This window comes from Paractinoplanes ferrugineus (assembly GCF_016862195.1).
Lineage (GTDB): Bacteria > Actinomycetota > Actinomycetes > Mycobacteriales > Micromonosporaceae > Actinoplanes > Actinoplanes ferrugineus.
On record NZ_BOMM01000020.1, the window covers coordinates 1 to 94,240 of the forward strand.

Here is a 94,240-nt window from a genome sequence, read left to right on the forward strand (position 1 = left end):
GGCCAGCACCACCTGCAACGGCAGCACCGTGACCGGCCTGGGCATCCAGACCGCCATCAAGATCATGTACAACGCGATGCTGCTCAAGACGTCGGCCTCGTCGTACCTGCGGTACCGGGTGTGGACCCTGCAGGCGGCGAAGACCCTCTTCCCGGGCAGCTGCACCGAGTTCAACACGGTCAAGGCGGCCTGGACCGCGGTGAGCGTGCCGGCCCAGACGGGCGAGCCCACCTGCTAGGTCGCTCGCCAGGAGCGTCGGAGCCGGCCCGCCAGCCGGCTCCGACGCTACTTCCGTCCCTGGTCAGGGGGCGGGATGTCGTCGTCGTACTGCCCGGAGCGGCCGGCGTGCCGATGACCCGCCCGGTAGGGCCACGGGTTGGCGGTGCACCCGTGCAGGCCGAGCGTCTGCTGCTGCATGACCGGGGCCGCCTCGCCCGGCCCGGAGCACAGCTCGTGGCCGTCGCCCAGCCGGTGGCCCACCTCGTGGTTGACCATGTAGGCGCGGTACACCGCCAGGGTCGCCCCGTAGCCGGGCACCCCCTTGACCCAGCGGGCCACGTTGAGCACCACGTCGGAGCCGTTGCGGCAGGACGTGTAGCCGTCGGGCACGTCGTCGCACAGCCGGTCACGGGTGTCCGGGGTGACCAGACGGACCGTGAAGTCGGCCGAGTCGCCCGCACCGACCTGCCGGAACCGCCACTTCCCGCCCGCCGTCCAGCCCTGCGGAGCGCCGAGCGTCGCGGCCACCGTACGGGCGAAGGCGGCCGGTGACAGTCCCTTGATGTCACTCTCCACTGCCACGCGATAGCGCATCAGTCGCCCCGCGTCCCCGGCCGTGCCCCCGGCCGGCGGCGCGACCAGCCAGTTGCCGTGGCCGTTCGCCGGATAGGTGATCCTCGGCGGCGCCGCGGGGCTGACCCGCGGCTCGGCCGCCATCGGAAGCGGGCCCGGGGCGGTCGCCGGCGGGACCGCGCGCCCCGATACCGGGCCCGGAACACACCCCGCGGTCAGGAGCACCGCGACCAGCGGCAAATACGAACGGAAAGCCATGTGATCTCTCCTTGTGGACTCAGGAGAGACGACGACTGCGCGCTACCGCGGGTTGGCCGCCGTGGAATTGGTCACCACAGCCAACTCGACGACTTGTCGACCTTCAGCGTGGTCACCGGGACGGTACGCAGCAGGGTGAGCGACGAGTGGCCGGTGCCGAAGTCGTCGAGGGCGTCACCCCCGGCATATCGCGAGACGAAGGCCGGATCTGAGTCGGACCGCCCGGATGGGACACAAACCTCAAGTGCTCAGCCGGGTGGTGCGGCTGCCGATGGCCGGACGTGGAAATCAGCTGGCGGATGTGGCTCGGCATCGGTGGTGTCGCGACGCTCGCCTACGCCCTGCTGCCGGGGGGCACGCGGTGGCATGCCGGGGCGTACGCCCTGATCGGCGTGGCGTCGATCGTCGTGCTCGTGCGCGCCGTCCGCCGGCACCGCCCGCACCATCCGTCGACCTGGCACGCCTTCGCCGCGGCCATCGCCGTGTGGCTCGCCGGCGCCGTCCTGGACCGGCTCGCCGTCGAGGCGCCCTGGACGCAGGTCAGCATGGCGCTGGCCCTGATCGGCTACCCGCTGGCCTGCTGGGCCCTGTTCAGTCTGCTGCGCGGGCGGGCCCGGGTCGACGACCGTACCGCCCTGCTCGACGGCGGCATCATCGCGACCGGTCTGGGCCTGGTCTACTGGACCGTGCTGCGGGGTGACGCGTTCACCATCGAGGTCGCCTTCACGGTGGGCGACATCGCCCTCTTCGTGCTCGTCGCGCTGCTCGTCACCACGCCGGGCGCCGGCACGGTCAGTTACCGGCTGATGGTGAGCGCGATGATTTCGATGGCTGTCGGTGACATCCTGCTCGTCTCGCCCCAGCCGCCGCACGGCGGCGGGCCGGCCGACATCGCCCTGCTGGCGTCCAACACGCTGGTCGCGGCCGCGGCGGCGCACCCCTCGATGCGCCGGCTCACGGTGCCGCTCGCCCGCCCGCCGCGCTTCGTCCGGCCCCGGCTGGCCCTGCTCGGTACGGCCATCCTGCTCCCGCCGGGGGTCAGCCTCTACCTCGGCGCCACCGGCCGGATCGCCGACGAGTGGCTGCCCACCGGCATCGCCTGCGCCCTGCTGCTCCTGCTCGTCACGCTGCGGATGGCCGGTCTGCTCCACCGGGTCGAGTCGGAGTCGGCGTGGCTGGAACGGCTGGCCAACCACGACGCCCTGACCGGCCTGGCCAACCGCCGCCGGTGGGACGATCGACTGCCGGCCGCGATGGCCCGCAGCGAGGTGAGCGGCACGTCGCTGATCGTCGGGCTGATCGACCTCGACCACTTCAAGCGGTACAACGACACGCATGGTCACCAGGCCGGTGACGAACTGCTCAGCCGGGCAGCGGTGGCCTGGCTGATGAACCTGCGCGACGACGACATGCTGGCCCGCCTCGGCGGCGAGGAGTTCGCGGTGCTGCTCGCCGGCCATTCGATGGCCGAGGCCGCCGCGGTGCTGGAGCGGCTCATGGCCGCCACTCCGCAGGGGCAGACGTTCTCGGCCGGGTTGGCCGCGTGGGACGGCCGGGAGAGCCCGGAGGATCTGCTGCGGCGCGCCGACGAATTGATGTACGCGGCGAAGCGCGCCGGTCGGGCCCGGATCACCACGAAGCAGGGCGTCTCTCTGGTGTGATCGGCATTCGGTGGACATTAAGAACTTCTATGTCTTGAAAAATGCGTACAAGATCTCTGTATCGGTATGTTTCCTAACTGGAACGTTTTCCTTACCGGTGGGTAGACAAGGGTTTTCCCCATTTCGAACATCGAAGAATGTGCATACCGTCTCCCAGCACTGGCCGCGGTGACACCGAGGCCGGAGTCGAGCCCGCCGGAACCTCGCACCGGCGGGGAAGGAGTACGCGTTGAAGTTCCAGAACATGGCCGTTGCCGTGGGGACCGCCACCGCGGTCGCCGCCGCCCTCGCCGCCGCGCCGGCGAACGCCCAGCCGAAGGCGCAACCCGCCGTCTCGCCGCTGGTCGCCGCCGCCGACGGGGCCGACGCCCTGGTTGCCTCGAAGCCCTCGTTCCTGCACGCCAGCAGCCTGGACACGTTCCAGCGGCGCGCGGTGATCCAGTCGGCCGGGCACAGCTACGTGCCGTTCACGCGGACCTACAAGGGCCTGCCGGTCGAGGGCGGTGACTTCGTGGTCGCCACCGACGCGGCCGGCAAGGTCACCTACACCTCGGTCGCGCAGACCGGCCCGATCGGTGAGCTCTCCACCGTGCCGAAGATCTCCGAGGCGGCCGCGCAGGCCACCGCCAAGGCGCAACTCAAGACCGTCACCTCGGTCGAGGGCACCAAGCTCGTCGTGGTCGCCACCGAGGGCAAGGCCGCGCGCCTCGCCTACCAGACCACGGTCAACGGTACGAGCGCCGAGGGCGTGTCCCGGCAGACGGTGAACGTGGACGCGGTCACCGGCCAGGTGCTCGGCTCGACGGAGCACGTCACCAGCGTGACCGGCTCCGGCAACGGCTGGATCTACGGCTCGGTGTCGATCGACACGACCAAGTCCGGCTCGACCTACCTGCTGCAGGACCCGTCGCACACGACGATCAAGGCGCAGAACGCGACCGGCAACGCGACCTTCTCCGGCTCCGACAACGTGTGGGGCAACGGCGTCGGCACCAACCGCGAGAGCGGCGGCGTCGACGCGTTCTACGTGGCGCAGAAGCAGTACGCGATGCTGTCGTCGTGGCTGGGTCGTAACGGTCAGAACGGCTCCGGTGGCGCGTGGCCGATCCGGATCGGCCTGAACCAGCAGAACGCCTACTACGACGGCACCCAGGTGCAGATCGGCAAGAACACCGCCGGCCAGTGGATCGCGTCGGCCGACGTGGTGGGCCACGAGCTCGGGCACGGCATCGACGACAACACCCCGGGCGGCATCTCGGCGAAGGGCACTCAGGAGTTCGTCGCCGACACGTTCGGCGCGGCCACCGAGTGGTACATCAACAGCCCGGCCGACGCCCCCGACTACCTCGTGGGTGAAGAGGTCAACCTGGTCGGCTCCGGCCCGATCCGCAACATGTACAACCCGTCGGCGCTGGGCGACTCGAACTGCTACTCGAGCAGCACCCCCAACGGTGAGGTGCACGCCGCGGCCGGTCCCGGTAACCACTGGTTCTACCTGCTCGCGCAGGGCACCAGCGGCAACGGCCAGCCCGCCTCGTCGACGTGCAACAGCTCCACGGTGACCGGCCTCGGCATCCAGAAGGCCATCAAGATCATGTACAACGCGATGCTGCTGAAGACGTCGTCCTCGTCCTACCTCAAGTACCGGGTGTGGACGCTGCAGGCGGCGAAGACCCTCTACCCGGGCAGCTGCACCGAGTTCAACACGGTCAAGGCCGCGTGGACCGCGGTGAGCGTGCCGGCCCAGTCCGGCGAGCCCACCTGCTCCTGACGTACTGATTCGAAGGGCCGGCGCATCGAGCGCCGGCCCTTCGGCGTCGCTCAGTCCAGACAGAACTCGTTGCCCTCCGGGTCGGCCAGCACGATGAAGCCGAAACTCAACGGGGGCGCCGGTTCGTGCCGCTGGAGCCGCTTCGCCCCGAGCGCCACGAGCCGGTCGCATTCGGCCTCGAGCGCCGCCATCCGCTCGGCACCCCGCAGACCCGGCGCCGCCCGTACGTCAAGATGCAGTCGATTCTTCGCGACCTTGCCCTCCGGCACCCGTTGGAAGAAGATGCGCGGCCCGGTGCCGTCCGGGTCCTCAATGGCCGACTGGTTGTTGCGCTGGTCCGCCGGCACCTTCATCCGGTCGAGGAACTCGTCCCACGCGGCGAGCGGGTCGGCACCCGCCGGCAGTTCGACACCGGGCGGGCCAGGATGGACGTAACCGAGCGCGTCGCGCCAGAAAATCGACTGCGCCTGCGGGTCGTGAACGTCGAAAGTGACCTGAATCTCGCGGCTCATGCGCCCACCTAAGCACGCATTGCGGTCAGATTCCGTCCGCTTCGGTGGCCACCAGCTTGTCGAGCGCGCCGCCTTCCCGTCCGCGACTTCGCTGAAGAACGGGCCTCGAACGCTTGGGGGGCAGCATTTTCAGGGAAGTTGTGGAGGGCTCGCCCTGGGCGTGCGGGATTCGCCGGCCTTGTTCGTAGCGAAAGCTGTCAAAACCGACGCGGCGAGTGACGGGGGCCGACATGTGGGAGCGCATCCCACTAGGTGGACCGCCCGGTCGCCGGGTGGGAGAGCGCGGGTGGACGCCCCGGCCCGGCGGGTGCGGGCGCGAGCAATCGGGTCGGGGGGTCAGCGGACTCCGCTCATCAGGCGCTGGATGGGGGTTCGGGCCAGCCACAGGGCGATGCCCAGGATGATGGCTGTCGCGCCGAGGATGCCGAAGTAGGGGACTTCGTTCTGCTGGCTGTAGTAGCCGGCGAGGGTGCCGGACATGGCGGTGCCCAGGGCTACGGAGAGGAAGAACAGGGCGACCATCTGAGTGCGGAACGCCTCCGGGGCCAGTTTTGTCGACAAGGCGAGGCCGACCGGGGAGAGCAGGAGTTCGGCGACGGTGAAGACCAGGATGATGCCGGTCAGACCGAGCAGCGGGACGCTGTTCGCGCCGGTGCCGGCGAACGGGAGGAAGAGCAGGAAGGCCACGCCCATCACGGTGGTGCCGGCGGCGAACTTGACCGCAGTGGTGGGCTGGCGGTCGCCCAGGCGCAGCCACAGGGCGGCGAAGACCCCGGACAGGATGATGATGAAGACCGGGTTTATCGACTGGACCCAGGAGACCGGCATCGTCCAGCCGAAGACGTCGCGATCGAGGCGCTCATCGCCGTAAATGGTTACCACCGTGAATTGCTGCTGATAGAGCGACCAGAATGCGGCGCTGGCGATGAACATCGGGATGAAGGCGACGACGCGGCGGCGTTCGACGTCGGCAATTCGGCGGCTGGACAGGATGACGGCGAAATAGGCGACGGCGGCCAGGATGCTCAGCACCACGACGATTGTGGACAGATGGGCGGCGGGGAGCAGACCGGTGAGAGCGAGCACGGCCACGACGGCGATGACGGCGGCGGCGAGGGCGGCCACGAGTGGGCGGCGTTCGCGGGGGAGCGGGTTGGCGATCTCGTGGGCGCTCGCCGGCAGGGTGCGGCGGTTCATGGCGTACTGGGTCAGGCCGATCGCCATGCCGACGGCCGCGGCGCCGAAGCCCCAGTGGAAGCCCGCTTCTTTCTGCAGCAGGCCGGTGAGCAGCGGGCCGACCAGGGCGCCGAGGTTGATGCCCAGGTAGAACAGGGAGAAGCCGGCGTCGCGGCGGGGATCGTCGGCGGCGTAGAGGGTGCCGACGATGGCGGTGGCGGTGGCCTTGACACCGCCGGAGCCGAGGGCGATGAGGATCAGGCCGGTCGCCACGCCGGGGATGCCGGGGATCAGGGCCAGCCCGACATGTCCGCACATGACCAGGATCGCGCTGCCGAACAGGACCCGTTCCGGGCCGAGCAGGCGGTCGGCCAGCCAGGCGCCGATGACCGTCGCCAGGTAGACCGAACCGCCGTAGGCGCCGACGATGCTGGTCGCGGAGTCCTTGTCGAGTCCCAGTCCACCGCGGCTCGCCTCGTAATACAGATAGATCAGCAGGATGCCCTGCATGCCGTAGAACGAGAAACGCTCCCACAGTTCGACGCCGAACAGATTGGCGAGCGCCCAGGGCTGCCCGAAGAACTTTCTTTCCGGTTTACGCTCCGCGACCGTCATGGGTGACCGTCTACCCCGGGGCGGCGTTGATCACCCGCCGACCATTTCCTCCCTCGATGAGGATTGTTCAGGGCGGTGGAGACCGAGCCGCTGCCGTGCGGCCCGGTGCTACTGGAGGTCGGCCCTGCATAACCCTCATTGACATCGCGCCAATAGGCCGTATGTTGAGCGTTGCCATTCTGGCCGGGGTAATTGGGGAGATCGCGGATGCACGTCAGGCTGTCGATGTGGGCACGTGCACAGCGGCGCCGGTGGCAGGTGGTTCTTGCGGCCGTGGGTCTGCTGTCGCTCGGTGTCGGTGCCGGGGGTGTGCTCGCCGACGCCAACTCGCCGGAGCCGGTGCCGCTGACCCTGGCGCCGCCGTGGGAGCCGGTCGTCCCGTCGCCGGGCGGTCCGGTGACCCTGCCGCCGCCGGACGCTCTCCGGCCGCCGAGTGCCCCGGCGACGATCGAGGTGGTCGCGCCCACCACCCCGGCACGAACCGCGGCGGCGTCCCCGGCGCCGGTGCAGCCGCTGCTGACCGTGCTCGCGGGGCAGATTCCGGCCGAGGTCGACCTCGGCCGGGAGGGCGTCAAGGACTGGGTCCACTGGGGACTTTCGACGGCGAGCTCGGTCGACCGCAAGTGGGGGGTCACCGCGGCGATCAAGGACCTGGGCAGCCCGACCGCGCGCGGGCGCTACGACAACAATCCGCAGGTCTACCGCTGGTCGGCCGGCGACCCGACCTGGGCCTGGGACGACACCCCGACCGGTGTCTACGTCTGCGGCGCGGACACCGGTTTCGTGCTCCAGCTGCCGGCCGGCCCGGCGACCCGCACGCTGCGCCTCTATGCCGGGGTGTGGATGGCCGAGGGGCAGCTCACCGCCACCCTCGACGGGGCCGCGGCGGTCAGCCGTACGCTGGTGAACACCCAGGCGCTCAGCACCACCCGGTTCGAGATCAAGTTTCGGGCGGCGGCCGGCAGCCGGCTCAACCTGAGCTGGAACGCGACCGAGGTCTACCACCCGACCTGTGGCAACGTCGACATCCAGGCGGCCACGCTGAGCTGACCGGACAATCGGAGCCATGCCCACCGAGATGCGCCGGCCCCTGCTCGTGGCGATGGCCGCCGTCCTGCTCGCGGCGGCCGGTGTCGCCCTGCTGGCGGGCGCGGGCGGGGACACCCGGCGGACGCACGTCGTGGTCGACCGGGTGCCGATGGACGAGGTGCACCCGGCCGGTGCCGCCAGGCATCCCGGGGTGGTGGTCGCGCACGGGTTCGCCGGTTCGGCCGAGCTGATGGCGCCGTTCGGCGACACCCTCGCCGCCCGCGGCTATGTGGTGGTGCTGCTCGACTTCAGCGGGCACGGCGCGAACACCCGCCCGATGCGGGACGACGACGGTGCCGGTCGGCAACGCGACCTCGACGTCGCGGTCGCTCACCTGCGGTCGCTGCCGGACGTGGATCCGGCCCGGATCTCGCTCGTCGGGCACTCGATGGGAGCCGGGGCGGTGACCCGTTACGCGGCCGCGCACGACGACATCGCCGGCACCGTGGCGATCTCCCTGCCGGACGCGTCGGACCTGCCGCCCAGCCGGCCCGTCCGGCTGCTGACGCTTGTCGGTGGGCTGGAATTCCCCGCCTTCCGGACCGCGGCCGAGAGGGCGGCGGCCGAGGAGACCGGCCGGAGCGAGGTGGTGCCCGGCGCCGACCACGTCTCCATCCTGTTCTCGCCGACCGCGCACCGGGAGACGGCCGACTGGCTCGACCAGGCCACCGGCGGCCCGCTGCCGGCGCCGATGAGACGAGCCGGTGGGGCGGCGCTGCTGCTGGTGGCACTCGCGGCCGGGCTGGTGCCGGTGGCCCGGCTGCTTCTCGGGCCCGGCCGGCGCCGGTGGCCGCGCTTCGAGTGGCGGGCGGTGGCGGTGACCGCCGGCGCGGCCGCCGTGGCTGCCGTGGCGGCCCGGTTCCTGCCGACCGACGACCTGCCGCTGCGACTCGGCGGTTACGTGGCCGGCCTGACCGGCGTCACGGGGGCCTTGCTCCTCGCGTACACAAGCCGCCGCCCTGCCGTCGAGGAAGCCGCACCCAGACGCCCGGCCGCACCCCTGCTGATCCTCTACGCGGCGATCTCGATCGCCGTTCCGCTGCAGCTCGGCCTGACCCATGTCGTGCCGGTCGGACCCCGCTGGTGGTTGCTGCCGGTGGTCTGGGCCGGCTTCCTGCTCCTGGGGTACGCGGTGGAGCGGGCCGGCGGCAACGCCCTGACCCTGCTGGCCGTCTCGGCGCTCACCGTCGTCGCCCTGGTCGCCGCCGCGGTCGTCGGCCTGACCTCGACGTTCGTGCTGCTCGTGGCTCCGCTGCTGGCCGTGCTGATGGTGGGGCAGGCGGTATGGAGCGCGGTGCTGCACCGGTTCGGCGCGCCCCGCTGGGTGATCGCGGCGGCCGGCTCCCTGCTCGTCGCCTGGCCGATCGCGACCACCCTGCCGCTGGTCAGCTCTTGATCATCGTGACGTCGTCGAACCAGACGGTGCCGGTGTTCGCGCCCGACTTCAGGTGAACCTGCAGGCCGGCGGTGCCGGCCGGGGCGGTCGCGTCGACCGACAGTTTCGTCCAGCCGGTCGTGCCCAGCGGCAGCGCCGCCGACGAGGCGCCGCCGAGCCACTTGTCCTTGGCGTCGAACCAGCTCAGCGCGATCTGCGAGGTGCCGGTCGCGGCGTTGCCGCGGGCCCACACCTCGGCGTGCCACTTCTGGCCGGCGAACACCGGGACGATCGGCGAGATCCGGTACGACGGTGAGCCGGCCGACGTCTTGCCGGTGCGGGTCATCGCGACCGACCACTTGCCGGACCGGGCCATCGCCTGGGTGCGCACCGGCACACCCAGCTCCGGCATGAACGCGCTCCACGGGGTCTGGGCGGCGGTGTTCTCGAACCCGGGATCGAGCACGGTGGCCGGGTAGGCGGTGCCGGTCCAGGCGGCCTTGACCACGGCGGCGGCCGGCTTCGCGGTGCCGTCGGTGCGGTACAGCCCGTACGTGTATTGGGCCGGCACCTTGGCGACCGCCGATTCCGGGATGGCGCCGGCGGTGAAGTCGTTGAGCGTCCACGGCGCCACCGAACCGACGCCGGCCGCCTCGGCGGCCTCGAACACCCGGGCCAGATAGGCGGCCTGCTCGCCCTCGGTGACGTTCAGCGTGCTCGCCCCGGCCTCGCCGATCACCAGCGGGGCCGGCGCGACCGCGGCCTTCGCCTGCTGGATGATCGACAGAGCGCGCTCGGAGTTGCCGTAGAAGTGGAAGTCGTAGTAGTCGAGCGGCACCGCGGTCTTCAACCGGGCCAGGTCGTTTATCGGGTCGTCGGCGCTCACCGAGATGGTCAGCGGGAACCCGGGCATGGCCGTCCGGACGGCGGGCAGGATCTTCTTGGCCCAGGCGATCGCGGTCGCGTTGGCCGGGTCGAGCTCGTTCTGCAGGCCGACCGAGATGATCCGGTTGTCGTAGCGGTAGGGCGCCAGCACCGCGGTCGCCCAGCCGGCGCTGCCGGCGGTGTCGGAATAGCCGTCCCACCAGTCGAACAGGGTGAGCTTCACGGTCAGGCCGTGGCTGCCGGCCAACGACACGAACTGGGCCAGCTTCGCGGTGTATTCGGGCTTCGGGGCCGGATAGCCGAACAGCGTCGGGAACAGCATCGCCCGCACGCTGTCGGCGCCGAGGCTGCGCGCCCTGGCCAGGTCGGCGTCGATCTTCCGGGCGTCGAAGGTGGTCCACATCCGGGTCCAGCCGGCCGCCGACGGGTAGTAGTTGATCTGCTTGGCGGTGGTCACCGCGACCATCCGCTCACTCAGCCGCGCGGTGTCGTCGGTGGACATCGCCGGGGCCGCCTCGACCGGAGCGGCCGTCATCAGCAACGGCGCCAGCAGGGCGACGCCGAGACCTCGGCGCAGGGCACGGGAGATACGCATGTACGACTGGTCCTTCGCTGAGCGTTCCGAGCAGGGCGACGAGTCAAGTCGGTCGCGCGAAGGCCCATAAAAGGTCTGTCGATTGCGGTACGGGGTGCGTTTCGGGAGTGGACCGGTTACTGACCCCCCACCTGCTTGCGGTACGCCGCGCGCACCATCTCGGCGATCTCGTCGGCGCTGCCCGGCCGGGCGAACAGGTAGCCCTGTCCGTAGGTCACGCCCAGCTGGGAGAGCATCTCCTGCTGGTCGGCGTGCTCGATGCCCTCGGCCACCGTGCTCAGCCGCAGCGCCTTGCCCAGGCCGACCACGGCCTCGGCCAGGGTGGCGTCGTCGCTGTCGTCGGTGATGCCGTCGATGAACGCTTTGTCGATCTTCAGGATGTCGATCGGGAAGCGGCGCAGGTAGGACAGCGACGAGTAGCCGGTGCCGAAGTCGTCGACGGCGATCTGCACGCCCAGCTCCCGCAACTCGTGCAGGGTGACGACGGTGGCGTCGACGTCGTGCATCAGCAGCGACTCGGTGATCTCCAGGACCACCAGGTGCGGCCGGATGCCGCTGTCGGCGAGCGCCGCGCGGACGGTGTCGACCAGGTCCGGTTCCTGGAACTGGCGGGCCGACAGGTTGATGCTGACCCGCACGTTCTCCGCGCCGGGGATGGCGGAGTGCCAGCCGGCCACCTCGTGGCAGGCCACCCGCAGGACGTGCGCGCCCAGCGGGACGATCAGGCCGGTACGTTCCGCCTGCGGGATGAACGAGTCCGGGCCGACCAGGCCGCGCGTCGGGTGCTGCCAGCGGGCCAGCGCCTCGACCCCGATCAGCAGGCCCGACGGCAGGTCCACGATCGGCTGGTAGACGACGGTGAACTCGTCGGCGCCCAGGCCCCGTTCCAGCTCGGTACGGGCCTCCGCCTCCATCACCGCGGCGGTGTACATCGACGGGTCGAACACCGCGATCCGGTCCCGGCCGCCCAGCTTCGCCGCGTACATGGCCAGGTCGGCGTCGCGCATCAGCTCGTTGGCGGTCTCCACGTCGGCGTCCTGCGTCGCCTTCAGGGTGGCGATGCCGATGCTCGCGGTGCCGATCAGGTCGCTGGTGCCGAGCCGGACCGGCAGCTTGATCTCGGCGAGCAGGCGCTCGGCGAGCGTGTGCAGACCCAACTCGTCGAGCTCCTCCACGAAGACGGCGAACTCGTCGCCGCCGAGCCGGGCCAGCGTGTCGGACGGTCGTACGACCGAGGTCATCCGCTGGGCGACGGTGCGCAGGAAATCGTCGCCGGCCATGTGGCCGAGGGTGTCGTTGATCTTCTTGAAGTCCTCCAGGTCGATGAGCAGGAGCGACACGTGCCCGCCGTTGCGGGCGTGCCGGCGCACCGCCGTGACGATCCGGTCGAGCAGCAGGGCGCGGTTCGGCAGCCCGGTCACCGGGTCCTCGAACGCCTGCCGGAGCAGCTCGGCGCGCAGCGCGTTCTGGGTGCTGACGTCGCGCACGCTCAGGATGACCGCCCGGATGTCCGGGTCGTCGAGGTGGTTGGTGCCGGTCACCTCGGTGTCGATCCAGGTGCCGTCGGAGTGCAGGGTGCGCGTCTCCAGCGAGCCGGTCGCGCCGGCCCCGGCGACCCGCAGGTCGCCGAGGAACGCGTTGATCCGCTCGACATCGTCCGGGTGGGTCATCTCGCCCAGGTCGGCGAAGGTGAGCGAATCGGCGTCCCGGCCCAGGATCCGGCCGATCGACGAGCTGACGTAGCGGACCTCGCCCTCGCCGACGGCGAGCACCGCGTCCGAGCCGTTCTCCATCAGCGCGACGGTGCGGCGCTCGGCCGCCCGGCGCTCGGCCAGATGGTGCCGGCGGTTGTTGGCGGTCAGCAGGCAGAGCCCGGCCACCGCGAGCATGACCGAGGCGATCGACGTGGTCAGGACCACATCGGCGCCCGGCCGCAGGACGATCATCGCGCCGTACCCGACGAGCCCGGCGGCACCGAGCCCCAACCCGGCCCGCGAGCCGATCGTGGTCGCCGCCGCCGCCGTCAGCATGACCGCGCCGACCGGGAAGATCAGCTGGGCGTACGGGTCGGCCAGGCAGAACAGGAAGTGGACGGCGAGCGCGGCCGAGTACGAGGCGACGACCGCCCGCGGCATCCACGGCCGCCCGGCCAGCGAGTCCCACCGCAGCGACTGCGCCCCGGCCAGGACCAGCACGGCCGCACCGAGCGCGGCGAGCACCGGCGCCCGGTGACCGGGCCACGCGAACCCGACCCGGACCATCCCCAGCACGGTCAGGGCGGCGAACACCCAGAGGTTGAGCCTGATCTGACGCGACAGATGGTTGACCCGGCTCCGCTCGCCGTCCGTCCATCGCATCACCATGCCCGAGGTGATCGGCAGGGCCGCGCATCCACCTGAGGGGAATCACTCACCCCCGCGATCGGCCGCGGCCCCGGCCGGGCAGTATTCCGGCATGGGTGAGTGGCGGCGGCTGCGGCTCCGGGACGTGTGCGAGCGGGTCGACTACGGGCTGACCGCGAGCGCCACCGCCGTCGACACCGGCACCCGCTTCCTGCGCATCACCGACATCGTCGGCGCCCGGCTCGACTGGCGGACCGTGCCGTTCGTCGACGCCGACGAACGGACCCGCGAGCGCTACCGCCTGGCGCGCGGTGACATCGTCGTCGCGCGTACCGGCTCCACGACGGGGGAGAGCCGATGGCTCGCCGAGGTGCCGCCCGGCGCGGTCTTCGCCTCCTATCTCGTGCGGCTCCGGGTCAAGGCCGAGCACGACCCCCGCTTCATCGGGTACGCGCTCCGATCCCCCGCCTTCCGCTCGTACGTCGCCGGGGTCGTCGGCGACAAGTCCGCCCAGCCGAACGCGAGCGCCGCCACCCTGACGGCCGCGGTCATCGCCGTACCGTCGCGAAGCACACAGCAGGCGATCGCCGCCGCACTCGGCGCACTCGACGACAAGATCGCGCTGAACGACCGCATCGTGGCCACCTCGGACGCCCTGCGCGCGGCCGTCTGGGAGGCGGCGGTCGCCGCGAACCCGGTGACCGTGCCGCTCTCCGAGGTCGCGGAGTTCGTCAACGGCCGCCCCTTCACCAGAGGCGCCACCGGGCACGGCCGCATGGTCGTCCGGATCGCCGAGATCACCTCCGGCCCCGGCCCGGCCACCGTCCACCACGACCTCGACGTCGCCGACCGGCACCTGGCCCGCCCCGGCGACGTGCTCTTCGCCTGGTCCGGCTCGCTGACGGTGGCCCGCTGGTTCCGCCCCGAGGCCATCATCAACCAGCACATCTTCAAGGTGATCCCGCGCGCCGGCCGGCCGCCCTGGACGGCCTACGAGGCAGTCCGCTCCCGGCTGGCCCGCTACCGTGCCATCGCCGCCGACCGGGCCACCACCATGGGCCACATCCAGCGCCGCCACCTCAACGAGCCGGTCACCGTCCCCGGCCGCACTCCCGACCTGGAAAGCTTGTGGCAGCGAGCCCTGGCCGCGGAACAGGAGTCACTCGCCCTCGCCGACCTGCGCGACACCCTGCTGGCGAGGTTGCTGCCGGCGGCACCCGGCCCGGTTGCCGATGGTGAGCAGGTCCGCTCTGGATGACCTGACCGGGCCGAGCCCGGCAGAACGTGTATCGGCTGGTAGCCCTGTGCTGACTACGTCATGACGTCGGCGGGGGTGCGCTGCAACGTCCACCGGTAGGCCTGGACCATCCGGGTGTCGAAGCCGGACGCCGAGCCCCACAGGAAGATCCGGAAGCGGCGGTACAGCTCGTCGCCCCACCGGGCGGTGATCTCCTCCTTGGCGGCATCGAGTCGTTGCGCCCACGCGCGGCAGGTCAGAAAGTAGTTGTGCCGGTCGTCCTGCACGTTCAGCAGCTCGAACGGGGAGTGCGCCACCTGCCGCAGGTAGGAGTGGAGCAGCAGCGGGGCGGAGCGACCCGGGTACACGTACTTCTTGAAGAAGGTGGACGACGTGTGCTTGCGCCGCATCGCCAAGGCGTCCAGGTAGACGCGGCCGCCGGGGCGCAGCAGGCGGGCGTACGTCTGCAGGGTCGCTCGATAGTCGGGCAGGTGTTCGGTGACGCCCATGTTGACGATCGCGTCGAACGGCTGCGGGTTGTGGTAGCGGAGGATGTGCTCGCGCACGACCGTGACCGGCAGCTGCTTCGCGGCGAACAGGTTGTTCAGGAACCGCTCCGACTCCGCGGCCAGCGTGACTGTCGTGACGTCGATGCCGCGCATCGCGGCGTGCTCGGCGAACGCGCCCCAACCGCCGCCCACCTCGAGCACCCGGTCGCCCGGCTTGACCCCGATCGCGTCCAGCGCGAGGTCCATCTTGCGGGTCATCGCGTCTTCGAGCGGCTCGTCGTCGCTGAGGAAGACGCCCTGGGTGTAGCACCGGTGCCGACCGTCGAGGAAGGTCAGGAAGAACTCCGACTCCTCGTCGTAGTGGTGCGAGATGGCCCGCCGGTCGTGGTCGGTCCTTCCCTGCCACAGCGACGGCAACCAGCGGCCGGCGAAGGCGATCGGGTGGAAGTCGGAGAAGAACTCGCGCATGTTCAGCAGGGCGACGATGTCACCCTCGACATCGAGATGACCCCTGAGGTACGCGAGAGCCACCTGCAACTGGTCGAGCGAGACGAGCGCGTCGTGCCCGGCCTCGTCGAGCACCAGCACGGTGAACGTGGGCGGCGAACCCTCGGCGACGCCGAACGAGAAAGTCCTGCCGTCGTGGCCCGTGACCCCGAACGGCACCGGTGTGCGGTCGCGGAAGAATTCGTCGTAACGCCGGCCGAGGGTGTCGGCCATCGATCGCCGCCTCATCCGGCGATCATCGCACGAAGCCGACCGCCGCACACCCTGCCGGAATCGGTGCTTTTCCGCGCCGTCCGGCGAGGACGGTGGGGGCGTCGTGGGCAGTGTGGGCGGTCGGCCGGCGCGAGTGGTTCCGGCGGCGGGGCCGGGCGGGTCAGGAGGCGCGGAACAAGTCCTCGCGGGGCACCCGCAGGTTGACGAAGCCGCGGTCCTCCTCCTCGACCGACTCGCGGATCTGGTCGCCGCCCGCGTAGACGTCGTTGGAGAGCCGGCCGGTGCCGTCGATGCGCAGGTAACCGGCGCCCATCAGTTCCTCGGCGATGCCGGCGGGCACCTCCGGGCGTACGTCGGTGCCGGGCATCTGGACGGCGGTGACCTTGCCGGCCTCTTCGCCGTTGACGTCGACGACGGTCATACCCACGTTCACCGTGGCGATGGGAAGCGGTGTCTGCATGGCAGATGTTCTTCCCCACCGGCCGGGCGAGAAACCTGCCGACGACCTCAGCGGGCGCCCTGCTTGGCGATCAGCTCGGCCGGGACGGCCAGCCCGGCGGCGCCGAAGACCTCTTCCTCCTCGGCCTCGAGGGTGCTCAGGTGGGTGGGGCGGCTGCGAGGCAGGGCCCAGGCCACCAGGATGCCGGCGAGCAGGGCGAGTACGGCACCGGTCGCGAAGACGGCCGTGTACTGCGACTCGTGCGGGAGCGGGACCGGGGCGCCGGGGATCAGGTTGCGGGTCACCATCGTCACCACGAAGGCGGTGCCGAGCGACATGCCGATCGACCGGGCGATCGAGTTGACGCTGTTGGCGATGCCGGTCTCGGCCGGCGACACGTGCGCGATCAGCAGGGCCGGCAGGGCCGCGTAGCCGAACATGACGGCGGTGTTGACGACGAACGCGCCGACGATGATCTCCCAGGTCGCGGCGTGCCGGACGACGAGCATCCCGAACCCGGCGAAGGCCAGGACCGCGGCGGTGATCAACGTGTTCTTCGGGCCGAAGCGACCCACGAGCCGGCCGCCGAGCGGGGCGGTGACGACGCCGGCGGCGGTGCCGGGCAGCAGGTAGACGACGCTGGCGGCGAGCACGGTGGAACCGAACCCGTAGCCGGTGATCGCGGGCGGGGTCTGCACCAGGTAGGAGACGGCCAGGAAGATCGCGAACATGGAGAAGCCCAGGAACAGGCCGGCCAGGTTGGCGATGACCAGCGGCCGGTGGGTGAGCATCCGCATCGTCACGAGCGGCTGGCGGATGCGGCGCTCGGCCAGGACGAAGACGATCAGCACGAGCACGGCGGCGGCGAGCGAACCCAGCACGCGCGCCGAGCCCCAGCCCCAGCTGTTGCCCTCCTCCAGCGGCATGAGCAGCAACACGAGGCCGAGACCGAGCAGGCCGGCGCCGATCCAGTCGAGGCGGCCGGTGGCGACGGCGGCCCGGCGGGGCAGCGTCCAGACACCCGCGACGCCGATCACCGACAGTGCCGTGGCCAGCCAGAACAGCTGGTGGTAGTCGCCGCCGTGGGCCATCAGCAGGCCGGTCACGGTGAGGCCGAGGCCGGCGCCGACCGCGAGCATGCCGCTGACCGTGGCCATCGCCCCGGTCAGGCGCCGGGGCGGGAGTTCCTCGCGGAGCACGCCGATGGAGAGCGGGAAGAGGCCGAAGCTGGCGGCCTGTGCGACCCGGGCCACGAGCAGCAGCGCCAGGCTGGAGGTGGTGGCGGCGAGCACCGAGCCGGCCAGCACGATCAGCAGCACGCCCAGCATCACCGGGCGGCGGCCGTAGAGGTCGCCGAGCCGGCCGAGCATCGGGGTGAGCACGGCGGCGGCGAGGAGGTTCGCGGTGACCACCCAGCTCGCCGAGGTGGCGGAGACGCCCAGGTCGGCCTGGATGTTCGAGACGACCGGTACGACCAGGGTCTGCAGCGCGGAGACCAGGAGCACGACGTAGCACGAGACCGGCAAGGCCATGCGCGATGACTGGGAAGGCATGAAACCGAAGCTAGACCCGCTGCCGAGCATTCTCAACACCGTGTCGAAAGCTAAAGATGTGACGTCGAATGCAGCGGGTAGGATCGGTTCGTGCCTGCCATCGGAAGCCGCCGCGCCCCCACGAAGGGCGACCAGAGGGAGCAAGCGCTCCTTGACGCCGCCAAGGTCGTGCTGCGCGAGAAGCCGATCGGCCACGTCACGATCGACGAGCTGGCCGGGGCGGCCGGCATCGCCCGGTCGGGTTTCTACTTCTACTTCGAGTCCAAGCAGGCGCTGCTGGCCGCCCTGTGCGACCAGTCGATCGGGCTCACCGACGCCGACATGGGCAAATGGCTGGCCGCCGACGGAATCGACCGCGCCGCGCTGCGCGAAGGGCTGGCGCTGTCCCTGCAGCGGTGGCTGGTCGAGGGCCGCTGGCTGCGCGAGGTGTTCCTGGCCCCCGAGCCCGGCCCCGAGGTGCTGGGCGTGCGCGAGCGCCTGGTGAACGACGGCTGCACCCAGTTCCGCCGCCGCATCGAGCGGGACGCGCAAGCCGGCCGCACCGTCGGCGGCCCGCCCGCCCTGCTCGCGACCATGGCGATGAACCTGCGCCTGACGACGTTCGCCAACGCGTTCGCCGACCCGGCGGCCTACGACCAGGACGAGCTGATCGACACCCTCACCGACGCCATCCTGCGTCTGGTCTACGGCACGACCCCGGCGAGCCGGTAAGTGGCGAACGTGGTCTGCCGTCGCAGCCGGAACCCGATCGACTCGTAGAGCCGGATCGCGCTCCGATTGGTCGCGGCGGTGTGCAGGAACGGCGTTTCGCCGCGCTCCCGGATGCTCGCCGCCACCGCCCGGACCAGCGCCGTCGCCAGGCCCTGACCGCGAAACCCCGGATCGGTGCAGACCGCGCTGATCTCGGTCCAGCCCGGCGGGTGCAGCCGCTCGCCGGCCATCGCCACCAGCGCGCCACCCCGGCGGATCCCGAGACAGGTGCCGAGCTCGACGGTGCGCTCCCGGAACGGGCCGGGCCGGGTGCGCTCGACCAGGTCGAGGATCTCCGGCACGTCGGCCGGGCCCAGCCGGACCGCCTCGGGCCAGGGAGCGGTCCGCAGTGACACGTCGACCAGCTGCACGCCGGGAACGCGACCGACGACGACCCACCCGGGGTGGGCGTCCGGAATCGGGCCGGCCACCGCCACCTCACCGTCCGGCCCGCCGGTCGGCCCGCGGTTCGGCCCGGCCCCTGGCCCGCCGGTCAGCTCGGCCAGGTCGGCCCACGCCCGCGGGTCGGCCGGGTCGGCGAGCGCGTGGAACCCGGCCACCGCGGTGGGGTAGCGCGCGGCCAGCCCGTGCCGTTCGGCGAGGTGCGTGTGCGGACCGGTCAGCGACTCCCACACCGCGTTGTCGAGGACGGCCGGCCCGGTCGAGACGGTGGTCATGCCGGGACCTCCAGGCCGAGGTGGTGGCGCAGGGTCGGGCCGGCGTATTCGGTACGGAAGACGCCACGCTCCTGCAGCAGCGGCACCACCGTGTCGGCGAACTCGTCGAGACCGCCCGGCGTCACGTGCGGCACCAGGATGAAGCCGTCGGCGGCGTCCTGCTGCACGAGGTCGTCGATCGCGGTGGCGACCGTGTCGGGAGCGCCGATGAACGTCTGCCGGTTGGTCGTCTCGATGATCAGGTCGCGGATGGAGAGCTTCTCCGCCTCGGCCCGGGCCCGCCACTCGGCGGCCACGGCGATCGGGTCGCGGTGCATCCGCACGCTGGCCCGGCCCCGGGCGATGTGGTCGCCGGACACGTCCGGATCGATCTCCGGCAGCGGCCCGTCCGGGTCGTAGCCGCTGAGGTCGCGGTTCCACAGCTGCTCCAGCAGCTTGATCGCGGTCGCCCCGCTGACCTGCTGACGGCGCACCACGGCGGCCTTCTCGTGGGCGTCGGCGTCGGTGTCGCCGAGCACGAAGGTGGCCGCCGGAAGCACCTTCAGCGAATCCTCGGGCCGGCCGTACGCGGGCAGTCGTCGCTTCACGTCGCGGTAGAACTTCTGCCCCTCGACGAGCGTCCCGTGCCGGCTGAAGATGGCGTCGGCGGTGGCCGCCGCGAACTCCCGGCCCGCCTCGGAGTCGCCGGCCTGGAGGATGACCGGCCGCCCCTGCGGGCCGCGCGGCACGTTGAAGCGTCCGGCGATGTCGAACTGGTCGTCGGTGTGCCGGAAACTTCCGGCCGAGCCGTTTCGCAGGAAGACCCCGGTGTCCTTGTCGGCGACGATCGCATCGGCCGGCCACGAGTCGAACAACTCGCGGGCGGCGGCGAGGAACTGAGTGGCCCGGCTGTAGCGGTCGGACTCGGCCAGGAAGCCGCCGCGCCGGAAGTTCTCGCCGGTGAAGGCATCCCAGGAGGTGACCACGTTCCACGCGGCCCGGCCGGCGGAGAGGTGATCGAGCGACGCGAACTGCCGGGCCACTTCGTACGGCTCGTTGAACGTCGAGTTGATCGTCCCGGCCAGCCCCAGGTGCGTGGTGACGGCGGCCAGTGCGGCCAGCACCGTGAACGTGTCGGGCCGCCCGACCACGTCCAGGTCGTAGATCTGGCCGCCCTGCTCGCGCAGCCGCAACCCCTCGGCCAGGAAGAAGAAGTCGAACTTGGCCCGTTCGGCGGTCCGGGCGAGCGTCCCGAACGAGTCGAACTCGATGTGGCTGCCGGCCCGCGGGTCGCTCCACACGGTGGTGTTGTTGACACCCGGGAAATGCGCGGCGAGGTGGATCTGCTTAGGCAACGCGGGCCTCCTCGGCGACGGCGTAACGGTTGGCGGGCCGGGACAGGCCCAGCAGGCCGCGCAGGGTGGCGGCCTCGTAGGCGGTCCGGAAGGCACCTCGGCGGCGCAGCTCCGGCACCAGGCCCCCGGTGATGCCCACCAGGTCGTCGGGCAGGCGGGCGGGGCGCAGCCGGAAGCCGGTCAGGCCGGCCGCCCGCCATTCCTGCAGCAGGTCGGCCAGCTGCGCCGGGGTGCCGGTGAAGATCGCGGCGTCCGAGGTGTAGGCGGTCCCGTCCAGGGTGTCGAGGCGCTCGTGAGCGTCCCGGGCCGCCGGCTCGCTCTCCTCGAGGAAGACCACGAGATCGGCGAAGACGTGCGGGATCGGCAGCTGGGAGACGATCTTGCGGGCCTGCGCGGCGTCGGTGGGAGTCACGTACGCCACGTCCGCCGAGCGTGCGGCGAAGGCGTACGGAATCTCGGCGTGCGCCAATGCCGTGACCGGCGGCTGACCCTGCGGCGGGCGCGGCGTGATGGACGGGCCCTTGACGCTGAAATACCTGCCGTCGAACGAGATGTGGTGCAGCTTGTCCCGGTCGATGAACCGGCCGGTGGCGGCGTCGCGGATCTCCGCGTCGTCCTCCCAGCTGTCCCAGAGCCGCCGCACCACCTCGACGTGGTCGCGGGCCTCCGCGAAGAGGTCCGCGACGATCTCCCGGTCGGGTGCGGCCGGGTCGAGCACCGGCAGCGTCCGCCGGCCGAAGTGGCCGGCCTCGTGCGCCCGCCCGGAGACCTGCACGCGCCAGCCGGCCCGTCCCCGGCTCACGTGGTCGAGGGTGGCGAGCGCCTTGGCGATGTGGAACGGCTCGGTGTGCGTGACGGTCGCGGTCGGCACCAGACCGATGTGCCGGGTGAGCGGCGCGACCCGGGCGGCGATCAGCACCGCGTCGAGCCGGCCGCGGACGTGGTCGGTGCGCTCGTCCGGCCCGTCGAGCCGGTCGGTCTGCAGGCCGAGGGCGTCCTCGATGGTGACGAAGTCGAGCGTGCCGGCCTCGGCGAGGCGGACGAGATCGGCCCAGTAGGAGGCGGAGAACACCTCGGCGGGGCGGGCCGACGGTAAGCGCCAGGAGGCGGGGTGCCAGCCCGTACCGTCCAGGGCCACCGCCAGATGAAGTGCCGTACTCATCGTCCTATTTCCCTTCGATCGGCAGGCCGGGCGGGTTGACCTCGCCCGCGGTGACCGCCTCGGCGGTCAGATTCCAGCGTCCGAGGATCCTGGCGTAGGCACCCGACCTGATCAGCTCGTCGAGTGCCGCCTTGAGCGCCTGCACCAGGCCGTTGTCCTTCTTGGTGGTGAGCGCGATCAGGCCCGGCAGCGCCGACCCGGCCCCGGAGCAGGTACCGGCGATCTCGGTCTGCCCGGCGGTCGCGACGTGGTAGGCGGCGGTCGGGTTGGGCCCCAGGTAGGCGTCGATCTGCCCGGAGCCGAGGGCCAGATAGGTCGCCTGGTTGGTCTGGTAGTACTTGATGTCGACCGCGGGCAGGCCGTTCGCGACGTCCTGCTTGCTCCACTCGACGAGGATCTTCTCCTGGTTGGTGCCGGAGCCCACCGCGACCTTCTTGCCGGCCACGTCCTTGGGCGCGGCCACCTTCAGCGCGGAGCCCTTCTTCACCTCGAAGGCCAGGTCGTCCTTGCGGTAGCTGACGAAGTCGTACTTCTGCTTGCGCTGCTCGGTGACCGTGATGTTGGAGGCGCCGAGGTCGTACCTGCCGCTGTCGAGCCCGATGAACAGGCCCTCCCAGGACGTGTTCGCCAGCTGCGGTTCGAGGCCGAGCACGCCGGCGACGGCGACCGCGATGTCCGGCTCGTTGCCGATCAGCGTCTTGTTGTCGGTGGCGGTGAAGGCGAGCGGCGGGAAGCCGGAGCCGGCCGCGCCGACGCCGATGGTCAGCTTGCCGGTGGCCCGGATCCGTTCGGGCACGAGCGCCGCCGCGGCGTCCACCCGGGCCGGCACGATCCGGTTCTGGTCCGGTCCATCGTTGATCTTTACAGCGGCCGCGGCGGCCACCTTCGGAGCCTCGTCGGGCGCGGCGCAGGCGCCGAGACTCACGGCCAGGGCAACGGCGAGGAAGACCGATCTCGTACGCAAGGGGAGCTCCATCTAGACGAGGACCTTGGCCAGGAAGGCCCGGGTGCGGTCGTGCTTGGGGGAGTCGAGCAGCTCGGTGGGCGTGCCCTGCTCGATCAGGCGGCCGTCGTCGAGGAAGACGATCCGGTCGGCCACCTCGCGGGCGAAGCCGATCTCGTGCGTGACGACGATCATCGTGGTGCCGCTGCCGGCCAGGTCCCGCAGCACGTCGAGGACCTCGCCGACCAGCTCCGGGTCGAGCGCCGAGGTGGGCTCGTCGAAGAGCACCAGCTTCGGGTCGAGCGCGAGGGCACGGGCGATCGCCACGCGCTGCTGCTGCCCGCCCGAGAGCTGACGCGGATAGGCGGCGGCCTTGTCCGCCAGGCCGACCCGGTCGAGCAGTTCCAGGGCCCTGGCGGTGGCGTCGGCCCGCGACCGGCCCAGCGCCGAGATCGGTGCCTCGACGATGTTCTCCAGCGCGGTCAGGTGCGGGAACAGGTTGAAGGTCTGGAAGACGAAGCCGATCGCGGCCCGCTGCTTGAGCACCTGCCGCTCGCGCAGCTCGTAGAGCCGGTCGCCGACCTGGCGGTAACCGATGAGCGAGCCGTCGACGCGGACGTGACCACGGTCCACCTTCTCGAGGTGGTTGAGCACGCGCAGCAGGGTGGACTTGCCGGAGCCGGACGGGCCCAGGACGACGGTGACGCTGCCGGCCTCGACGGTCAGGTCGATGCCCTTGAGCACCTCGTGGTGGCCGAAGGACTTGTGCACGCCGCGGACCTCGATCATCGGCGCCAGCCCCGGTTGAAGTGCCGCTCCACGTAGTGCTGGAAGACCGAGAGCACGGCGGTGAGGATCACGTACCAGACGGTCGCGACCATCAGGAGCGGGACGACCCGTCCGGTCCGTCCGTAGACGACCTGTACCTGGTAGAACAGCTCGCCGATGGCCAGCACGTACACCACTGAGGTGCTTTTCAGGAGGTTGACGAGCTCGTTGGCGGCACTGGGCAGGATCGCGCGCATGGCCTGCGGGAGCAGGATGCGGCGGAACTGGCGCAGCCGCGGGATGCCCAGCGCGGCGGCCGCCTCCAGCTGCCGCTGGTCGACCGAGATGAGGCCGGCCCGGACGATCTCGGCGGCGTAGGCGGCCTCGTGCAGGGCGAGGCCGAGCAGCGCGGCGCCGAGCGAGCTGACCAGACTGCGCGACTCGAAGTGCAGGAGGCCGGGACCGAACGGGATGCCGAGCTGCAGGGTCTCGTACAGGTAGCCGAGGTTGGCCCAGAAGAGCAACTGCACGATCAACGGCACCGAGCGGAACACCCAGATGTACGTCCAGCTGACGGTACGCAGCACGGGGTTGGCGGAGAGCCGCATCGGGGCCAGGAGCACCCCGCCGAGGAAGCCGAGGACCGCCCCGGCGAAGGTCAGCTCCAGGGTGACGAGCAGGGCGTTCAGCACCGACTTCTCGAAGAAGTAGCCGGCGAACGTGCCCCAGTCCCAGCCCGGGTTGGTGATCAGGCCGTGGACCAGCTGGGCGACCAGGACGAGGGCGACCACGGTGCTCACCCAGCGCCAGGGATGGCGGGCCGGCACCACGGTGAGCCGGTCGCCCTCGTCGGCGGCGCGGGCCGCCGCTGGTGGCGAGGACAGGACAGTCAAGGGGTTACCTCCGGGGGGAGCGGGCGTGAATTCAAGCTATGGCCGCTCCCGCGAATAACTCAAGTCCTATGGGCAATGTATGTTTTTACGGAGTTGTCAACGGCGCCTCGATGCGGCCGGGCGGCGGAGTCGCGGACGGCCGGCGGGCGCGATGCGCCGATCTGGGCCGCACCCCTTGCCTATATCCTATTTAGGCTATAGGAAAAGAGAGCCCGCTTGTCCGAGGCGGAGCCGCGGCATCGCTTCCGCCGGCCACGGTCGTGACTCTCGCGCTGCTCGCGGGATGCCCCGGCCCCGCCACCCGGGCGCTGCTCGGCGCCGTACCCGATCTCGATCCGACTTTCGTGGGGAGAACCCGATGGCCGTTCCGTTGTCGATCCTGGACCTCTCGGGGCTGGTCTGCGGGGGGACCGCCGGGGACGCGCTGCGCCGCACGCTCGATCTGGCGCGGCGGGCCGAGCAGTTCGGCTACCACCGTTACTGGGTGGCCGAGCACCACCTCACGCCCGGGGTGGCCGGCTCGCAGCCGGCGCTGCTGCTCGGCCAGATCGCGGCGCGCACCGAGCGGATCCGGCTCGGGTCGGGGGCCGTGCAGACCGGCTTCCTCACGCCGCTCGGGGCGGTCGAGCAGTTCGGTCTGCTCGACGCGCTGTATCCGGGCCGCTTCGACCTCGGGCTCGGCCGGTCGGCGCAGCGTCGCAAATCGATCCTGGCCGAGCCGCCCGAGGTCGAGGTCACCGAGGCCCGGGTGGTCGACGGGTTGCTGATCCCGCAGTCGTTCTCGTTCCAGCCGATTCTGCGGTCGGCGCGGTCGGCCCTGTTCGCCGAGCTGCTGACCCAGCCGGGGGCGGAGCCGGCCGACCTCGACAGCGCCCTGTCCGACATCCAGACGCTGCTCGCCGGGCCGTACACCGACGACGACGGCAACGAGGCGCACGCGGTGCCGGGCGAGGGGGCCGACCTGCAGATCTGGATCCTCGGGTCCAGCGGCGGCCAGAGCGCTCGCGTCGCCGGAGCGCGGGGACTGCCGTTCGCGGCCAACTATCACGTGGCGCCGGCCCGGGTGCTCGAGGCGGTCGACGCCTATCGGGCCGCGTTCCGGCCGTCGGCCGCCCTGCGCGAACCGCGGGTCATGGTGTCCGCCGACGTGCTGGTGGCCGAGGACGACGAGACCGCGCGCCGGCTCGCCGTCCCCTATCCGCTCTGGGTGCGCAGCGTGCGTACCGGCGCCGGGGCGATCCCCTACCCGAGCGTGGCGCAGGCCGAGGCGTTCGAGTGGACCGAGCGGGACCGGCAGCTGGTCGCGGATCGGGTGGAGACGCAGTTCGTCGGCTCGCCGGAGACCGTGGCCGAGAAGCTGGAGACGCTGCGCCGGGTCACCGGCGCCGACGAACTGCTGGTCACCACCATGACCTACGAGCACAGCGATCGGGTGCGCTCGTTCGAGCTGCTCGCCGAGCACTGGCACGGCTGAGCCGCCGCCGGCCGCGTGCCGACCGGAGCGGCGGCGGATCAACGGATGAATTCCCGGGTCCGCCCGGAAGGCCGCTCCGCCCTGTGCGGAGTGGTCTTCAGGGCGACGTCCGGACGATCACCTCGATGCCGTCGCCGCTGTCGAACGACCAGGACGCGGTGAACGTGGACCAGCCGTCGGACTGGCGGCCGTCGATCGTGCGGGTGGCCAGCATGTGCCGCTGGACGGCCTCTGGGGCTCCGAGCGCGTTCAGGAGGCACTCGAGGTCGGTCACCTTCGCGCCCCGCGGATCGCGCGCGCCCCGGCCGTCGATGATCATCGTGCGGCCGCCGTCGGTCACCCGGGTGTTCCTGCGGGCCGGGTCGCACGTCGCCTGGGCGCTCGGCAGCCGGTTGTCCGCCGCGGGCGGGCGGGCCGCCCACGTCGCACCGCTGTACCACCCCGCGCCGAAGAGGCCGAGCGCGGCGACCGTGATGCCGGGGATGACCCGGGAGCGGCGGATGCGCCGCGACCCCGGTGGCGGCGCCCAGTAGGGATCCTGGTCGCCGAGCGGCTGGGTCAACGCTGCTCCCTGATGCCGTTCTGTCCGATGTGGCGCGAGCACCTTATGGGGTGCCGCCCGCACCCGGATCACCGGCCCGGCGTTTCCAAGATCAGTGACGTCATGTTGACGCTGGGGTTCCGATCATATGTTCGAATCCGGCAGGATGGTTGCAGGAGGTGACGGGGGATGGTCTTTCTCCTTGCTTTTGCCGTGCTCGTTTTGTCCGTTTGCAGTGTGGCCGTGTGGTCCCGCAACATCGCGGAACCGGCCGCCGCCCGGCCCTGGCGCCCCGAGCGACTGCCGCCGCCGGGCGAGGCTTCGGCGAGCGTCGAGGGGGTGCTGGCCGCCCAGCTGGAGGCCGGCGACATAACCCATGAGCAGTATGTTCTTGCCATGGAGCGGCTGGCCGCGCGCGACGAGTTCCGGCATCCGCTCGAGGTGCCTCCGGATCGATAGGCGCCCATGGCTTGTAGGGTCGCCCTCGACGAAACGGGGGAGACATGAGATTCCGGCGATCCGCGTTGTCCGGCGGGACGGCCCTCCTGCTTCTGGCGGGTTGCGCCCAGCCCGGCACCACTCCGGAGAGTGAGCCCACCGAGCGGCGCGTGGTCGTGACCACGCCGCCCGGCAAGGACACCCTGCCGTGCGCCACGACCAAGGCGACACCAAGACGGTCGGCCACGGCCGCCGCCACGGCCGGGCCGCCGGACGAGAGCCCGCTGCCGAGCCCGTCGAACGAATACCTCGACGAGCAGTACCGCGGCGAGATGCTCCAGCGGCAGATGCGGGCCAACCGAGCCTTCCTCGACCGGCACGAGTTGCCGCCGGCGGCGGTCTCCGGCGCGGTGAAATGTGCCCTGGCCGCGGAGGACGCGCTGATGCCGCTAATCAAGAAGAGGAAATTCGACCGGGCAGCGGTGCAGAAGGCGCTGGCCGAGCACGGCCTGCCCGACTCGACGGTCCGCCGCCCGACCGCCCACGACATCGGCTTCGGCGACGGCTGGACGATCGCCGCGTGGACCGGCCAGGCGTGCGTGCTCGGCTGGCTGAGCGAGGCCAACGGCTACCACGTCGAATACGCAAGCCGGACCGCCGACGGCGGCTGCCTGCCCGCGGCCGACTGACCGGGCCCCGCCCGGACCACCCGTACGGGTGATCCGGGCGGTGGTGGTCAGTGCCTGCGCAGGTGGGTGTCGATCGCCTCGATGATGCGCGGGCGCATCTCGGCGGCCTTGATCACGGCGTCGACCGAGCCGACCTCGACCGCGCGCTGGATCGAGTGGATCCGGTCGAACTCCGCGGCCACCTCGCCCAGCTTCTCGGCCCGCACCGACGAGCGCAGCTCGTCGAGCTCGGCCGCCAGCGCGCCCCGCTCGGCACCCGGGGCCGCGCCCAGCCGGGCCTCCGCGGCCCGGATCCGGGGGTCGGCGGCGGTACGGGCGTTGACGTCGCCGGCGAAGACGGCGGCGGCCGCGGGGGCGCCGCCCAGCACCGAGGCGAACGATCCCTCCAGGGCCAGGACCGTCATGTTCGGGTTCAGGCGTTTGGAGAACACGACGAACGCGCCGCCGTGGTAGCGGGAGATCACGCAGAACACGATCGGGCCGTCGAAGTTGACGATCGCCCGGCCGATCTCCGCGCCGTACTCGAGCTGGATCTTGCGCATCGACTCCGGGGAACCGTCGAAGCCGGAGAGGTTGGCCAGCACGACCAGCGGGCGGTTGCCGCTGGCCGCGTTGATGGCACGGGCCGCCTTCTTGGACGAGCGGGGGAACAGGGTGCCCGCGGTGTAGGTGTCGGGACCGTCGGTGGGCGGGAAGCCGCGGCGCGGCACCGACCGCGACTCGATGCCGAGCAGGCAGACCGGGACGCCGCCGAGGTGGACGTCCTGGACCACGGCGGTCTCGGCGTCGGCCATGCCGGCCCAGCGTTCCAGCACCGGGTGGTCCTGGTCGGCCAGGGCGCGCATGACCGTACGGATATCGAAGGGCTTCTTGCGGTCGGGGTTGGACGTGACCGAGAAGATCTGGCCCACGGTGGTGAAGTCGCTGTCGGCGGCCTCGTGCGGGAAGTCCGAGATGTCGCGGTCGACGGGGTCGGTGGTGGCGGCGCGGCGCGGCGCGGTCTCGCCGGGCACGACGTAGGTGTGGTCGTAGTGCGCCATCAGCACGTCACGGGCGCCGGTCAGGTCGGGCGCCCAGTACTGCGCCTGACCGTTCGGCCCCATCACCCGGTCGTAGCCGCCGATGCCGAAGTTGTCCTCGGCCGACACGCCGCCGGAGAAGTCGAGCGCCTGCTTGCCGGTCAGCACCATGGCCGAGTCGGGCGTCATGACCAGGATGCCCTTGGTGTGCATGAGCATCGTGGCTTCGGCGTTCCAGTAGGGCTGGGCGCCGACGTTGATGCCCGCGACCACGATGTTGATCTCACCGCCGGCCTGGGTGAACTCGACGATCCGCTTGAGGGCGGCGGCGACCCAGTCCATGTTCTCGGTGCCGGACTCCATCGAGATCCGGGCGCCGGACGACAGGGCGAACCACTCCAGCGGCACCCGCATCGACGTGGCCAGGTCGAGGGCGGCGATGACGCGCCGGCACTCGGGCTCGGACAGGGCGCCCAGCGACTTGGTCGGGTCGCCGAGCAGGATCACCCGCCGCACACCCTCGGGGTGGCGTTCGGTGACGGTGGTGACGACGCCGGCGACGAGCGCCGCGGTGTTACGCCCCTTCGGCCGGTCGACCGGGACCAGCTCGAACGACGGCGACAGGTCGTACTCGACGAAGCCGCCGGCCGGCCCCGCCAGCAGATCGGTCAACTCGTACGGGTAGACGGTGTTGCGCGCGGCCGCCCGCAGCACCTTCTGCCGGTAGCCGTCGATCGGCTCGACCGGCGCGCTCGACGGCTCGCCGATGGTCAGCGCCATCGTGCCGGTGCCGTCGAAGCCGATCCGCACCCCGACCTTGCGCAGTTCGCCGCCGACGTCCTGGCGGGCGATGAACGAGATCTCCTCGAGTCCCGCCCCGGCCACCGACGGCGCCACCCGGCGGGCGATCGTCTCCATCTCCTCGCGGGTCAGGGCGAACGGCGGCCACACGTAGACGACGATCCGGTTGGTGCTGAACCGTTTGTCGCTCGGCCGCTGCTGCTGGGCCCGCCGGATCGAGTCGAGGGCGGTGGCGATGGTGTCCTCGGTGGTGGGCAGCGCGACCAGGCGGCCGTCGTGCTCACGCAGCTCGGTCAGGTCACGCACCTGGGCGAACGCCACCAGCCGGTCGTCCGCCGGGTTCTCCCGGGCCACCGCGCGGAACAGGTAGATCTCCTCGTCGGAGGAGGGCACCCGGGTGAGGTCGAACTTGCGCAGCCGTTCCATCTGCATGCGCTGCGCGATGTACGGGTGCAGGCCCCGGATGAGCCGCTCCTCCATCATCCCGGTGGTCGCGGGCCGGAACGTGAAGTGGTGGTGCATGACGCTGCCGCGCCGGCCGGCGACCGCCACCGTGACCCGGCGGATCCGGTCGGGCAGCGGTTGCGCGCAGATGATCTCGTGCAGCTCCCCGGCGATCTTGTCCGGGTCGGCGGGCTGGTCCTCCCAGGACAGGTACAGATCGGCGTCGATCGCCAGGTCGCCGGTGCCGAGAGCGGCCAGCCCGGCGAGCACGCTGCTGAGCTTGTCGAACTTCTCCGCGGCGGAGATGAGCAGGGTGCCGGATTTGTCGGCGACCAGGAACGAGCAACCGGCGGCGGACGTGGTGTGCACGTGGGTGAGGCCCTTGTTGCCGTAGTACCGGCGGGTCAGCACCTCCAGCATGACCGAGTTGTCGAGGTTCGCCCGCTTGAGGCGCTGGCCGAGCAGCCGGACCAGCGGTTCGGTGCTGCGCACCATCTCGGCGACGCGGTCGGCCCGGTCGGGCGAGTCCGGCTGGGCGTCGAGCAGGCGCAGATGCTGGCGTACGCCGGCGTAGACGAGCGCCCGGTTGCGCCGCAGCAACGGCTGGCCGAACCACGCGAACACGACGCCGCGAGCGAGGTCGGCGAGCACCGGGAAACGGACCTGGGTGGCCGCGACGAGGCGTTCCAGGGCCAGGCCGATGGGCTCGCGCAGCGTGTCGTCCGGCGGCGGCTCGCCCAGCCAGGCGCGCAGCAGGCTGGCGATCACCGCGGCGTCGCCGGCCGCCCGCTGCTGGGCCAGGAAGATCCGGAACACGGCGGCCTCGAGCGCGGTGGTGCGCTCGAGGTCGCGCACGCCGTACCACCCGAGGGCTTTCTTGAGCCGGGCCTGGAACGACTCCGGCAGCCCGGCCCGCTCGACGTCCAGGCTCTGCAGGTAGGTGTGGAAGTACTCCCGCGCGCTGTGCACGTGGGTGTCCTTGCTGATGTCCACGCCGGCGGGCCGGTTGCGGCTCAGCTCGGCCAGGTCGGCGAACACCTCGATCAGCTCGACCTCGCCGGCGAGCGGCCGGCGGCCCTCCGCCGCGGCGGCCCGGCGGGCGTCCAGGTAGTCGGCGAGCACGCGGCGCTCGTCGTGCGGGTCGGCGTCGAAGCCGAGCAGCAGGCTGCGCAGGTCCTCCTGGCGGCGGGTGGCGCGGATGCGGCCTTCACCCCCGGTGCGTTCGGCGGGGAGATCGATCTCCACTGCCGTGCCCGCGACCTCAGCCTCAGCGGTCGCATCGCCGATCGGCTCCAGCCGCAGCAGAGCCGCCCCGGTCTCGACCTTGCTGCCGGCGCTGACCAGCACCTCCTTGACGCGAGCCTTGAACGGCGCGCGCAGCACGGCCTCCATCTTCATGGCTTCCAGCACCAGTACGGGCGCGCCCGCCTCGACCTCGGCGCCCGCCTCGAGCGGGGTCGCGACGACCAGCGCCGGCATCGGGGAGCGCAGCACGCCGCCCTCGTCGCGGGTGACCCGGTGGGCGACGCCGTCGACCTCGATCAGGCTGATCACGCCGTGCGTGCCGGTGATCAGGCGGTGCCGTTCGCCGTTGACCGTGATGCGGCCGGTGTGCCGGTCGAAGCGCTCGAGCTCGACGTCGGCGGTGCGGACCAGCTCGCCGGCCTCGACACCGACCCGGAAGCGGTGGGCGCCGACCCGGGCGACCCGCACGCGGTAGGCGTTGCCGCGCAGCTTGAGATCGAGGGGGCGGCCGCTCTCGTGGCGCACCTGCGGGCGCCCGCCGAACGCGGTGGACAGCAGCCGCTGCCGCTCGGTGCGCTCCTCGTCCTCGTACGCCTCGATGGCCGCCGCCGCCAGCGCGACCGCGCTGTTGCTGTGCGAGACCAGCCGGCCCTGCTCGCGCACCCGGTCGATCCAGCCGGTGTCGGCGCTGCCGTCGATCACCTCGGGCTGGTCGAGCAGGTCGAGCACGAAGCTCTTGTTGGTGGCGCCACCCTCGATGATCACGGTGGTGTCGGCCATCGCCCGGCGGAGGCGGCCGAGCGCCTCGTCGCGGTCCTTCCCGTACGCGATGACCTTGGCGATCATCGAGTCGAAGTCGCCCGGGATGGTGTCGCCCTCGCTGACGCCGGTGTCGACCCGGATGCCGGGGCCGGCGGGCAGGTCGAGGTGCGCGATGCGTCCGGGGGAGGGGGCGAAGTCGCGGTCGGGGTCCTCGGCGTTGAGCCGGGCCTCGACGGCGTGCCCGCGCTCGACCGGCGGGGTGCCCTCGAGCTGGCCGCCGCCCGCGACATGCAGCTGGGCCTTGACCAGGTCGAACCCGGTGGTCGACTCGGTGATCGGGTGCTCGACCTGGAGCCGGGTGTTGACCTCCAGGAACGCGAGCAGGTCGTCACCCGGGTGGTAGAGGAACTCGACGGTCGCGGCGCCGCGGTAACCGACCCGCACGGCGAGCCGCTCGGCCGACTCCTTCAGCTCGGTGACTCGCGCGGGTGGCAGCACCGGCGACGCGGACTCCTCGATGACCTTCTGGTTGCGCCGCTGCACCGAGCAGTCGCGCACCCCGAGCGCCCACGCGGTGCCCTGGCCGTCCGCGATGACCTGCACCTCGACGTGGCGGGCGCCGGTGACCAGGCGCTCCAGGAAGACGATGCCGCTGCCGAACGCGCGGGCCGCTTCCTGGCTGGTCCGCTCGTAGGCGTCGGCCAGCATGGAAGGGTCGCGGACCACCCGGATGCCGCGCCCGCCGCCACCGGCGGTCGCCTTGAGCATGAGCGGATAGCCGATGGTCGAGGCCGCCTCGAGCGCCGCCTCCAGGGTCTCGACCGGGCCGCGGCTCCACGGCGCGACCGGCACGCCGACCTCCTCGGCGATCAGCTTGGCGCCGATCTTGTCGCCGAGCTTGCGCATCGCGTCGGCGCTGGGCCCGACGAAGGTGACGCCGACCCGCTCGCACAACTCCGCGAACGCCGGATCCTCGGCGACGAAGCCCCAGCCGACCCAGGCCGCGTCGGCGCCGGACTCGACGAGCGCCCGTTCCAGGAGCTTGAGGTCGAGGTAGGGCCGGGCGGCGGCGGGCCCGAGGTCGTACGCGATGTCGGCCGCACGCACGAACGTGGAGGTGCGGTCGACATCGGTGTGGAAGGCCACGGTCTCGATCGGAGTCCCGGTCTCCGCGGACAGCTCACGAACGGCGTGAATGAGCCGCATCGCGGCCTCACCACGGTTGACGATGGCGATACGTCTGAACACCGGTAGAGCCCCTGCCTCGCAAGAATCGTTGACCCGGAGCCTACTGGCGTCGGGCTCGCGCCTTAACCCCTGACAGGTACGTGTCAGTAACTTCCCCCGGTGCGGCCGCCGCCACAGGCTGTCTGCGCAGGAAAGCCGCTCTTTCCGGCGGGCTGGACCGCGAGCAACGGGCCACGGCGGAAATAGGGGTATGGCAAGTTGAACATGAGGTCTTTTCAAGAACGGGCGGCACCAGGATGATTCGCTGATGCCGCATGAGAGAACAGCCGCCCGGCGAGCCACCTGGATCGGCGCCGGCTACGCCGCGCAGGGCTTCGGCTACGCCGCGGTGGTCACGGCACTGCCCACGTTCAAGGAACGGCAGGGCATCGACGACGCGTACGTCTCCGTCATCCTGCTCCTGGTCTGCGTCGCGGCGGCGGGCGGTTCGATCGTCGCGGACAAGGTGGCGGCCCGGTGGGGCAGCCGCTTCGCGCTCAGCGGCGGCCTGCTGGCGGTCACGGTGGGCCTGGGCCTGACGACCTTGCACACCCCGACCCCGCTTTTCACTGCCATCCTGATCGCGTACGGGGTGGGTCTCGGCGCCGTCGACGCCAGCCTGAGCATGCAGGGTGTCCTGGTGCAGGCCCGGATCGGCCGGAGCGTGATGAGCCGGCTGTTCGCCGCGTACACCGCCGCCGCCATCCTCGCCGCGCTGCTGATGTCCGGCTTCGCCGCCTCCGGTGCCGGTGCCGCCCTCGCCGTCGGTGCCGCCGCCCTGATCGCCGCGGTCGTGGTCGCGGCCGGCTTCACCTCCTTCGAACCGGGCCGCACCGCCATGCCGGAACTGGCCCGGGAAACCCGGCACGACGGCACGAGGCACGTCGTCTGGGTGTGCGGGGCGTTCATCTTCACCGCGTTCCTGGCCGACTCGGCGGTGAGCACCTGGAGCTCCGTCTACCTGGACGACTCGCTGAAGGCGACCGCCGCCGTCGTCCCCCTCGGCTACGCCGCGTACCAGGCCGCCGTACTCCTGGCCCGGCTGGCCGGCGACCACGTCGTACCCCGGCTCGGCCGTATCCCCGCCGCCGCCGGCTGCCTGCTGATCTGCGCCCTCGGCTGCGGCGTGGTGGTGGCCCTCCCCTCGATCCCGGCCGCCATCCTCGGCTTCGGCCTGACCGGCATCGGCGTCGGCGTCCTGGTACCCCTGGCCTTCAGCGCCGCCGGCGAAGCCGCCCCCGGGCACAGCGACGAAGTGATCGCCCGCGTCAACCTCTTCAACTACGGCGGCGCCCTGGTCGGCGCCGTACTCCTGGGCGCCCTCTCCGAACCGATCGGCCTGCGCCTGGCCTTCCTGATCCCCGCCCTCATCCTCCTGGCCACCGTCCCCGCAGTCCGCTCCCTGCGCCGACTGGCCACCACTCCTACCGCCTTGCCACCCCCGGCCCCCGCCCCCCGCTGATTGCTCCCCCTCCGCTTCGCTTGCCAGCTCGGCCCGGTCCAGCCCGGCCCGCTCCTGCTCGGCCCGCCTGAGCGGGGTTCGGCTCAGCGCGGTCCGGTGCTTTTGTCGGCTGTCTACTTGATTCGGAAGCCACCAGCTGCGGCGGTTGGCTTCACGACCGGCCCGAGGAGACCAGGATCGGCCCTTTTCAGGGGAGATGGGGCCGCCGGGCGCTGGCAGACCCCATCTCCCCTGAAAAGGGTCTGCGCCCGAAGTCGATCGCGTCGAGGTCCGACAACTGCCCCGCCACCCGAACTTCCGAGGGCCGATCTTGGGTCCTGCCGCGCCGCAGGCGGCAACTCCGAGATCGATGCGTGGTCCGGTGCGGCCGCGAGCCGGTGAATCGCCCGCCCCACTGGTAGAGCCGGTGAGCCGCAGCGGAAGCGGCTGGCCCGGCGTGGCGGGGTGCAGGGTTCTGAACCGGTGTGGGGGCCAGTGGCTGTGCCGCGGCGATGGTTCCGGCTGGGGGTGACGAGGGGCCCGGCGGCCGGAGTGGAGGTCCGGCCGCCGGGAGTGGGTGGTTACAGGGAGAGGGACCAGGTGTCCAGGGTGCCGATGTCGGCGCTGGCGGCGTCGCGGACGGAGAGGGTCCAGGTGCCGTTGGCGGATTCGCCGGAGAGGTTGACGGTGTAGGTCTCGTCGATGTTGTCGGTGCTGCCACCCGCCCGGTTGTGCAGGACGTAGGGGCTGCCGTCGGGGGCCAGCAAGGTCACTATCAGGTCGCCGATGTAGGTGTGTTCGATGTGTACCTCGACGGAACTGGTGGCGGAGGGGGCGGTGGCGCAGCCGTCGATGGTGACGGAGTTGAAGACGGTGGTGTTGTCGGGGATGGCGAGGTCGTCACCGTTGGTGGCGGTGCACGCGGCGGCGCTGTTGACGCCGACGGTGAGTGACACGGCGCGGGTCACCGCCGGGGCGGTGCCGGTGATCGTCACCGGGGCGGAGGCGCGGGCGGCGCCGGGGGCGGCGGTGACGGTGACGGTGGTCGGGTCGCCGGCGGTCACGGTGGGCGGGTCGAAGGAGACGGTCACGCCGGCCGGCACGACGCCGGCCGAGAACGTGATCGGCTCAGCCTCGCCGTTGACCGAGGTGGTCGCCAGGGTGACGGTGCCGGAGGTGCCTGGGTCAACGGTCAGCGAGACGGTGCCGAGTCTGAGGGAGAAGTCGTTGCCCGCGGAGCAGAAGTCGTCGCCGGCCACGTTCACCGCGGTCCAGGACGCCTGCACGGCTTTGTACTCGGTGCTGCAGAAACCGTAGAGGTCGGTGGCGGCGGCCAGGGTGTAGCCGCGGGCCTGGGCGTAGGTCGTACTGGAGATGAAGTAGTTGTCCAGGGCGCGGAACCAGATCGCCGAGGCCTTGTCGCGGCCGATGCCGATCACCGGGGCGGCCGTTCCGCACAGCGGTGAGGTGCCGAACTCGGTGGCGCCGCTGCCCTCGGCCAGGTCGAAGAAGAAGTGGTTGGCCACGCCGGACGAGTAGTGCACGTCGACGTTCTTGGTGCTGGACGACCAGCAGCCGTGCGAGGAGCCGTCGAGCACCGGGTTGTACATGTAGCGCAGGGGTGCGCCGGTGCCCCGGATGTCGATCTTCTCGCCGATGTCGTAGTCGCCCGGGTCGGTCGTGCTGCCGGCGTAGAACTCGACCATGCTGCCGAAGATGTCGCTGGTCGCCTCGTTGAGTCCGCCCGGCTCGCCGGAGTAGGTGAGGCCGCCCGGCACCACGTGCTCGGTCACGCCGTGTGACATCTCGTGCCCGGCCACGTCCAGCGCCACGAGGGGTTTCGCGTTGCCGGTGCCGTCACCGTAGGTCATCTGGGCGCCGTCCCAGAAGGCGTTGACGTACGCGCTGCCGTAGTGCACCCGCGACGGCACGCCGGTCCCGTCGCCGAAGATGCCGTCCCGGCCGTGCACGTTCTTGAAGTAGTCGAATGTGGTGGCCGCGCCGAAGTGGGCGTCCACCGCCGCGGAGGCCCGGTCGGTGTTCGTGCCCGTACCCCAGACGTTGTCGGTGTCGGTGAGGACCGCGCAGCTGCCGCTGGTGCGGTTGCCCATGTCGCAGGTGTAGCCCGCACCGCGGGTGGGGTCGGTGAGGGTGAAGCCGGTGCCGGTGGCCGTGGTCTCGATCGCGACCGGTCCCGAGTAGATGCTGTTCCCGGTGCCGGCGACGCTTTCGATCTCGTCGAAGCTGCCGATCGGCGCGCCGGTGCCGGCGTCGGTGATGACGTGCAGGCGGGACGGGGTCTGCCCGTCCGGGAGCCAGCCGCTCACGACCGTTTCCCAGGCCAGTTTGCCGAGGCCGGTGCTGGCGTCGACGAACAGTTCGGGCCGACCGGTGCTGGTGATCCTGCCGGTGAAATGGGCGCGCGAGACGCGCAGTGCGGTCGCGGCCGGCACGGCCGGGGTGGTGCTCAGCGAGAGCGGCGCGCGCAGGCCGACCGACGTGCCGGTCACCTTGCCGTTCTTCAGTCGGATGGCCAGATCGCCGCCGTAGACCCGCAGCCCGGCATAGGTGCGGGTGTAACGGACGGTCTCGTCGGTGCGGCTGTAGACCTGGTACTTGTCCTTGGCCGAGCCCTTGACGGCCGAGGTGCCGGCCTGGGTGATCGGACTCGGGGTGCTCGGGGCGGCCGACGCGCGGTCAGCGATCGCCGTCACCCCGGACCCTGCCAGCGCGATGGTAGCGGCCAGCGCGATTACGGTTCTCAACAGCTTCCTCCCACGATTAAGGAAGTACATCAACTGATGGAAATCCTTCTATGTCGCGGCAGTTGGTGATGTAAAACTCTGTTTACGAAATTCTCAGAGCGGCTCCACCCCGAAGGCGACGTCCAGGCGATAGCGGTCGCCGGGGTAGCGGGACTCGCTCAGCTCCAGCGGCTCGTCCCGGTCGTCGAGGATCAGACGCTCCTCCACCAGCAGCGCGGACCCCGGCGGCACCAGCAACTCACGGGCGTCCTCGGCGGTCGCCGGCTGCGCGGTGAGGGTCGCGGTGCCGCGCGTCGGCATCCGGCCCAGGGTCGCCAGGACCTCGTGGACGGAGCCGCTCAGGTCCACCTCGAGCAGGGCGGACAGGGCTCCCGGGTAGAGCGCCCGCTCGTACGCGATCGGCTCTGAGTCGGCGAGGCGCACCCGGTGGATCGCCACCACGTCGCCGCGCCGCAGGCGCAGGCGGGTCGCCTCGATCGCCGAGGCCGGCCGCAGACGCGCCAGCACCACCCGCGACGACGGGGTGCGGCCCTGCTTGCGGATCTCCTCGCTGAGCCGCACCAGGTTGTCGGCGCGGCGCGGTCCGGTCGGCACCGCCACGAAGGTGCCCCGGCCCGGCGCGCGGTAGACCAGCCCGTCGTTCACCAGCTTGGTCACCGCGGCGCGCGCGGTCATCCGGCTGACCCCGTGCGCACGGGCGAGCTCGGGCTCGGAGGGCAGCGGGTCATGGGGCCGCGACCGGGCGATCCGGGCGCGTAACGCCTGCTCGATGGCGGGGTACTGGGGCGCGGGCATGAATCACACCCTAACCTGTCTAGACAGTTACCTGTATAGACAGCTAGCGTGCCGAGACATGGACTTCACGGTGGCTCAGATCGCGAAGATGATCGATCACTCCATCCTCCGGCCCGAGCTCACCAGCGACGACGTCCGGGCGGGCTGCGCCGTCGCGGCCCGCTACCAGGTCGCCTCGGTCTGCGTGCGGCCGTGCGACGTGCCGCTGGCGGTCAGCCTGCTGCGGGGCAGCGGCGTGCTGGTCGGCACGGTGATCGGCTTCCCGCACGGCTCCGCCTCGACGGCGATGAAGGTCGCCGAGACGGTCGCGATGCGGGCGAGCGGTGCCGACGAGATCGACATGGTGATCAACATCGGCTGGCTGCGCTCCGGTGACATCGCCGCGGTCGAGGCCGAGATCGGTGCCGTCGTGGCCGCGGCCGGTGACGCCAAGGTCAAGGTCATCCTCGAGACCGCCTTCCTCACCAACGAACAGAAACTGGCCGCCTGCTGGGCCTCGGAACGGGCCGGCGCGGCGTTCGTGAAGTCCAGCACCGGGTTCGCGCCGGGCGGCGCGAACATCGACGATCTCGCGCTGATGCGGTCGGCGGTCTCACCCAAGGTGCGGGTCAAGGCCTCCGGCGGGGTACGCACACTGGACCAGATCCTGGCCATGGCGTCGGTGGGCGTCACCCGGTTCGGCTCGTCCGCCACCGCCGAGATCCTCGCCGACGTGGCCCGCCGCGTCCCGCTCGTCGCGGCGGTGCCCGCCCTGCGGGACTGACCCGGGGCGCCGTCCGCGGTGGCGCGCCTACCTGGAAAAATCTCGCCCATGAGTGAAGTGGGAGATCGACTGCGCCGCGCCGGGGTCGTCGACGTGCTCGACGACGACACCAACCGCGCGATGTACGCGTCCGATGCCTCCCTCTACCGCGTCGTCCCCCGGGCAGTGGTCCGCCCGCGCGCCGCCGACGAGGTCGCCACGGTCCTGTCGGTGTGCCGTGACCTGGGCGTTCCGCTGACCGCCCGGGGCGCCGGCACCTCGGTCGCCGGCAACGCCATCGGGCCCGGGGTGGTGCTCGACTTCAGCCGGCACATGAACAAGGTGCTCGACGTCGACCCGTCCGCCCGGTCGGCCCGGGTCGAGGCCGGCACCGTGCAGGCGGTGCTGCAGGCCGCGGCCAAGCCGTTCGGGCTGCGGTTCGGCCCCGACCCGTCGACGCACACCCGCTGCACCATCGGCGGCATGATCGGCAACAACTCGTGCGGGTCCCGCACCCTCGGTTACGGCCGCACCTCGGACAACGTGCTCGGGCTCAACGCTCTGACCGTCGACGGGGAGCGCCTGGTCAGCGGGCCCGGACTGCTCGAGGGGCCGGCCCGGGTGACCGACGGCCTGCGGGATCTCGTCGGGGCCAACCTGGCCGTCGCGCGCACCGAGTTCGGCACCTTCGGCCGGCAGGTCTCCGGTTATGCCGTCGAGCACCTGCTGCCCGAGCGCGGCTTCAACCTCACCGAGTTCCTGGTCGGCAGCGAGGGCACCCTCGCCGTGCTCACCGAGGCGACGGTGCGGCTGGTCGCGGACCCGGCGCACCGGGTGCTGGTGGTGCTCGGTTATCCCGACTTCGGCACCGCCGGCGACATCATCCCGGCCATCCTCGAGTTCCGCCCGACCGCCTGCGAGGGCATCGACTCCCGCATCTGCGACCTGGTGCGCAGCCGGCGTGGCCCGGCGGCGGTCCCGCCGCTGCCGGGTGGCACCGCCTGGCTCATGGTCGAGATCGCCGGCGACGACCTCGACGAGGTGCGCGAGCGGGTGGCCGGCCTGGTCAAGACGGCCGAGGCGGTCGACTCGCTGGTGGTCGAGGATCCGGCGGCGGCCGCCCCGCTCTGGCGCATCCGGGAGGACGGGGCCGGTCTCGCCGGCCGCGCGCCCTCCGGGCTTCCGGCCCACGCCGGCTGGGAGGACTCGGCGGTGCCACCGGCCCGGATCGGGGCCTATCTGCGCGATTTCGACGCGCTGTGCGACCAGCACGGTCTGAGCAACATGCCGTACGGGCATCTCGGCGACGGTTGTGTGCACGTGCGCCTCGATTTCCCGCTGACCTCGCCCGGCGGCCCGGCGAAGTTCCGCGCGTTCCTCGAGGACGCCGCCGATCTGGTGGTCTCCTACGGCGGGTCGCTCTCCGGCGAGCACGGTGACGGGCGCGCCCGCAGTGAATTGCTGTCCCGGATGTACTCGCCGGCCGCGATGTCGCTCTTCCGGCAGATCAAGGGCGTCTTCGACCCGGGCAATCTGCTCAACCCCGGCAACCTGGTCGACCCTGATCCGGTCGACGCGAACATCCGGGTCGTGCAGGCCCGCCCGGCTCCGGGCAAGCTGGCCCTGGCCTACCACTCCGATCAGGGCGACTTCAACCAGGCTGTGCACCGCTGCACCGGGGTGGGCAAGTGCCGGGCCGACACCACGGCTCTCGGCGGCGTGATGTGCCCCTCCTACCTCGCCACCCGCGAGGAGAAGGACTCGACCAGAGGCCGGGCCCGAGTGCTGCAGGAGATGCTCGACGGGGATCTGGCCCCCTCGTGGCGCTCGCCCGCGGTGCACGACGCCCTCGATCTCTGTCTTTCCTGCAAGGGCTGTGCGTCGGACTGCCCGACCGGCATCGACATGGCCGCCTACAAGGCCGAGGTCCTGCACCAGAGTTACCAGCGCCGGCTGCGCCCCCGCTCGCACTACTCGCTCGGCTGGCTGCCCCGGTGGTCGCGCCTGGCCGCCCGGATGCCCGGCCTGGCCAACCGCGTGATGCGGCTCCCCGGCATCCGCGGCCTGGCGCTCTACCTGGCCGGAGTCGACGCGCGCCGCGACATCCCCGCCTTCGCCCGGCAGACCTTCCGCGGCTGGTTCGCCGCCCAGCCGGTCGCCCGCGAGGGCAAGCCGGTCCTGCTGTTCGTGGACAGCTTCACCGACCACTTCTCGCCCGAGGTCGGCCGGGCCGCGGTCGAGGTGCTGACCGCCGCCGGCTACGCCCCGCGGGTCACCACCCGGGCCGCGTGCTGCGGCCTGACCTGGATCTCGACCGGCCAGCTCGACGCCGCCCGGCGCATCCTCGGCAAGACCGCGCAGGAGTTGTCGGCGGCGATCGACCAGGGCATGCCGGTGGTCGGCCTGGAGCCGTCCTGCACCGGTGTGCTGCGTGGCGACATCGAGGAGATCCTCGACAACGAGGCGGCCCGCAAGGTCAGCGCCGCCACGGTCACGGTCGCCGAGCTGCTGGCGCGCACCCCCGGCTACGAACCGCCGTCGCTGGACGGGGTTCGGGTGATCGCCCAGCCGCACTGCCACCACCACGCGGTGATGGGTTGGGAGGCCGACGCGAAACTGCTCAAGTCGGCCGGCGCCACGGTGCGGCGTCTCGGCGGTTGCTGCGGCCTGGCCGGCAACTTCGGCGTGGAACGCGGCCACTACGAGGTGTCCGTGCAGGTGGCCGAGCAGCAGCTGCTTCCCGCCCTGGCGAAGGCCGAACCGGGGGACATCCTGCTGGCCGACGGCTTCTCCTGCCGCACCCAGGCCGCCGACCTGGCCGACACGCCGGGTGTCCACCTGGTGCAACTGCTCGCGCAGGCCCAGGCGCGCGAGGCCCGATAGCCGGCTCGGCCTAGAGCTGCCGGGGCCGGACGCAGAACTCGTTGCCGTCCGGATCGGTCAGGGCGATGTGCGGCTCGCCCGGGTGCTGGTTGCGGTCGGCGCGCTTGGCGCCGATCGCGATCAAGCGGTCGGCGTCGGCCTGCTCGTCGTCGCTCACCAGGTCGAAGTGCAGGCGGCCCCGGCCGGTTCCGGGCGCCGGCGGTTGGCCACCCCAGGAGATCTTGGTGCCGCCCCGGGGCGACTGGATCGCGGTTTCCTCGTTCTCGTCCCAGACCAGGGGCCAGCCGAGGGCCTCGGCCCAGAAGTAGCCGGCCGCCGCGGAGCCGTCGCCGGCCAGGCAACCCTCGAAGCCACAGCCGGCCAGGAAGCCGTTGCCCGGCTCGATGACGCAGAACTCGTTGCCCTCCGGGTCGGCCAGCACGACGTGGTCCTCGTCGGGAAGCTGCCCGACGTCGATGTGCCGGCCGCCGAGCGCCAGGGCCTGGGCGACGGTGTTCTGCTGGTCGGACAGCGACGTACTCGTCAGATCGAAATGCATCTGGTTCGGCCCCCGCTTGGGTTCCGGCGCGGGCCGGAACCGGATCCGGAAGCCCGGCTCACCGGCCGGCCGCAGCGTGTCGCCGTCCCGCTGCCGGCCCAGCAGTGCGGCCCAGAACTCGGCCAGCCGGTGGGGTTCCTGTGCGTCGATGCAGAGCGCGAACAGCTCGGTCATGGGGGCGAACCTAGCAAGAGGGCCGATTCCCGGCCAACGAGTTGGCCGGGCGTACCACGTTTCGGACGCCGGTCAGGCGACGATCAGCAGGACGATCGCCACCAGCGGGGCCAGGCCCTGCACGGCGGCGGCCCGGAGCATGCGGCGGTTGGTGGCCAGCAGCACCACGGCGGCGGCCAGCATGCTGCCGCACCCGGCCGCCACCAGCGCGGTGCCGGCCTGGGTGGGGCCGGTGTGGGCCAGGAGCACGCCGACGATCGCCGACACGGCCAGGAACAGGTTGTAGAAGCCCTGGTTGAACGCCCACGAGCGGACCGCCGGAACGTCCGACTCGGGAACGCCGAAGGTTCGGTAACCCTGCGGGCGGGGGAACAGGATCGCCTCCAGGATGAAGATGTAGACATGGATCAGGGCCGCTAGCACGGCCGCGGCCTGGGCGATGGCATTCATGATCGGAATTCTGCCGGACCGGGGTCGGGTCGCGGCGAAGTACCACAAATATCGATGTACGCCGATAGGGTCAGCCGATGCGACTGAACCGGCTGATGGCCGTCACCCTCTGTGCCCTCACCGCCTCGGCGGCGGCCGTCGCGCCCGCCACCGCGGCGACGAAAGGCCCCACCGAACCCATCCACGACTACACCCAGGCCGTTCGCGAACGTGTCTGGGTGCAGACCCCGGTCGACAGCGACGCCGACGGCCGGCCCGATCGGGTCGCGGTCCGCGTGATCCGGCCCGCGACCGCTACCCGGGTCCCGGTGATCTTCCAGGCCAGTCCCTACTACGCCGGGCTCAACGACGTACCCAACCACGACGATGTCGACCGCGGCGTCAGCGCGTTCGGCACCTCGCCGGGGCTCGACCGGGCGGCCGAGACGATCACGTTCAGCGGCTACCTCGACAACTACTTCGTGCCGCGCGGCTACGCCGTGGTCTTCGCCGACAGCCTCGGCAGCGGGGGTTCGGACGGGTGCCCCACCTCGGGCGGGCGCAACGAGACCCTCGGCATGAAGGCGGTGATCGACTGGCTCAACGGGCGGGCCCCCGGCTTCGACGAGAGCGGGCAGGCGGTCGGCGCGGGATGGTCCACCGGGCGTACCGGGATGATCGGGGTCTCCTACAACGGGACCCTGCCCAACGCCGTGGCCGCCACCGGAGTCCGCGGGCTGGAGACCATCGTGCCGATCGCGGCCATCTCCAGCTGGTACGACTACTACCGGGCGAACGGCGGCGTGGTGGCGCCCGGCGGCTTCCAGGGCGAGGACACCGACGTGCTGGCCAAGGCGGTGCTGACCCGGGCCCACCCCGAGGTCTGCGAGCGGGTGCTGGCCGACCTCGAGAAGCGACAGGACCGGGAAACCGGCGACTACAACGCGTACTGGGCGGAGCGGAACTACGTGCGCGACGCCGGGAAGGTTCGCGCCAGCGTGTTCGTGGTCCACGGGCTGCACGACGACAACGTGCGCACCCAGCAGTTCGGGCAGTGGTGGGACGCGCTGCGGGGGCCCAAGAAGATCTGGTTGCACCAGGCCGACCACACCGACCCGTTCAACGTACGGCGTGACGTCTGGCTCGCCACGCTGCACCGGTGGTTCGACTTCTGGCTCTACCGGATCGACACCGGGATCATGGGTGACCCGCAGGCCGACGTGGAGACGGCGCCCGGCCACTGGCAGACCTCGTCGACCTGGCCGCCCCGGTCGACCCGCCCGGTTTCGGAGAAGCTGGGCAGCGGCCCTCGACAGGTTTTCGTCGACGATCCCGCCCGTACGCCGCAAAGCCTGGTGGCGAACGAGACCGTGCCCGATCCGAACCGGCTGATCCATCTCGGACCTGAACTTGCGCGTGAAACGCGCCTTTCCGGCACTGCCTCGGTGACTGTGCGGGCCGACCTCACCGGCGGGTCGCCGTACCTGACCGCGCTGCTCGTCGACTACGGCACCGCCGACCGCTGGGCCGGCACGCGCACGCTTGCCGAGCAGGACTGCGTCGGCCCGGGTATCCCCGGCGACCCCGGCTGCTTCAACCGGCGCGAGGAGGTGGTGGACTCGACGCCCTACGAGATCGTCACGCGGGGCTGGCTGGACGTCCGGAACCGGCTCACCCCGGCCCGGACCACGCCGATCAGGGCCGGTCAGTCGGATGAGTTCCGCTGGAACCTGCAGCCGACCGAGCACGTCTTCGCGGCCGGCCACCGCATCGGCCTGGTGCTCGTCTCCACCGACCGCGACCACACCCTGCGCTACCCGGCCGGCACGGTCGTCGGGGTCCGCCCGGCCCTGTCCTCGGTGACCCTGCCGCTCAGTTGACCGGCGCGCCGCCGCCCTCGGCCCCGGGGGCGGCGGCGTCGGCCCCGGCGGCGGTTTGGGCCCCCACGGCGGTTTGGGCTCGTCTGCGCACCAGCTCCTCGACCGCGCTCGGCAGCGTCGTCTCGAAGTCGATGAGCTTGGCCCAGGTCGGGGTGACCACGATGCGCACCATGCCGTCGTAGAGGGAGCGGACCTCGGCCTCCCAGTGGACGCGCTGCTCGGCGGTCATCTCGTAGCTGCCGTTCATCTCGAGGTATTCCGCCGGGATGCCGGTGACCACGTCGAGCTCCGCCCGCCCGCGGATCAGCAGGATCTTCGGCGGGTGGACCTCGGTGTCGACGGTCAGCGCCACCATCGGGTGGCGGCGCAGCGCGGGCAGCTTCGGCGCGTTGGTCGCGGTGCACATCACGATCTCGGAGCCGTTCCAGGTGAACGCGATCGGGATGCTGCGCGGGGTGCCGTCCTCGGCGACGTAGGCGAGCCGGGTCAGGTCGCGGGCCAGCAGCTCCTGGCTGAGCGGTCGGCTGAGGATCTCGGTGACGTCGGTCGGTCTCATGCCCTGCTGACGAAACCGGGCGGACGTTCTCGACATCGCTCGTCCGAATGCACGCGGCGAAATGTACAACCTCACCATCGCCGGCGCCCCCACCTACTAGGTGCTTGCCGGAGCGACGCCGGTGCTGGTGCACAACGAGGGTGTGGACGACTGGTCGGGCAACCCGCGGGCCGATGTCCAGCAGTGGAACGGAGGACACCCGCCGCTGACCGGCGGGCCCGCCGACGGGGTCTACTACAAGGTCGACAACAACACCGACGGCGCGGTCACCGGCTGGGGCGTCTACGACCGCAACGGCAACCTGCGTTATCGGGTCGACCTGTTCGGTGCGGCGCACAACGGCGTGGAGACACCGCACTGGCAGCCGTACAAGACCAACACCAACCCCAGGACCGGGCAGACGTACGTCGACAAGACGCCGGACGCCTTCGAAGGTCCTGGTCCGTACGGCGAACCCGCGTTCGGCTGCTGACTAGGATGATCGAGTGAGATCGACGGCGGTGCGGGCTCTGGTGGAGCTCGCGACGAGTGCCGACTGTCGTGACCGGGCCGACGCGGGCCGGGCGCTGGCGAGTTTCGCCGAGATGCCCGAGGCGCGCGCCGCCCTGGCGCGGGTGGTCGTCGACCCCGAGGACACGTTCGTCACCCTGGTCACCGCCGAGGCGCTGCTCCGGCGCTCGGACGCCAAGGGATTGTCGCTGGTCGCCGCCGCCCTGGCGGAGACCGACGACCAGCAGCACGCGCAGATCCAGGAGTCGGTGTCGCGGGTGTTCCTGCTCTACGCGAGTGAGCGGGACGCGGCGCTGGCCCTTTGCGCCTCGCTGCCGGACGGCGCTCTGCTGGCCGCCCTTTTGTCGGAGATCGAGCCGATTCTCTATCCGGCCTGACCGGTTTTTCGAGGGGCGCGGCGGACTTCGGTCGGCTGCGCCCCTTTTTCTGTGCCCGTACTCGAGTCTTGCAAAGTCTTGTCTCAATATTGCAATCCTGTGTCACGGACGTTACGTTGCCCGTTATCCCCTTGATGTGGACGGAGCCCCGACCGGCCGCATCGCTTATCGCTTCGTCCGAAAGCGAGCAACCATGTCCAGAAGAAGGCTCGGCGCCGCTCTCTGTGCCGCCGCCCTGCTCGGCACCACCCTGTTCGCCGCGTCCCCGGCCCAGGCCGCCGCGACCGGTGGCAGCGGCGCCACCCTGCCCTACGTCGAGGTGCAGGCGGAGAGCTCGGCCACGAACGGCACGCTCATCGGCCCGTCGGCGGCCTACAACACGCTCGCCGGCGAGGCGTCCTATCGCAAAGCGGTGACCCTGGCCGCCGGGCAGTACGTCGAGTTCACCACCCCGGTGGCGACCAACTCGATGGTGTTCCGCTACAGCATTCCCGACTCGGGCAGCGGCTCGGTCTACACGACGCCGATCAACTTCTCGATAAACGGCGCCGCGTCCTCGGCCTTCACCCTCACCAACGCCTACAGCTGGTACTACGGCAGCTATCCGTTCACCAACCAGCCCGGCAGCAACCCGCACCACTTCTACGACGAGGCGCACCGGCTGCTCCCGTCGAGCTACCCGGCCGGCACGAAGTTCCGGCTCACCGCCACGTCGAGCACGACCGTCGACTTCGCCGACTTCGAATCGGTGGCGGGCGCGCTGTCCCAGCCGTCCGGCTCGGTCTCGATCACCGCCAAGGGCGCCGACCCGACCGGCGCGGCCGACGCCACCGCGGCGTTCAACTCGGCGATCCAGTCGGCCGGTGCCGGCGGCACGGTGTGGATCCCGGCCGGCACCTTCCGCGTCCCCGGTCACATCGCGGTCAACAATGTGACGATCAAGGGCGCCGGCATGTGGCACTCGACGGTCGTCGGCGCCGCGCCCGGCTTCTACGGCAACGACGCGCCCAACCCCAGCACCGGGGTGCACCTCGCCGACTTCGCGATCTTCGGCGACGTCCAGGAGCGCAACGACTCGGCGCAGGTCAACGCGGTCGGCGGGGCGATGAGCAACTCGACTGTCGACCGGTTGTGGATCGAGCACCTCAAGGTCGGCGCGTGGATGGACGGGCCGATGGACAACCTGGTCCTGTCCGGACTGCGCATCCGCGACGTCACGGCCGACGGGGTCAACTTCCACAAGGGCGTCACGAACTCCAAGGTCACCAACTCGGACCTGCGCAACACCGGTGACGACGGCCTGGCGACCTGGGCCGAGTCGGTGGCCGACGCGAACGACTCGTTCGATCACAACACGGTGCAATATCCCATCCTGGCCAACGGCATCGCGATCTACGGCGGTCACGACAACTTCGTCACCGACAACCGGGTGATCGACTCCGGCCTCACCCAGGGTGGCGGCATCCACGTGGCGCAGCGTTTCGCCAGCACCCCGCTGGGCCGCACCGACGTGCTGCGCAACACCATCATCCGGTCCGGTGGTCTCGACCCGAACTGGCAGTTCGGTGTCGGCGCGCTCTGGTTCGACGCCCGGGACGGCGCGATGACCGGCCTCACCAACGTCGACAACATCCTGATCCAGCAGAGCCCGTTCGAGGCGATCCAGTTCGTCTCCGGCTCGCAGATCTCGAACGTCAAGATCAATAACGCGACCATCCAGAACACCGGATCGTACGTCGTCCAGGAGCAGGTCGGCGGCTCGGCGACGATCTCCGACAGCACCGCCACCGGCACCCTCGGGCCGGCCGCGAGCTACAACTGCGGCGTCGGCTTCACGCTCACCGACGGCGGCGGCAACTCCGGCATCTTCGGCTCCACCGCCTGCACCCAGGTGACCGCCCCGACGTTCCCGCCCTACCTGCCGGACAACGGCGCCCTGATCTCGATCAGCCCGTCCACGCTCGGCTTCGGCTCGGTCGCGACCGGCTCGACGAGCGCCGCCCAGACCGTCACGGTCACCAACTCGGGCTCCGCCGCCGCGCCGGTCACGTCCGTGGCCACCAGTGGCGACTTCAGTCAGACCAACACCTGCGGCTCGTCCGTCGCGGCCGGCGGCTCCTGCACAGTGAGCGTCCGGTTCACCCCCGCCTCCGCGGGGGCCCGCGGCGGCAGCCTGACCGTCACCGCCGCCGGGACCACCAGCGGCGTGCCGCTCTCCGGCACCGGCGTCGCCCCCGGCCCGGTCCTGGCCGCCTCGCCGTCGTCCCTGTCGTTCGCCGGCACCACCGTCGGCGCCACCTCGGCCGCCCAGCCGGTGACCGTCACCAACACCGGCACCACCACCGCGACCATCTCCGGCGTGACCGCCTCCGGTGACTACGCGCAGACCAACAACTGCGCGTCGGTTGCGGCCGGTGCCTCCTGCACGGTCACCGTCACCTTCAAACCCACCACGTCGGGTACGCGAACCGGCAGCGTGACCGTCACCGGCAACGCCAACAACAGCCCGCTCGTGATCGCCCTGACCGGCGACGGCATCGGCTCGGCCACCAACCTCGCGGCCGGTCGTCCCGCCACCGCGAGCAGCCAGGTCAACACCACCCAGGCGGCGTCGACGGCCACCGACGGCGCCGCCTCGACCTACTGGGAGAGCGACAACAGCGCGTTCCCGCAGTGGTTGCAGGCCGACCTGGGCGCCGCGTACGACATCGGCAAGGTGACCCTGAAGCTGCCGCCGGCCACGGCTTGGGCCGCCCGCACCCAGACACTGTCCGTGCAGACCAGCACGAACGGTTCCACCTTCGGCACCGCGGTCGGCTCGGCCACCTACCGGTTCGACCCGGCCACCGGCAACACGGCGTCGATCGCGGTGCCCGGCACCTCGGCCCGCTACGTCCGCGTCACCATCACCGCGAACTCGGGTTGGCCCGCCGGCCAGGTGTCCGAGCTCGAGGTCTACCCGAGTGGCGGCACCACCACCCCGGCCGCGGTCCTGTCGGCCGACCCGGCGTCGCTCACCTTCGGCAGCCAGAGTGTGAACACGACAAGCAGCGCCCGCTCGGTGACCGTCACCAACAGCGGTACCGCCGCCGCCACGTCCCTGGCCGCCTCGGTGTCCGGCGACTACGCCCAGTCCAACAACTGCGGTACCGCCCTGGCCGCCGGCGCCTCCTGCACGGTGACCGTCACGTTCCGCCCGACCGCCGCCGGCACCCGGACCGGCGGGGTCACCCTGACCGGCGGCGGGGCGAGCACCACCGTCGCCCTGACCGGCACCGGCGCGGGCACCACCAGCACGAACCTGGCCGCCGGCAGGCCGACGAGCGAGTCGAGTCACGCCGACGTCTACGGTTCGGGCAACGTCACCGACGCCGACCCGAACACCTACTGGGAGAGCGGCAACCACGCGTTCCCGCAGTGGGTGCAGGTCGACCTGGGCTCGGCGCAGAGTGCCGGCCGGGTGGTCCTGCAACTCCCGGCGGCGTGGGGTGATCGCACCGAGACGCTGTCGGTGCTGGGCAGCACCGACGGCTCCACCTGGAGCACGCTGAAGGCCTCGGCCGCCTACAACTTCACCCAGTCGGCCGGCAACACGGTGACGATCACCTTCACCGCGTCGACCCAGCGCTACTTCCGGCTGAACGTCACCGCCAACTCCGGCTGGCCGGCCGGCCAGATCTCCGGTTTCCAGGTCTGGAACAGCTGACCGCCCGGCGCCCGGGGCCGGTTGCGCCCCGGGCGCCGGCCCGCGTGCGGCGGCAATCCGGTTCGCGGTCAGGCGAGCAGGCCGGCGGGGCGCCCGAGGTCCGGCAGCGGGGCGTCCCGGCGCAGCAGGCCGATCTCGATCATCTCGGCCCACAGCGCGGCCGGTGGGGGCGGGCCGAAGGCCAGGGCGGCGTTTCGGCTCACCTCGTGCGGGCCCTGTGCACCGACCACCGTGGTGCGGACGGCCGGGTGGGCCCCGGCGAAGTGCAGGGCGGCGGCGGGCAGGGTCGAGCCGTGGCGCTCGCAGACGGCCGCCATGGCCGAGGCGCGGGCCACCAGTGCCTCCGGAGCCTTCTCGTAGTCGTAGCGCAGACCCGCGTGCGGCCGGTCCTCGGCGAGCAGACCGCCGTTGAACACGGCCGCGTTGAGCACCGCGACGTCCCGCTCGGCACACAGCGGCAGGAGCGTGCCGAGGGCCGACTGCTGGAGCAGCGAGTAGCGCCCGGCGACCATCGCGACGTCGAGGTCGGTGTCGGTGACGAACCGGCAGGCGATCTCCAGGTCGCCGGTGCCGATGCCGATCTCGCTGAGCACGCCCTCGGCGCGCAGCGCGTGCAGGGCCGGGTAGGCCTGGTCGAGGGCGTCCGCCGGGTGTTTCTCGGGCTCGTGGATCAGGACCATGTCGACCCGGTCCAGGCCGAGCCGGTCCAGGCTGTCGTCCAGCGAGCGGCGGACGCCGTCGGCGGTGAGGTCCCAGATCCGCCGGTGGGTGGCCGGCACGTCGAACAGGTCCTCGTCCCGGCCGGTCGCGGCGGGCGTCGGCACCAGCAACCGGCCCACCTTGGTGCTCACCCGGTAGTCGGCTCGTGGTCGCCGGCGCAGCGCCGCACCGAGCCGGCGCTCGGAAAGCCCGAGCCCGTAATGCGGCGCGGTGTCGAAATAACGGATACCGGCGTCCCAGGCGGCATCGACGGTCGCCGCCGCCCCGTCGTCATCGATGGCGCGATAGAGGTTACCGATGGGCGCGCAGCCCAGCCCGAGTCTCATGATCGGCGCTTTTACCCGGCGTACGCCGATTACAACGTCGGACCCAGGCATTGGTCGCTGCCGGCCGGTCTGAGGGCCGCGTCACAACGGCGGGTCGGGCTGTCACGAATGGACGCGCCGAACGGTCCTGATCGCATGACCCAGCATCGTGTCGTGGTCGTCGGCGCCGGCTTCGGTGGGCTTTTCGCCACCCGGGCGCTGCGTCGCGTGCCCGCCCAGGTGACCCTGATCAACCCGACCACCTACCACCTCTTCGAGCCGCTGCTCTATCAGGTCGCGACCGGCATTCTCTCCGAGGGCGAGGTCGCCCCGCCGATCCGGGAGATCTTCCGGGCCCGCCGGAACCTCGACATCCAGCTCGGCTGGGTCACCGACGTGCGACCCGACGTCAAAGAGGTGATCGCGACCGGTCTCGACGGAAAGGAACGGCGAGTTCCGTACGATTCGCTGATCGTCGCGGCGGGCGCGCAGAACTCGTATTTCGGCAACGACGGCTTCGCCGAGCACGCCCCGTCGCTGAAGAGCATCGACGACGCGCTCGAGGTCCGGGGGCGCATCTTCCACGCGTTCGAGATGGCCGAACTGGCCGACGATCCCGTCGAACGGCGACGATGGCTGACGTTCGCGATCGTCGGTGCCGGGCCGACCGGTGTCGAATTGGCCGGACAGATCGCCGAGTTGGCCCAGCGGGCCCTGAAAGGTCAGTACCGCCATTTGCCGGAGACCCGCGTCGTGCTGCTCGACGCGGTCGACCGGGTGCTGCCCGCGTTCGACCATCAGCTGTCGGAGAAGGCGAGCAGAACCCTGGCCAAGCTCAAGATCGACGTACGCCTGGGGACGCGTGTCGTCGACGTCGACCGGACGGGTGTCACCTTTGCCGGCGGCGAGCGCCTGGACGCGTACACCAAGATCTGGGCCGCCGGGGTGATGGCCCCCGGCCTGGCCGGGCGGCTGGCCGAAGCGACCGGCGCGCGCACCGACCGGGCCGGCCGCATCGTGGTCGAGCCCGACCTGACGGTGCCCGGTCATCCGGAGATCTTCGTGGTCGGCGACATGGCCGCGCAGAACCTGCCGGGCGTGGCCCAGGTGGCGATGCAGGGCGGCCGGCACGCCGCGCGAGTGATCGCGGGCCGGCTGACCGGCAAGCCGGTGGCCGCGCCGTTCAAGTATTTCGACAAGGGCAACATGGCGACGATCTCACGGTTCTCGGCCGTCGCGAACGTCGGCCAGCTGCACCTGTCCGGTCTGCTCGGCTGGCTGAGCTGGCTCGGCGTGCACCTGTTCTATCTGATCGGTTTCAAGAACAAGGTGAGCACGCTGATGCACTGGACCGTCAGTTTCCTGGGGCGAGGGCGTTCCGAGCGGATCGCCACGACTCAGCAGATCAACGCCCGGAACGCCTTGCACCATCTATCGGCGGACGACCAGCACCGGGCAGTCGGCGTGGTGCAGCAGCTGCAGAACGGTCGATCCGAGTAGGGCCGCGGCGAGACTGCCGTGGCCGTGACTGCCCACCACGGTCAGCGCGGCGTGCCGGGTGGCCTCCACCAGCGCCGCCGCCGCGCCCTCCCGGGTGAGCACGGTGGCCACATGGACCTGCGGATACCTGGCCCGGTACGGAGCGAGCCGGGTCTCGAGGCGCTCGCCCGCGTCCTGGTCGTCGGCGAGGTAGGCGCGCACCACGAGGAGGGTCGTGTCCCGGTCGGCCGCCGCCGCGAACGCGGTCGGCAGCACCTGATCGGCCGCGGGGGAGTCGTCCACCCCGGCCACCACGGCGCCGTCACCGGGCGCGCCGTGACCGTCCGGGCCGGCCCGGACCACCGCGACCGGGCACGGCGCGTGCATGGCCATCCGCTGACTGACCGAGCCCAGCAGCATGCCGGCGAATCCGCCCCGGCCCCGGCTGCCGAGCACCAGCAGTTCGGCCCCGTCGGCCGCCTCGAGCAGCCGGGGGACGGCCGGACCGGGCCGGATGTCGGTCTCGATGTGCAGATCCGGCACCACGTCCCGGGCCCGGTCCCGGGCGTCCGCCACTACTCCCCGGGCCAGCGACTCGGCGACGTCCAGGTGTTCGGCGCCGATGTCGAAGCGGGACTCGAGCCAGTCACTGTCGTAGGCGTACACGATCCGCAGGCTCGCCCGGCGCCGCCGGGCCTCCGCCGCCGCCCACCGGACCGCGACGCCCGCCGTTTCGGTGCCGTCGGTCGCGACCACCACGCTCATCTCGCCGCCACCCCCAGCAGGCCGGTCGCCCAGCTGCGGGCCCGGTCCTGCTCGCCGTCGAGCAGGGGGCCGGTCATGCCGCTGACCCGGAAGTCGGCGGGCGGCGACACCAGCCGGCAGCCCAGCCGGTGCAACCGCGTGCCGGCCTTGCGCGCCGCCGAGCCGGACAGCGGCTTGTCCATCCGGCTGCCGAACGCGGCCGCCGCCAGCCCGGTGAGCGGTCCGCGGGTGTCGAGGTATTCGCGTAGGCCGACACCGCCGGGCGGGGCGCCCAGCCGGGCCGCCTCGGCCCGGCTGGCGGGCCGGCTGAGCCCGAACGCGTGGGTCGGCGCACCCACGACGAGCAGGTCGAAGCCGTCGATCGCCGGTTCCGTGGAGACCTCGGCCAGGCTCACCTCGGCGCTCGCGGACAGCCCGTCGGCAATCGCCCGCGCGAGTTTCCCGGTGTTGCCGAACATCGATTCGTAGACGACCAGCGCTCTCATTGTCGGCCTCCTCGACGTCCACTCTGGCTCCGCCCGGCGCGCCCGGTCAGGGCCGATCGGCCCTCGGCGGTGGGACCTGTGTTGCCCTCAGGTTTTCGGCGGGTTACCTTCTGGGAGCGCTCCCATCGACGGATGTCTTTCCCCTCTCCGGAAGGAAGCCCCCGTGTCCTCCTCATCCCCCCTCCGCCGGCGGCTGACCACCGCCGGCCTCGCGGCCGTCTGCGCCACCGCGGCGGCCGGCGTCTGGCTCGCTGCCGGCGGCACCGCCTCGGCCGGCACGGTCAGCGGCGCCCTCTACCGCGACCCCGACACCGCCGTCGCCCGCTGGGTCTCGGCCAACCCCAACGATTCGCGTACGGCAGTGATCCGCGACAAGATCGCCAGCCAACCGGCGTCCCGCTGGCTGTCGAACTTCAACGTCTCCACCGTCCAGGCGGAGGTGAGCGGTTACGTCGGCGCGGCCAACGCGGCCGGCCGGATCCCGCAGCTCACCCTCTACGGCATCCCCAACCGGGACTGCGGTGGCGCCAGCGCGGGTGGTGCCCCCGACCTCAACACCTACCAGTCGTGGGTCAGCAACATCGCCCGCGGCCTCGGCAACCAGACCGTGCTGATCCTGCTCGAGCCCGACTCGATCGCCCTGCAGACCTGCCTGAGCAGCGGCGAGGTCCAGGCCCGGGACAACGCGCTGCGCACCGCCACCCAGACGTTGAAGGCCGGCAACCCGAACGCCAAGGTCTACCTCGACGCCGGTCACTCGACCTGGAACTCCGCCAACGAGCAGGCCTCGCGGCTGATCGCGGCCGGCATCACCAGCGCCGACGGCTTCTACTCGAACGTCTCGAACTTCAACTCGACCGCCAGTGAGGCCGCGTTCGGCCGGTCGCTCATCTCGGCGCTGAACAGCCGCGGTGCCTCCGGCAAGCGTCAGGTGATCGACACCAGCCGCAACGGCGGAGCGTCCGGCGACTGGTGCGGCGACGACAACACCGACCGTCGCATCGGCGCCTACCCGACGACCGCCACCAACGATGCCAACATCGACGCCTACATCTGGGTGAAGCCCCCGGGCGAGGCCGACGGTTGCAAGTACGCCGCCGGTTCCTTCCAGCCCGACCTGGCCTACAGCCTGGCGTCCTCCGCCCCGAACCCGCCGGTGACGACGCCTCCCACCACCGCCCCGACCACGCCCCCCACCACCGCGCCGACCACGGCCCCGACCACCGCGCCCACCAGCGCCCCGCCGGCCGGCGCCGGTTGCTCGGCGAGTTACCAGACCACCGGCTCGTGGTCCGGCGGCTTCCAGGGCGACGTCACCATCAAGGCCGGCAGCAGCGCCATCACCGGCTGGACGGTCACCTGGACGCTGGCCGGCGGCCAGTCGATCACCCAGGCCTGGAACGGCGAACTGACCACCTCCGGCTCCACCGCCACCGCCCGCAACGTCTCCTGGAACGGCGCCCTGCCGGCCGGCGGAACCACCCAGTTCGGCTTCCTCGCCAACGGCACCGCCTCCACCCCCACCATCACCTGCACCGCTCGCTGATCGGCTCCGGGCCCGGCCACCAGGCCGGGCCCGGCCCCTGATCCGGTGCCGCCTGATCCGGTGCCGCCTGACCCGGGCCGAATCCGCTCATGGCTGTCCGTTCGCGCACCTTCCCACCGTCGAGGCGCGCTACCGCGTGACGCCGACCCAGTACGCCCGCCGCGGCCCGCGCAGCTTCAGTGAAAATGGTGCCGCCGGAGTCGCTGAGGCCCCCTTTTCAGGGAAGTTGTGGTCGAGACGCCGACGTCGCTCGGGCTGGATCGGGAAAGCGATCATCCGGGCGTCGGTGGTGGCTCGGCGGGCGTGTTCGTAGAAGTCGGGGGCGGCGCAGGCGAACAGGGTGCGGCCGTCGGGTCCGCCTACGGCGCAGGCGTAGACCGGGGTGCCGGGTGTCAGTTCGTCGGTGATCCGGCCGTCGACCAGGCGCAGCAGGCGGGAGTCGGTGGCGTCGGCGAGCCACCGGGCGCCGTCGGCGTCCGGGCCGCTGCCGTCGGGGGCGACCACCACCTGGGGCAGCAGTTTGTCGAACTCGCGTTCGGTGGGCAGCGGGCCGAACTCGGCCCACCCCCGGCGGTTGCCGAGGGAGCCGTCCGGGGCCAGGTCGAAGGCGGTGACGCGGTTGCCGAAGGTCTCGTTCACCAGCAGTGTGCCGTCGGCGGTGAGCACGACGCCGTTGGGGAACCAGAGGTCGTCGGCCACCTCGGTGACGGTGCCGTCGGGGTCGACCCGGTGCGGCGAGGCGGTGGCCGGCGGGGCGCCGGCCATCAGGTCATAACCGAAATTTCCGACGTAGGCCCGGCCGGCCGCGTCGACCACCATGTCGTTGAGCTGGCCGGTGGCGGGGGGCCTCAGCGAAGTGGAGTTCCTCGATAAGGGTGTACGGCTGCGTGATCATTGAGATCCTCCTCACAGTGATCGCATGGTCACCAGGCTGGGCCGCCGGTGTCAAGGTTGCCGAGGCGGCCCACGATCCACCGCGAGGCCGCGCAGGCGATACCGAGAGGCCCGATGAGATGACATCCGAGCTGCACGTCGCGACAACCGGATCCGATGACGCCGACGGTTCCGCCGAGCGGCCGTTCCGCACGATCAACCGCGCCGCCGCACTGGCCCGGCCCGGGGACACCGTCGTGGTGCACGCCGGTGAATATCGGGAATGGGTCAAGCCGCAGCGCGGCGGGCTCAGCGACACCCGCCGGATCACCTATCAGGCGGCGCCCGGCGAGCACGTCGTGATCAAGGGGTCGGAGCGGATCACCGGCTGGACGGCGGACGGCGGGACGGTCTGGAAAGCCGCGATCCCGAACGCGATCTTCGGCGACTTCAACCCGTACGCCGAGGAGATCTTCGGGGATTGGGTCGTCGACCGGCCCGGGGAGAAGCGCAAGCACCTGGGCGACGTCTACCTGGACGGGCTGAGCTTCTACGAGGTGAGCAGCCGCGACGAGGTCGGGGCGGCGGCCGAGCGGACCGAGGTCGTCGACGACTGGACCGGCACCACCGTCGCGACGCCGAATCCGGCGCAGACCGCGCTGGTGTGGTTCGCCGAGGTGGGCGCGGACGAGACGACCATCTGGGCGAACTTCCAGGGCGCCGACCCCAACGAGCGGACCACCGAGATCAACGTACGCCGATCGGTGTTCTACCCGGAGAAGAACCACCTCGACTGGATCACCGTGCGCGGTTTCGAGCTGGCGCAGGCCGCCACCCCGTGGACGCCGCCGACCGCCGACCAGCCCGGACTGATCGGCCCGAACTGGGCCAAGGGCTGGATCATCGAGGACAACGACATCCACGACGCGAAATGCTCGGCGATCTCGATCGGCAAGGAGGAATCGACCGGACACAATTTCGCCAGCCTGCGGGGTGACAAACCGGGCTATCAATATCAGCTCGAGTCGGTCTTCTCGGCCCAGCAGATCGGGTGGGACAAGGAGCACATCGGGTCGCATGTGATCCGTCGCAACACCATTCACGACTGCGGGCAGAACGGCGTCGTCGGCCATCTGGGATGTGTGTTCTCCACCATCGAGGACAATCACATCCACCACATCGCGACCAAGCGTGAGTACTACGGCTACGAGATCGGCGGCATCAAGCTGCACGCGGCGATCGACGTGACGATCCGGCACAACCGCATCCACCACTGCTCGCTCGGCACCTGGCTGGACTGGCAGACGCAGGGCACCCGGATCTCGCGCAACGTCTTCTACGCCAACAGCCGGGACCTGTTCGTCGAGGTGTCGCACGGCCCCTACCTGGTCGAGCACAACGTCCTCGCCTCGCCGGCCGCGATCGAGTCGTTCAGCCAGGGTGGCGCCTACGTCAACAACCTGATCGCCGGCACGGTCCGGATCGAGGACGTGATGGACCGGGCGACGCCGTACCACCGGCCGCACAGCACGCAGGTCGCCGGTTACGCGTTCATCGTCGGCGGTGACGACAGGTGGGTGGGCAACCTGTTCGTCGGCATCGACCCGGCGACCGCGTACGGCAAGTACGGCCAGCCGGGCGGGCAGCCGCACAGCGGTCTCGACGGCTACGACGAGTTCCCGGCCTCGTGGGCGGAATACCTGCAGCGCATCGCCGACCAGCCGCCGGGCGACCACGCCCGGTTCATCGGGGTCAAGCAGGCGGTGTACGCGCGGGACAACGTCTACACCGCCGGCGCCAAGGCGTTCGCCGGTGAGGCCGGCGCGACCGTGCTGGCCGGCGGAGCGGCCCGGGTGGTCGAGGAGGGCGCCGAGGTCTACCTGGTGACCGACCTGCCGGCCGAGTTCGACCAGGCCCGCGTCGGTGTGGTGGGCGGCCGCGACCTGGAGCGGGTGCGGTTCGTCGACGCCGAGTTCGAGGAGAACGACGGCACCCCGGCCGTGCTGGGGGTGGACCTGACCGGCGTACCCAAGGAAAGCGGTTCGTTCGCGCCCGGCCCGATCGCCGGCCTGGCCGCGGGCCGCAGTCGCACGCGCCTCTGGTGAGCGGACGAACGCCGGCCCACCCGCCGGGCTGAGGTGACCTCGCCCGTTGGGACGGCGTTTACTTCTCGGGCGGGAAGTCACTTCCCGCCCGAGAGGCCGAACACCTTCAGGACGGGGACAGCGGTGCCTGAACGCAAGCAAGGATCCGGGGCCAAGGGCATCCAGGACATTCTGTGGAAGGCCGCCAACCGGCTTCGCGGCACCATGGACGCGGCCCAGTACAAGGAGTTCGTCCTCGGGCTGGTCTTCCTGAAGTACATCTCGGACGCGTTCGCGGAGCGCCGGGAACTGCTCTCCGGCGACGACGACCGGCAGCGCTACGCCGGCGTTTTCTGGGTGCCGGAGAACGCTCGCTGGGACCACCTCGCCCGCAACGCCGGCGGGGACGTCGGTGGGCTGCTCGACGACGCCATGGACGCGATCATGCGGGAGAACCCGGCGCTCGACGGGGTGCTGCCGAAGATCTTCGGGCGGGGCGGGGTCGATCCGGCGCCGCTGCGGGAACTGGTCACGCTGATCAGCGACGCGCGCTTCACGGGCCATGCGGACCGGGCCGCGCAGGACGTGCTCGGTCAGGTCTACGAGTATTTCCTGGAGAAGTTCGCGCGGGCCGAGGGGAAACGGGCGGGGGAGTTCTACACGCCGGCGAGCGTGGTGAAACTGCTCGTGGAAGTGCTGGAACCCTTCCACGGCAAGGTCTACGACCCCTGCTGCGGGTCGGGTGGCATGTTCGTGCAGGCCGGGCGCGCGCACGGGCGCGACATCACGGTGTACGGGCAGGAGGCCAACGAGCGCACCTGGCGGCTCGCCAAGATGAACCTGGCCATCCACGGGATGGATCCGGGCGGGCTCGGCGACCGGTGGGCCGACACCTTCGCCGAGGACAAGCAGCCCGGCCTGGCCGCCGACTTCATCCTGGCCAACCCGCCGTTCAACATGAGCGAGTGGGCGCGGCGCGCGGACGACCCCCGCTGGGTGTACGGGCTGCCGCCGCGCGGGAACGCCAACTTCGCCTGGCTGCAGCACATGGTGGCGAAGCTGGCCCGGGGCGGCCGCGCGGGCGTGGTGCTCTCCAACGGCTCGATGTCGTCCAAGCTCTCCGGCGAGGGCGCGATCCGGCGCCGGATCGTCGAGGAGGACCTGGTCTCGTGCATGGTGGCGCTGCCCGGCAACCTGTTCCGCAGCACCGCGATCCCGGCCTGCGTGTGGTTCCTCGGTCGCGACAAGCAGCAGCGGCGCGGCCAGATCCTCTTCGTCGACGCGCGCCAGCTGGGCACGATGGTCGACCGCACCGAGCGGGTCCTGACCGACGGCGACATCGCGCGGATCGCGGACACCTATCACGCGTGGCGCACCTCCACCGCGTACACCGATGTGCCGGGTTTCTGTTTCTCCGCCTCGCTGGAGCAGGTCGCGGAGAACGACCACATCCTCACCCCGGGCCGCTATGTCGGCGCCGCCTCGGCGGAGGCCGACCCGGACGCGGAGCCGGTCGCCGACCGGATCGCCCGGCTCACCGAGGAGCTGTTCGCGCAGTTCGAGGAATCGGCGCGGCTCGCGGCGGCGGTCCGGGAACAGCTGGGGAAACTGGATGTCTGACTGGCCGGTCGGCACCGTGCGCGACATCGCGGTGCCCCGGGGCCTGGTCGGCGGCCCGTTCGGCTCGATGCTGGGGGCCAAGGACTACGTCGCGTCCGGCGTCCCGGTGATCCGCGGCGTCAACCTGGCCGGCGACGGCCTCTTCGACCCGGCCGAGTTCGTGCACGTGACCAGGGAGAAAGCGGCCGGCGAACTGGCCGGCAACCTGGCCCGGCCCGGCGACGTGGTCTTCACCCAGCGCGGCACCCTCGGCCAGGTCGGCCTGGTTCCGCCGGCGCCGCACGACACCTACGTCGTCTCCCAGTCGCAGATGCGCCTGCGCGTCGACCCCGGCCGGGCCGATCCGCGCTACGTCTACTACCAGTTCCGGTCGGCCCAGGTGCGGGCGGCGATCCGCGGCAGCGCCATCGCCACCGGGGTCCCGCACATCAACCTCGGCATCCTCGCCGCCGTGCCGATCGTGATCCCGCCACTGGCCGACCAACGCGCGGTGGCCGGCCTGCTGGGCTCGCTGGACGACAAGATCGCCGGGAACGACCGGCTCGCGGCGACGGCGATGGACCTGGCCGAGGCCGAGTTCGCGGCCGTGCCGCGGGACCGGGCGGCGAAGCTCGGCGATCTGCTCGACCTGGTCTACGGCAAGGCTCTGCCGGCCGCGCGGCGCCGGGGCGGCCCGGTGGTCGTGCACGGCAGCGGCGGCCCGGCCGGCCGGCACGACGAACCGCTCGTCGACGGGCCCGGCGTCATCGTCGGCCGCAAGGGCACGGTCGGTGCCGTGCGCTGGTCCGACGACGACTTCTTCCCGATCGACACCACGTTCTACGTCCGGCCGAGAACCATTTCGCTGGAGTACGCCTATTTCCTGCTCCGGACGCTGGGCCTGAGCGGGATGAACAGCGACTCCGCGGTCCCCGGCCTGAACCGGTCCCGACTCCTGAACCTCCCGGTGCGCGCCCCCGCCACCGACACCGCCTTCACCGCACGGGTGCGTCCCCTGTTCGCCGTGCGTGCTCGAACGGCCCGGGAGAGCGCCGCCCTGCGGGCCCTGCGCGACGACCTGCTGCCCCGCCTGATCTCGGGCGAACTGCGGTGTGCGCACTTGGCGGGCCGGCGGGCTCAGGAGCCGGCGCGGGTTGCCGAAAGGTTGCAAGAGGGACGTTGACGGTAACGGCTGAGGCGGGGGTCTGGTCGTGACGATGGATGAGGCGCCGCGTGGCCGGTGGAGCTTCGCGGACCTGCCGGTCCTGCCGAAGACGATCGCGGGCGCGGTGATCACGCTCGCGGTCGCGCTGGTGGTGGGCATAGTCGCGCTGGTCAAGCTCGACACCACCGCCGGTCAGGTCCAGGAGATGTACGAGCTGGAGGTCCAGCCGCTCATCGTGCTGGGCCGGGCGGACCGGACGATGATGCAGCTGCGGGTGGACCTGCTGCGGCACGGGATCAGCCGGTCGGCCGCGAACAAGGAGAAGGCCGAGCAGCTGATCGCCGAGCACGAGCAGCAGCTCGCCGGCTACGTCGCCGCCTATCGGCCGAAAGCCGCCGACCCGGCGCTGATCGACACCTTCGCCGCGGACTGGAAAGCCGCCTCGACGGTGCGCTCGACGCTGCTGGAACTCTCCCGCACCGGCAAGACCGCCGAGTTCGAGCAACTGCGCACCACCACCTATCAGTCGGCGGTGGACAAGGCGACCGCCGACCTCGACGCGGCCAACGAGGCGGAGACCACCCAGTCGGCCAGCCGGGCCGCGCAGGCGCGGGCGGACTACAACGGCGCCCGTACGCTGATCGTCGTACTGCTCGTCGTCGGCGGGCTCCTGGCCCTCAGCCTCGCCGTGCTGGTGGCGCGGGCGATCGTCCGGTCCGTGCGGTCCGTGTCGGTGGTCGCGAAGGCCCTGGCCGAGGGTGATCTGACGGTGCGGTCGGGGGTGCGCTCGTCCGACGAGCTCGGGCTGATGGCCCGGGACCTCGACGGCGCGGTGGGCGCGCTGCGAAACACGGTATCGGAGCTGGAGGCCAACGCGGTCACCCTGGCCGGGTCGAGTGAGGAGCTCGCCGCCACGTCGAGCCAGATCGCGGAGGCCGCCGAGCGCACCAACGCCCAGGTCAGCGCGGTGTCGGCGAGTGCCGGGCAGGTCGGTCTGAACATCGCCACGGTGGCGGCCAGCTCCGAGCAGATGGGTGCGGCGATCAACGAGATCGCCAGTAACGCCGGCGAGGCCGCCCGGGTCGCCGCCGACGCGGTCGTCCTCGCCGAGTCGACCAACCAGACGGTGAGCAAGCTCGGGGTCTCATCGGCCGAGATCGGCAACGTGATCAAGGTGATCACCCAGATCGCCGAGCAGACCAACCTGCTCGCCCTGAACGCCACCATCGAGGCCGCCCGCGCCGGTGAGCAGGGCAAAGGCTTCGCGGTCGTGGCCAGCGAGGTCAAGGACCTGGCCCAGGAGACCGGCCGGGCCACCGAGGACATCAGCAACCGGGTGCAGGCCATCCAGAACGACTCGGCCGGCGCGGTCAGCGCGATAGCCGAGATCCAGGCCGTCATCGGGCAGATCAACGAGTTCCAGACGACCATCGCGTCGGCCGTCGAGGAGCAGACCGCCACCACCAACGAGATGGTGCGCAACGTCAGCGCCGCCGCCGCCGGAGCCGCCGAGATCTCGCACTCGGTGAGCGACGTCTCCGACGCCACCCAGAACACCGCCGCCGCCGTCACCGAGGCGCAGCAGACCACCGCCGAACTTGCCCGAATGGGCAACGACCTTCAGCGCATCGTCACCCAGTTCCGGGTGGCGTAGCTTGGGTCCATGGCGGAGATGAAGAAGCTCATCAACGATCCCGCACACGTGGTCGCCGACGCCCTGCGCGGTGTCGCGGCCGCCCATCCCGAGCTGCGCGTCGACCACGAGCAGCGGGTCATTTTCCGGGCCGACGCGCCGGTGCGTGGCAAGGTCGGCCTCGTCTCCGGCGGCGGTTCCGGGCACGAGCCGCTGCACGGCGGGTTCGTCGGGCCCGGCATGCTCGACGCGGCCTGCGCCGGGGAGATCTTCACCTCCCCCGTGCCCGACCAGATGGTCGCCGCCACCCGGGGCGTCGACGGTGGCGCCGGGGTGCTGCACATCGTCAAGAACTACACCGGCGACGTGCTGAACTTCGAGATGGCCGCCGAGATCGTCGCCGCCGACACCGGCACCGAGGTGCTCTCCGTGATCACCGACGACGACGTCGCGGTCCAGGACAGCCTCTACACCGCCGGGCGCCGCGGCGTCGGCGGCACGGTGCTCGTCGAGAAGCTCGCCGGGGCCGCCGCCGAGGAGGGCCGCACCCTCGGCGACGTGGCTGCGGTCGCCCGGAAGGCCAACGACAACGGCCGCAGCATGGGGCTGGCGCTCACCTCCTGCACGGTGCCGGCCGCCGGCCGGCCGACGTTCGAGCTGCCGGCCGGCGAGATGGAGGTCGGCATCGGCATCCACGGCGAACCGGGCCGCCGCCGGGTCCCGCTCGCCACCGCCGCCGAAGCCGCCGAGATGCTCGTCGCGCCGATCCTGGCCGACCTCGACTTCACCGGCAGCCCGGTGATCGCCTTCGTCAACGGCATGGGCGCCACCCCGCTCCTCGAGCTCTACGTCCTCTACCAGGAGGTCGCGACCATTCTCGAGAAGTCGGGCGTGCGCATCGCCCGGTCGCTGGTCGGGCCCTACATCACGAGCCTCGACATGGCCGGCGCCTCGGTGACCCTGCTGCGCGCCGACGACGAGATCCTGCGCCTGTGGGACGCCCCGGTGCGCACCCCGGGCCTGCGATGGGGAAGCTGAGCCGCATGGTCGACACCGACGCTCTGCACGCCTGGATCCGCGAGTTCGCGCGTCTGGTCGAGCAGCACCAGGATCTGCTCACCGAGTTGGACTCCGCGATCGGCGACGCCGATCACGGAGCCAACCTCCATCGAGGCATGTCCGCCGTGGTCGAGGTGCTGCGGGCGGAGACCCCGTCGACCCCGGCCGAGCTGTTCAAACGTACGGGGATGACGCTGGTGTCGACGGTGGGTGGCGCGAGCGGCCCGCTCTACGGCACCGCCTTCCTGCGCATGTCCGCGACCGCCGGTGAGGCCGAGACACTCGACGCGGGCGACCTCGCGAAGATCCTCCGGGCCGCGCTCGAGGGCGTCGTCACCCGGGGCAAGGCCCAGGCCGGCGACAAGACGATGTACGACGCGCTGGCCCCCGCCGTGCGGGCCCTCGAGGAGGCGGTCGGGACCGGGCAGCCCCTGGCCGAGGCCCTCGACGCCGCCGCCCGCGCCGCCGAGCGGGGCCGCGAGGCGACGACCGCGATGATCGCCCGCAAGGGCCGCGCCAGCTACCTCGGCGAACGCAGCGCCGGTCATCCGGATCCGGGCGCCACGTCGGTCACCTACCTGGTGGTGGCCGCGGCCACGGCGCTGGCCTGAGCACCGCCATGGTCGCCGTGGTGGTGGTGAGCCACAGCCGTGCCCTGGCCCGGGCCGCCGTGGCGCTGGCCGCCGAGATGGCGCCCACCGCCCGCATCGAGATCGCGGCCGGCCTCGACGAGAAGACGCTCGGCACCGATGCGACCGCGATCAGGTCCGCGCTGGCCGCCGCCGACGACGGCTCCGGCGTGGTGGTGCTGATGGACCTCGGCAGCGCCGTCCTCTCCGCCGAACTGGCTCTGGAGATGGTGGACGACGAACTGCGCTCACGCGTGCTCCTGTGCCCGGCGCCGCTGGTCGAGGGCCTGGTCGCCGCGGCCGTCGCGGCGGCCTCGGGAGCCGGCCGGGACGAGGTCGCGCGCGAGGCGATCGCCGGCCTGGCCGGCAAACAGGCACAGCTCGGCGAGGCGCCCGCTCCGGCCCAGCCGGCTCCGGCCCAGCCGGCTCCGGCCCGGCCCGGTGCCGCTCAGCCCGCTCCGGCGGGGGAGTTCGGGGCGGTGGCGACGGTGCGCGTGGGCAATCCGCACGGGCTGCATGCTCGGCCGGCGGCACGGCTGGTCACCGAGGCGCGCCGGCTCGACGCCGGGGTCGAGGTGCGCAACCGGACGACCGGGTCGGGGTGGGTGCCGGCCACCAGTCTGTCCCGGGTCGCCACGCTGGGGGCGCTGCGCGGCCACGAGATCGACGTGCGGGCGTCCGGGCCGCGGGCTCGCCAGGCGGTCGACGAGATCGTCGCGGTGGCGGCCCGGCAGTTCGACGAGACGCCGCCGGAGCTCGAGAAGATCGGGGAGTGGGGCGGCGACGACCCGGTCGACGTCGGCAAACTCGACGGGGCGACGACCGGCGTGCGCCGTGGACAGCCCGCCTCCGCCGGCATCGGCCTCGGACCGGCCTGGCGGCGGTCGAGCACCTCGCCGGACCTGCCCGACGAGCCGTCCCGGGGCGCCGACGCCGAGTGGCGGCGGGTGACCGACGCGGTCGCGGCGGTGCGCCGGGAGATCGACAAGATCTGGGAGGGCAACCCCGAGGCCAGCATCTTCGACGCGCACCTGCTCCTGCTCGACGATGCCGAGCTGCTCGGCGAGGCGCGCCGGCGGATCGACGCGGGCGCGGCGGCCCCGCCGGCCTTCCGGGGCGCGGCCGGCCTGATCGCGGCCGACTTCGACGCCCTCGAGGATCCCTATCTGCGCGGTCGTGGCGACGACGTGCACGCGGTGGCCGACCAGGTGCTGCGGGCGATGCTCGGCATCGCCGAGCGAACACCCGCGGGCGACGGCGTCCTGGTGGCGGCCGACCTCACCCCGGCCGAGGCGGCGACCCTTGATCCCGTACGCGTCAAGGGGGTGCTCCTGGCGTTCGGCAGCGCCACCTCGCACGGCGCGATCCTGGCCCGCACCCGGGGGATCCCGATGGTGGTCGGAGCCGGCCCGGCGGTCCTGAGTGTCCCGCCCGGCGCGGCGGTGGCGCTGGACGGCTCCACCGGCGAGTTCGCCGTCAACCCGCCCGGCGACGTGCTGACCCGGTTCCGGGAGCGGGCCGCCTCGCGGTCGGCACGCGCCCGCGCCGCCGGGTCCCGCGCCCACCAGCCGGCCGTGACCGCCGACGGCGTGCGCATCGAGGTCGCCGCCAACATCGGCTCGCTCGCCGACGCGACCGCCGCCGCCGAGCACGGCGCCGATCTGGCCGGTCTGGTGCGCACCGAGTTCCTCTTCCTCGACCGGGCCGCCGCCCCCGGTGCCGACGAGCAGTTCGCCACCTATCGGCAGCTCGCCGCGGCCCTCGGCGGCCGGCGGATCACGCTGCGCACGCTCGACGTGGGCGGGGACAAGCCGCTGCGCTACGCGCCGGCGCCGCACGAGCAGAACCCCTTCCTGGGCGTACGGGGTATCCGCCACTCCCTCGCCCACCCGGCCCTGTTCGCCGAGCAGCTCCTCGCGATCGCCCGGGTGGCCCGCGAGACACCGGTGAGCGTCATGTTTCCGATGGTCAGCACGGTGGCCGAGATCGTGGCGGCCCGGCGCATGCTCGACGACGCCCTGGCGCGCACCGGACCGGCGGCGGGACTGCGGGTCGGCATCATGGTCGAGGTGCCGGCCGCCGCGTTGCGGGCCGCGGCCTTCACCCCGTACGTCGACTTCGTCAGCGTGGGCACCAACGACCTGACGCAGTACACCCTGGCCGCGGAGCGGGGCAATGCCGCCGTGCCGGCGGACGGCCTCGACCCGGCGGTGCTCCGCCTGGTCGGCGGGATCTGCCGGCGGGCCGGTGTGCCGGTCGCGGTCTGCGGGGAGCTGGCCGGCGACGAGGCGGCCGTGCCGTTGCTGACGGCCCTCGGCGTACGCGAACTGAGTGTCGCGCCGCCCGCCGTGCCGCTGGTGAAGGAGGCCGTCCGGGCCACCCGGCTCGACCTCGCCGGTCCGCTCGCGGAACGCGCGCTCGAACTCGCCGACGCCGCCGATGTACGCCGCTTGTCGGTCCAATCCGGGCGCTGATACAAAACGAACATTCAGGCCATCGCTCGGGTCATATGACCTGAGCGATATGGTCGATCCGGCCGTGGTTCGCCCGCGTTCCCGTTACCTTCCGGAAAGTCTCCCGTCATCGGTTCTCATTAGTCTCCTGCGGGATCGACAACCTTCGGAGGAAACTTTTCGATGCGCCTATCAAGACGCGCTCTGACCACGGCCCGCCCGGCGGGCGTCATCGCCGTGGTCACCGCGCTCGGCCTGAGCCTCGCCGGCCAGGCCGTCGCGGCCGGGGAAACGCCGTTCATCAGCGAGATCCACTACGACAACACCGGAGCCGACAGCGGGGAGGCCATCGAGATCCAGGCCCCGGTCGGCTTCGACCTGTCCGGGTGGAAGATCGTCCTCTACAACGGCGACCCCAACAGCCGGGCCGCGTACAACACGGCCGGTCTGAGCGGCGCCGTCACCTCCACCGGCGTGGTCGTGCAGAACTACGCGGCCAACGGCATCCAGAACGGTGCGCCGGACGGCGTGGCCCTGGTCAAGCCGGACAACTCGGTGGCCGAGTTCCTCAGCTACGAGGGTGTGTTCACCGCCTCGGGCGGACCGGCCGACGGACTCGCCAGCACCGACATCGGGGTCGCCGAGCTCGGCACCGACCCGGTCGGCTACTCCCTGCAGAAGATCGACGGCGGCTGGACCGCCCCGGCGCGGAACAGCTTCGGCGCGCTCAACAAGGCGGTCGACGAGCCCGGCGACCCCGACCCGGTCGGGTGCACGACCCCGGTCACCAAGACGATCGCCGAGGTGCAGGGCACCGGGGCGGCGTCCACGCTTGCCGGTTCGGTCGTGACGGTCGAGGGCATCGTCACCGCCGACCACCGCAGCGGCGGCTTCAACGGCATCTACCTGCAGACCGCCGGCACCGGCGGCACCCGCCCGGTCACCGCCGGCACCGCCTCCGACGGCGTCTTCGTGTTCGTCGGCTCCGGTGCCGCCCAGCCGTCCGTCGCCATCGGCGACCGGGTGCGGGTCACCGGCACGGTGAGCGAATACAACGGCCTCACCGAGCTCAGCGCCGCGGCCAAGGCCGACACCCAGGTCTGTGCGCACAACGCCGCGCTGCCCGCCCCGGTGCCGCTGACGCTGCCGCTGGCCGCCGACGCGCGCGAGTCCGTCGAGGGCATGCTGGTCGCGCCGGTCGGTGCCTACACGGTGTCCGACACCTACCCGGCCAACCAGTACGGCGAGCTGATCCTCTCGGCCGGTGACACCCCGGCCCGGAACCCGACCGACGTCGCGCGGCCCGGCACCGACGCCGCTCGCCAGGTCAAGGCCGGCAACGTCGACGCGCGCGTGCTGCTCGACGACGGCAAGACCACCAACCTCTCGTCGGCCGGGATCGCCCCGCCCTACCTGAGCCCCACGGAGCCGGTCCGCACCGGCGACCAGGTCGAGAAGTTCGGCCCGGTGGTGTTCAGCTACGAGTACGGCGACTGGATGTTCGAGCCGACCACCCCGGTCTCGGCGGACACCCCGCCGGTGGGGCGCACCACGGTCAAGGCCACCAACCCGCGCACCGCGCACCCGGCGGCCGTGGGCGGCGACCTCAAGGTCGCCAGCTTCAACGTGCTCAACTACTTCGTCCACTTCGGTGGCGAGGCCCGGGGCGCCACCGACGCGGCCGCCCTGGCCAAGCAGCAGGCGAAGATCGTCTCGGCGATCACCGCACTGGACGCCGACGTGGTCGCGCTGATGGAGATCGAGAACTCGGTCCGGTTCGAGGCGGACGACCCGCAGCTCGCGCTCCGTACCCTGGTCGGCGCGCTCAACGCCGTCGACGGGGCGGGCACCTGGGACTACGTACGCTCGCCGGCCGAACTGCCGGCCGCCGCGCAGCAGGACTACATCACCACCGCGATCATCTTCAAGCCGTCCCGGGTGACCCGGAAGGGCGCGTCGCGCTCGGTGAACGACGAGACGGTGTGGTCGAACGCCCGCGAGCCGATCGCGCAGACGTTCACGGCCGGCGCCCTCGAGTTCACGGTCGTCGCCAACCACCTCAAGTCCAAGAGCGCCTCGGTCGTGCCGACCGGGGACAACGTCGACACCGGTGACGGACAGGGTGCCTACAACGGCGACCGGAAGCGGCAGGCCGCGGCCCTCGCCACGTTCGTCTCGTCCCTCGGCACGAGCAACGCCATCCTGCTCGGCGACTTCAACTCGTACACCCAGGAGGACCCGATGCGGGTTCTCTACGACGCGGGCTACGAGGACGTGCACACCACGCACGCGCCGGGCAAGTCGTCGTACGTCTTCGGCGGCGAATCCGGCTCGCTCGACCACGCCCTGGTCACGCCGGCGCTGGCGGACCGGGTCACCGGTGTCGACATCTGGAACATCAACTCGGTCGAGTCGTACGCGTTCCAGTACAACGGATTCGCCCCGTTCTACGCGCCGGACCCGTACCGGGCCAGTGACCACGACCCGGTCGTCATCGGTCTCAAGACCGGCCTGACCGCCCCGGTCGACCTGCAGCTGCTGTCGATAAACGACTTCCACGGCCGGCTCGAGGCCCCCTCGGCCGGCGTCGGCGGTGCCGCCCAGCTGGTCGGCATGGTCAACAAGCTGCGGGCGGCGAACCCGAACACCGCCTGGGTGTCGGCCGGTGACAACATCGGCGCCTCCACCTTCATCTCGGCGATCGACTCGGACAACCCGACGATCGACGCGCTGAACGCCGGTGGGCTGGCCGTCTCCGCGGTCGGCAACCACGAGTTCGACAAGGGACTGGCCGACCTCACCGGTCGCGTCGAGGACCGGGCCGACTTCCCCTACCTCGCCGCGAACGTCTACAAGGACGGCAAGCGGGTCCTGCCCGGCTACACAGTGCAGACCGTGGGCGGCGTCAAGGTCGGCTACATCGGTGTCGTCACCGCGCAGACCGCCTCCCTGGTCAGTCCGGACGGGATCGCCGGCGTCGAGTTCCGGGACCCGGTCGCCGAGGCGGACAAACTCGCCGACCAGCTGTCCGACGGCGACCCCGCCAACGGCGAGGCCGACGTCGTCGTCCTGCTCGCCCACGAGGGCGCGGCCACCGAGAACATCACCTCGGCGGCGGCCCTGCAGGCCGACCCGGTCTTCGGCGCCTTCACCCGGGTCGACGCCGACATCGACGCGATCATCAGCGGGCACACCCATCAGCCGTACGCGTTCCAGGTCCCGATTCCCGGCACCGACCGCACCCGGCCGGTCCTGCAGGCCGAGGACTACGGCGTGAAGCTCGGTCAGATCGGGCTGACCTACGACCCGGCCACCAGATCGGTGACCAAGTCGACGGCCACCCTGCTCGCGGTGACCGGCCAGCCGTCCGACGCCGCCGTGTCCGACATCGTGGCCACGGCGAAAGCCAACGCCGAGGTGCTCGGCCAGCGCAAGCTCGGCTCCATCACCGCCGACATCAAGCGCGCCGTGACCAGTGCCGGAGCCGAGGACCGCGGCGCCGAGTCGGTGCTCGGCAACTTCATCGCCGACGTCCAGCTCGACCAGACCGAGGCCGCCGGCCGCGGTGGTGCGCAGATCGCCTTCATGAACCCGGGCGGCCTGCGGGCGGACCTGCTCTACGGCACCGACGGCACCGTCACCTACTCGAACGCGTTCAGCGTCCAGCCGTTCTCGAACGACGTGGTGACCCAGACCCTCACCGGTGCGCAGATCAAACAGGTGCTGGAAGAGCAGTGGCAGCCGGACGGCGCGTCCCGCCCGGTGCTGCACCTGGGCTCGTCGAAGGGGCTCACCTACTCTTACGACGTGTCCCAGCCGCGCGGTTCGCGGATCATCGCGTCCTCGCTGAAACTCGGCGGGGTCGTGCTCGACCCGGCCGGCACCTACCGGGTCACGTCGAACTCGTTCCTGGCCGCCGGCGGTGACAACTTCACCACCCTCGGCAAGGGCACCGCCCGGATCACCACCGGCGACAACGACCTGACCATGCTGGTCGACTACCTGGCCGCCAACAGCCCGGTCACCGCGGACCCGGTGTTCCGCTCCACCCCGGGCAAGGCCGACAGCACCGCGCCGACCGGCACCTTCACGGTGTCGCCGAGCACGGTGTGGGCCGGCCAGGAGGTGACGATCACGGTCACCGCGACCGACGACGTCACCCCGGCGACCGCGATCAAGAAAACCGTGAACTGGGGCGACGGCACCACCGATTCGTCGGACACCCACGCGTACGCCGCGGCCGGCACCTACCAGCCGACCGTGACCCTGACCGACCAGGCCGGCAACAGCGGCCCGGCCACCGGTTCGGCGAGCGTGACCGTCACCGCCCAGCCCGGCACCTTCAAACTGGACCGGACGTCGGTCTGGCTGACCCAGTCGGTCACCCTGACCGTCACCGGCGTCAGCAACGCCGTGGTCGACTGGGGCGACGGTTCCACTGCCACCGTCCCCACCGGCCGTGTCGGCCACACCTACCGTGCCGCAGGCTCGTTCACCGTCAAGGTGACACCCGCCAACGCCAACGGACCCGGCACCCCGGTAACCGTCGGCACCGTCACGGTCAAGGCCGACACCATCGCCCCCGTGGTCACCCTCGACATGCCGCGCCACCCCGAGTACGCCGCCTCCTGGTGGGTGCTCACCGGCAAGGTCTCCGACGAGGGCCTCGGCGGCGAACAGGTGAAGCTCCAGCTCATCCAGGAGCGTTCCGGCAGTTGGTTCTACTACGCCGGCGGCCGCTGGACCAAGGCCGCCACCAAGGCTGACGCCCAGGCCAAGGCCCAGGTGGTCACCAACCTGCTCGACCTCTGGGGCAGCTGGCTGACCATCGTGGTCGGCGTCGACCGGGGCACCCTGGAGCTCAAGTACTGGGCCACCGACAGGGCCGGCAACTCGTCCACCCCCCAGGTGGTCAGCCAGAAGATCACCAGGTAGTCCCTCGGCCCCCGGGTCCGTCGACCCGGGGGCCACTCCACTCCCTCACCGCCGAGCCCACGTTCCGTCCCTCACCGCCGAACTGACCACCCTGACCTCCACTGTGGCCGCCCAGGCGTTCTTGGCCGCGCCGGCCGCTTCGCCACTCGCACGTCCTCGCAATCGGACGGCTCCGGCGACTCGAACGCCTTCGCGACCGCGACTTCCTCGAAAAGGGCTCTCGAACGCTGGGGAGGCCCCTTCTTCAGCGAAGTTGCGGTGTCCTAGCCGCTTTCGCGGCTTCCCCGGCCGCCGCAAGAGCGACAAATCCCCTTAAGTTTCCGTCCTCATTAGACCACCGTCCCGCATTCTGGCCGTGGCTCCCATCAAGTGGACGCGATCATCGACCCGAGCGCGGCACTGAGAACGCGAGCCGCCCGGAAGGCCGGCGCTGGTTCCTGCCCCTGCGCAAGCAACAGCACTACGGCCGCCGCCGGACGGGGACGGGGCGATCGCGGGGGCGTGCGCTGCCCCGCGCCCCGCGCCCCGCGCCCGCGCCCCGCGCCCCGCGCCGCCCCGCGCCCCGCGCCCCGCGCGTGCGAAAGCCAAACCCTGGCTACGAGGGGGAGAGGGGCAGTAACCCCGGCATTCCTCACGAAGCGCGCATACCGGCGACAGGTAAGGGGGGAGCCGGGGTGGGCGCTACATCGGACGGGACAGGCGGTAGTAGGCCTGGTTCCAGCGGACGCGGTCGGCGAAATCGTAGGGGGTGGTGCGCTCGTCGATGAGGAGCAGTTCGGTGCGGACCATCTCGGCGAAGTCGCGGAGCGTCTCGGCGCCTACGGCCTGGGTCATGACGGTGTGGTGGGGGCCGCCGGCGGTGAGCCAGCACTCCGTGGAGGTGGAGAGGGACGGGGCCGGCTTCCAGACGGCGCGGGCTACCGGCAGGTTGGGCAGGGGCTCGTCCGGGGGGACCACCTCGACCGTGTTGGCGACGAAGCGGAAGCGGTCGCCCAGGTCGGCCAGGCCGATGACCACGCCGGGGCCGGGGGCGGCGTCGAAGACCAGGCGCACCGGGTCCTCGCGGCCGCCGATGCCGAGGGGGTGGATCTCGGCGCGGGGGCGGTCGGCGGCGATCGTGGGGCAGACCTCGAGCATGTGGGCGCCCAAGATCTTGGGCTCGCCCGGGCCGAAGTGGTAGGTGTAGTCCTCCATGAAGGAGGTGCCACGGCCGGTGCCCTCGCCCATTTTCTTGACGGTGGCCAGCAGCGCCGAGGTCTTCCAGTCGCCTTCGCCGCCGAAGCCGTAGCCGTCGGCCATCAGGCGTTGCACCGCCAGGCCGGGCAGCTGCCGGAGGCCACCCAGGTCTTCGAAGTTGGTCGTGAACGCGCCGAAGCCGCCCTCGGTCAGGAACTGCCGGAGCCCCGCCTCGATCTGCGCGGCATAGCGCAGGGAGTCATGCCGATCGCCGTCCTTGCGCAGCGAGGGCGACAGATCGTAGACGTCGGAGTACTCCGCCACGAGCGCGTCCACGGCGGCCGGGGACACCGCGTCCACCAGGGCGACGAGGTCGTTCACCCCGTACGTGTTGACGGAGACCCCGAAGCGCAACTCGGCCTCGACCTTGTCGCCCTCGGTGACCGCGACGTCCCGCATGTTGTCGCCGAAGCGGGCCAGCCGCAGGGTTCGCAGGTGGGCGAAGCCCGCCGCGGCCCGGATCCACGCGTCGATGCGCCGCGCCACCTCGGGGTCGGCCGCGTGCCCGGCCACCGTCTTGCGCGGCACGCCCAGCCGGGCCTGGATGAACCCGAACTCGCGGTCGCCGTGGGCGGCCTGGTTGAGGTTCATGAAGTCCATGTCGATGGTCGCCCAGGGCAGCGACTGGTTGTGCTGGGTGTGCAGGTGCAGGAGTGGTTTGCGCAGCGTGTCGAGCCCGGTGATCCACATCTTGGCCGGCGAGAACGTGTGCATCCAGGCGATCACGCCCAGCACGCCGGGGTCGGCGTTGGCCTCGAGCATGGTCTGCCGGATGGCGACCGAGTCGGTGAGCACCGGCCGGCTGACGATCTCGGCGCTGAGGCCGGCCGCGGTCAGCTGGGCCTGGATCTCAGCCGACTGGTCGGCCACCTGCTGCAGCGTCTCCGGGCCGTAGAGGTGCTGACTTCCGGTCAGGAACCAGATCTGGGGCTTCATGCGGCGGGCTCCTGTCCGTAGACGTTCTGGTAGCGGGCGTAGAGGGAATCGATGTCGGCCTGCGCGATCGGGACCGGCCGGCCGAGCTGGCAGGCGATGTGCACGGTGCGGGCGACGTCCTCGCACATGACGGCGGCCTTGACCGCGTCGCGGGCGGAGCGACCGATGGTGAAGACGCCGTGGTTACGCATCAGCACGGCGGGGGAGCGGTGGTCACGCAGCGTCTCGACGATGCCGCGACCGATCGAGTCGTCGCCGATGAGCGCGAACGGGCCGACCGGGATCTCGCCGCCGAACTCGTCGGCGATCATCGTCAGGACGCAGGGGATGGCCTCGGCTCGGGCGGACCAGGCGGTGGCGTACGTCGAGTGGGTGTGCACGACGCCCATGACGTGCGGCAGGTGCTTGTAGACGTACGCGTGCGCGGCCGTGTCGGAGGACGGCTTGTGCTCGCCCTCGACCAGGTTGCCGTCGAGGTCGGTGACCACCATCCGGTCCGCCGTGATCTCGTCGTAGGAGACTCCGGAGGGCTTGATGACCAGCAGGTCCGCACCCGGTACCCGGGCCGACACGTTGCCGGCGGTCCACACCACCAGGTCGTTGCGGGGCAGCTCGGCGTGCAGGTCGGCAACCTGCTGCTTGATCTCCTTGACGAGCCCGCTGATCATGCCGCACCGTCCGGCCGCGAGCCGGCCGTCGCGCCGGTCACCCGGCGTTGCACCGTCCGCAGCTTGCGCATGACCCGGTTGTCGCCCCGGCCGAAGTAGTCGTGCAGCACCGAATACTCGGCGTACAACTCGTCGTAGATCGCGGCCGCCTCGGGGTCCGGCCGGTAGGCGCCGGCCGAGACCCGGCCCATCGCCGCCGCGGCCTCGCGCACCGACGGGTAGGCGCCGGCCGCCGCGGCCGCGTGGATCGCCGAACCCAGCGCCGGTCCCTGGTCGGAGCCGATCACCGACAACGGCATGTTGAGCACGTCCGCGTAGATCTGCATGAGCAGCTCGTTCTTCAGCAGCCCCCCGGCCGCGATGAACTCCCGCACCGGCACGCCGGCCTCGTTGAACGTCTCGACGATCTTGCGGGTGCCGAACGCGGTCGCCTCGATCAGCGCGCGGTAGACGTCGGCCGGCCTGGTCGCCAGCGTCTCGCCGATCAGCAGTCCGGACAGCTCGTGGTCGACGAGCACGGAGCGGTTGCCGTTGTGCCAGTCGAGCGCGAGCAGGCCGTGCTGCCCCGGTTTCTGCCGCGCCGCCTGCGCCGTCAGCGATTCATGGGTGTACGCCTCGCCGAGGTTGGCCACGTAGTGCCCGAAGATGTCGCCGACCCCGGACTGGCCCGCCTCGTAGCCCCACAACCCGGCGACGATCCCGCCGTCGACGACCCCGCACATGCCGGGGACCTCGCGCACCTCGTCGCCGTTCATCACGTGGCAGGTGGACGTGCCCATGATCGCGACCAGCTGGCCGGGCTCGAGCGCTTTCGCGGCGGCGCTGGTGACGTGCGCGTCGACGTTGCCGACCGCGACCGCGATGCCCTCGGGCAGGCCGGTCCAGGAGGCGGCCTCGGCGGTCAGGGTGCCGGCGGAGTCGCCCAACTGCCCGATCGGCTGTTCCAGCTTCTCGGCGACGAAGTCACGGAACCGCGGATTGAGCTCGGCCAGGAACTCCGGCGTCGGGTAGTGACCCTCCTGGCGGATCCCCTTGTAACCGGCGGTGCAGGCGTTGCGGACGTAACTGCCGGTGAGCTGCCAGACGATCCAGTCGGCCGCCTCGACCCAGCGCTCGGTCGCCGCGTACGCCTGCGGGTCCTCCTCCAGAAGTTGCAGGCCCTTCGCGAACTCCCACTCCGAGGAGATCAGCCCGCCGTACCGGGGGAGCCACGACTCGCCGCGCTTCGCGGCGAGTTCGTTGATGCGGTCCGCTTGCGCCTGGGCCGCGTGATGCTTCCAGAGCTTGACGTACGCGTGCGGCCGGCTCGCCCATTCGTCGAGCTCGCACAGCGGTGTCCCGTCGGCCCGGGTCGGCACCATGGTGCAGGCCGTGAAGTCGGTGCCGACGCCGATGACGTGCGCGGGGTCGACGCCGGCGGCGGTCAGCGCGGCCGGCACGGCGGTCTTGAGCACGTCGACGTAGTCGGACGGAACCTGTAGCGCCCAGTCGTGCCCGAGCGGGGTGCCGTCGGGCAGCGCCTCGGTGAGCACGGCGTGCCGGTAGTCGTGCACCGCGGAGCCGAGTTCGGCGCCGTCGGACACGCGCACCACGACCGCGCGGCCGGAGAGGGTGCCGTAATCGACACCGACCACGCAGGCCACGGAGGGGTCAACGGGCATGAGGGTTACCTCCCGCTTTCGGGGATGTTGCGGCGCTGTGCCAGCATTGTTATCGCTAACAAAGCAGGTGTCAACGCCGCTCCGGGTGACCCGTTGTTATCGCTAACACGATATTGATACACGTGCCGACGCGTTCGTTCGTGTGGGTTTGCCGGGCCCGTCGGCGACCCGGCCCGCGCTCGTCCCGGCCAGGGATCCCGCAGCGTAGCGGGTCGGCGCCGGGCGATCGGGAGCCGTCGGCGGGCCGCTCCTCAAGATCATCAGGGCGGTGCGGATGTGCGGGTCCGTGTCCCCGCCGAGGGCCGTCGTGACCCGCGGCCACGGCGCGAGCCGGCTCCTGGAGGTCTCTCCATGAGCCGGTTCACACTCGGTGCCGCCGACAGCTACTTCCGCAGGTCGACCGGCTCGACCGGGAGGTCGTCGACGCCGTGGGCGGCTGCCTCGGCGGCCCGCTTGCGGGCCGGCGGCAGGGCCAGGGACGCGGCGATCGCCAGCGCCGCGACCGCCGCGCACACCCAGAATCCGACGGTGAAGGCGTGATCGGTGGGGATGCCCTGCGGTGTGGTGTCGGAGGCGACGACGGCCGCCACCACCGCGCTGCCGACGCTGCCGCCGACCGTCCGGACGATCGCGTTGACGCTTGTCGCCTCGCCGGTCTGGGTGGCCGGGACGGTCTCGATGATCGCGTTGGACATGGCGGCGAACGCCAGGCCGATGCCGATGCCGGTGAGCACGCCCGACACCAGCAGGTGCCACACGTGGTCGTGGATGACCGCCGGCAGGGCGAACGCCGCGGTCACCGCGACCGAGCCGAGGAGCAGCGGCAGCCGCGGGCCGTAACGGCGCTCCAGCAGACCCGACAGCGGCCCGAAGACCAGCATCATCAGGGTCGTCGGCAGCAGGAACAGGCCGGCCTGCGACACGCTCTTGCCGAAGCCGTGACCGGTGGCGGCGGGCAGTTCGAGCAGCGTCGGGATCAGCAGGAACGTGCCGAACATGGCGAACCCGAAGGCCAGGCCGACCAGGTTGGTGGTCCAGACGCCGCGCAGTGCCATCAGCTTCATGTCGATCAGCGGCTCGGCGACCCGCAACTCGGTCCGGGCGAACACGAGCAGGGCGAGCGCCCCGACGATCAGCAACGTCACGGTCTTGGCGTCGGTCCAGCCCCACTGGCGGCCCTTGCTGATCGCGAGGAGCAGGCTGACCAGCGACACCGACAGGATCAGCGCGCCGAGCCAGTCGAGCCGGCCGGGGGTGCGAACCGGCGACTCGGGCACGCCCACCGCGACGCCGGCCAGGGCCACCGCGATCAGCACCAGCGGCAGCCAGAACAGCCAGTGCCAGGAGAGGTGGTCGACGATCGGCCCGGCGGCCACGATGCCCAGGCCCGCGCCGATGCCGAAGATCGCCGACAGCAGGCCGACGACCACGCCGACCTTCTCCCGGGGCAACTCGTCGCGGACGATGCCGATGGACAGCGGCAGGATGGCGCCGGCCGCACCCTGCAGGGCGCGCGCCGCGATCAACACCGGCAGGCTGGGGGCGAGCGCGGCGACCAGGGTTCCGGCGGCGAGGATCACCAGGACCACGAGGAGTACGCGTCGTTTGCCGACCATGTCGCCGAGCCGGCCGAGGATCGGGGTGAGGACCGACGCGGCCAGCAGATAGGCGGTCAGCACCCAGCTGATGTCCTCGGTGGAGGCGCCCAGGTCCTTCCCGATCACCGGGAGCGCGGGCGCGACCAGGGACTGGAGCACCGCGAAGGCGAGACCGCCGAGCGACAGGAAGAGCACCACGAGCGTACTGCTGCGGGGTTGGGAGTTTGCCGTCATGAATGTCCCCCGAGACAAGTAAACAATTGCTGACTTCACCGACGCTATCCGGTCCGCGGCCGCTAAGTCAACGATCGTTTACATGAGGTGCGACGCCGGTTACGCTTCCCGGCGTGACGACCTCCACGCCGCGCCGCCGGGACGCGGAAGAAACCCGGCGCCGGTTGCTCGAGGCGGCCCGGCGACGTTTCTCCGAGGATGGGTACGCGGCGACCACCGTGCGCGACATCGCCGACGACGCCGGCGTGAACGTGGCCCTGATCAACCGCTACTTCGCCAGCAAGGAAGGCCTGTTCGAGGCCTGTCTGCGGCACGCCGGGGAGGAGTTGCGGCGCTCGGCGGGCGATGTGCCGCTCGCCGGCATCGCGGGCCGGATCGCCGAGCAGATGACCGGCGCCGCCGAGGTGCCGGCCCAGCTCAGCCTGCTGCTGCGCACCTCCGGCGACGAACGGGCCGACGAGATCCGGCGCGCCGTGCTGCTCTCCTCGGCCGAGAAGATCGCCGCCGCCGCCGGCCGGCCGGACAGCGACCGGACGCTCCTGCGGGCCGAACTGCTGCTCGCCACCACCATCGGCCTCGCGCTGCTGCGCTGGACCACCCCGATCGAGCCGCTCGCCTCGGCCGGTGCCGATGACCTGGCCGAACCGCTCGGTGACGTCGTCGAGGCCCTGCTCGGCGCGCGCTGATTGCGCCACGTCGATATGTTGGCGCCCATGTTGCGATCCATCAGCGCCGGCACCGCAGCCGGCCTCCTCGCACTGACCCTGTCCGCCGCGCCCGCCCAGGCCATCGCCAACGGTGAGGAGGTGCCAGTCGGCAAATACACGTTCTCGGTGAAACTGACCATGACCGGCATCCCCACCGCCGACGGTGGCAAGCGCAACAGCGGGTGCTCGGGAGCGCTGGTCTCGGCCCGCTGGATCATCACGGCCGGCCACTGCTTCCGCGACGCGAACGGCGTTCGCGTCGAACGCCCCGTCGCCGACGTCACCACCGCCGACATCGGCCGCACCGACGTCACCGACACCACCCACGGCATCCAGACCACGATCATCGCGGTCCGCCAGTCCCCGACCGCCGACGTGGCCCTGGCCGAACTGGCCGAGCCCGCCCGCGGCATCCGCCCGATCGCCCTGGCCACCAACCCCCCGAAGATCGACTCGATCGTCCGGGTCACCGGCTACGGCTCGACCACCAGCACCAACCCCACCCCGGTCACGCACCTGCGTACCGGTCAGCTGTCGGTGGTCTCGCTCACCGACAACGAGGTGGGCCTGCACGGTTACGCCCCGCAGGACAACACCACGCCGTGCCCGTACGACTCGGGCGCACCGTACTTCGTGGAGCGCGGCAAGCTGTGGCCCCGCCTGGTCGGCGTGGTCAGCAACGGCCCGAGCTGTCCGCACACCCAGACCGAGAACGGCGCCCGGACCGACAACCTGAGCACCTGGATCCGCGGCGTGCTCCACCCCGGCGGCTACTGACCGCCTCGTCGGTAAAGATCGTCAAGCCCGACCAGGACGACACTGTCGTCCTGGTCGGCGGCGGCCACCAGGCCCGCGGTGAAGCCGGCCCCGCCGAAACAGACGAGCCGGGCACCGGACGCGCCGTGCCGCTTCCGAGCGGCGAAGCGTCGCCGACCCCGCTGCCACAACCGGCTCGCATCCCGCGTGTGCTCCAGGTCGCCCCGGCTCGGCCGCATGATCGAAGTAGAACCCCCGGTGGCCTGGCAGAGCACTCGCAGGTGGAAGGTCTTGCCCTGCCGTCGCCGGCCCGGAGACGATGCCCAGAGTGGCGCCGGCCGCCGGCCGCCGGCCGCCGACCGCCGGATCGGTGGCGAAGGCGCCGAGGGCACGCCCCTCCCGGTCGCGGTCGAACATCTCGCCGGCTCTGGCCCCGGCCGCGCACCGAGGCTCCGCTCATGACCGGAGTTGTCATAACTCGACCTATGCGGCCGGTGACGGGCGTCGCGGAACCGGGTGGAAATGGCTGGGCTGTAGATCTTTTGACTGCCGCCTTCCGGGTGCGGTGGTTTACTCGCGGCCATGCCTATCAAGCGTTATGGAGTTCTGCGCGCGACAGTTATAGATCGTCGAATTGAGACCTCTGCGACGCCGCATTACCAAATACATCTACGGGCCGCGGGCGTGGACTATCGCGCGGCGGTGAACGTGCGTTCCCAGCAGCGGCCGCCCGAATTGCTGTACCTGGCCGTCGACAACTTCGCGCACCCGGTGCTCAACCGGACGCGGGCGTTGCCGGACGGATTCACCGAGCTCAGCGGGCCGGCCGACGGTCCGGCGCTCGACTACGTCCGCGGCAACCTGTTCCAGCGCGACCTGATGCGGCCGGTGCCGACCGCCGAACCGGGGCCGGAGAACGATCTCGGCGATTTCCTCGATCATTATGTCCGGCGGGCGGTCGGTGACCCCGAGGCGCGCGCATTCGTATTCGGCCAGGCCTGGGGGCCGGAGCCGACCACGCCGGACAAGGTGTTTCGTTTCTCGCCGGGCAACGGCGTTCACGACGTACACATGAATCAGGGCAACAGCGGGCGCTTCGCCGACGACGACGGGGTTTTCCAGGACGGCGCGCTGCTGCTGCACTTCCCCGCGGACGACACGTGGGTGGCGATCTTCCTGGCGTTCCAGTCGCAGTCGGTGCACACCGACGACACCACCGGCCACACCCTGCCGGACACCCCGGGGCCGGGGCCGCAGGCGGGGCCGGATCATCTCGTACGCATCGTGGGAGCCCTCGCCAACCCGGCCGGCCCCGCCCCCGAGGCGGAGACCGTCACCCTGCTCAACACGACGCCCGGCGTGCTCGACCTGACCGGCTGGGCGCTGCTCGACCGGGCCGGCAACCGTCATCCGCTGACCGGCAGCCTGCCCGCCGGCGACACGCTTCGGGTGGGCGTGGCGCCGCCGCTGCAACTGGGCAACCAGGGCGGCACGATCACGCTTCTCGACCCGCGCGGGCTCAAGGTGGACGGTGTCGCCTACACCGCCGAGCAGGCCCGCCGGGAGGGGTGGAGCATCACCTTCTAGCGGACTTCGAACTCCTGCAGCGAATAGCCGTACTTGCTCGCCCGCTTCGTGCCGTAGAGGCGGACGTAGCGGGCCGGGGTCGCGGACAGGTGGATGTCGCGGGGCCCGTTGGTGCCGGCCGTGGTCCGATAGACGGTCGTCCACCGGTGGGCGTCCAGCGAGACGTCGACGCGATAGCTCAGCGCGTAGGCGTGTTCCCACGCCAGGCGTACGTCACTGATCGCCCACACCGCGCCCAGATCCACCTTGATCCACTGCGGGTCGGTCCAGCCGCTGCTCCAGCGGCTGGACATGTCACCGTCGACCGCGTCCGCCGCGGGCCAGGAATCGCTCTCGACGCTGGAAGTGGTCGCGGTCTTGCGCAGAGCCAGGTTGGCGCCCGTCGGATTGGGGCGGGCGGCGGTTTTTCCCGGGGCCGACGCCGAGGCCGAGGGTGAGCCCGGCTCGGGCGACGCGGCGGAAGACGCGGCGGCCGGCGGGGCGGCGGCCGGTGGCTTCTCCGCCGACGGGACGGCCGTCGCGTTCGATGGTGCGGCCACCGAAGCGCCGGGCGCCGACGCACCGGGCGCTGCCGGCCGGTCCGCTGAGATGTCTCGCTCGGCGCCGGTGCTCCGCGTGCTCCGGTCGAGATGTACCGCTACGCCACCCGCGACCGCGCCGACCAGCAGCGCGCCGGCGACCACCGGCACGAGCCAGAGCCGCCGTCCTGGTCGTGCCGGCGTGGCCGGGCCGGGCACCGGCGAGGTCGTCCGCTCCGGGAGGGCGTTGTAGAACAGCGGCGTCCCGGGCCCCGGTTTCGCGGTGCGGGGCTGCGGGGTGCGCGCTGCCGGGGTGTTCGGTGCCTGGGTGCCGCCGGCGTGGCGGCGCAGGTCTCGGGAAGTGAACTCGGCCGGCTGGCCCGCCCGGGGCGACGCCGCGAACACCGCGCGCAGGCTGGCTGCCCGTTCGGACGCCGCGTGGGCAGCGGCCGAACGGTCCGATCCGGCGGGCGGCGGATCGCCGGCCGGCCGATCCGATCCGGCGGGTTGTGTGTGGTGGGCCGGATCGGGACGGTCCGCTGGCGTGCCTGTCACCCGGATCTCCCTCGAAGGCGGTCGCGTCGATCGGGCCGTAGCTTAGCGATCTCTCGATGGTGGATGCGTCGGGCACGGCCGGCGGCGACGGCGTCTCGCTCTCGCTCGGGCGCCGGAATCGGGAGAACCTAGCGGACGAAGAGCAGGAACAAGCCCGCCCACGTGCAGACGATCATGAACAGTACGACCGGGAGCTCGGCGGCGAGAGTGGCCAGCGGCGGGCGGCCCGGCGGGGCGTCGGCCAGGGCCAGGTCGTGCGCGGCCAGTACGCCGAGGGCGTGACCGGTCAGGATCAGGACCACCTGCAGGATCGAGATCAGCTTCGGGTCGGGGATCAGGGTCCAACTCGCTGATTCGGCCACCCCCCACTGCTGGACGGCGAGCAGGGCGCCACTGGGGCCCTCGGTCAGCAACAGGCTGAGGTAGTGGGCGAGGGTGTAACCGGCGGCGATCGGGATCAGGGAGTTGGTGATGTCGAGTTTGCCGGCCAGGAGGCGTACGCCCAGAAGCAGCAGACCGCAGACCGTGAGCAGACCCGCCGTGCCCAGCCATGCGGGATGGCCGGTTCGTTGCACCAGGGCCGCCCACGCCGGTGAACCGGAAGCGCTGTCGAAGATCGTCGAGCCCCACCAGACGGCGAGGAACGCCGCTCGTCCGAAACCCGCCGGATGGTCCGTCGCGAGGCCCGACAACCAGGGGCGCCACCGCAGTGGACTGAGTCGGCCGGCCAGCTCGGAGTAGATCTCGAAGGCGTCGCCGCGCCGGAACCAGTCCTCGCCGTAGCGGGCGGCAAAGGCGAGCTGGACCACTGCGTACGCGACCAGGAAGCCTCCGATGACGAGGGGATCGGTCCGGTCCGGCGCGATCAGCTCCAGCCAGACGAAGCCGAGCAGCGCCCCCACCGCGACGGCCGGTCCAGCGATGGCCGGCCCAGGTCCGGCGCCGGCCGGTCCGAGGGCGGCCGGTCCGAGGGCGGGCGGTCTGGCGGCGGCCGGTCCCGCGACGGGGGGCCTCGCGACGGCTGATTCGGCGGCGGGCGGTTCGGCGGTGGCTGGTTCGGGGGTGGGGCTGGGGCGGCGCCGGGCGGGGATTGCAAGGCGCAGCAGGCGGTGGATCGTGCGCAAAGGGTTCAACGCTCGCCACGCCGGGCCGAAGACGAGGCTCAGCGGGATGAGGCCCACCCACAGCCAGACATATAGAGCTCGGGCGGCAGGGTTCGACAAGTCCCGGGGGCCGAGGAGTGCGTTCGCCGTTATGTAGACCGAAACTATGAGGGCTGCGATCCGCAACGGTGGCAGCCACCATCCAGAACTGGGGTGGCGTTCGGTGGCGGGGGACAGGCGGGGGCGGCGCCACAGCAGCGCCGAGCCCAGGAACGAGATCGCGACCGTGGCGGCACCGGCCTGGAGCACGAGGTCCAGCGGGAGCGGCAGGTCGGTGGACCGGCCGATGCCGTGGGCCAGGACCGTCATCGCACTTGCAGTTGCAGCAGCAGGATGTCCGGGTGGGCCTCCACGTCGAAGAGGCCGGCCCGGTCGGCGGTGAACGACACACAGCCGGGCGTGCCGGGCGCGGCGTCGTATTCGAGGTCATAACCATGGATGTGGACCTGTAGAACTCTGTCGGCTGCGACCTGCACCTGTACGACGCCGTGCAGAGCTACCGCGACGCGGTGGGGAGAGGGGTCCGCGCGGCCTTCTACAACAGTGGCGGTCACTGTCATAGATCGTGGAGCGGTGGAGGAACAGCCGGCGACGGCCGACGCGCCCGGCGCCCGGCTGCACCCGGCAAGCAGAACCACCACCGCCACCGCCACCGCGCGGCCGGCGCGCACCGCCCGGCTCATGTGGCTTCCGGGCGGGCGGCGAGTGCGCGCAACACCGTGGCTCCGGCGATCGCGGTGCCCGCGCCGCCGCCCAGGGCGAACACCACGAGCAGGCGTTCGAGAGTGGCGGGACCGGCGAACGGCAGCACCGAGCGGTGGAACGAGGTCACGTCGGGCAGGACGAACACGGCGGTGAGCGCCGCGCCCGCGCAGACGGCCAGCAGACCGGCGGGCCGGCCCCGCCCGACCGCCACGACGCCACCGGCGATCAAGGGCCAGGCGAGCAGGTTGACGCCGGCCGCGTCGACGAACGTCCCGAGGAACGGCGCCGAGGTCACGGCCAGGCTGGAACCGATCACGTGGGTCACCGACGCGGCCATCGCGAGCAGTCCGACGCCGGCCAGCACGAGGTCGCCCCGGCGCACCCGGCGGCATCCCAGCGGCACCGCCACGGCCAGCCCGAGCACGCCGGCCCACCACGGCGCGAACGGCGGTGGCGTGACCCGGTCGAAGACTCCGCGGACGACCACCGGTGAGCCGCCGATGTCGAGGGTGAGGGACCAGTCGCCGTCGGCGTGCCGCCCGGCCGGGGTGGCGGCCGGCTCGGCCCACGTCCGCGTGGTGCCGGGCTGCACGGGGGCGGTCACCCCCGGGATCGAGACCGGCAGCCGGCCCTGGTTGACCAGGCGCAGCTTGGCGCCGGACTCAATTGTCACAATTGACAACCCGGCCACCGACGGTGAAATCGCCACGACCCGGCTGCGGGCGTCCGTCGCGACGAGGCCGCCGGCGTGCGCGCGAGCGGGACCGGCCCAGCCCAGCAGGACCCCGGCGGCGAGCAGGACAACCAGTGCGGTCCGGCGGGCACCGGTCACTTGACGGAGACCGCCGCGGCCTCGTCAGCGGCGCGGGCCGGGGCGGCCGGCCGGATGTTGCGGGCGACCAGCACGGTTCCGGCTCCGGTCAGAGCGGTGTAGGTGAGCAGGCCGCTGACCACATGCACGTTCCAGCCCACACCGTCCTGGTTCGCGGCGGCGAGCAACAGCGCGCCCCACACCACCGCCGGCGCGAGGAGGCCGAGCAGCACCCACGACGCGGCGGCGGAAAGGGGCAGGAACGGCCCGGCCACGCGGGCGACAGCCTCGGTGCAGGCGGCCGCGATCGCTACCGTCAGTGACATCCACCAGGGGTCTCCCTCGAGGAACATCAGGTGCATGGCGAGTGCGGGCACGGTGACGAGCAGCGCCGGCACGCCGATCGGCAGCCGCCAGCGGCGTCCGATCAGGACGATCGGCAGGAGCAGGAGCACGGTGGTGAACAGGAAGCCGTGCATGACCTGGGCGTCGGTCGAATAGATGCGTACGGGATCAGCGCCGTCCCCGAAGAAGAACTCGCCCAGCACGTTCGCGTGCAGCGAGTAGATGTGCAGCGGCAGCGAGGTGAGCAGCGCCGAGACGGTGACGATCGCCCCGTCGGCGAAGCTGAGCCGGTCACCGGTGGAGCGGGCGGACATCAGGGCCGGCCCGGCGGCGACCAGCACCATGCCGAGGATGATGAACTCGTGGCTGGGGCTCACGAAGATCTCCAGGCCCTGCTCGATGCCGAACACGTTGTGCCAGAGCGTGTCGATCCCGCCGCCGACCAGCAGGAAAGCCATCCCGAGCAGGGGCACGCGGAGGGCGTTCGGCAGCGCGTTCAGCGACTGGTAGGTCGGGATGCTCGGCAGTCGGGAACGGAGCAGCCAGACCAGGGTGAGCCCGGAGGCCGCGATCCCCGAGTAGAGCACGGCGTGCCACGGCGTCCAGAACGTCTCGAGCTGCGGTGTGGTCGCGTGGGCGTACGCGTCCAGTTGCAGCCCGGTGACCAGCCACGCGCTCGCGACCAGCATGACCCAGCGTTCGCGCGATGAGAACGACACCTCGACCCGCTCCTTCTCGAAGGGAAGACAGGCTCAACCTACATTCCCGCGAATCGATGACCGGGCAACATGCCGTTCACATCCGGGTGCCCGTACCGAGCGTGCTCTGCCGGGCGATCAGCCGATGGGGGGTGCGCAACTCGACCCCGTCGATCGGCTCGGTAGCGGCGATCCGCAGCACGAGACGGTCCACGGCGAGCTGCGCTATCGCCTTCTTGTCGGGCGAGATCGTACTTATCGTGGGCTGGCTGTACCGGCCGTCCTCGATGTCGTCGTAACCGATGACCGCGACGTCCTCGGGCACCCGCAGGCCCCGGCCGAGGATGGTGTGGATGGCGCCCGACGCCACCAGGTCGGAGTAGCAGAACACGGCGTCCGGCGGGTTCGGACGGTCGAGCAGCGCCGCCATCGCGGTCGCGCCGTCGATCCGGTTGAACCGCGTCGTGCCGATGATCAGCGACTCGTCGACCGGCTGGCCGGCCGCGGTGTGCGCGGCCCGGAATCCGCGCGTGCGCAGCTGGGCGGCCTCGCCGGTGGGGTAGGGCTGGTCGCCGATCGCCGCGATCCGCCGCCGGCCGAGGGCGATCAGATGGGCCACCGCTTCGGTGGCGGCGGCCACGTCGTCGATCCCGACGTGGTCGAAGGTGCCGTCGGAGACCCGCTCGCCGAGCACGACGAGGGGGAGTGCCGGGTCACGGGCGGACAGATCCTCCTGCGCCAGGCCGAGCGGGCTGATGATCATGCCGTCGTAGAGGAAGCGTCGGGGGCCGGGCCCGATCAGCTCGCCCTCGTGCTGGCGGTCACCGTCGGTCTGGTCGACGAGAACGTTGTAACCGAGCTTGCGGGCCGCGGGGATGATCCCCTGCAGCAGCTCGGCGAAGTAGGGGGTGTCCAGATAGGGCACCACCACGACGATCTGCCCGGACCGCCCGGTGGCCAGGTTGCGGGCGAGAACGTTGGGCCGGTAGCCCAGTTCGGCGATCGCCGCCTCGACCTTGGCCCGGGTGGTGTCGGTGACCTTGGCGTAGCCGTTGACCACGTTGGAGACCGTACGGGGGGAGACGCCGGCCAGCTCCGCGACATCACGCAGCGTAGTTTCTCGCAAGGGTTGCCTCCCCGTCGGAGCGGGCGTCGAAGGCCCGCGGTAACGAAAGTATTTCCGCGACGTTGCCTCTTGCCAGACCCGAACGGCCGAGGCATAGTCCTTTGCAGCGCTGCAAACGGAATTTACCGCACACATCACCGGCGAGTGGTGAGCTCCCCCCACCCCTCGGCATCCATGACTGATAGCGCACCCCACCCCGAGCTGGACATCACGCGCGGTAATCAATTCTGCCCGAATGCCCGCCTCGACCGGTGTAGCCGATCAAGGAGGCCAGGAATGCGCCTTAAGACCACTCTCTCCGTCGTGGCCCCCGTCGTTCTCGCCCTCGGACTCGCTGCCTGCGGTGGCGGCGACGACGGCAAAGGCGGTGGCACGGCGGCCAAGCCCACCAACTGCACCAACAAGATCGTCAACCAGGACGCGCCGCGCGTCCTCGTCTGGGCCTGGTACCCGAACATGGCGAAGGTCGTCGACAACTTCAACAACCAGCACACCGACGTCCAGGTCTGCTGGACCAACGCCGGCCAGGGCCAGCCGGAGTACCAGAAGTTCCAGACCACGATCAGCGCCAAGAAGGGCGCGCCCGACGTCATCATGCTGGAGGCCGACCAGCTCGTCGGCTTCGAGATCCAGGACGCCCTCGTCGACCTCGCGCCGTACGAGGCGGCTGCCGTCCGGAAGAACTTCAGCGCGGGCGCGTGGAAGGACGTCTCGCAGGGCGACAAGGTCTACGCCGCCCCGGTCGACGGCGGCCCGATGGCCCTGATCTACCGCACCGACGTCTTCGCGAGATACGGCATCAAGACACCCCCGAAAACCTGGGCGGAGTACGCGGACGCGGCGGCCAGGGTCAAGGCGGCGGGCGGCCCGGTGTTCGGCGACTTCGGCAGCAACGTACCGGCCCTGACCACCGCCCTGATGATCCAGAAGGGGGCCGTGCCGTTCGTCTACGACCTGGCCGACAAGCAGAACATCACCATCAAGCTCGACGACCAGGCCACCAAGGACGTGCTGAACTACTGGGCCGACCTGTCGAAGCGAGGGCTGGTCGGCAAGCAGGACCAGTTCACCACCGACTACATCGCCGGCATGGTCGGCGGTAAGTACGCCACCTACGTCTCGGCGGCGTGGGCGCCCGGCTACCTGACCGGCGCCGGTGTCGGCAACGGCAAAGACAAGGGCAAGTTCGCGGTGGCGCCGCTCCCGCAGTGGGACACCGCCGCCCCGGTCTCGGTCAACTGGGGCGGCTCGGCGTTCGCCGTCACCTCGCAGGCCAACGACAAGGCCAACGCGGCCAAGGTCGCGCTGGGGCTCTACGCCGACGCGGCCAGCCTCACCGACGGGTGGCAGACGCAGACCATCTTCCCGTTGAACCAGAGCGTGCTGACCTCCGACGATTTCGTCAACGCGAAGGTCGATTTCTTCAACGGCCAGACGGTGAACAAGGACATCTACATCCCGGCCGAGAACGCCTACAAGGGCGCGGTCTACAGCCCCTTCACCGTCTACTACTACGCCCAGTTGCAGGCCCAGATCGCAAAGATCAACGAGGGCAAGGCGACCGGCGATCAGGCCGCGACCGACCTGCAGAACACCATGGTCCAGTACGCGAAGTCGCAGGGTTTCACGGTGAAGTAATGGCAGTCCAGACGACGACGAATGCCGCCTCGCCGGTCACCGGCGAGGCGGCCACGCCCAGAGCTTCCGCCCGCCGCCATGGGATCGGGTGGCTGTTCATCCTGCCGTTCCTGGTGGTGTTCCTGGCCTTCCTGGTCGCCCCGCTGGCCTACGCCGGTTATCTGAGCCTGTGGACCAAGGGCCTCGCGACCGGCACCACCTTCGCCGGCCTCGACAACTACACGCGCGCCTTCCACGATCCGTCGTTCCGCAAGGGACTCTGGTTCGTTCTCCGGTTCAGCCTGGTCGTCATCCCGCTCCAGGTGCTCGTGGCGCTTGTCGCGGCCCTGCTGCTCGACGAGATCACCGGCCGACTGGCGAGATTCGCCCGGCTGACGATCTTCCTTCCGTACGCCATTCCGGCCGTTCTCGGGGCGTTGATGTGGGGTTTCCTCTACTCGCCGAGCTTCGGCCCGATCGAGCAGATCAGCTCCTTCCTCAACGTGCAGGCACCGTTCCTGCTCAGTCGGGGAAACGTCTTCTACGGCCTGCTCAACGTGGTCACCTGGCAGTGGTCCGGCTACTACATGATCATCATTTACGCGGCGTTGAAAGGCATCGACTCGTCCATCTACGAGGCCGCCCGGATCGACGGCGCGAGCGGCCGGCAGATCGCCTTGCGGGTCAAGGTGCCGCTGGTCCGCTCGGCACTGGTGCTGATCCTGGTCTTCTCGCTGATCGGCACGCTGCAGTTCTTCGTCGAGCCGCAGATCCTGCGCCCGATCGCGAACGGCACCATCACCCCCGACTTCACCCCCAACATCTACGCGTACGAGATGGCGTTCAACTACGCCCAGTTCAACTACGCGTCGGCGATCAGTTTCGCGCTCGGCTTCGTGGTGTTCGCCGCCGTCGCGGTCTTCATGTTCGCCACCCGTAAGCGAGGGAGCCTGTTCACATGAACAACGCCCGGCGCACTCCTCGGCACGTCCGGGCGAAACTGCTGCTGCTCGCCCTGGCCGGCTATTTCCTCGTACCCGTCTGGTGGTTGATCGTCGCCAGCACCAAGAATGCCGAAGGTCTCTTCGCCGGCACCGGCACGCTCTGGTTCAACGGCTTCCACCTGTTCGACAACCTGACCGACCTGTTCACCTACAACAACGGCGAATATCTGCGCTGGCTCGGCAACTCCGTGCTGTACGCGTTCGCCGGCGGGATCGGCTGCACGGTCGTCTCGGTGCTCGCCGGTTACGGTTTCGCGAAGTTCCACTTCCGCGGCCGGAACCTGGTGTTCGCGATGGTGCTCGGCTCGGTGATGGTGCCGCTCACCGCGCTCGTCATCCCGACATTCGTGCTGATGAGCAACGTCGGCCTGATCGACACCGTCTGGGCCGTCATCCTGCCGTCGCTGCTCAGCCCGTTCGCCGTCTACCTGATGCGGGTCTACGCCGGCGCGTCCATCCCGGACGAACTTCTGGACGCGGCGCGCATCGACGGCGCCGGAGAGTTCCGCACCTTCTGGCGGGTAGCTCTACCACTCATGCGGCCGGGTGTCATAACTGTGATGCTGCTGTCGATCGTCTCGACGTGGAACAACTTCTTCCTGCCGCTGACCGTGCTGTCCAGCTCGAAGCTCTACCCCCTGACCGTCGGCATCGGCCTCTGGGAACAGCTCGCGAGCGGTAACAACGGCGGTGGACAGTCCCTCTGGAACCTCATCGTCGTAGGTTCGCTGGTGTCGATCATCCCGCTGATCATCGCCTTCCTGACCCTGCAGAAGTACTGGCAGGGCGGGCTGGCGGTGGGCAGCCTGAAGTAGGGGACCCTCGTGCACAACGCGTCATTCCGTCTCGACCCGGCATTCACCATCGCCCCGGTCTCCCGCCGCACCTTCGGCACCTTCGTCGAACACATGGGCCGCTGCGTCTACACCGGCATCTACGAGCCCACCCACCCGACGGCCGACGCGGACGGCTTCCGGCAGGACGTGCTCGAGTTGACCCGCGAGCTCGGCGTGTCGGTGGTGCGCTATCCCGGCGGCAACTTCGTCTCCGGGTACCGCTGGGAGGACGGCATCGGCCCGGTCGCGGACCGGCCGGTCCGGCGCGACCTGGCCTGGCACAGCCTGGAGACCAACGAGGTCGGCATCGACGAATTCATGCGCTGGGCGGGCAAGGCCGGCGTCGAGGTGATGTACGCGCTCAACCTCGGCACCCGGGGCGTCCAGGAGGCGCTCGACGTGCAGGAATACCTGAACCACCCGGACCGTACCCGGCTCGCGGAGATGCGCCGCGCCAACGGAGCGGACGAACCCTACGGCGTCACGATGTTCTGCCTCGGCAACGAGCTCGACGGGCCGTGGCAGACCGGGCACAAGACCGCTCACGAGTACGGGCGTCTGGCGGCCGAGACGGCGCGGGCGTTGCGGGCCGCCGAGCCCTGGCTGGAGCTGGTCGCCGTCGGCAGTTCCGGTTCCTCCATGCCGACGTTCGCCACCTGGGAATCGGAAGTTCTGGAACTCACCTACGACCAGATCGACTACATCTCGGCCCACGCGTACTACGAGCCGATCGACGGCGACCTCGGCAGCTTCCTCGCGTCCGCCGTGGACATGGACCACTTCATCAACAGCGTCGTCGCCACCGCGGACAGCGTCGGCGCCAGACTGAAGAGCAGGAAGCGGCTCAAGATCTCCTTCGACGAGTGGAACGTCTGGTACCTGCGGCGGTTCCAGGCCGTCCAGGAGACCGAGTGGAACATCGCCCCCCGGGTGATCGAGGACAGCTACAACGTGGCCGACGCCGTCGTGGTCGGCAGCCTGCTGATCTCGCTGCTCCGGCACAGCGACCGGGTCCCCGCCGCCTGCCAGGCCCAGCTGGTGAACGTGATCGCGCCGATCCGTACCGAGCCCGGCGGCCCGGCCTGGCGGCAGACCATCTTCCACCCGTTCGCCATCACGGCCCGGCTGGCCCGGGGCGACGTGCTGCGGGTCGAACCGGCCGCGCCGCTCTACCCCACCGACCGGTTCGGCGACGTCCCGGTCGTCGACGCGGTGGCCACCCACGACCCGGAGTCCGGCGAGGTGACGGTCTTCGTGGTCAACCGGTCGCAGGACTCGGCCGCGTCCCTCGCCGTACCGTTGGCCGGCTTTGCCTGGTCCCTGCAGGTCGCCGAGGCATGGACCCTGCACGACGACGATCTCGAGGCCACCAACACGGCCGATGCGCCGGACCGGGTCACGCCGAGCACCCTCGACGAGGTGTCGGTCGTCGACGGTGAGCTGCGGGCGACCCTCGCGCCGGTGTCGTGGTCGGCAATTCGGATGACTCCGGTTCGATAGCCGCCGTATCCTGGCCGACTTCCCTTTTCCCGGAGGTGTGAGTTGGCTGCCCATCCGAAAGAGCTTCGCGAGCGCCAGGTCGGCACGCCTGAACAGCAGGCGTCCGGCCTGGTCGGCGAGCGCCCGCAACGGTGGACCGGCAGCGTCGCCATCGTGGACTACGACCCGTCGTGGCCCGCTCGGTACGCGTCGATCGCCGCTCTGATCGAGCGCACGCTGGGCGACCGGATCATCTCGATCGAACACGTCGGCTCCACCTCGGTGCCCGGTCTGTCAGCCAAATCGGTGATCGACATCGACGTGGTCCTCGAGGACACCGCCGACGAGTCGCTCTTCGTGCCGGCGCTCGAGGCGGCCGGTTACCGCCTGCTGCTGCGCGAACCGTGGTGGCAGGGCCATCGCCTGCTGATCCCGGCGACCGAGGACGTCCACCTGCACGTCTGGCCGGCGAGCGCGGTCGAGCCGACCCGGCACCGCCTCTTCCGCGACTGGCTGCGCGCCCACCCCGACGACCGCGACCTCTACGCGTCGACCAAGCGCCGCCTGGCCGTCGAGACCGCCGCCACCCCGGACGACTACACGATGGCCAAGAACGACGTCATCGACCAGATCTTCGCCCGGCTGTTCGCCCAGCCCTGAGCCTCCCGCCCGCCCAGCCCGCCCGGCCCAGCCCGCCCCGCCCCAGCCCGCCCCGCAGACCACCGGCAACTCGCCGAAATTCTTCGGGGCCGAATGTCGAGAACGGGGGAGCGCGGCTCGTATAGATGGTGAAGGAAGGAGCGCACCATGCGTCAGTACCTGCTCAGCATCTACCAGCCCGATGGGCCCCCGCCGCCGCCCGAGGTGCTCGGACCGATCATGGAGGGGCTGGGGAAACTCAACGAGGAGATCAGGGCCGCCGGTGCCTGGGTCTTCGCGGCCGGCCTGCACGGCCCCGAGTCGGCGACTGTCATTCGCGACCGGGGCGGGGAAGCGGTGCTCACCGACGGGCCGTTCGCCGAGGGTAAGGAAGTGCTCGGCGGTTTCACGATCATCCAGGTCGAGGATCTCGACGCCGCCCTCTCCTGGGGCGGGCGGATGGCGAAGATCCTGGCGCCGTTGGCCGTCGAGGTGCGCCCGATCCAGTCGTGAGCTCGATCGACCAGATCTTCCGAGCGGAGTACGGCCGTGCCGTCGCCGTTCTGGTGCGCTTCCTCGGCGATATAGAACTCGCCGAGGAGGCGGTCCAGGACGCTTTCGTCACGGCTGTACAACGCTGGCCGGACCAGGGCATCCCGCCCAGTCCCGCGGGCTGGATCATCACGACCGCGAAGAACCGCGCGATCGACCGCCTCCGCCGCGAGGCCGAACGCCCGACCCGGGAGGCCGCCGCGGCCGGCCTCGGCTCCGAGGTCCCGGGCACCGGTTCCGGGGCCCGCTCCACTGGTTCGGAGATCCCATTCACCGGTTCGGAAGCGGACGACATGTTGCGGCTGATCTTCACGTGCTGCCACCCGGCGCTGGCACCGGCCTCCCGGGTGGCGCTGACCCTGCGCCTGATCGGCGGGCTCACCACATCGGAGATCGCCCGCGCGTTCCTCGTGCCGGAGGCGACCATGGCGCAGCGGATCTCGCGGGCCAAGAGCAAGATCCGGGACGCCGGCATCCCCTATCGCGTACCGCGGGACGCCGACCTCCCGGCCCGGCTCGGTGCCGTGCTGGCGGTTCTCTACCTGATCTTCAACGAGGGGTACGCGCCGATCGGCGGTGCCGCCCTCACGCGTACGGAAATGACCGCGGAAGCCATCCGCCTGGCTCGCCTGCTCGTGGTTCTCATGCCGGACGAGCCGGAGGCGCGCGGGCTGCTCGCCCTGATGCTCCTGATCGAGTCCCGCCGGCCCGCCCGCGTCGGTCCCGGCGGTGACCCGGTGCCGCTGGCCGCGCAGGACCGGTCGCGCTGGGACCGGGAGTTGATCGCCGAGGGCCAGGCGCTCGTGCGTGGCTGCCTTCGCCGTGGACAGCCGGGGCCGTACCAGATCCAGGCCGCGATCAACGCCGTGCACGCCGACGGCATCACCGACTGGCAGCAGGTCCTGGTCCTGTACGACCAACTGTTCGCGATGACTCCGACACCGGTGGTGGCACTGCACCGCGCGGTAGCGGTCGCCGAGGTAGAAGGCCCCACGGCTGCGTTGCAGATCGTCGATGGCCTGAGTTCTATAAGTTCCGAGCACCACGTCTGGCACGTCGTCCGCGCCGATCTACTACGCCGTATCGCCCGTTACGAAGAGGCCGCCGCCGAGTTCCACAAGGCCGCCACGATGACCGCCAACGCCACCGAGCGCCGCTTCCTCCTCGGCCGCGCCGCCGAGGCCCGGACCGCCGCCGAACCCGGACCGCCGCCGAACCCGGACCGCCGCTGAGCCCGACGTGTCGCTGAGCCCGGAGCGCTGCTGAGTCCGGAGCGCTGCTGAGGCCTTAGCGCCGCTGAGCCCGACCTGTCGCTGACTCCTAGGAATGACGCGGCCGCAGGCGTGCGGTGGCGGCCGACCGCCCACGACCACGCCGCCCGCATTCGACACCGAAAGAATCGTCGATGCAACAGTTCTGTTGAGTAAACACGCCCGCTGCCATTTCCGGCTCTTGGGTGCAACCACCGGATTGCGCCCCTCCACGCCGAACTCCCGCCCGTGCCGCGCCAGGCCCGTGCCGCGCCTGGCCCGTGCCGCGCCTGGCCCGTGCCGCGCCTGGCCCGTGCCGCGCCTGGCCCGTGCCGCG

73 protein-coding genes are annotated in these 94,240 nt (G+C 71.2%); 37 read left to right on the forward strand and 36 right to left on the reverse strand.

What is annotated here, in order from left to right; genetic code table 11:
* On the forward strand, positions 1 to 238 hold a 238-nt coding region (locus Afe05nite_RS13155; RefSeq protein ID WP_203817343.1), incomplete at its 5' end, for a M4 family metallopeptidase.
* Between the two features lie 47 nt (positions 239 to 285).
* Here the strand turns inward: Afe05nite_RS13155 and Afe05nite_RS13160 are convergent.
* Entirely contained in the window at positions 286 to 1,050 is a 765-nt protein-coding gene (locus Afe05nite_RS13160; RefSeq protein ID WP_203817344.1) for a DUF3152 domain-containing protein, read from the reverse strand.
* 281 nt (positions 1,051 to 1,331) lie between these two features.
* Between Afe05nite_RS13160 and Afe05nite_RS13165 the strand changes: the two genes are divergently transcribed.
* Positions 1,332 to 2,711 (forward strand): GGDEF domain-containing protein, encoded by a 1,380-nt coding sequence (locus tag Afe05nite_RS13165; RefSeq protein WP_203817345.1) that lies wholly within the window; start codon positions 1,332 to 1,334, stop codon positions 2,709 to 2,711.
* Between the two features lie 244 nt (positions 2,712 to 2,955).
* Positions 2,956 to 4,482, forward strand: a complete 1,527-nt coding sequence (locus Afe05nite_RS13170; protein WP_203817408.1) for a M4 family metallopeptidase — start codon at positions 2,956 to 2,958, stop codon at positions 4,480 to 4,482.
* A 50-nt stretch (positions 4,483 to 4,532) separates the two neighbouring features.
* On the opposite strand, the gene Afe05nite_RS13175 is transcribed toward Afe05nite_RS13170, so the two are convergent.
* Complete coding sequence (locus tag Afe05nite_RS13175) at positions 4,533 to 4,994, reverse strand: VOC family protein (RefSeq protein ID WP_203817346.1); 462 nt, start codon at positions 4,992 to 4,994, stop codon at positions 4,533 to 4,535.
* 336 nt (positions 4,995 to 5,330) lie between these two features.
* Complete coding sequence (locus tag Afe05nite_RS13180; protein WP_203817347.1) at positions 5,331 to 6,785, reverse strand: peptide MFS transporter; 1,455 nt, start codon at positions 6,783 to 6,785, stop codon at positions 5,331 to 5,333.
* A 207-nt stretch (positions 6,786 to 6,992) separates the two neighbouring features.
* Between Afe05nite_RS13180 and Afe05nite_RS13185 the strand changes: the two genes are divergently transcribed.
* Together Afe05nite_RS13185 and Afe05nite_RS13190 are read left to right on the forward strand one after the other, a co-directional pair.
* Entirely contained in the window at positions 6,993 to 7,835 is an 843-nt protein-coding gene (locus Afe05nite_RS13185) for a hypothetical protein (protein WP_203817348.1), read from the forward strand.
* Positions 7,836 to 7,851: 16 nt separating this feature from the next.
* Positions 7,852 to 9,270: a dienelactone hydrolase family protein gene (locus Afe05nite_RS13190; protein WP_203817349.1), complete on the forward strand. Its 1,419-nt coding sequence runs from the start codon at positions 7,852 to 7,854 to the stop codon at positions 9,268 to 9,270.
* Here Afe05nite_RS13190 and Afe05nite_RS13195 read toward each other — a convergent pair.
* Together Afe05nite_RS13195 and Afe05nite_RS13200 are read right to left on the reverse strand one after the other, a co-directional pair.
* Positions 9,260 to 10,729, reverse strand: coding sequence for a glycoside hydrolase family 5 protein (locus tag Afe05nite_RS13195; RefSeq protein ID WP_203817350.1), 1,470 nt, complete (start codon positions 10,727 to 10,729; stop codon positions 9,260 to 9,262). The two genes, Afe05nite_RS13190 and Afe05nite_RS13195, sit on opposite strands and share 11 nt — an antisense overlap.
* Before the next feature lie 116 nt (positions 10,730 to 10,845).
* Complete coding sequence (locus Afe05nite_RS13200) at positions 10,846 to 13,092, reverse strand: putative bifunctional diguanylate cyclase/phosphodiesterase (protein WP_203817351.1); 2,247 nt, start codon at positions 13,090 to 13,092, stop codon at positions 10,846 to 10,848.
* A gap of 91 nt (positions 13,093 to 13,183) precedes the next feature.
* Between Afe05nite_RS13200 and Afe05nite_RS13205 the strand changes: the two genes are divergently transcribed.
* The gene (locus Afe05nite_RS13205; protein ID WP_203817352.1) at positions 13,184 to 14,329 is read left to right on the forward strand and encodes a restriction endonuclease subunit S; all 1,146 of its coding nucleotides are present in this window, start codon (positions 13,184 to 13,186) and stop codon (positions 14,327 to 14,329) included.
* A 53-nt stretch (positions 14,330 to 14,382) separates the two neighbouring features.
* Here Afe05nite_RS13205 and Afe05nite_RS13210 read toward each other — a convergent pair whose 3' ends face one another.
* The 3 genes from Afe05nite_RS13210 to Afe05nite_RS13220 all read right to left on the reverse strand — a co-directional run bounded on the left by Afe05nite_RS13210 (position 14,383) and on the right by Afe05nite_RS13220 (position 17,529).
* Entirely contained in the window at positions 14,383 to 15,552 is a 1,170-nt protein-coding gene (locus Afe05nite_RS13210) for a class I SAM-dependent methyltransferase (RefSeq protein WP_203817353.1), read from the reverse strand.
* Positions 15,553 to 15,697: 145 nt separating this feature from the next.
* A complete protein-coding gene (locus Afe05nite_RS13215; protein ID WP_239117786.1) occupies positions 15,698 to 15,997 on the reverse strand; it encodes a hypothetical protein in 300 nt (99 codons plus the stop codon).
* Positions 15,998 to 16,044: 47 nt separating this feature from the next.
* Complete coding sequence (locus Afe05nite_RS13220) at positions 16,045 to 17,529, reverse strand: MFS transporter (protein WP_203817354.1); 1,485 nt, start codon at positions 17,527 to 17,529, stop codon at positions 16,045 to 16,047.
* Positions 17,530 to 17,619: 90 nt separating this feature from the next.
* On the opposite strand from Afe05nite_RS13220, the gene Afe05nite_RS13225 reads away from it, so the two are divergent.
* Complete coding sequence (locus Afe05nite_RS13225) at positions 17,620 to 18,240, forward strand: TetR/AcrR family transcriptional regulator (RefSeq protein WP_203817355.1); 621 nt, start codon at positions 17,620 to 17,622, stop codon at positions 18,238 to 18,240.
* Here the strand turns inward: Afe05nite_RS13225 and Afe05nite_RS13230 are convergent.
* The 6 genes from Afe05nite_RS13230 to Afe05nite_RS13255 are packed head-to-tail and all read right to left on the reverse strand — an operon-like array spanning position 18,213 to position 24,056.
* Entirely contained in the window at positions 18,213 to 18,956 is a 744-nt protein-coding gene (locus Afe05nite_RS13230; protein WP_203817356.1) for a GNAT family N-acetyltransferase, read from the reverse strand. The genes Afe05nite_RS13225 and Afe05nite_RS13230 overlap by 28 nt on opposite strands.
* Positions 18,953 to 20,290: an NtaA/DmoA family FMN-dependent monooxygenase gene (locus Afe05nite_RS13235; protein WP_203817357.1), complete on the reverse strand. Its 1,338-nt coding sequence runs from the start codon at positions 20,288 to 20,290 to the stop codon at positions 18,953 to 18,955. The genes Afe05nite_RS13230 and Afe05nite_RS13235 overlap by 4 nt, the downstream gene beginning before the upstream one ends.
* Positions 20,283 to 21,452: an LLM class flavin-dependent oxidoreductase gene (locus Afe05nite_RS13240; protein WP_203817358.1), complete on the reverse strand. Its 1,170-nt coding sequence runs from the start codon at positions 21,450 to 21,452 to the stop codon at positions 20,283 to 20,285. Before Afe05nite_RS13240 ends, Afe05nite_RS13235 begins: the two co-directional genes overlap by 8 nt.
* A 4-nt stretch (positions 21,453 to 21,456) precedes the next feature.
* Complete coding sequence (locus Afe05nite_RS13245) at positions 21,457 to 22,416, reverse strand: ABC transporter substrate-binding protein (RefSeq protein WP_203817359.1); 960 nt, start codon at positions 22,414 to 22,416, stop codon at positions 21,457 to 21,459.
* A 12-nt stretch (positions 22,417 to 22,428) separates the two neighbouring features.
* A complete protein-coding gene (locus Afe05nite_RS13250) occupies positions 22,429 to 23,184 on the reverse strand; it encodes an amino acid ABC transporter ATP-binding protein (RefSeq protein ID WP_203817360.1) in 756 nt (251 codons plus the stop codon).
* Complete coding sequence (locus Afe05nite_RS13255) at positions 23,181 to 24,056, reverse strand: amino acid ABC transporter permease (protein ID WP_203817361.1); 876 nt, start codon at positions 24,054 to 24,056, stop codon at positions 23,181 to 23,183. The genes Afe05nite_RS13250 and Afe05nite_RS13255 overlap by 4 nt, the downstream gene beginning before the upstream one ends.
* A gap of 358 nt (positions 24,057 to 24,414) precedes the next feature.
* On the opposite strand from Afe05nite_RS13255, the gene Afe05nite_RS13260 reads away from it, so the two are divergent.
* Positions 24,415 to 25,530: an LLM class flavin-dependent oxidoreductase gene (locus tag Afe05nite_RS13260; protein ID WP_203817362.1), complete on the forward strand. Its 1,116-nt coding sequence runs from the start codon at positions 24,415 to 24,417 to the stop codon at positions 25,528 to 25,530.
* A 97-nt stretch (positions 25,531 to 25,627) separates the two neighbouring features.
* Here Afe05nite_RS13260 and Afe05nite_RS13265 read toward each other — a convergent pair whose 3' ends face one another.
* Positions 25,628 to 26,092 carry a hypothetical protein gene (locus Afe05nite_RS13265; protein ID WP_203817363.1) on the reverse strand — a complete coding sequence of 155 codons (465 nt, stop codon included), beginning with the start codon at positions 26,090 to 26,092 and terminating at the stop codon, positions 25,628 to 25,630.
* 216 nt (positions 26,093 to 26,308) lie between these two features.
* Between Afe05nite_RS13265 and Afe05nite_RS13270 the strand changes: the two genes are divergently transcribed.
* The gene (locus Afe05nite_RS13270) at positions 26,309 to 26,530 is read left to right on the forward strand and encodes a hypothetical protein (protein ID WP_203817364.1); all 222 of its coding nucleotides are present in this window, start codon (positions 26,309 to 26,311) and stop codon (positions 26,528 to 26,530) included.
* 44 nt (positions 26,531 to 26,574) lie between these two features.
* On the forward strand, positions 26,575 to 27,198 hold the full coding sequence (locus Afe05nite_RS13275; protein ID WP_203817365.1) for a hypothetical protein: 624 nt from the start codon (positions 26,575 to 26,577) through the stop codon (positions 27,196 to 27,198).
* A gap of 47 nt (positions 27,199 to 27,245) precedes the next feature.
* Here Afe05nite_RS13275 and Afe05nite_RS13280 read toward each other — a convergent pair whose 3' ends face one another.
* Positions 27,246 to 32,717, reverse strand: a complete 5,472-nt coding sequence (locus tag Afe05nite_RS13280; RefSeq protein WP_203817366.1) for an ATP-binding protein — start codon at positions 32,715 to 32,717, stop codon at positions 27,246 to 27,248.
* A gap of 247 nt (positions 32,718 to 32,964) precedes the next feature.
* Between Afe05nite_RS13280 and Afe05nite_RS13285 the strand changes: the two genes are divergently transcribed.
* Complete coding sequence (locus Afe05nite_RS13285) at positions 32,965 to 34,158, forward strand: MFS transporter (RefSeq protein WP_203817367.1); 1,194 nt, start codon at positions 32,965 to 32,967, stop codon at positions 34,156 to 34,158.
* Positions 34,159 to 34,718: 560 nt separating this feature from the next.
* Here Afe05nite_RS13285 and Afe05nite_RS13290 read toward each other — a convergent pair.
* Together Afe05nite_RS13290 and Afe05nite_RS13295 are read right to left on the reverse strand one after the other, a co-directional pair.
* Positions 34,719 to 36,902, reverse strand: a complete 2,184-nt coding sequence (locus tag Afe05nite_RS13290) for a M4 family metallopeptidase (RefSeq protein ID WP_239117787.1) — start codon at positions 36,900 to 36,902, stop codon at positions 34,719 to 34,721.
* A 93-nt stretch (positions 36,903 to 36,995) separates the two neighbouring features.
* Entirely contained in the window at positions 36,996 to 37,697 is a 702-nt protein-coding gene (locus tag Afe05nite_RS13295; RefSeq protein WP_203817369.1) for a GntR family transcriptional regulator, read from the reverse strand.
* 58 nt (positions 37,698 to 37,755) lie between these two features.
* Here Afe05nite_RS13295 and deoC point away from each other — a divergent pair, with 58 nt between their 5' ends.
* Positions 37,756 to 38,460, forward strand: coding sequence for a deoxyribose-phosphate aldolase (gene deoC, locus Afe05nite_RS13300; RefSeq protein WP_203817370.1), 705 nt, complete (start codon positions 37,756 to 37,758; stop codon positions 38,458 to 38,460).
* A 48-nt stretch (positions 38,461 to 38,508) separates the two neighbouring features.
* Positions 38,509 to 41,322 carry an FAD-binding and (Fe-S)-binding domain-containing protein gene (locus Afe05nite_RS13305; RefSeq protein WP_203817371.1) on the forward strand — a complete coding sequence of 938 codons (2,814 nt, stop codon included), beginning with the start codon at positions 38,509 to 38,511 and terminating at the stop codon, positions 41,320 to 41,322.
* 10 nt (positions 41,323 to 41,332) lie between these two features.
* Here Afe05nite_RS13305 and Afe05nite_RS13310 read toward each other — a convergent pair whose 3' ends face one another.
* Positions 41,333 to 42,034 (reverse strand): VOC family protein, encoded by a 702-nt coding sequence (locus Afe05nite_RS13310; protein ID WP_203817372.1) that lies wholly within the window; start codon positions 42,032 to 42,034, stop codon positions 41,333 to 41,335.
* A gap of 72 nt (positions 42,035 to 42,106) precedes the next feature.
* On the reverse strand, positions 42,107 to 42,484 hold the full coding sequence (locus Afe05nite_RS13315; RefSeq protein WP_203817373.1) for a DUF1304 domain-containing protein: 378 nt from the start codon (positions 42,482 to 42,484) through the stop codon (positions 42,107 to 42,109).
* A 77-nt stretch (positions 42,485 to 42,561) separates the two neighbouring features.
* Between Afe05nite_RS13315 and Afe05nite_RS13320 the strand changes: the two genes are divergently transcribed.
* Positions 42,562 to 44,343 (forward strand): Xaa-Pro dipeptidyl-peptidase, encoded by a 1,782-nt coding sequence (locus tag Afe05nite_RS13320; RefSeq protein WP_203817374.1) that lies wholly within the window; start codon positions 42,562 to 42,564, stop codon positions 44,341 to 44,343.
* Here the strand turns inward: Afe05nite_RS13320 and Afe05nite_RS13325 are convergent.
* On the reverse strand, positions 44,336 to 44,899 hold the full coding sequence (locus Afe05nite_RS13325; RefSeq protein WP_203817375.1) for a pyridoxamine 5'-phosphate oxidase family protein: 564 nt from the start codon (positions 44,897 to 44,899) through the stop codon (positions 44,336 to 44,338). The genes Afe05nite_RS13320 and Afe05nite_RS13325 overlap by 8 nt on opposite strands.
* A gap of 100 nt (positions 44,900 to 44,999) precedes the next feature.
* Between Afe05nite_RS13325 and Afe05nite_RS13330 the strand changes: the two genes are divergently transcribed.
* From Afe05nite_RS13330 to Afe05nite_RS13340, 3 genes are all read left to right on the forward strand, one after another.
* On the forward strand, positions 45,000 to 45,371 hold the full coding sequence (locus Afe05nite_RS13330; RefSeq protein ID WP_203817376.1) for a polymorphic toxin type 24 domain-containing protein: 372 nt from the start codon (positions 45,000 to 45,002) through the stop codon (positions 45,369 to 45,371).
* 13 nt (positions 45,372 to 45,384) lie between these two features.
* Positions 45,385 to 45,786: a hypothetical protein gene (locus Afe05nite_RS13335; protein WP_203817377.1), complete on the forward strand. Its 402-nt coding sequence runs from the start codon at positions 45,385 to 45,387 to the stop codon at positions 45,784 to 45,786.
* Between the two features lie 193 nt (positions 45,787 to 45,979).
* The gene (locus Afe05nite_RS13340; protein ID WP_203817378.1) at positions 45,980 to 49,492 is read left to right on the forward strand and encodes a choice-of-anchor D domain-containing protein; all 3,513 of its coding nucleotides are present in this window, start codon (positions 45,980 to 45,982) and stop codon (positions 49,490 to 49,492) included.
* Positions 49,493 to 49,560: 68 nt separating this feature from the next.
* Here Afe05nite_RS13340 and Afe05nite_RS13345 read toward each other — a convergent pair whose 3' ends face one another.
* Positions 49,561 to 50,538, reverse strand: coding sequence for an aldo/keto reductase (locus Afe05nite_RS13345; protein ID WP_203817379.1), 978 nt, complete (start codon positions 50,536 to 50,538; stop codon positions 49,561 to 49,563).
* 135 nt (positions 50,539 to 50,673) lie between these two features.
* On the opposite strand from Afe05nite_RS13345, the gene Afe05nite_RS13350 reads away from it, so the two are divergent.
* Positions 50,674 to 52,017: an NAD(P)/FAD-dependent oxidoreductase gene (locus Afe05nite_RS13350; protein ID WP_203817380.1), complete on the forward strand. Its 1,344-nt coding sequence runs from the start codon at positions 50,674 to 50,676 to the stop codon at positions 52,015 to 52,017.
* Here Afe05nite_RS13350 and Afe05nite_RS13355 read toward each other — a convergent pair.
* Entirely contained in the window at positions 51,949 to 52,761 is an 813-nt protein-coding gene (locus tag Afe05nite_RS13355) for a universal stress protein (RefSeq protein WP_203817381.1), read from the reverse strand. The genes Afe05nite_RS13350 and Afe05nite_RS13355 overlap by 69 nt on opposite strands.
* Positions 52,758 to 53,246 (reverse strand): flavodoxin family protein, encoded by a 489-nt coding sequence (locus tag Afe05nite_RS13360; RefSeq protein ID WP_203817382.1) that lies wholly within the window; start codon positions 53,244 to 53,246, stop codon positions 52,758 to 52,760. Before Afe05nite_RS13360 ends, Afe05nite_RS13355 begins: the two co-directional genes overlap by 4 nt.
* Before the next feature lie 163 nt (positions 53,247 to 53,409).
* On the opposite strand from Afe05nite_RS13360, the gene Afe05nite_RS13365 reads away from it, so the two are divergent.
* Positions 53,410 to 54,792, forward strand: coding sequence for a glycoside hydrolase family 6 protein (locus Afe05nite_RS13365; RefSeq protein ID WP_239117788.1), 1,383 nt, complete (start codon positions 53,410 to 53,412; stop codon positions 54,790 to 54,792).
* A 129-nt stretch (positions 54,793 to 54,921) separates the two neighbouring features.
* Here Afe05nite_RS13365 and Afe05nite_RS13370 read toward each other — a convergent pair whose 3' ends face one another.
* Positions 54,922 to 55,644, reverse strand: coding sequence for an SMP-30/gluconolactonase/LRE family protein (locus Afe05nite_RS13370; protein WP_307835632.1), 723 nt, complete (start codon positions 55,642 to 55,644; stop codon positions 54,922 to 54,924).
* Positions 55,645 to 55,805: 161 nt separating this feature from the next.
* Between Afe05nite_RS13370 and Afe05nite_RS13375 the strand changes: the two genes are divergently transcribed.
* The 8 genes from Afe05nite_RS13375 (at position 55,806) to Afe05nite_RS13410 (ending at position 71,222) form a co-directional block, all read left to right on the forward strand.
* Positions 55,806 to 57,770 (forward strand): right-handed parallel beta-helix repeat-containing protein, encoded by a 1,965-nt coding sequence (locus Afe05nite_RS13375; protein ID WP_203817384.1) that lies wholly within the window; start codon positions 55,806 to 55,808, stop codon positions 57,768 to 57,770.
* A 123-nt stretch (positions 57,771 to 57,893) separates the two neighbouring features.
* Positions 57,894 to 59,369 (forward strand): class I SAM-dependent DNA methyltransferase, encoded by a 1,476-nt coding sequence (locus Afe05nite_RS13380; protein WP_239117789.1) that lies wholly within the window; start codon positions 57,894 to 57,896, stop codon positions 59,367 to 59,369.
* A complete protein-coding gene (locus Afe05nite_RS13385; RefSeq protein ID WP_203817385.1) occupies positions 59,362 to 60,531 on the forward strand; it encodes a restriction endonuclease subunit S in 1,170 nt (389 codons plus the stop codon). The genes Afe05nite_RS13380 and Afe05nite_RS13385 overlap by 8 nt, the downstream gene beginning before the upstream one ends.
* Before the next feature lie 34 nt (positions 60,532 to 60,565).
* Positions 60,566 to 62,167, forward strand: a complete 1,602-nt coding sequence (locus Afe05nite_RS13390; RefSeq protein ID WP_239117795.1) for a methyl-accepting chemotaxis protein — start codon at positions 60,566 to 60,568, stop codon at positions 62,165 to 62,167.
* 9 nt (positions 62,168 to 62,176) lie between these two features.
* A complete protein-coding gene (dhaK, locus tag Afe05nite_RS13395; RefSeq protein ID WP_275407468.1) occupies positions 62,177 to 63,184 on the forward strand; it encodes a dihydroxyacetone kinase subunit DhaK in 1,008 nt (335 codons plus the stop codon).
* Between the two features lie 5 nt (positions 63,185 to 63,189).
* The gene (gene dhaL, locus Afe05nite_RS13400; protein ID WP_203817387.1) at positions 63,190 to 63,816 is read left to right on the forward strand and encodes a dihydroxyacetone kinase subunit DhaL; all 627 of its coding nucleotides are present in this window, start codon (positions 63,190 to 63,192) and stop codon (positions 63,814 to 63,816) included.
* 8 nt (positions 63,817 to 63,824) lie between these two features.
* Positions 63,825 to 66,308 carry a phosphoenolpyruvate--protein phosphotransferase gene (ptsP, locus tag Afe05nite_RS13405; protein WP_203817388.1) on the forward strand — a complete coding sequence of 828 codons (2,484 nt, stop codon included), beginning with the start codon at positions 63,825 to 63,827 and terminating at the stop codon, positions 66,306 to 66,308.
* Positions 66,309 to 66,470: 162 nt separating this feature from the next.
* Positions 66,471 to 71,222: an ExeM/NucH family extracellular endonuclease gene (locus tag Afe05nite_RS13410; protein WP_203817389.1), complete on the forward strand. Its 4,752-nt coding sequence runs from the start codon at positions 66,471 to 66,473 to the stop codon at positions 71,220 to 71,222.
* Between the two features lie 681 nt (positions 71,223 to 71,903).
* Here Afe05nite_RS13410 and araA read toward each other — a convergent pair.
* From araA to Afe05nite_RS13430, 4 genes are all read right to left on the reverse strand, one after another.
* On the reverse strand, positions 71,904 to 73,394 hold the full coding sequence (gene araA, locus Afe05nite_RS13415; protein ID WP_203817390.1) for an L-arabinose isomerase: 1,491 nt from the start codon (positions 73,392 to 73,394) through the stop codon (positions 71,904 to 71,906).
* Complete coding sequence (locus Afe05nite_RS13420) at positions 73,391 to 74,062, reverse strand: L-ribulose-5-phosphate 4-epimerase (RefSeq protein ID WP_203817391.1); 672 nt, start codon at positions 74,060 to 74,062, stop codon at positions 73,391 to 73,393. Before Afe05nite_RS13420 ends, araA begins: the two co-directional genes overlap by 4 nt.
* Positions 74,059 to 75,723: a ribulokinase gene (gene araB, locus Afe05nite_RS13425; protein WP_203817392.1), complete on the reverse strand. Its 1,665-nt coding sequence runs from the start codon at positions 75,721 to 75,723 to the stop codon at positions 74,059 to 74,061. Before araB ends, Afe05nite_RS13420 begins: the two co-directional genes overlap by 4 nt.
* Positions 75,724 to 76,106: 383 nt before the next feature.
* The gene (locus Afe05nite_RS13430; RefSeq protein WP_203817393.1) at positions 76,107 to 77,555 is read right to left on the reverse strand and encodes an MFS transporter; all 1,449 of its coding nucleotides are present in this window, start codon (positions 77,553 to 77,555) and stop codon (positions 76,107 to 76,109) included.
* A gap of 113 nt (positions 77,556 to 77,668) precedes the next feature.
* Here Afe05nite_RS13430 and Afe05nite_RS13435 point away from each other — a divergent pair, with 113 nt between their 5' ends.
* Positions 77,669 to 78,241 (forward strand): TetR/AcrR family transcriptional regulator, encoded by a 573-nt coding sequence (locus Afe05nite_RS13435; protein WP_239117790.1) that lies wholly within the window; start codon positions 77,669 to 77,671, stop codon positions 78,239 to 78,241.
* A gap of 27 nt (positions 78,242 to 78,268) precedes the next feature.
* Positions 78,269 to 79,039: a S1 family peptidase gene (locus Afe05nite_RS13440; protein ID WP_203817394.1), complete on the forward strand. Its 771-nt coding sequence runs from the start codon at positions 78,269 to 78,271 to the stop codon at positions 79,037 to 79,039.
* On the opposite strand, the gene Afe05nite_RS13445 is transcribed toward Afe05nite_RS13440, so the two are convergent.
* A complete protein-coding gene (locus Afe05nite_RS13445; RefSeq protein ID WP_203817395.1) occupies positions 79,033 to 79,257 on the reverse strand; it encodes a hypothetical protein in 225 nt (74 codons plus the stop codon). The two genes, Afe05nite_RS13440 and Afe05nite_RS13445, sit on opposite strands and share 7 nt — an antisense overlap.
* Before the next feature lie 343 nt (positions 79,258 to 79,600).
* Here Afe05nite_RS13445 and Afe05nite_RS13450 point away from each other — a divergent pair, with 343 nt between their 5' ends.
* Complete coding sequence (locus Afe05nite_RS13450) at positions 79,601 to 80,605, forward strand: DUF2278 family protein (RefSeq protein WP_203817396.1); 1,005 nt, start codon at positions 79,601 to 79,603, stop codon at positions 80,603 to 80,605.
* Here the strand turns inward: Afe05nite_RS13450 and Afe05nite_RS13455 are convergent.
* The 6 genes from Afe05nite_RS13455 to Afe05nite_RS13480 all read right to left on the reverse strand — a co-directional run bounded on the left by Afe05nite_RS13455 (position 80,602) and on the right by Afe05nite_RS13480 (position 86,526).
* Positions 80,602 to 81,528: a discoidin domain-containing protein gene (locus tag Afe05nite_RS13455; protein ID WP_203817397.1), complete on the reverse strand. Its 927-nt coding sequence runs from the start codon at positions 81,526 to 81,528 to the stop codon at positions 80,602 to 80,604. The genes Afe05nite_RS13450 and Afe05nite_RS13455 overlap by 4 nt on opposite strands.
* A 278-nt stretch (positions 81,529 to 81,806) precedes the next feature.
* Positions 81,807 to 83,150 (reverse strand): hypothetical protein, encoded by a 1,344-nt coding sequence (locus Afe05nite_RS44535; RefSeq protein WP_203817398.1) that lies wholly within the window; start codon positions 83,148 to 83,150, stop codon positions 81,807 to 81,809.
* The gene (locus tag Afe05nite_RS13465; protein ID WP_203817399.1) at positions 83,147 to 83,395 is read right to left on the reverse strand and encodes a hypothetical protein; all 249 of its coding nucleotides are present in this window, start codon (positions 83,393 to 83,395) and stop codon (positions 83,147 to 83,149) included. Before Afe05nite_RS13465 ends, Afe05nite_RS44535 begins: the two co-directional genes overlap by 4 nt.
* A gap of 125 nt (positions 83,396 to 83,520) precedes the next feature.
* On the reverse strand, positions 83,521 to 84,378 hold the full coding sequence (locus tag Afe05nite_RS13470; protein WP_203817400.1) for a hypothetical protein: 858 nt from the start codon (positions 84,376 to 84,378) through the stop codon (positions 83,521 to 83,523).
* Positions 84,375 to 85,421 carry a hypothetical protein gene (locus tag Afe05nite_RS13475; RefSeq protein WP_203817401.1) on the reverse strand — a complete coding sequence of 349 codons (1,047 nt, stop codon included), beginning with the start codon at positions 85,419 to 85,421 and terminating at the stop codon, positions 84,375 to 84,377. Before Afe05nite_RS13475 ends, Afe05nite_RS13470 begins: the two co-directional genes overlap by 4 nt.
* A gap of 76 nt (positions 85,422 to 85,497) precedes the next feature.
* The gene (locus Afe05nite_RS13480; protein WP_239117792.1) at positions 85,498 to 86,526 is read right to left on the reverse strand and encodes a LacI family DNA-binding transcriptional regulator; all 1,029 of its coding nucleotides are present in this window, start codon (positions 86,524 to 86,526) and stop codon (positions 85,498 to 85,500) included.
* Positions 86,527 to 86,802: 276 nt separating this feature from the next.
* Here Afe05nite_RS13480 and Afe05nite_RS13485 point away from each other — a divergent pair, with 276 nt between their 5' ends.
* The 7 genes from Afe05nite_RS13485 (at position 86,803) to Afe05nite_RS13515 (ending at position 93,885) form a co-directional block, all read left to right on the forward strand.
* Entirely contained in the window at positions 86,803 to 88,164 is a 1,362-nt protein-coding gene (locus Afe05nite_RS13485; protein WP_239117793.1) for an extracellular solute-binding protein, read from the forward strand.
* On the forward strand, positions 88,164 to 89,105 hold the full coding sequence (locus Afe05nite_RS13490; protein WP_239117794.1) for a carbohydrate ABC transporter permease: 942 nt from the start codon (positions 88,164 to 88,166) through the stop codon (positions 89,103 to 89,105). Before Afe05nite_RS13485 ends, Afe05nite_RS13490 begins: the two co-directional genes overlap by 1 nt.
* Positions 89,102 to 89,962, forward strand: a complete 861-nt coding sequence (locus tag Afe05nite_RS13495; protein ID WP_203817403.1) for a carbohydrate ABC transporter permease — start codon at positions 89,102 to 89,104, stop codon at positions 89,960 to 89,962. The genes Afe05nite_RS13490 and Afe05nite_RS13495 overlap by 4 nt, the downstream gene beginning before the upstream one ends.
* A 9-nt stretch (positions 89,963 to 89,971) precedes the next feature.
* Positions 89,972 to 91,483: an arabinosylfuranosidase ArfA gene (gene arfA / locus Afe05nite_RS13500; protein WP_203817404.1), complete on the forward strand. Its 1,512-nt coding sequence runs from the start codon at positions 89,972 to 89,974 to the stop codon at positions 91,481 to 91,483.
* A 42-nt stretch (positions 91,484 to 91,525) separates the two neighbouring features.
* Positions 91,526 to 92,122, forward strand: coding sequence for a GrpB family protein (locus tag Afe05nite_RS13505; protein ID WP_203817405.1), 597 nt, complete (start codon positions 91,526 to 91,528; stop codon positions 92,120 to 92,122).
* A gap of 147 nt (positions 92,123 to 92,269) precedes the next feature.
* Positions 92,270 to 92,614 (forward strand): YciI family protein, encoded by a 345-nt coding sequence (locus Afe05nite_RS13510; RefSeq protein WP_203817406.1) that lies wholly within the window; start codon positions 92,270 to 92,272, stop codon positions 92,612 to 92,614.
* Positions 92,611 to 93,885: an RNA polymerase sigma factor gene (locus Afe05nite_RS13515; RefSeq protein ID WP_203817407.1), complete on the forward strand. Its 1,275-nt coding sequence runs from the start codon at positions 92,611 to 92,613 to the stop codon at positions 93,883 to 93,885. The genes Afe05nite_RS13510 and Afe05nite_RS13515 overlap by 4 nt, the downstream gene beginning before the upstream one ends.
* Positions 93,886 to 94,240 lie beyond the last annotated feature (355 nt).

What these genes read in the sequence shown, in the direction of transcription:
- dhaK (WP_275407468.1), top strand. Translation starts at nt 62,177, where the DNA reads ATGGCGGAGATGAAGAAGCTCATCAACGATCCCGCACACGTGGTCGCC.
- Afe05nite_RS13485 (WP_239117793.1), top strand. Translation starts at nt 86,803, where the DNA reads ATGCGCCTTAAGACCACTCTCTCCGTCGTGGCCCCCGTCGTTCTCGCC.
- Afe05nite_RS13305 (WP_203817371.1), top strand. Translation starts at nt 38,509, where the DNA reads ATGAGTGAAGTGGGAGATCGACTGCGCCGCGCCGGGGTCGTCGACGTG.
- Afe05nite_RS13195 (WP_203817350.1), bottom strand. Translation starts at nt 10,729, where the DNA reads ATGCGTATCTCCCGTGCCCTGCGCCGAGGTCTCGGCGTCGCCCTGCTG.
- Afe05nite_RS13510 (WP_203817406.1), top strand. Translation starts at nt 92,270, where the DNA reads ATGCGTCAGTACCTGCTCAGCATCTACCAGCCCGATGGGCCCCCGCCG.
- ptsP (WP_203817388.1), top strand. Translation starts at nt 63,825, where the DNA reads ATGGTCGCCGTGGTGGTGGTGAGCCACAGCCGTGCCCTGGCCCGGGCC.
- Afe05nite_RS13350 (WP_203817380.1), top strand. Translation starts at nt 50,674, where the DNA reads ATGACCCAGCATCGTGTCGTGGTCGTCGGCGCCGGCTTCGGTGGGCTT.
- Afe05nite_RS13310 (WP_203817372.1), bottom strand. Translation starts at nt 42,034, where the DNA reads ATGACCGAGCTGTTCGCGCTCTGCATCGACGCACAGGAACCCCACCGG.
- Afe05nite_RS13385 (WP_203817385.1), top strand. Translation starts at nt 59,362, where the DNA reads ATGTCTGACTGGCCGGTCGGCACCGTGCGCGACATCGCGGTGCCCCGG.
- Afe05nite_RS13285 (WP_203817367.1), top strand. Translation starts at nt 32,965, where the DNA reads ATGCCGCATGAGAGAACAGCCGCCCGGCGAGCCACCTGGATCGGCGCC.
- Afe05nite_RS13345 (WP_203817379.1), bottom strand. Translation starts at nt 50,538, where the DNA reads ATGAGACTCGGGCTGGGCTGCGCGCCCATCGGTAACCTCTATCGCGCC.
- Afe05nite_RS13430 (WP_203817393.1), bottom strand. Translation starts at nt 77,555, where the DNA reads ATGACGGCAAACTCCCAACCCCGCAGCAGTACGCTCGTGGTGCTCTTC.
- Afe05nite_RS13180 (WP_203817347.1), bottom strand. Translation starts at nt 6,785, where the DNA reads ATGACGGTCGCGGAGCGTAAACCGGAAAGAAAGTTCTTCGGGCAGCCC.
- Afe05nite_RS13325 (WP_203817375.1), bottom strand. Translation starts at nt 44,899, where the DNA reads ATGAGACCGACCGACGTCACCGAGATCCTCAGCCGACCGCTCAGCCAG.
- Afe05nite_RS13185 (WP_203817348.1), top strand. Translation starts at nt 6,993, where the DNA reads ATGCACGTCAGGCTGTCGATGTGGGCACGTGCACAGCGGCGCCGGTGG.
- Afe05nite_RS13340 (WP_203817378.1), top strand. Translation starts at nt 45,980, where the DNA reads ATGTCCAGAAGAAGGCTCGGCGCCGCTCTCTGTGCCGCCGCCCTGCTC.
- Afe05nite_RS13410 (WP_203817389.1), top strand. Translation starts at nt 66,471, where the DNA reads ATGCGCCTATCAAGACGCGCTCTGACCACGGCCCGCCCGGCGGGCGTC.
- Afe05nite_RS13295 (WP_203817369.1), bottom strand. Translation starts at nt 37,697, where the DNA reads ATGCCCGCGCCCCAGTACCCCGCCATCGAGCAGGCGTTACGCGCCCGG.
- Afe05nite_RS13440 (WP_203817394.1), top strand. Translation starts at nt 78,269, where the DNA reads ATGTTGCGATCCATCAGCGCCGGCACCGCAGCCGGCCTCCTCGCACTG.
- Afe05nite_RS13315 (WP_203817373.1), bottom strand. Translation starts at nt 42,484, where the DNA reads ATGAATGCCATCGCCCAGGCCGCGGCCGTGCTAGCGGCCCTGATCCAT.
- Afe05nite_RS13170 (WP_203817408.1), top strand. Translation starts at nt 2,956, where the DNA reads ATGGCCGTTGCCGTGGGGACCGCCACCGCGGTCGCCGCCGCCCTCGCC.
- Afe05nite_RS13450 (WP_203817396.1), top strand. Translation starts at nt 79,601, where the DNA reads ATGCCTATCAAGCGTTATGGAGTTCTGCGCGCGACAGTTATAGATCGT.
- Afe05nite_RS13360 (WP_203817382.1), bottom strand. Translation starts at nt 53,246, where the DNA reads ATGAGAGCGCTGGTCGTCTACGAATCGATGTTCGGCAACACCGGGAAA.
- araA (WP_203817390.1), bottom strand. Translation starts at nt 73,394, where the DNA reads ATGAAGCCCCAGATCTGGTTCCTGACCGGAAGTCAGCACCTCTACGGC.
- Afe05nite_RS13190 (WP_203817349.1), top strand. Translation starts at nt 7,852, where the DNA reads ATGCCCACCGAGATGCGCCGGCCCCTGCTCGTGGCGATGGCCGCCGTC.
- Afe05nite_RS13260 (WP_203817362.1), top strand. Translation starts at nt 24,415, where the DNA reads ATGGCCGTTCCGTTGTCGATCCTGGACCTCTCGGGGCTGGTCTGCGGG.
- Afe05nite_RS13445 (WP_203817395.1), bottom strand. Translation starts at nt 79,257, where the DNA reads ATGCGGCCGAGCCGGGGCGACCTGGAGCACACGCGGGATGCGAGCCGG.
- Afe05nite_RS13375 (WP_203817384.1), top strand. Translation starts at nt 55,806, where the DNA reads ATGACATCCGAGCTGCACGTCGCGACAACCGGATCCGATGACGCCGAC.
- Afe05nite_RS13210 (WP_203817353.1), bottom strand. Translation starts at nt 15,552, where the DNA reads ATGAGGCGGCGATCGATGGCCGACACCCTCGGCCGGCGTTACGACGAA.
- Afe05nite_RS13175 (WP_203817346.1), bottom strand. Translation starts at nt 4,994, where the DNA reads ATGAGCCGCGAGATTCAGGTCACTTTCGACGTTCACGACCCGCAGGCG.
- Afe05nite_RS13160 (WP_203817344.1), bottom strand. Translation starts at nt 1,050, where the DNA reads ATGGCTTTCCGTTCGTATTTGCCGCTGGTCGCGGTGCTCCTGACCGCG.
- Afe05nite_RS13390 (WP_239117795.1), top strand. Translation starts at nt 60,566, where the DNA reads ATGGATGAGGCGCCGCGTGGCCGGTGGAGCTTCGCGGACCTGCCGGTC.
- Afe05nite_RS13320 (WP_203817374.1), top strand. Translation starts at nt 42,562, where the DNA reads ATGCGACTGAACCGGCTGATGGCCGTCACCCTCTGTGCCCTCACCGCC.
- Afe05nite_RS13355 (WP_203817381.1), bottom strand. Translation starts at nt 52,761, where the DNA reads ATGAGCGTGGTGGTCGCGACCGACGGCACCGAAACGGCGGGCGTCGCG.
- araB (WP_203817392.1), bottom strand. Translation starts at nt 75,723, where the DNA reads ATGCCCGTTGACCCCTCCGTGGCCTGCGTGGTCGGTGTCGATTACGGC.
- Afe05nite_RS13215 (WP_239117786.1), bottom strand. Translation starts at nt 15,997, where the DNA reads ATGCAGACACCGCTTCCCATCGCCACGGTGAACGTGGGTATGACCGTC.
- Afe05nite_RS13205 (WP_203817352.1), top strand. Translation starts at nt 13,184, where the DNA reads ATGGGTGAGTGGCGGCGGCTGCGGCTCCGGGACGTGTGCGAGCGGGTC.
- Afe05nite_RS13250 (WP_203817360.1), bottom strand. Translation starts at nt 23,184, where the DNA reads ATGATCGAGGTCCGCGGCGTGCACAAGTCCTTCGGCCACCACGAGGTG.
- Afe05nite_RS44535 (WP_203817398.1), bottom strand. Translation starts at nt 83,150, where the DNA reads ATGACGGTCCTGGCCCACGGCATCGGCCGGTCCACCGACCTGCCGCTC.
- Afe05nite_RS13230 (WP_203817356.1), bottom strand. Translation starts at nt 18,956, where the DNA reads ATGACCACCGTCTCGACCGGGCCGGCCGTCCTCGACAACGCGGTGTGG.
- Afe05nite_RS13420 (WP_203817391.1), bottom strand. Translation starts at nt 74,062, where the DNA reads ATGATCAGCGGGCTCGTCAAGGAGATCAAGCAGCAGGTTGCCGACCTG.
- Afe05nite_RS13240 (WP_203817358.1), bottom strand. Translation starts at nt 21,452, where the DNA reads ATGAGTACGGCACTTCATCTGGCGGTGGCCCTGGACGGTACGGGCTGG.
- Afe05nite_RS13200 (WP_203817351.1), bottom strand. Translation starts at nt 13,092, where the DNA reads ATGGTGATGCGATGGACGGACGGCGAGCGGAGCCGGGTCAACCATCTG.
- dhaL (WP_203817387.1), top strand. Translation starts at nt 63,190, where the DNA reads ATGGTCGACACCGACGCTCTGCACGCCTGGATCCGCGAGTTCGCGCGT.
- Afe05nite_RS13220 (WP_203817354.1), bottom strand. Translation starts at nt 17,529, where the DNA reads ATGCCTTCCCAGTCATCGCGCATGGCCTTGCCGGTCTCGTGCTACGTC.
- Afe05nite_RS13490 (WP_239117794.1), top strand. Translation starts at nt 88,164, where the DNA reads ATGGCAGTCCAGACGACGACGAATGCCGCCTCGCCGGTCACCGGCGAG.
- Afe05nite_RS13495 (WP_203817403.1), top strand. Translation starts at nt 89,102, where the DNA reads ATGAACAACGCCCGGCGCACTCCTCGGCACGTCCGGGCGAAACTGCTG.
- deoC (WP_203817370.1), top strand. Translation starts at nt 37,756, where the DNA reads ATGGACTTCACGGTGGCTCAGATCGCGAAGATGATCGATCACTCCATC.
- Afe05nite_RS13275 (WP_203817365.1), top strand. Translation starts at nt 26,575, where the DNA reads ATGAGATTCCGGCGATCCGCGTTGTCCGGCGGGACGGCCCTCCTGCTT.